At 55.1% G+C, this 115343-nt stretch carries 101 protein-coding genes, 2 tRNA genes and 3 rRNA genes (2 of these 106 running past the window's edge); 69 read left to right on the top strand and 37 right to left on the bottom strand.

Features of this window, described 5'->3' with window-relative positions:
* A protein-coding gene (locus tag LG300_RS13840; RefSeq protein ID WP_404375898.1) for an ATP-binding protein crosses the window boundary here: on the bottom strand, positions 1 to 774 show its start. It extends 795 nt beyond the left edge of the window; 774 of the gene's 1569 nt are visible here — the first part of the coding sequence; its start codon is at positions 772 to 774; its stop codon lies beyond the left edge, outside the window.
* Between the two features lie 562 nt (positions 775 to 1336).
* Between LG300_RS13840 and rpsT the strand changes: the two genes are divergently transcribed.
* The 14 genes from rpsT to LG300_RS13770 all read left to right on the top strand — a co-directional run bounded on the left by rpsT (position 1337) and on the right by LG300_RS13770 (position 16652).
* Entirely contained in the window at positions 1337 to 1603 is a 267-nt protein-coding gene (rpsT, locus tag LG300_RS13835) for a 30S ribosomal protein S20 (protein ID WP_083024671.1), read from the top strand.
* 104 nt (positions 1604 to 1707) lie between these two features.
* Positions 1708 to 3285: a murein biosynthesis integral membrane protein MurJ gene (murJ, locus tag LG300_RS13830; protein ID WP_404375896.1), complete on the top strand. Its 1578-nt coding sequence runs from the start codon at positions 1708 to 1710 to the stop codon at positions 3283 to 3285.
* Positions 3286 to 3441: 156 nt separating this feature from the next.
* Complete coding sequence (gene ribF, locus LG300_RS13825; protein ID WP_404375895.1) at positions 3442 to 4479, top strand: bifunctional riboflavin kinase/FAD synthetase; 1038 nt, start codon at positions 3442 to 3444, stop codon at positions 4477 to 4479.
* Positions 4480 to 4486: 7 nt separating this feature from the next.
* Positions 4487 to 7318, top strand: a complete 2832-nt coding sequence (ileS, locus tag LG300_RS13820) for an isoleucine--tRNA ligase (protein ID WP_404375894.1) — start codon at positions 4487 to 4489, stop codon at positions 7316 to 7318.
* The gene (gene lspA, locus LG300_RS13815; RefSeq protein ID WP_404375893.1) at positions 7311 to 7859 is read left to right on the top strand and encodes a signal peptidase II; all 549 of its coding nucleotides are present in this window, start codon (positions 7311 to 7313) and stop codon (positions 7857 to 7859) included. Before ileS ends, lspA begins: the two co-directional genes overlap by 8 nt.
* Positions 7860 to 7880: 21 nt before the next feature.
* Positions 7881 to 8324 carry an FKBP-type peptidyl-prolyl cis-trans isomerase gene (gene fkpB / locus LG300_RS13810; protein WP_404375892.1) on the top strand — a complete coding sequence of 148 codons (444 nt, stop codon included), beginning with the start codon at positions 7881 to 7883 and terminating at the stop codon, positions 8322 to 8324.
* A 36-nt stretch (positions 8325 to 8360) separates the two neighbouring features.
* Positions 8361 to 9341 carry a 4-hydroxy-3-methylbut-2-enyl diphosphate reductase gene (gene ispH / locus LG300_RS13805; RefSeq protein ID WP_404375891.1) on the top strand — a complete coding sequence of 327 codons (981 nt, stop codon included), beginning with the start codon at positions 8361 to 8363 and terminating at the stop codon, positions 9339 to 9341.
* Positions 9342 to 9405: 64 nt separating this feature from the next.
* Positions 9406 to 9810 carry a type IV pilin protein gene (locus LG300_RS13800; protein ID WP_404375890.1) on the top strand — a complete coding sequence of 135 codons (405 nt, stop codon included), beginning with the start codon at positions 9406 to 9408 and terminating at the stop codon, positions 9808 to 9810.
* The gene (gene pilV, locus LG300_RS13795; protein WP_404375889.1) at positions 9810 to 10220 is read left to right on the top strand and encodes a type IV pilus modification protein PilV; all 411 of its coding nucleotides are present in this window, start codon (positions 9810 to 9812) and stop codon (positions 10218 to 10220) included. The genes LG300_RS13800 and pilV overlap by 1 nt, the downstream gene beginning before the upstream one ends.
* On the top strand, positions 10220 to 11317 hold the full coding sequence (locus LG300_RS13790; protein ID WP_404375888.1) for a PilW family protein: 1098 nt from the start codon (positions 10220 to 10222) through the stop codon (positions 11315 to 11317). Before pilV ends, LG300_RS13790 begins: the two co-directional genes overlap by 1 nt.
* An 11-nt stretch (positions 11318 to 11328) precedes the next feature.
* Complete coding sequence (locus tag LG300_RS13785; RefSeq protein ID WP_404375887.1) at positions 11329 to 12414, top strand: PilX N-terminal domain-containing pilus assembly protein; 1086 nt, start codon at positions 11329 to 11331, stop codon at positions 12412 to 12414.
* A 68-nt stretch (positions 12415 to 12482) separates the two neighbouring features.
* On the top strand, positions 12483 to 13505 hold the full coding sequence (locus tag LG300_RS13780; RefSeq protein ID WP_404375886.1) for a tryptophan--tRNA ligase: 1023 nt from the start codon (positions 12483 to 12485) through the stop codon (positions 13503 to 13505).
* 78 nt (positions 13506 to 13583) lie between these two features.
* Positions 13584 to 14795: a YeeE/YedE family protein gene (locus tag LG300_RS13775; RefSeq protein WP_404375885.1), complete on the top strand. Its 1212-nt coding sequence runs from the start codon at positions 13584 to 13586 to the stop codon at positions 14793 to 14795.
* 177 nt (positions 14796 to 14972) lie between these two features.
* Positions 14973 to 16652 carry an NAD-dependent malic enzyme gene (locus tag LG300_RS13770; protein ID WP_404375884.1) on the top strand — a complete coding sequence of 560 codons (1680 nt, stop codon included), beginning with the start codon at positions 14973 to 14975 and terminating at the stop codon, positions 16650 to 16652.
* Between the two features lie 70 nt (positions 16653 to 16722).
* Here the strand turns inward: LG300_RS13770 and acnA are convergent, their stop codons facing one another.
* Positions 16723 to 19470 (bottom strand): aconitate hydratase AcnA, encoded by a 2748-nt coding sequence (gene acnA / locus LG300_RS13765; protein ID WP_404375883.1) that lies wholly within the window; start codon positions 19468 to 19470, stop codon positions 16723 to 16725.
* A gap of 240 nt (positions 19471 to 19710) precedes the next feature.
* Here acnA and trxB point away from each other — a divergent pair, with 240 nt between their 5' ends.
* The gene (gene trxB, locus LG300_RS13760) at positions 19711 to 20661 is read left to right on the top strand and encodes a thioredoxin-disulfide reductase (protein WP_404375882.1); all 951 of its coding nucleotides are present in this window, start codon (positions 19711 to 19713) and stop codon (positions 20659 to 20661) included.
* Between the two features lie 31 nt (positions 20662 to 20692).
* On the opposite strand, the gene LG300_RS13755 is transcribed toward trxB, so the two are convergent.
* The gene (locus LG300_RS13755) at positions 20693 to 21229 is read right to left on the bottom strand and encodes a GspH/FimT family pseudopilin (protein ID WP_404375881.1); all 537 of its coding nucleotides are present in this window, start codon (positions 21227 to 21229) and stop codon (positions 20693 to 20695) included.
* Between the two features lie 161 nt (positions 21230 to 21390).
* Between LG300_RS13755 and thiO the strand changes: the two genes are divergently transcribed.
* A complete protein-coding gene (thiO, locus tag LG300_RS13750; RefSeq protein WP_404375880.1) occupies positions 21391 to 22488 on the top strand; it encodes a glycine oxidase ThiO in 1098 nt (365 codons plus the stop codon).
* Here the strand turns inward: thiO and LG300_RS13745 are convergent.
* On the bottom strand, positions 22485 to 22754 hold the full coding sequence (locus LG300_RS13745) for a PP0621 family protein (protein WP_404375879.1): 270 nt from the start codon (positions 22752 to 22754) through the stop codon (positions 22485 to 22487). The genes thiO and LG300_RS13745 overlap by 4 nt on opposite strands.
* Before the next feature lie 142 nt (positions 22755 to 22896).
* Here LG300_RS13745 and LG300_RS13740 point away from each other — a divergent pair, with 142 nt between their 5' ends.
* Positions 22897 to 24531, top strand: a complete 1635-nt coding sequence (locus LG300_RS13740) for an NAD+ synthase (protein WP_404375878.1) — start codon at positions 22897 to 22899, stop codon at positions 24529 to 24531.
* 33 nt (positions 24532 to 24564) lie between these two features.
* Here LG300_RS13740 and LG300_RS13735 read toward each other — a convergent pair whose 3' ends face one another.
* From LG300_RS13735 to tnpA, 4 genes are all read right to left on the bottom strand, one after another.
* A complete protein-coding gene (locus LG300_RS13735; RefSeq protein ID WP_404375877.1) occupies positions 24565 to 25053 on the bottom strand; it encodes an EAL domain-containing protein in 489 nt (162 codons plus the stop codon).
* Entirely contained in the window at positions 25010 to 25189 is a 180-nt protein-coding gene (locus tag LG300_RS13730) for a hypothetical protein (protein WP_404375876.1), read from the bottom strand. The genes LG300_RS13735 and LG300_RS13730 overlap by 44 nt, the downstream gene beginning before the upstream one ends.
* Positions 25190 to 25271: 82 nt before the next feature.
* Positions 25272 to 26981 (bottom strand): methyl-accepting chemotaxis protein, encoded by a 1710-nt coding sequence (locus LG300_RS13725; protein ID WP_404375875.1) that lies wholly within the window; start codon positions 26979 to 26981, stop codon positions 25272 to 25274.
* A gap of 295 nt (positions 26982 to 27276) precedes the next feature.
* A complete protein-coding gene (gene tnpA / locus LG300_RS13720) occupies positions 27277 to 27693 on the bottom strand; it encodes an IS200/IS605 family transposase (protein ID WP_084812773.1) in 417 nt (138 codons plus the stop codon).
* A gap of 21 nt (positions 27694 to 27714) precedes the next feature.
* Between tnpA and LG300_RS13715 the strand changes: the two genes are divergently transcribed.
* Positions 27715 to 28776 carry an RNA-guided endonuclease InsQ/TnpB family protein gene (locus LG300_RS13715; RefSeq protein WP_404375874.1) on the top strand — a complete coding sequence of 354 codons (1062 nt, stop codon included), beginning with the start codon at positions 27715 to 27717 and terminating at the stop codon, positions 28774 to 28776.
* Positions 28777 to 28842: 66 nt separating this feature from the next.
* On the opposite strand, the gene LG300_RS13710 is transcribed toward LG300_RS13715, so the two are convergent.
* Positions 28843 to 29658, bottom strand: a complete 816-nt coding sequence (locus LG300_RS13710) for an outer membrane protein assembly factor BamD (protein WP_404375873.1) — start codon at positions 29656 to 29658, stop codon at positions 28843 to 28845.
* Between the two features lie 181 nt (positions 29659 to 29839).
* On the opposite strand from LG300_RS13710, the gene rluD reads away from it, so the two are divergent.
* The 5 genes from rluD (at position 29840) to ilvN (ending at position 36973) form a co-directional block, all read left to right on the top strand.
* Positions 29840 to 30799, top strand: coding sequence for a 23S rRNA pseudouridine(1911/1915/1917) synthase RluD (gene rluD, locus LG300_RS13705; RefSeq protein ID WP_404375872.1), 960 nt, complete (start codon positions 29840 to 29842; stop codon positions 30797 to 30799).
* Positions 30796 to 31551, top strand: coding sequence for a peptidoglycan editing factor PgeF (gene pgeF, locus LG300_RS13700; protein WP_404375871.1), 756 nt, complete (start codon positions 30796 to 30798; stop codon positions 31549 to 31551). The genes rluD and pgeF overlap by 4 nt, the downstream gene beginning before the upstream one ends.
* 127 nt (positions 31552 to 31678) lie before the next feature.
* Complete coding sequence (clpB, locus tag LG300_RS13695) at positions 31679 to 34258, top strand: ATP-dependent chaperone ClpB (RefSeq protein WP_404375870.1); 2580 nt, start codon at positions 31679 to 31681, stop codon at positions 34256 to 34258.
* Positions 34259 to 34757: 499 nt separating this feature from the next.
* The gene (locus LG300_RS13690) at positions 34758 to 36482 is read left to right on the top strand and encodes an acetolactate synthase 3 large subunit (RefSeq protein ID WP_404375869.1); all 1725 of its coding nucleotides are present in this window, start codon (positions 34758 to 34760) and stop codon (positions 36480 to 36482) included.
* Positions 36482 to 36973 (top strand): acetolactate synthase small subunit, encoded by a 492-nt coding sequence (ilvN, locus tag LG300_RS13685; RefSeq protein WP_078090039.1) that lies wholly within the window; start codon positions 36482 to 36484, stop codon positions 36971 to 36973. The genes LG300_RS13690 and ilvN overlap by 1 nt, the downstream gene beginning before the upstream one ends.
* A 105-nt stretch (positions 36974 to 37078) precedes the next feature.
* Here ilvN and ilvY read toward each other — a convergent pair whose 3' ends face one another.
* Positions 37079 to 37966: an HTH-type transcriptional activator IlvY gene (ilvY, locus tag LG300_RS13680; protein ID WP_404375868.1), complete on the bottom strand. Its 888-nt coding sequence runs from the start codon at positions 37964 to 37966 to the stop codon at positions 37079 to 37081.
* Between the two features lie 195 nt (positions 37967 to 38161).
* On the opposite strand from ilvY, the gene ilvC reads away from it, so the two are divergent.
* From ilvC to LG300_RS13640, 8 genes are all read left to right on the top strand, one after another.
* Positions 38162 to 39178 carry a ketol-acid reductoisomerase gene (gene ilvC, locus LG300_RS13675; protein ID WP_404375867.1) on the top strand — a complete coding sequence of 339 codons (1017 nt, stop codon included), beginning with the start codon at positions 38162 to 38164 and terminating at the stop codon, positions 39176 to 39178.
* Between the two features lie 148 nt (positions 39179 to 39326).
* A complete protein-coding gene (pssA, locus tag LG300_RS13670) occupies positions 39327 to 40220 on the top strand; it encodes a CDP-diacylglycerol--serine O-phosphatidyltransferase (RefSeq protein ID WP_404375866.1) in 894 nt (297 codons plus the stop codon).
* Positions 40221 to 40677: 457 nt separating this feature from the next.
* Positions 40678 to 42210: ribosomal RNA gene (locus LG300_RS13665) — 16S ribosomal RNA — on the top strand.
* Between the two features lie 86 nt (positions 42211 to 42296).
* Positions 42297 to 42373 (top strand) — tRNA-Ile (locus tag LG300_RS13660).
* A gap of 103 nt (positions 42374 to 42476) precedes the next feature.
* Positions 42477 to 42552: transfer RNA gene (locus LG300_RS13655), tRNA-Ala, on the top strand.
* A 215-nt stretch (positions 42553 to 42767) separates the two neighbouring features.
* A 23S ribosomal RNA gene (locus LG300_RS13650) occupies positions 42768 to 45659 on the top strand.
* A gap of 136 nt (positions 45660 to 45795) precedes the next feature.
* Positions 45796 to 45911 (top strand): 5S ribosomal RNA (gene rrf, locus LG300_RS13645).
* The 16S, 23S and 5S rRNA genes sit together here with 2 tRNA genes alongside, the layout of an rRNA operon.
* Before the next feature lie 276 nt (positions 45912 to 46187).
* A complete protein-coding gene (locus tag LG300_RS13640; protein WP_404375865.1) occupies positions 46188 to 46376 on the top strand; it encodes a hypothetical protein in 189 nt (62 codons plus the stop codon).
* Positions 46377 to 46507: 131 nt separating this feature from the next.
* Here the strand turns inward: LG300_RS13640 and LG300_RS13635 are convergent, their stop codons facing one another.
* Positions 46508 to 47356 carry a Tim44 domain-containing protein gene (locus LG300_RS13635; RefSeq protein ID WP_404375863.1) on the bottom strand — a complete coding sequence of 283 codons (849 nt, stop codon included), beginning with the start codon at positions 47354 to 47356 and terminating at the stop codon, positions 46508 to 46510.
* A gap of 142 nt (positions 47357 to 47498) precedes the next feature.
* On the opposite strand from LG300_RS13635, the gene LG300_RS13630 reads away from it, so the two are divergent.
* On the top strand, positions 47499 to 48074 hold the full coding sequence (locus tag LG300_RS13630) for an isochorismatase family protein (protein WP_404375862.1): 576 nt from the start codon (positions 47499 to 47501) through the stop codon (positions 48072 to 48074).
* Between the two features lie 2 nt (positions 48075 to 48076).
* Here LG300_RS13630 and yaaA read toward each other — a convergent pair whose 3' ends face one another.
* Both yaaA and LG300_RS13620 read right to left on the bottom strand, forming a co-directional pair.
* Positions 48077 to 48856, bottom strand: coding sequence for a peroxide stress protein YaaA (gene yaaA / locus LG300_RS13625; protein WP_404375861.1), 780 nt, complete (start codon positions 48854 to 48856; stop codon positions 48077 to 48079).
* Positions 48857 to 48996: 140 nt separating this feature from the next.
* Positions 48997 to 50028, bottom strand: coding sequence for an NADP(H)-dependent aldo-keto reductase (locus LG300_RS13620; protein ID WP_404375860.1), 1032 nt, complete (start codon positions 50026 to 50028; stop codon positions 48997 to 48999).
* Between the two features lie 214 nt (positions 50029 to 50242).
* Between LG300_RS13620 and LG300_RS13615 the strand changes: the two genes are divergently transcribed.
* The 3 genes from LG300_RS13615 to LG300_RS13605 all read left to right on the top strand — a co-directional run bounded on the left by LG300_RS13615 (position 50243) and on the right by LG300_RS13605 (position 52715).
* Positions 50243 to 51385 carry an RNA-guided endonuclease InsQ/TnpB family protein gene (locus tag LG300_RS13615; RefSeq protein ID WP_404375859.1) on the top strand — a complete coding sequence of 381 codons (1143 nt, stop codon included), beginning with the start codon at positions 50243 to 50245 and terminating at the stop codon, positions 51383 to 51385.
* Between the two features lie 290 nt (positions 51386 to 51675).
* Entirely contained in the window at positions 51676 to 52170 is a 495-nt protein-coding gene (locus tag LG300_RS13610; protein WP_404375858.1) for a tetratricopeptide repeat protein, read from the top strand.
* Positions 52171 to 52208: 38 nt separating this feature from the next.
* The gene (locus LG300_RS13605; RefSeq protein WP_404375857.1) at positions 52209 to 52715 is read left to right on the top strand and encodes a hypothetical protein; all 507 of its coding nucleotides are present in this window, start codon (positions 52209 to 52211) and stop codon (positions 52713 to 52715) included.
* Positions 52716 to 52753: 38 nt separating this feature from the next.
* Here LG300_RS13605 and LG300_RS13600 read toward each other — a convergent pair whose 3' ends face one another.
* The 5 genes from LG300_RS13600 to LG300_RS13580 form a co-directional block, all read right to left on the bottom strand.
* Positions 52754 to 53299, bottom strand: coding sequence for a TIGR00730 family Rossman fold protein (locus LG300_RS13600; RefSeq protein ID WP_404375856.1), 546 nt, complete (start codon positions 53297 to 53299; stop codon positions 52754 to 52756).
* A gap of 61 nt (positions 53300 to 53360) precedes the next feature.
* The gene (locus tag LG300_RS13595) at positions 53361 to 53882 is read right to left on the bottom strand and encodes a DUF501 domain-containing protein (protein ID WP_404375855.1); all 522 of its coding nucleotides are present in this window, start codon (positions 53880 to 53882) and stop codon (positions 53361 to 53363) included.
* A gap of 12 nt (positions 53883 to 53894) precedes the next feature.
* Positions 53895 to 54197, bottom strand: coding sequence for a hypothetical protein (locus LG300_RS13590; RefSeq protein ID WP_404375854.1), 303 nt, complete (start codon positions 54195 to 54197; stop codon positions 53895 to 53897).
* Between the two features lie 38 nt (positions 54198 to 54235).
* Positions 54236 to 54643 (bottom strand): acyl-CoA thioesterase, encoded by a 408-nt coding sequence (locus LG300_RS13585; RefSeq protein WP_404375853.1) that lies wholly within the window; start codon positions 54641 to 54643, stop codon positions 54236 to 54238.
* Between the two features lie 70 nt (positions 54644 to 54713).
* Positions 54714 to 55520 (bottom strand): hypothetical protein, encoded by an 807-nt coding sequence (locus tag LG300_RS13580; RefSeq protein ID WP_404375852.1) that lies wholly within the window; start codon positions 55518 to 55520, stop codon positions 54714 to 54716.
* A 110-nt stretch (positions 55521 to 55630) separates the two neighbouring features.
* Here LG300_RS13580 and LG300_RS13575 point away from each other — a divergent pair, with 110 nt between their 5' ends.
* Positions 55631 to 55990 carry a hypothetical protein gene (locus tag LG300_RS13575; RefSeq protein WP_404375851.1) on the top strand — a complete coding sequence of 120 codons (360 nt, stop codon included), beginning with the start codon at positions 55631 to 55633 and terminating at the stop codon, positions 55988 to 55990.
* A gap of 3 nt (positions 55991 to 55993) precedes the next feature.
* Here LG300_RS13575 and LG300_RS13570 read toward each other — a convergent pair whose 3' ends face one another.
* Positions 55994 to 56425, bottom strand: coding sequence for a hypothetical protein (locus LG300_RS13570; protein WP_404375850.1), 432 nt, complete (start codon positions 56423 to 56425; stop codon positions 55994 to 55996).
* Positions 56426 to 56464: 39 nt separating this feature from the next.
* On the opposite strand from LG300_RS13570, the gene LG300_RS13565 reads away from it, so the two are divergent.
* Entirely contained in the window at positions 56465 to 57628 is a 1164-nt protein-coding gene (locus LG300_RS13565; RefSeq protein WP_404375849.1) for a MalY/PatB family protein, read from the top strand.
* 26 nt (positions 57629 to 57654) lie between these two features.
* Here LG300_RS13565 and LG300_RS13560 read toward each other — a convergent pair whose 3' ends face one another.
* The 6 genes from LG300_RS13560 to LG300_RS13535 form a co-directional block, all read right to left on the bottom strand.
* Positions 57655 to 58599: a tetratricopeptide repeat protein gene (locus tag LG300_RS13560; protein WP_404375848.1), complete on the bottom strand. Its 945-nt coding sequence runs from the start codon at positions 58597 to 58599 to the stop codon at positions 57655 to 57657.
* Between the two features lie 199 nt (positions 58600 to 58798).
* Positions 58799 to 60292 carry an MFS transporter gene (locus LG300_RS13555; RefSeq protein WP_404375847.1) on the bottom strand — a complete coding sequence of 498 codons (1494 nt, stop codon included), beginning with the start codon at positions 60290 to 60292 and terminating at the stop codon, positions 58799 to 58801.
* Between the two features lie 41 nt (positions 60293 to 60333).
* The gene (locus LG300_RS13550) at positions 60334 to 60792 is read right to left on the bottom strand and encodes a universal stress protein (protein WP_404375846.1); all 459 of its coding nucleotides are present in this window, start codon (positions 60790 to 60792) and stop codon (positions 60334 to 60336) included.
* 72 nt (positions 60793 to 60864) lie between these two features.
* A complete protein-coding gene (locus LG300_RS13545) occupies positions 60865 to 62457 on the bottom strand; it encodes an antiporter (protein WP_404375845.1) in 1593 nt (530 codons plus the stop codon).
* A gap of 238 nt (positions 62458 to 62695) precedes the next feature.
* Positions 62696 to 63364 carry a two-component system response regulator NarL gene (narL, locus tag LG300_RS13540; protein ID WP_404375844.1) on the bottom strand — a complete coding sequence of 223 codons (669 nt, stop codon included), beginning with the start codon at positions 63362 to 63364 and terminating at the stop codon, positions 62696 to 62698.
* Positions 63364 to 65259 (bottom strand): histidine kinase, encoded by a 1896-nt coding sequence (locus tag LG300_RS13535; protein WP_404375843.1) that lies wholly within the window; start codon positions 65257 to 65259, stop codon positions 63364 to 63366. The genes narL and LG300_RS13535 overlap by 1 nt, the downstream gene beginning before the upstream one ends.
* 178 nt (positions 65260 to 65437) lie before the next feature.
* Here LG300_RS13535 and LG300_RS13530 point away from each other — a divergent pair, with 178 nt between their 5' ends.
* Together LG300_RS13530 and LG300_RS13525 are read left to right on the top strand one after the other, a co-directional pair.
* The gene (locus LG300_RS13530; RefSeq protein WP_404375842.1) at positions 65438 to 66073 is read left to right on the top strand and encodes a hypothetical protein; all 636 of its coding nucleotides are present in this window, start codon (positions 65438 to 65440) and stop codon (positions 66071 to 66073) included.
* Between the two features lie 109 nt (positions 66074 to 66182).
* Positions 66183 to 66575, top strand: a complete 393-nt coding sequence (locus LG300_RS13525; protein ID WP_404375841.1) for a ribonucleotide reductase subunit alpha — start codon at positions 66183 to 66185, stop codon at positions 66573 to 66575.
* Between the two features lie 86 nt (positions 66576 to 66661).
* On the opposite strand, the gene LG300_RS13520 is transcribed toward LG300_RS13525, so the two are convergent.
* From LG300_RS13520 to hmpA, 9 genes are all read right to left on the bottom strand, one after another.
* The gene (locus LG300_RS13520; RefSeq protein ID WP_404375840.1) at positions 66662 to 67198 is read right to left on the bottom strand and encodes a nitrous oxide reductase accessory protein NosL; all 537 of its coding nucleotides are present in this window, start codon (positions 67196 to 67198) and stop codon (positions 66662 to 66664) included.
* 22 nt (positions 67199 to 67220) lie between these two features.
* Positions 67221 to 68045: an ABC transporter permease gene (locus LG300_RS13515; RefSeq protein WP_404375838.1), complete on the bottom strand. Its 825-nt coding sequence runs from the start codon at positions 68043 to 68045 to the stop codon at positions 67221 to 67223.
* A complete protein-coding gene (locus LG300_RS13510) occupies positions 68042 to 68989 on the bottom strand; it encodes an ABC transporter ATP-binding protein (RefSeq protein ID WP_404375837.1) in 948 nt (315 codons plus the stop codon). Before LG300_RS13510 ends, LG300_RS13515 begins: the two co-directional genes overlap by 4 nt.
* 29 nt (positions 68990 to 69018) lie before the next feature.
* A complete protein-coding gene (locus tag LG300_RS13505; RefSeq protein ID WP_404375836.1) occupies positions 69019 to 70299 on the bottom strand; it encodes a nitrous oxide reductase family maturation protein NosD in 1281 nt (426 codons plus the stop codon).
* A 67-nt stretch (positions 70300 to 70366) separates the two neighbouring features.
* A complete protein-coding gene (gene nosZ, locus LG300_RS13500) occupies positions 70367 to 72247 on the bottom strand; it encodes a TAT-dependent nitrous-oxide reductase (protein ID WP_404375835.1) in 1881 nt (626 codons plus the stop codon).
* Positions 72248 to 72250: 3 nt separating this feature from the next.
* Complete coding sequence (gene nosR, locus LG300_RS13495; protein ID WP_404375834.1) at positions 72251 to 74392, bottom strand: transcriptional regulator NosR; 2142 nt, start codon at positions 74390 to 74392, stop codon at positions 72251 to 72253.
* Positions 74393 to 74419: 27 nt separating this feature from the next.
* Positions 74420 to 74722, bottom strand: coding sequence for a c-type cytochrome (locus tag LG300_RS13490; protein WP_404375833.1), 303 nt, complete (start codon positions 74720 to 74722; stop codon positions 74420 to 74422).
* A gap of 349 nt (positions 74723 to 75071) precedes the next feature.
* Positions 75072 to 76781 (bottom strand): methyl-accepting chemotaxis protein, encoded by a 1710-nt coding sequence (locus LG300_RS13485; protein WP_404375832.1) that lies wholly within the window; start codon positions 76779 to 76781, stop codon positions 75072 to 75074.
* Between the two features lie 607 nt (positions 76782 to 77388).
* A complete protein-coding gene (gene hmpA, locus LG300_RS13480) occupies positions 77389 to 78561 on the bottom strand; it encodes an NO-inducible flavohemoprotein (protein ID WP_404375831.1) in 1173 nt (390 codons plus the stop codon).
* Positions 78562 to 78759: 198 nt separating this feature from the next.
* Between hmpA and LG300_RS13475 the strand changes: the two genes are divergently transcribed.
* Positions 78760 to 79971 (top strand): NnrS family protein, encoded by a 1212-nt coding sequence (locus tag LG300_RS13475; RefSeq protein WP_404375830.1) that lies wholly within the window; start codon positions 78760 to 78762, stop codon positions 79969 to 79971.
* Positions 79972 to 80011: 40 nt separating this feature from the next.
* Here LG300_RS13475 and LG300_RS13470 read toward each other — a convergent pair whose 3' ends face one another.
* Positions 80012 to 80458 carry an Rrf2 family transcriptional regulator gene (locus LG300_RS13470; RefSeq protein WP_404375829.1) on the bottom strand — a complete coding sequence of 149 codons (447 nt, stop codon included), beginning with the start codon at positions 80456 to 80458 and terminating at the stop codon, positions 80012 to 80014.
* A 377-nt stretch (positions 80459 to 80835) separates the two neighbouring features.
* On the opposite strand from LG300_RS13470, the gene hemN reads away from it, so the two are divergent.
* From hemN to LG300_RS13340, 26 genes are all read left to right on the top strand, one after another.
* Positions 80836 to 82221, top strand: coding sequence for an oxygen-independent coproporphyrinogen III oxidase (gene hemN, locus LG300_RS13465; protein ID WP_404375828.1), 1386 nt, complete (start codon positions 80836 to 80838; stop codon positions 82219 to 82221).
* Positions 82222 to 82408: 187 nt separating this feature from the next.
* A complete protein-coding gene (locus tag LG300_RS13460) occupies positions 82409 to 86191 on the top strand; it encodes a nitrate reductase subunit alpha (protein ID WP_404375827.1) in 3783 nt (1260 codons plus the stop codon).
* Complete coding sequence (narH, locus tag LG300_RS13455) at positions 86188 to 87750, top strand: nitrate reductase subunit beta (RefSeq protein ID WP_404375826.1); 1563 nt, start codon at positions 86188 to 86190, stop codon at positions 87748 to 87750. Before LG300_RS13460 ends, narH begins: the two co-directional genes overlap by 4 nt.
* A complete protein-coding gene (gene narJ, locus LG300_RS13450) occupies positions 87743 to 88567 on the top strand; it encodes a nitrate reductase molybdenum cofactor assembly chaperone (RefSeq protein WP_404375825.1) in 825 nt (274 codons plus the stop codon). The genes narH and narJ overlap by 8 nt, the downstream gene beginning before the upstream one ends.
* Positions 88568 to 88577: 10 nt before the next feature.
* Positions 88578 to 89270 (top strand): respiratory nitrate reductase subunit gamma, encoded by a 693-nt coding sequence (narI, locus tag LG300_RS13445; protein ID WP_404375824.1) that lies wholly within the window; start codon positions 88578 to 88580, stop codon positions 89268 to 89270.
* Positions 89271 to 89309: 39 nt separating this feature from the next.
* Entirely contained in the window at positions 89310 to 90131 is an 822-nt protein-coding gene (locus LG300_RS13440) for a peptidylprolyl isomerase (RefSeq protein WP_404375823.1), read from the top strand.
* A gap of 9 nt (positions 90132 to 90140) precedes the next feature.
* On the top strand, positions 90141 to 90719 hold the full coding sequence (gene moaB, locus LG300_RS13435; protein WP_404375822.1) for a molybdenum cofactor biosynthesis protein B: 579 nt from the start codon (positions 90141 to 90143) through the stop codon (positions 90717 to 90719).
* Positions 90716 to 91978 (top strand): gephyrin-like molybdotransferase Glp, encoded by a 1263-nt coding sequence (gene glp, locus LG300_RS13430; protein WP_404375821.1) that lies wholly within the window; start codon positions 90716 to 90718, stop codon positions 91976 to 91978. The genes moaB and glp overlap by 4 nt, the downstream gene beginning before the upstream one ends.
* 651 nt (positions 91979 to 92629) lie before the next feature.
* Positions 92630 to 94540 (top strand): methyl-accepting chemotaxis protein, encoded by a 1911-nt coding sequence (locus tag LG300_RS13425; protein WP_404375820.1) that lies wholly within the window; start codon positions 92630 to 92632, stop codon positions 94538 to 94540.
* 30 nt (positions 94541 to 94570) lie between these two features.
* Positions 94571 to 96136 carry a chemotaxis protein CheW gene (locus tag LG300_RS13420; RefSeq protein ID WP_404375819.1) on the top strand — a complete coding sequence of 522 codons (1566 nt, stop codon included), beginning with the start codon at positions 94571 to 94573 and terminating at the stop codon, positions 96134 to 96136.
* Positions 96137 to 96158: 22 nt separating this feature from the next.
* Complete coding sequence (gene cheB, locus LG300_RS13415) at positions 96159 to 97235, top strand: chemotaxis-specific protein-glutamate methyltransferase CheB (protein WP_404375818.1); 1077 nt, start codon at positions 96159 to 96161, stop codon at positions 97233 to 97235.
* Between the two features lie 71 nt (positions 97236 to 97306).
* The gene (locus LG300_RS13410; protein WP_404375817.1) at positions 97307 to 97972 is read left to right on the top strand and encodes a HEAT repeat domain-containing protein; all 666 of its coding nucleotides are present in this window, start codon (positions 97307 to 97309) and stop codon (positions 97970 to 97972) included.
* Between the two features lie 2 nt (positions 97973 to 97974).
* On the top strand, positions 97975 to 98886 hold the full coding sequence (locus LG300_RS13405; protein ID WP_404375816.1) for a CheR family methyltransferase: 912 nt from the start codon (positions 97975 to 97977) through the stop codon (positions 98884 to 98886).
* Positions 98864 to 99265: a response regulator gene (locus tag LG300_RS13400; protein WP_404375815.1), complete on the top strand. Its 402-nt coding sequence runs from the start codon at positions 98864 to 98866 to the stop codon at positions 99263 to 99265. Before LG300_RS13405 ends, LG300_RS13400 begins: the two co-directional genes overlap by 23 nt.
* Complete coding sequence (locus LG300_RS13395) at positions 99262 to 102135, top strand: chemotaxis protein CheW (protein ID WP_404375814.1); 2874 nt, start codon at positions 99262 to 99264, stop codon at positions 102133 to 102135. The genes LG300_RS13400 and LG300_RS13395 overlap by 4 nt, the downstream gene beginning before the upstream one ends.
* Entirely contained in the window at positions 102119 to 102370 is a 252-nt protein-coding gene (locus LG300_RS13390) for a hypothetical protein (RefSeq protein WP_404375813.1), read from the top strand. Before LG300_RS13395 ends, LG300_RS13390 begins: the two co-directional genes overlap by 17 nt.
* A complete protein-coding gene (locus tag LG300_RS13385) occupies positions 102367 to 103149 on the top strand; it encodes a ParA family protein (protein ID WP_404375812.1) in 783 nt (260 codons plus the stop codon). The genes LG300_RS13390 and LG300_RS13385 overlap by 4 nt, the downstream gene beginning before the upstream one ends.
* Positions 103150 to 103527, top strand: coding sequence for a response regulator (locus LG300_RS13380; protein ID WP_404375811.1), 378 nt, complete (start codon positions 103150 to 103152; stop codon positions 103525 to 103527). It abuts the gene before it with no gap.
* Position 103528: 1 nt separating this feature from the next.
* A complete protein-coding gene (locus LG300_RS13375; protein ID WP_404375810.1) occupies positions 103529 to 104722 on the top strand; it encodes a methyl-accepting chemotaxis protein in 1194 nt (397 codons plus the stop codon).
* Between the two features lie 56 nt (positions 104723 to 104778).
* Positions 104779 to 105165, top strand: coding sequence for a response regulator (locus tag LG300_RS13370; protein WP_404375809.1), 387 nt, complete (start codon positions 104779 to 104781; stop codon positions 105163 to 105165).
* A gap of 36 nt (positions 105166 to 105201) precedes the next feature.
* A complete protein-coding gene (locus LG300_RS13365; protein WP_404375808.1) occupies positions 105202 to 106314 on the top strand; it encodes an ATP-binding protein in 1113 nt (370 codons plus the stop codon).
* Positions 106315 to 106323: 9 nt separating this feature from the next.
* Positions 106324 to 107496: an ATP-binding protein gene (locus LG300_RS13360; protein WP_404375807.1), complete on the top strand. Its 1173-nt coding sequence runs from the start codon at positions 106324 to 106326 to the stop codon at positions 107494 to 107496.
* Complete coding sequence (locus tag LG300_RS13355; RefSeq protein WP_404375806.1) at positions 107486 to 108577, top strand: response regulator; 1092 nt, start codon at positions 107486 to 107488, stop codon at positions 108575 to 108577. Before LG300_RS13360 ends, LG300_RS13355 begins: the two co-directional genes overlap by 11 nt.
* 57 nt (positions 108578 to 108634) lie before the next feature.
* Positions 108635 to 109006 (top strand): response regulator, encoded by a 372-nt coding sequence (locus LG300_RS13350; protein ID WP_404375805.1) that lies wholly within the window; start codon positions 108635 to 108637, stop codon positions 109004 to 109006.
* Between the two features lie 30 nt (positions 109007 to 109036).
* The gene (locus LG300_RS13345; RefSeq protein ID WP_404375804.1) at positions 109037 to 109405 is read left to right on the top strand and encodes a response regulator; all 369 of its coding nucleotides are present in this window, start codon (positions 109037 to 109039) and stop codon (positions 109403 to 109405) included.
* Between the two features lie 68 nt (positions 109406 to 109473).
* Positions 109474 to 110697: a nitrogen regulation protein NR(II) gene (locus LG300_RS13340; RefSeq protein ID WP_404375803.1), complete on the top strand. Its 1224-nt coding sequence runs from the start codon at positions 109474 to 109476 to the stop codon at positions 110695 to 110697.
* A gap of 128 nt (positions 110698 to 110825) precedes the next feature.
* Here the strand turns inward: LG300_RS13340 and LG300_RS13335 are convergent, their stop codons facing one another.
* The gene (locus LG300_RS13335) at positions 110826 to 111527 is read right to left on the bottom strand and encodes a response regulator transcription factor (protein WP_404375802.1); all 702 of its coding nucleotides are present in this window, start codon (positions 111525 to 111527) and stop codon (positions 110826 to 110828) included.
* Positions 111528 to 111695: 168 nt separating this feature from the next.
* Between LG300_RS13335 and LG300_RS13330 the strand changes: the two genes are divergently transcribed.
* Complete coding sequence (locus LG300_RS13330; protein ID WP_404375801.1) at positions 111696 to 112094, top strand: hypothetical protein; 399 nt, start codon at positions 111696 to 111698, stop codon at positions 112092 to 112094.
* Here the strand turns inward: LG300_RS13330 and LG300_RS13325 are convergent.
* Positions 112071 to 112430, bottom strand: coding sequence for an Hpt domain-containing protein (locus tag LG300_RS13325; RefSeq protein WP_404375800.1), 360 nt, complete (start codon positions 112428 to 112430; stop codon positions 112071 to 112073). The two genes, LG300_RS13330 and LG300_RS13325, sit on opposite strands and share 24 nt — an antisense overlap.
* Before the next feature lie 110 nt (positions 112431 to 112540).
* Between LG300_RS13325 and LG300_RS13320 the strand changes: the two genes are divergently transcribed.
* A complete protein-coding gene (locus LG300_RS13320) occupies positions 112541 to 114619 on the top strand; it encodes a putative bifunctional diguanylate cyclase/phosphodiesterase (RefSeq protein WP_404375799.1) in 2079 nt (692 codons plus the stop codon).
* A 50-nt stretch (positions 114620 to 114669) separates the two neighbouring features.
* Positions 114670 to 115343, top strand: partial view of an FIST signal transduction protein gene (locus tag LG300_RS13315; protein ID WP_404375797.1) — the 5' portion only. 478 nt of this gene lie beyond the right edge of the window; 674 of the gene's 1152 nt are visible here — the first part of the coding sequence; its start codon is at positions 114670 to 114672; the stop codon falls past the right edge of the window.

Genomic DNA, 115343 nt, shown 5'->3' with positions numbered 1-115343 from the left:
CCAGCGGTAGCCGTTGTACCATCGGCGGATCTCGTCGCGGTCAAGGCCGGAAAGCTCGGGGGCAAATACGGTATCAATATCGTGGTCGGTATAGCCGCAAATGGTCGCGTAAGGAGCGTCTAGCGTAATGTCGTTGAGGTTGTTTAATCCTGAAAACAGGCTGACTTTGCTGAACTTGGAGACCCCAGTGAGCAGCACGAAGTGCAAATGGGGGTCGGCATCCTTCAGCACGCTGTAGAGATTTTTAAGCCCTTCACGCAGTTCGCGGGCTAATGCAGGGTTAAGCAGGTTATCCAAAATCGGTTTGTCGTATTCGTCAATCAGCACGACAACGCGTTGACCGGCGTGCGTGTGAGCTTGACGAAGTAGGTGCGCTAACTCACCGGCAATATCGGTATCATAGGTTAGCGTTAGTTCAAGCCGCTCACGTTCGGTGCGCAACTGGTCGCGGATACGTACGTCCAATTCCTGACGTGTTTGCATCACCCCGCTGCCAAAGCTCAAGCGTACCACGGGGTAACGCTGCTGCCAGTCCCACTTATCGTAAATATATAGGCCTTCAAACAGTGCCTTGCGGCCTTCAAACAGGCAGCCTAACGTATCCAGCAATAGGCTTTTGCCAAACCGGCGCGGGCGAGAAAGGAAGTAATATTTATTTTGGTTGGCCAGCTTCTCAATGAACGGTGTTTTATCGACATAGTAGTAGCCGCCTTCGCGGATGTCTGAAAAAGTTTGAATACCGATGGGCAGTTTACGACGATGAGTAGCTGACATGCTTGGCCTCCAAGGGTGGCGCTGTGCAAACTATGGGTAGTCTAGCATGCGGAAGTGCGGGTTAGTTCGTGCTTAGCGGGCTTGCATGGTGCGAATAGCTAGGTAATAGGCGGTTGTTTCATGGGGCTAATTAGCTGCTGGGGACGTTGGCTGTGCTGGTAGGGTGACAGCGCATTATCACTCTAGATTCGTATGAAGCCACAGCGGTTGAAAACGCCAAGCAGCTGTATGAGCGGGTGCAACGCCTTCAGCAAGGCCATTAAGTGAACCGAGGAGTATGAACAAGTAGCGCTAGCGGCCTCCGTCCGAAAAGCATTGACAACGGCTAGCAAGCCCGCTTTACGCGTGATAGACTACGCCATCCTCTCAGACAAGACCCGTAGGCGGGCAGCAATAAGACTGCTCGTTACACTATTTGGAAGCGTTGAAAACGCTGCCAAATCAACTGGTTGTTGTGGAAAGATCACTACGGAAATGTCGTGACTCGGCACATGCCGGCCGACAAACACATAGTTAATCCGTTGCCGTTTATTGGCAACCTTTATTCTCCAAGGAGATACCTGTGGCGAACAGCAAGCAAGCACGCAAGCGCGCCCGCCAGGCCGAGACTCGTCGCGTCCTGAAAGCCAGCCAGCGCAGCATGGTCCGCACCTACATCAAGCGTGTGATCAAAGCGATCAACACCGGCGACCACGGCAAAGCGATGGAAGAGTTCAAGGCAATGCAGCCGGTCGTTGACCGTATTGCTGATAAAGACGTTCTTTCTAAGAAGAAAGCTGCACGTCTGAAAAGCCGCTTGAACAAGCGCATTAAGGCTCTGGCGGCGTAAGCCGGCAGGCGCCATAAAAAAAACCGGCTGCGGCCGGTTTTTTTGTGCCTAAACGTCGCCCTGGGCGATGTGTGAGTCTCTATTTAGCCTGTAGGGAATAAGTGATGAGCGCCGATACGCCACAGCATGCCAATATGCCGCCGCCGCGCCGCGGGTTGATGCGCTCGGGGTTGGTGGTCAGCGCGATGACCATGCTCTCCCGCGTGATGGGGTTGGTGCGGGATGTGGTCGTCGCGACGTTTTTAGGCGCGGGTAACGGCTCGGACGCCTTTTTTGTGGCGTTTAAGATCCCCAATTTCCTGCGCCGCCTGTTTGCCGAAGGGGCGTTTAACCAGGCGTTTGTGCCGGTGCTCTCGGAGTACTCCACCCAGCGCACCAAGCAGGAAATCCGCGAGCTGCTGAACGCGGTGGCGGGCAGCCTGACCGCGCTGCTGGCGCTGATCACCGCGTTGGCCATGTTGGGCGCGCCCTGGTTGGTGTGGCTGTTTGCCCCTGGCTTTGGCCGCGACCCTGAAAAGCTGGCCTTAACCGCTGATATGCTGCGGCTCACTTTTCCCTACCTGCTGCTGATTTCGCTCACCGCCTTCTCCGGTAGCGTGCTGAATACCTGGAACCGCTTCGCGGTGCCTGCCTTTACCCCGGTACTGCTGAACCTTTCGCTGATCGGCGCGGCGCTGCTGTTAATGCCGCTGATGGAAGAGCCCGCCATGGCGCTGGCCTGGGGCGTGCTGATTGCCGGGGCGGCCCAGCTTGCTTTTCAGGTGCCGTTTTTGCTGCGTTTGGGGCTTTTGCCCACGCCGTGGCCCAACTTCGCCCACGAGGGGGTGAAGCGTATTTTAAAGCTGATGGCTCCGGCGCTGTTTGGGGTCTCGGTATCGCAGATCAACCTGCTGTTGGATACGGTGCTGGCATCGCTGTTGGCGGCGGGCAGCGTTTCATGGCTCTACTACTCCGACCGTTTGGTAGAGCTGCCGCTTGGCGTGTTTGGCGTGGCGATTGGCACCATTATTCTGCCTGCGCTCTCCAAGCGCCATGCGGAGCAGTCCACCGAGCATTTTTCCGCCATGCTGGATTGGGCGATCCGCGTGGTGCTGCTGTTGGGCGTGCCCGCTGCCCTGGCGCTGGCGGTACTGGCCGAGCCGTTTTTGATTACCCTGTTCCACTACGGGGCGATGACCGATAACGATATTCAGATGGCGGCCATGAGCCTGCGCGCCTATGCCTTCGGGCTGGTGGCCTTTATGCTGATCAAGGTGCTGGCACCGGGCTTCTTCGCCCGCCAAGACACCAAAACGCCGGTGAAAGTCGGCATTATCGCCATGGTGGCTAACATGGTGTTCAACCTGCTGCTGATTTGGCCGCTGGCCCACGCAGGCTTGGCGCTGGCCACGGCGCTCTCGGCGTTCCTCAACGCGGGGCTGCTGGGCTACCTGCTGTATCGCCAGCAGGTGCTGGTATTCCAGCCCGGCTGGGGGCGGTTTGCCGTGCAGTTGGTGGGTGGCAGCGTGTTGATGAGTATCGCGCTGATGCTTGTCTCGCCTGACTGGCAGGCATGGCTTGATTTCGAGCTATGGCAGCGCATCCGCTGGGTGGCCGCGCTGGTAGTGCTTGGCGGGGGGCTTTACTTTATGTGGCTAGCGGCGCTTGGCCTGCGCCTTCGCCACTTTAAAATGAACGGCTAGGGAAGCGGGCTGGCGAGAGAAGGGGGCTGGTGCTTAGCGCCGATGATCTTCTCCTGCACCAGGCCAGCGCGTTCGTTATAATCGAACGCTTTGAACACGGCTAGCGACCTTAAAACGGAAAACGCTTTTAAAACAAGCTTTTAAAAAAGAGGTGCCATGCACGTCATTCGAGGTCTGCACAATCTGACAGCGTCCCATCGTGGCTGCGTGGCGACCATCGGTAATTTCGATGGGGTGCATCGTGGCCATCAGGCGATTCTACAGCAGTGCCGCGAGCACGCTGCGCGCCTGAACGTACCGCTGACCGTGGTGGTGTTTGAGCCACAGCCCAGGGAGTTTTTTGCCGGTGACCAAGCGCCACCGCGCTTAACGCGCCTGCGGGAAAAAGTGCGCCTGCTGCGCGACCACGGTGCTGAGCAGGTGCTCTGCCTGCCGTTTAACGATGCGCTACGCAGCTTAACCGGGCGCGAGTTTATCGATCAGGTGCTGATTGACGGGCTGGGCGTGAAGCATTTGGTGGTGGGCGATGACTTCCGCTTTGGCTGTGACCGGCAGGGCGATTTCAGCCTGCTGGAAGCGGTGGGGCGCACCCACGGCTTCGGCGTGGAGCATACCCGCACCTTTAAGGTTGATGACGAGCGGGTGTCGAGCACTCGGGTACGCACGCTGCTGGCCAGCGGCAACTTTGATGTGGCTGCCCGCCTGCTGGGCAGGCCCTATTCGCTGCATGGCCGCGTGGTGCGCGACCAGCAGTTGGGTCGCACCATTGGCGTGCCGACCGCGAACCTGCCGCTGCTGCCCCAGCCGCTTACTCTGCGGGGCGTGTTTGCCGTGGTGGCCGAGCTGGCCAATGGCGAGCGCTACCCTGCCGTGGCGAATGTTGGCTTTCGGCCCACGGTGGGGGCCACCCGCCCCACGCTGGAGGTCCACCTGCTGGGTTTCTCCGGTGATATTTACGGCCAGCGACTAACGGTTTACCCCTGTGCACGGCTGCGCGGGGAAGTGAAGTTTGACGATTTTGACGCGCTGAAAGCGCAAATTAACCATGACCAAGCCAGGGCGCGCCGCTACTTTGCGGCCGCCGAGGCTGATTTAACGACCTCTCTTCCGCTGGCCTCGGCCCCGCTTGGGCGTGAGACCGCTTCTTCTGATTTCACTTCGGCGGATGACGCCGCCGATACTAACGACGGCTGACCGGACTATGGACTATAAGCACACGCTAAACCTGCCAGAAACCGACTTTCCCATGCGCGGCATGCTGCCGAAGCAGGAGCCAGGGCGCGTTTCCAAGTGGCAGGATATGAACCTGTACCAGCGCCTGCGCGAAGCCCGTGCGGGTGCGCCGCTGTTTGTACTGCACGACGGCCCTCCCTACGCCAACGGCAGTATCCATATTGGTCACGCCGTTAATAAAATTCTTAAAGATATTATCGTTAAGTCCAAAAACCTGGCGGGCTTTGATGCGCCCTACGTGCCGGGTTGGGATTGCCACGGCCTGCCCATTGAGCACAAGGTAGAAACTACCCACGGCAAGCACCTTCCGGCGGATAAAGCCCGCGAGCTGTGCCGTGAGTACGCCGGTGCCCAGATCGAAACCCAGCTGGTGGACTTTGTGCGCCTGGGCATCATCGGTGACTGGAATCACCCCTACCGCTCTATGGATTACGCCAACGAAGCGGGCGAGATCCGCGCTCTGGCGGATATGGTCGAGGCGGGTTACGTCTTTAAAGGCCTAAAGCCGGTGAACTGGTGTTTCGACTGCGGCTCGGCGCTGGCTGAGGCGGAAGTCGAGTACGCTGATAAAAAATCCGATGCCATCGACGTGGCCTTCCCCGTGGAAGACGCCGACAAGCTGGCCGCAGCGTTTGGCCTTAGCGAGCTGTCAAAGCCCGCCGTCGTGGTGATTTGGACCACCACACCCTGGACCATTCCCGCCAACCAGGCGCTGAACGTTCACCCCGACTTTACCTACGCGCTGGTGGATACCGGCGAGCGCCTGCTGCTGCTGGCCGAAGAGTTGGTGGAGAGCTGCTTAGAGCGCTTTGGCTTACAAGGTGAGGTGGTAGCAACGACCCAAGGTAAAAACCTGGACCTGATCAATTTCCGCCACCCGTTCTACGACCGCCTCTCGCCGGTCTATCTGGCGGATTACGTTGAGTCTGAAGTGGGCAGCACCGGTATTGTTCACTCCGCGCCTTCTTACGGTATGGATGACTTTGTCACCTGCCGCGAGCACGGCATGGGCTTTGACGATATGCTCAACCCGGTGCAGGGCAACGGCGTTTACGCGGATGACCTGCCGTTCTTCGGCGGCCAGATGATCTGGAAAGCCAACCCGAACATCATCGAGAAGCTGCGTGAAGTGAACGCGCTGATGGCTCATACGCCAATCACCCACAGCTACATGCACTGCTGGCGCCACAAAACGCCGGTGATCTACCGCGCCACGGCCCAGTGGTTCGTTGGTATGGATATTCAGGGTAAAGATGGCAAAACCCTGCGCGAGCGGGCGCTGGCCGGTATCGAGGCCACCGAGTTCACCCCTGCCTGGGGGAAGGCGCGCCTGCATAGCATGATCGCTAACCGCCCGGATTGGTGTATCTCCCGCCAGCGTAACTGGGGCGTGCCGATTCCGTTCTTCCTGCATAAGCAAACCGGTGAGCTGCACCCCAACACCGTGGCGCTGATGGAAGAAGCCGCCAAGCGCGTGGAGCAAGAGGGCATCGAAGCGTGGTTCAAGCTGGAACCCTCCGAGCTGCTCGGCGCGGAAGCTGCGGATTACGAAAAAGTCACCGACACGCTGGACGTGTGGTTCGACTCGGGCACCACCCACCGCCACGTGCTGCGCGGCTCGCACCCCCACGGCCATGAGAGCGGCCCGCGGGCCGACCTGTACCTGGAAGGTAGCGACCAGCACCGCGGCTGGTTCCACTCGTCGCTGCTTACCGGCGCGGCGATTGATGGCCACGCCCCTTATCGCCAGCTGCTGACCCACGGCTTCACGGTGGATGCCCAGGGCCGCAAGATGTCTAAATCCATCGGCAACGTGGTCGCACCGCAGAGCGTAATGGATAAGCTGGGCGCCGATATCCTGCGCCTGTGGGTAGCCTCTACCGACTACTCCGGCGAAATGGCCGTCTCGGATGAAATCCTCAAGCGCACTGCCGATGTGTACCGCCGTATCCGCAACACGGCGCGCTTCTTGCTTTCCAACCTGAACGGTTTTGACCCCGCGCGGGATCAAGTGGCGTTTGGCGATATGCTGGCGCTGGACCAGTGGGTAGTCGACCGCGCCGCGCAGCTGCAGGGCCGTATCGAAACCGCTTATGAGGAGTATCGCTTCCTGGATGTGTACCAGCAGGTACACGGCTTCTGCGCGCGGGAATTGGGCGGCTTCTACCTGGACGTGATCAAGGATCGCCAGTACACCACTCAAACCGACTCGCTGGCCCGCCGCAGCGCGCAAACCGCGCTTTACCATGTGGTGGAAGCGCTAAGCCGCTGGGTCGCGCCGATTCTCTCCTTCACCGCCGAGGAGATTTATGAGCATATCCCCGGCGAGCGTGGCGATAGCGTGCTGCTGGAGACCTACTACACCGGGCTTTCCACGCTGGATGAAGGTGCCGAGATGGGCCGCGCGTTCTGGGAGCAGGTGCTGGAAGTGAAGCACTCGGTGAACAAGTGCCTGGAAGACGCCCGTAACGCCAAAGTGATCAAGGGCAGCTTGGCAGCAGAAGTGACGCTGTTCGTTAATGACGAGCTGCACGCGACGCTGGCGAAGCTGGGCGACGAGCTGCGCTTTGTGATGCTCACCAGTGAAGTGCACCTGGCACCGCTGGCGGATGCCGCCAATGCCGAAAGCACCGAGCTTGAAGGTTTGAAAGTGGCGGTGAGTGCCAGTGAACATGCCAAGTGCGAGCGCTGCTGGCACCATCGGGCGGATGTGGGCAGCGTTGCCGAGCACCCGGACCTGTGTGGCCGCTGCGTAAGTAACCTGCCCGAAGGCAGCGGTGAGCTGCGTCACTATGCCTAATACAGCCGCCCAGGTGAACGATCCACACCAGCGGCCGCCCATGCGGCGGCCGCTGCGCTGGCTATGGCTAGCCGTGGCGGTCATTGTGTTGGATCTTGCGACAAAGTATGCCGCTAGCCACTTTTTAAGTTATGCACAGCCGGTTGAAGTCTTGCCGTTTTTCAACCTCACGCTGCTGCATAACACCGGCGCGGCGTTTAGCTTTCTGGCCGAACACCCCGGTTGGCAGCGCTGGTTTTTTGCGGCGATTGCCATCGGTGCCAGCATTGGCCTCACCGTGTGGCTATCCCGCGTGCGTGCGGATGAAAAGCTGCTCGCCGTGGCGCTGCCGCTGATCATCGGCGGGGCGCTGGGCAACCTGTATGACCGCTTGATTCATGGCTATGTGGTGGATTTTCTCTCCTTCCATGCGGCGGGCTGGTACTACCCCGCCTTTAATGTGGCGGATATCGGCATTACCCTGGGGGCCGTGGGGTTAATCTGGGAGTCCGTTATGGGCGAGCGTCGCCGCAAAAAAGCCGCGCAGTCTTCATCTTCTTAATACGCCAATAAGTGAGGAACCATGGACTACCTAATTGACGACGGCATGGAAATTACCCTGCACTTCACGCTGAAGCTAGAAGATGGCACGGTGGTGGACTCCACTAAGGAGAAAGCACCGGCCACGTTCCAGTATGGCGATGGCAACCTGCCGCCGGGGTTTGAGCACCCGATCAAAGGCATGGCAGCAGGCCAGAGCGGGACGTTCAACATTACCCCCGAACATGCCTTTGGCCAGCACAACCCGCAGAACATCCAAACCCTGAAGCGGGCCGACTTTGGTGATGAAGCGCCTGAAATCGGCATGGTGATGTCGTTTGCCGATAAAGCGGGAACGGAATTGCCTGGCGTGGTCAAAACCATTGATGGCGACCGCGTGGAGGTAGACTTTAACCATCCGCTGGCGGGGCGTACGCTAACGTTTGAGGTCGAGATCCTCAACGTGACGCCGATTACCAAACACTAATTTCCTGAGCGATGCAGGTTGCATCAAGGCGCTTTTATGCAGTCATCAGAGTCATCCCAGCCCGTGCAAATCAAGCTAGCCAACCCGCGCGGGTTTTGTGCGGGGGTCGACCGCGCGATCGATATTGTGAACCGTGCGCTGGATGTCTTCGGCCCGCCGATTTACGTTCGCCATGAAGTGGTGCACAACCGCTTTGTGGTGGAAACCCTGCGCGAACGCGGCGCGGTCTTCGTGGAAGAGCTTCACGAAGTGCCCGACGATGTGATTGTCATCTTCTCCGCCCACGGGGTTTCCCGCGCGGTGCAGCAGGATGCCGAGCAGCGTGGCCTGAAAGTGTTCGATGCCACCTGTCCGCTGGTCACCAAAGTGCATATGGAAGTGCTGCGCTACGCCAAGCGCGGCCAGGAGTGCATTCTGATTGGCCACGAAGGCCACCCGGAAGTGGAAGGCACCATGGGGCGCTACGACACCTCCCACGGCGGCAAGATTTATCTGGTGGAAGATGAGCAGGACGTTACCAACTTGGTCGTCAATGACCCCACGGCGCTGGCATTCGTCACCCAAACCACGCTCTCTATGGATGACACCGCCAAAGTGATCGACGCGCTGCGGGAGAAATTCCCTGAGATTCAGGGGCCGCGCAAAGACGATATTTGCTACGCCACCCAAAACCGCCAGGATGCGGTACGCGAGCTGGCGGCGGATAGCGACTTGGTGCTGGTGGTCGGTAGCCCCAACAGCTCAAACTCCAACCGCCTGCGTGAGCTCTCCGAGCGCATGGGCACCCCCGCCTATTTGATCGATAACGCCGAGCAGATCGAGCCTTCCTGGCTGGAAGGGGTCAGCCGCATTGGCGTCACCGCTGGCGCGAGCGCCCCCGAGGTGCTGGTCAAGGGCGTAATTAATAAGTTGCAAGCCCTAGGCGCTACGGCACCTGTTGAGCTGCAGGGGCGTGAAGAGAACATCACCTTCTCGATGCCCAAAGAGCTGCGCGAGCAAGTGATTGTAAGCGGGTAATGCAAACTGTATCAGTTTACGACATACTCAAAGTATAAGTGAACTGATACGGGAGCATCGCTTAGTGTCTTATGTTTTTGATCGCCGTGCGGGTGACGTTAGTAAGCACCAGCGCGGCTTTACCCTTATCGAATTACTGATTGCGGTGGTCATTATTGGGGTCATTGCCAGTATTGCCTACCCCAGCTACACCCGCTACGTCGAACGCTCCGTTCGCTCTGATGGCCAGACGGCACTCTTGCAAGCGGCTTCAGAAATGGAGCGCTGCTACTCCCGTGACTACAGCTATGAAGATTGCGACTTAGAGATGACCGACTCCCCAAGCGGCCATTACGCCATCTCAACCGACACCGGTAGCCCAAGCGACGGCGGCTACGTATTAACCGCGACGACCCAACGCTCAGATGGCTGTGATGAAGATCTCACCTTAAATGCAAAAGGGGTACGTGCCCCGGAGGCGTGCTGGTAATGAAACATCAGCAAGGGTTATCACTCATTGAAGTGCTAATAGCACTGGTAGTGCTTGCCTTTGGCCTGATGGGGGTGGCCGCCATGCAGATGAAAGCCCTGCAAAGCGCGACCGAAGGGTATCAGCGCTCGGTGGTAACACTTGCCGCTGTGGATGCGCAGGAGAGGCTTTGGGCGCAGCTAGCCCAAGAAACTAGCTGTGACGACATGGTTGACAATATATTAAGTGATTGGCAATCAAGCTGGTTTGCAGATAGCGACACACCAATACGCCACTTCTCAGGAGATATTGAGCTTGGTACGGCAGAGTGTGAATTCAATATTTTAATTACACTCAACGACAATGATTCAGCCAGTACTGATGAAACGTTTACTTACACCTTTCGTCTCCCTGATCTTCTAGGTAACTGATGATGCTCTACCAACGCCAATCAGGTTTTACCCTTGTCGAGCTAATGGTTGCTATGGCAATTGGCACCCTGATTATTCTAGGCGCCGGACAGCTTTTTTTAACCACATTTCAAACCTTTAAAAAAGTAGACGAGCTAAGCCGAAAGCAGGAAACGGTGGTGTTTGCGTCTACAAGCTTGGTGAATAATTACCGCAAAAGCGAAAGGGAATATAGCTATAGTCTTGCCGAGACGACGGGCAGCCCTAATGAGTGTTCAATTACAAGGTCCAGTAATGGAGCAAACCCTCAACCTATTGTAAGTGGGCTGGCACTTTTTGAGGGGGAGTGCGATTCTGATAGGTTTGTTGAGGCTATAGATCTAGAAATAGAGGATGGCCAAATTTTAGACGGCTACCGCCGTTTTACACTTGATTTTGAACGTCAGGATGGTGAATTAGAGACGCTCTCTTTTCATGTAATGGAGCGTAAATTCGGAGAGAGTGAAGGCTATGTGCTGTTATCTGGCGCGGACATAACTATTTCAGGTGCTCCAGACATATTAGGTAATGTACATGCAGAGGGAGATATCACAGGTATTGAAAGGAGTGAAACCGTTACAAGTGTTGGCGCTGGAGATGCATCTGTTTCGATACCCAATGTAAGTGCTTTTATAACTCAAGTTTCAGCTTCAGAACAGGTGCAAAAAGCGTGCGCCATTAATGTTATGAGTAGCCCAGTTGTATATTGTAACGGTGCGGTAAGTGGAGATTTCTCAACAATAAGAAGTGAAGTGGAATTAGTGGTTGCAAGTGGTAGTGTTATTTTCCAAAAGAGCAACACTGAGGATGTTTCGGCTAATGTTTCTATTGTTGCAGGCGGTGCTGTTGCAATTGGTGCTGGCTCCGGTTGGGGCGATATTGAGTTCAACGGTTTAATTTGGGCAGGTGGTAATGCGGCATTTTATGGAGATTCAAACAGTACTATTTCAGGTAGTATGATAGTAGGTGAAACCGTTGATCAAATTAGTGGTGTAAGCACTATGCACTATCGCGATGTTACTGGTTTTTTCAATGTAATACGTGCAATTGATGGTGTGAATACCCCTTCCTTTCCATAGAGGTTAAGTGTATGCCAAAACAACAAGGTGCCGCCCTTATTATTGTACTGGTACTACTGAGCGTATCCTTGATGATTGGTATGTCTGGGATGAACGTCGCACTAGTCGATGAACGGCTTGCAGGGAATTATCGTGCGGCTGCGCTAGCTCAAATGAATGCAGAGATAGCAGCATCAGAGGCATCGAGTGATGGAAGCTTGGATGAAGCGACGTACTGGGTTAGCAATGCGAATGCTGTTAGCAGTGATTTAGCGTTATCAGAATGGAAGGAGATGGTTAGAGACAAAAGCTATATAGAATTAAAAGAGGATTATCCATTAGGGCTAGTCAATGAAGGCGTTTGTGATAGCGGCGACAATATCTATAGCCGGTGCTTATATTTTCCTGTTATCAGGGGCGAATTAGACCACTACGTCGTTGCTATGGGTGCGGTTGAAGATGAGGCAGGAAAAATTATTGCTGAAAGCGAACCTATTTTTTTGAAATATGAGTACGGTAGTAGCGGGGATGATTCAGGTGTTATTAATGAGTTTCTTGATAATCTTAAAAAAAATGGAGGGTTTATAACTACATTTACAGAGTTTGATGAGGATGTTGTTAATGCTAATGGGAATCATGCTGAAAAATGGGTTAGTTATATTTCTAATGCCAATCAAAATGGCTCTATGTTTGAGTCTGATGAGGCATTCTTAAATTTCATAAATATTTTGAAGGATTCTGAACTTGTAAATTTTTTCTCTGGAACTCCTAGTGGTAAGTTGAGTGACTATAATGGAAGTATTGTCGTAGTGGATGGCGACTTTGAATGGAAGGGTAATCAAGGAGATTTCTCTGGGGTTTTAATACTATTGGGAAAAGGAGAATCTGGTTTTAACTATAATGGTGGCGGTAATAATGAGATTAGAGGGAGTATACTTCGTATTCCTTATGAGAATGTCGAGGGGAAAGTTAATTTCTTAGAGCCAAATATACGTGTAAATGGCGGCACAGGTGATTTTGTATTTGATACATCAGTCATTGATGGTTTAAAGGGTGGTGGCGATGGTAGTGGTAACAGTGACGGACTGTTGAGCTTACAAAGGTGGGAATGGGAGTGAAAATTCTTGTGTAGTATCATGGTTTTTCAAGCCATCTATCAGCACATATTGCGAGCTAAGAATTTCACATGAGTGAGCCTACCAAAACCCGCGTTCTCACCGGCATCACCACGACCGGCACCCCGCACCTCGGCAATTATGTCGGTGCCATTAAGCCTGCCATTGAGGCAAGCCAGGATCCGAACGTGCAGTCGTTCTACTTTCTTGCCGACTACCACGCGCTGATCAAGTGCCAAGACCCCAAGCGTGTGCAGGCTTCCCGCCTGGAAATCGCCGCGACGTGGCTGGCGCTTGGTCTGGATACCGACAACGCAATCTTCTACCGCCAGTCGGATATTATCGAGATCCCCGAGCTGATGTGGATGCTCTCCTGCGTATGTGCCAAGGGGCTAATGAACCGCGCCCACGCTTACAAAGCCGCCGTGGCAGAGAATGAAGAGGCCGGTAATCAAGACCCGGATAAAGGCGTCACCATGGGGCTGTTCGGCTATCCGGTACTGATGGCCGCCGATATTTTGATGTTCAATGCGAATAAAGTGCCGGTTGGCCGCGACCAGATTCAGCATATCGAAATGGCCCGGGATATGGCTGGCCGCTTTAACCACCTGTTTAAAGGCCAGTACTTTGTACAGCCTGAAGCTGTCGTGGATGAAAAAGTGGAAGTGTTGAAAGGGCTGGATGGACGCAAGATGTCCAAAAGCTACAACAACACCATCCCGCTGTTTGTGAGTGAGAAAAAGCTGCAGAAGCTGGTACGTAAAATCAAAACCAACTCGCTGGAACCCGGCGAGCCGAAAGACCCGGATACCTGCACCCTGTTCCAGATTTTCTCAGCCTTCGCGAGCGAATCCGAAACGGCGGCCATGCGTCAGCAGTACGCAGAGGGCATTGGCTGGGGCGAAGCGAAAGACCGCGTGTTTGAATACGTTAACGCCCACCTAAGCGCCCCCCGTGAGCGTTATAACGCGCTAATGGAAGACCCCGCCCATATTGAAGCTGTGCTGCAAAAAGGCGCTGAACGCGCCCGTGAGGAAGCCGCCGTGACCATGGATCGGCTACGTGCTGCGGTAGGGCTTGGGCGGTTTGTTTGATTAGTTGATAACCCTTGTCTAAATGAGCTTGAGCGCTTGATTTCTGTCGGCGCTTTTAGCGTTACTTAAAGGTGAACTATGGCGACGACCTCTGCGGTGGCACCGGCCAATCATCGGGTGCCTCTTCTGGCAGCCGCAGCCATTGTGCTGGGTGCCTTGGTGATTGGCGTGCTGTTTGGCGCCAATATCGGCCTGCTGATGATTGTGGGCGGCCTGCTGGGCATGGTGCTTTATCATGCGGCGTTTGGCTTCACGGCGGCGTGGCGAGTCTTTATTACCGAGCGCCGTGGGCGTGGGCTGCGGGCGCAAATGGTGATGTTGGCGATTGCCGTGGTGCTGTTTTTCCCGGCGCTGGGCGCGGGCAGCCTGTTTGGTACCGAAGTGCGCGGCTTTGTGGCGCCAATTGGTATCTCGGTATTAGTGGGTGCTTTTCTGTTTGGGGTGGGTATGCAGCTAGGCGGCGGCTGCGCTTCCGGCACGCTGTTTACCGCCGGTGGCGGTAACGCGCGTATGCTGATTACACTGGTATTTTTTATCGTGGGGTCGGTGATTGGTACCGCACATTTTGCTTGGTGGCAAAGCTTGCCCGCTTTCCAGCCGGTATCGCTAGTAGATGTGGCGGGTGTTGGCGGCGGCATTGGCATTAGCCTGGTGCTGTTTGCTGCCATTGCGGTGTTTACGTTGGTGATGGAAAAGCGCCGCCACGGACAGTTAGAGCAAGCCCCGGTGGTGGATAAACCAGGCTCCGAGCGTTGGTTATCCGGCCCTTGGCCGTTAGTTGCCGGAGCGGTAGCCCTGGCACTGCTGAACTTTGCCACGCTGGCACTGGCTGGCCGCCCCTGGGGCATCACCTCGGCGTTTGCGCTGTGGGGTGCCAAGAGTTTTGAATTGGTAGGTGGCGATGTGAGCCAGTGGGGCTATTGGCAGGCACCCGGTAATGCCGCCGCGCTGGAAGCCAGTGTGTGGAGCGACATTACCACGGTGATGAACGTTGGCATTATGTTGGGCGCGCTGGCGGCAGCTAAACTTGCCGGGCGTTTTGCTCCTAACTTCCGTATTCCGCTGAAATCTGTGCTGGCGGCGGTAATGGGCGGCATCTTGTTGGGTTACGGGGCGCGCTTGGCCTTTGGCTGCAACATTGGCGCTTACTTTAGCGGCATTGCTTCCGGCAGCCTGCACGGCTGGGTGTGGATGGCAGCGGCCTTCGCTGGCAACATGGCGGGCGTTAAGCTGCGCCCACTATTTTTTGATGGTGAAGCAGGGCGCAAGCCGGTCGCGAAAAGCTGTTAAACGCTCTGTTGATCAAACTGTGTCATAGTGCCTTGGTTAACGCCAAGGCGTTTTTTTATGGCCATTATTTATGTCTCTTCCACCTTTGTCGTACTAGCATGTTACATTACGCTCAAACGCCGCTAACGCCCAGCGTTGCTGCATTGCAATAGCAATCGATATAAAAAGAGAGTGCCTATGTCTACGACGAGTAAACGCCCCCTGTACATTCCTTACGCCGGTCCTTCGCTGCTTGAAATGCCGCTATTGAACAAAGGCAGCGCGTTTACTCAGGAGGAGCGGCTAGCGTTTAACCTGATAGGCTTGTTGCCGCAAAAAGTCGAAACGATTGATGATCAGCTGGAGCGTGTTTATCGCCAGTATCAGCAGTGCCATAGCGATTTAGAGCGACATATTCACCTTCGTGCCATTCAGGATGACAACGAAACGCTCTATTTCCGTCTTGTCTCTGAGCATCTGGAAGAGATGCTGCCAATTATCTACACGCCAACGGTAGGTCAGGCGTGCCAGGAGTTCTCCAATATCTACCGCAACCACCGGGGGCTGTTTATCAGCTACCCGGATCGCGAGCATATGGACGACATCCTGCGTAGCGCCACCAAAGATAACGTGAAAGTGATCGTGGTGACCGATGGCGAGCGTATTCTTGGCCTTGGCGACCAGGGCATTGGCGGCATGGGGATTCCTATCGGTAAGCTGGCGCTCTACACCGCCTGCGGCGGGATTAGCCCCGCCTATACGCTACCGATCATGATCGATGTAGGCACTAATAACCAAGCGCTGCTGGATGACCCGATGTACATGGGCTGGCGCCATGAGCGGGTGGGTCAGGAAGAGTACGATGCCTTTATGGCCGAGTTTATCGCCGCCGTGAAACGCCGCTGGCCGAACGTGCTGCTGCAGTTTGAAGATTTTGCCCAGGCTAACGCCGTGCCGCTGCTAGAGCGTTACCGTAACGAGCTGTGCTGCTTCAACGATGACGTGCAGGGCACGGCCTCGGTGGTGGTGGGCACGTTGATGGCGGCCTGCCAGGCCCGCGAAGAGACCATTGCCCAGCAGCGGGTGGTGTTTGTTGGCGGTGGCTCTGCCGGTTGCGGTATCGCCGAGCAGGTGGTCGTGGCCATGGAGGCGGAGGGCCTGACCGAGGCGGAAGCACGGGCGCGCATCTTTATCGTCGACCGCGATGGGCTGATGACCACGGATCAAACGTGGCAGCGGGACTTCCAGCGCCGCTTAGCCCATGACCCTTCATTGGTCGCCGAGTGGAACGGCCAAGGGCTGGAAGAGACCATTGCTCAAATCAAACCGACGATCTTGATTGGCGTATGCGGCCAGCGCGGTATTTTCACCGAGCAGGTGGTACGTACCATGCACGCGGGCTGCGAACATCCGGTGATTATGCCGCTCTCGAACCCTACTTCCCAAGCGGAAGCGGTGCCGGAGGACGTGATTCGTTGGACCGATGGCCAGGCGCTGGTCGCCACCGGTAGCCCGTTTGCGCCGGTGGTGTATAACGGCCGCACCTATCCGATTGCCCAGTGTAATAACGCCTACATCTTCCCAGGCATCGGTTTAGGTGTGATTGCGGCCAACGCCAACCGGGTGACCGATGAGATGCTGATGAGCGCCTCGCGGGCGCTGGCCCGTGAAGCGCCGCTAGTGAAAGAGGGCAAAGGTGCGCTGCTGCCACCGTTGTCGCGGATTCGTGATATCAGTAAGTCGATTGCCTTTGAAGTGGCGGCGCAAGCGCAACAAAACGGCGTTGCGTTGAAGACCAGTGGTACCGTGCTGCGCGAGCGTATCGAAAAAGCCTGCTGGTCGCCGGAGTACCGTACCTACCGCCGTCGCGCTTTCTAAAATCGGACCGCTGGCAAAAAAAAAGCCCCCACCGAGGTGGGGGCGATGCAAGCATTGGTAGGTCGTACCTCTAGGCTGCGCCGATCATCTTGCGCAGCACGTAGTGAAGGATACCACCGTGACGGTAGTACGCCAGCTCATTGACGGTATCAATTCGGCACTTGGCATCAACGGTACGTTCCCCTTCGCTATTTCTGATCACGACTTGTACAGTGCCGCCAGGCGTTAAGTCGCTTAAACCGGCAATCGAGATCTCTTCATCCCCCGTTAACCCCAGGCTTGTACGGCTTTCACCTTCCGGGAACTGCAGCGGTAGTACCCCCATACCAATCAGGTTGGAACGGTGGATACGCTCGAAGGATTCGGCAATCACTGCGCGCACGCCCAGCAAGCGGGTGCCTTTGGCCGCCCAGTCCCGTGAGGAGCCGGTGCCGTACTCCTTACCGGCAATCACCACCAGCGGGGTGCCTTCCTCTTTGTACTTCATGGCGGCATCATAAATCGCCATCTGCTCGCCGCTCGGCACGTGACGGGTTTCGCCGCCGACGACGCCGTCGAGCATCTCGTTTTTGATGCGCACGTTGGCGAAGGTGCCGCGCATCATCACTTCATGGTTACCCCGGCGGGAGCCGTAGGAGTTGAAGTCGACTGGCTTCACGCCGTGCTCTTGCAGGTAGCGACCGGCGGGGCTGTCGGGCTTGATGGAACCTGCTGGGGAGATGTGGTCGGTGGTGACGGAGTCGCCGAGCATTGCCAGTACGCGGGCGTTCTTCACGTCTTCGATGGCGTCCGGCTCCCGCTGCATCCCTTCAAAGAACGGCGGGTGCTGAATATAGGTTGATTCCGGCCACTCGTACACTTTGCCTTCCGGCACCTTGATCGACTTCCAGGTGTCATCACCCTCAAAGACCGCGCCGTACTCCTTACGGAACATCTCGGTGTTGACCTTTTCGACGGCGCTGGCGATATCCGCCTGCGAAGGCCAGATGTCTTTCAGGTAAACCGGGTTGCCGTCGCTATCCTGGCCGAGCGGGTCGGTGGTTAGGTTGCACTGCACGTTGCCTGCCAATGCATAGGCGACCACCAGGGGCGGTGACGCCAGCCAGTTGGTTTTCACCAGCGGATGCACGCGGCCTTCAAAGTTGCGGTTACCCGACAGCACCGACGCCACGGTGAGGTCGCCGTTGTTGATGGCTTTTTCGATCTCTTCCGGCAGCGGCCCAGAGTTACCGATACAGGTCGTGCAGCCGTAGCCCACGAGGTTGAAGCCTAGGGCATCTAAGTCATCGTTAAGATTGGCGGCGGCGAGATAGTCGGTGACGACTTTAGAGCCGGGAGCCAGCGATGTTTTTACCCAAGGCTTGGTGGTCAAGCCTTTCTCGCGAGCGTTGCGAGCCAGCAAGCCTGCCGCCATCATCACGCTGGGGTTGGAGGTGTTGGTACAGGAGGTAATGGCGGCGATGACTACCGCGCCAGGGTCAAGGCTGAAGTCCTGCTCGCCCATGGTGACGGTTTGGCTGTCACTGTGTTTGAAGTCGTGCTCGTAGCTACGGTCGATACCTACGGCGGTTTGGCCACCCTCGGAGGATAGCTTGCCTTTCTCGGTGGTGGGGCGTGCTTTGCCGTCCTCTTCCATCACTTTGTTAAAGGCGCTGGCCATATCTTTAAGGGCAACGCGGTCCTGCGGGCGTTTGGGGCCTGCCAGGCTGGCTTCCACCTCGTTCATATCCAGGCTGAGCGTATCCGTGAAAATAGGCTCGTCGCCTGGCTCGCGCCACAGCCCTTGGGCTTTGCTGTACGCCTCCACCAGCGCAATCTGGCTATCTTCGCGTCCCGTTAAGCGCAGGTAGTTGAGGGTTTCATCATCCACCGGGAAGAAGCCGCAGGTGGCGCCGTATTCCGGGGCCATGTTGGCAATGGTGGCACGATCCGCCAGCGGCAGGTCTTTCAGGCCGTCGCCGTAAAACTCGACGAACTTACCTACCACGCCTTTTTTACGCAGCATTTCGGTGACGGTCAGGACAAGGTCGGTGGCGGTAATGCCTTCCCGCAGCTTGCCGGTGAGCTTGAAGCCAATGACTTCGGGAATCAGCATTGAAACCGGTTGGCCCAGCATGGCGGCTTCGGCTTCAATGCCGCCCACGCCCCAGCCCAGTACGCCGAGGCCGTTAATCATGGTGGTGTGAGAGTCGGTGCCTACCAGCGTGTCGGGGTAGGCAAAGGTTTTACCATCTTCCTCTTTGGTCCATACCGTGCGGCCCAGATACTCCAGGTTTACCTGGTGGCAGATGCCGGTGCCGGGCGGTACAACGCTAAAGTTATCAAAGGCTTTCTGGCCCCAGCGCAGGAACTCGTAGCGTTCGCCGTTGCGCTGCATTTCGATATCGACGTTTTCTTGGAACGCCGCCGCGTTGCCGAATTTATCGACCATCACCGAGTGGTCAATCACCAAGTCAACCGGGGAGAGTGGGTTGATACGGGCAGGGTCTTCACCGAGCTTTTCTACGGCGGCCCGCATGGAAGCAAGGTCCACCACGCCGGGTACGCCGGTAAAGTCTTGCATCAGCACGCGGGCGGGGCGGTAGCCGATTTCACGGCTGGATTTGCCCTCTTTCTGCCAATCCACCAGGGCCTGCATGTCTTCCTGGTCGACGCTCTCATCGTCAGCGAAGCGCAGCTGGTTTTCGAGCAGGATTTTGAGCGTCTTGGGTAGCCGGTCGATGTTGCCTAGCGTTTCAGCGGCCTTGGGTAGGCTGTAGTAATGGTACTGCTGACTGCCAGCTTCTAAGGTGTGAAGCGTGTTGGGTAGCTTGCTCATTCCAATCTCCTCTGATTGCTTGGCATTTCGCAACGGTCACTGCTTTCCTTGGTATGGCTTACTCATGGTATGGCTAATCCACAGTATGGCTTATTAATAGCACATGGGTGTTTCACCGTGGGGTTTCAAGGCATCTTTGCCTAATAGCGTAGACTAACCCTTGTAATAGCTTGTACTTGGCGCCATTTCAGGCAGACTCTCTTGCAACGTTATCTGCTCAATTGTGACAAAGGTGGTGTCATGGGAACACGTCATGAACGTTTGATTATTCTTGGTTCTGGCCCTGCGGGATATACCGCTGCGGTGTATGCCGCACGGGCTAATTTAAAGCCGCTGCTGATTACCGGTATGCAGGCAGGTGGCCAATTAACCACTACAACCGATGTGGATAACTGGCCCGGCGATGCCGAGGGCGTCCAGGGGCCTGAGTTGATGGAGCGCATGAAGCAGCACGCCGAGCGTTTCAATACCGAGGTGCTGTTTGACCATATCAATGAAGTCAGCCTAAACGAAAAACCGTACACCTTGAAAGGTGACAGCGGCACCTACACCTGCGATGCGCTGATCATTGCGACCGGTGCCAGCGCCCGTTACTTGGGGCTGCCCTCCGAGCAGCAGTTTATGGGCCAAGGGGTTTCCGCCTGCGCTACCTGCGATGGCTTCTTCTACCGTAATCAGGAGGTGATTGTGGTGGGGGGCGGTAATACCGCCGTGGAAGAGGCGCTTTATCTTTCCAACATCGCTTCCAAAGTGACGCTGGTACACCGCCGCGATACCCTGCGCGCGGAAAAAATCCTACAGGACAAACTCTTCGAAAAAGCCGAGGCGGGTAAAATTGCTCTGGAGTGGTTCTACGAAGTAGAGGAAGTGCTGGGTGACAACACCGGCGTGACCGGCGTGCGGGTAAAATCCACCAAGGATGGCTCCACTAAAGAGATCCATGCGCCGGGGCTGTTTATTGCTATCGGCCACAGCCCCAATACCGGCATCTTTGAAGGCCAGCTGGAGATGAATGGCGGCTATATCAAAGTGAAATCGGGCAGTGAAGGTAACGCAACGGCGACCAGCGTGCCGGGTGTGTTTGCCTGTGGCGATGTGATGGATCATATCTATCGTCAGGCAATTACCTCAGCAGGCAGCGGCTGCATGGCGGCGCTGGATGCCGAGCGCTATCTGGATGGCATTGCTTAATTAGGTATATGTCTGTTGCTAGAAGATCTCATTAGTCGGCACAGCTAATGGGATCTTCTCCCACTCTCGCGCGTCCTAAGGTACTTACCACAAGCTCTGCCCCTGAAGATGTTGTTTGATCATTGCTAGGGCAAATAGTGTAGGTGCTGTTAAAGCCTCCGACGTGCCCCATTGCGTTATATTTTATTCTTGAGTGGCCGTTCTTAGTAACGTGGGTGCCTTGCGTAGGTGCGAAAACGCGCAAAATATCTTGTTCACTAATGCTCGTCGTTTTGTCCCCGTTGACGATAATGATGGGGTTGTTCCAGTCATCTGAGCAGGCATTTTTCTCTTCATTAGCCGGGCAGACCGTTATATCGCCTCGCTGAGTAATGGCGGTATTACGTGCCAGGGTGAGGATTGTCTGTAGACGATTCACTTCACTAGTGACCGCCGAGCGCTCCCCCAATGCCTGAAAGTTGGGCAAGCCCCAGGCTGCCAGTATGCCCATTAACGCGAGTGCTACCAGCAACTCAATCAGCGTAAAGCCCGTGTTGTTTCGCCTAGCGGTGTGGTGAGGTTGTGCCATAGTCTCTCTCAGTAGCTTGACCTATTGAAACGCATCACTATGCTCATTCTCTTTATGCCACCCATAGCTGGCACTTTGTTAGCGTCTGTTACGGTGACTCTTTCAGCGATTTTTTTCAGCGTCTTTTTCAACGACTTTCTTAGCAATAGCGGGCAATACGTGTGAGCGATTTCTTAATTATAGGCGGTGGTGTTATTGGCATGATGGCCGCGCTGCAACTGGCAGATGCGGGTCAGAATATCACGCTGGTGGAGCGTGGGATATGCGGGGGAGAGGCTTCCTGGGCAGGTGGTGGCATTGTGTCGCCGCTTTATCCGTGGCGGTACGGCGAGCCGGTATCGCAACTTTCCCGCTGGTCGGAGGGTGTCTATCCGGCGTTGGCGCTGCGCCTGTTGGAAGAGACCGGTATCGACCCTGAGTATCGCCAAAAGGGGTTGCTCTACCTAAACGTGGATGACGACGACGCGGCACTTCATTGGGCCCGCCAGCTAGGTAAACCGTTGGAGCGGGTAGATGCCGCTTTTGTCCATCAAAAAGAGCCAGAGGCAGCCGCACCGGAAGGCAGTGCGCTCTGGATGCCCACTCTGGGCAGCGTGCGTAACCCGCGCTTGGGTCAAGCGCTACGGGCGCGCCTAGCCGCGATGCCAAGCGTCACGCTCATAGAGCAGTGTGGCGTGCAGGGGTTTATTCAGCGCCAAGGCCGCGTGGTGGGTGTTGATACCAACCAAGGCGAGCAGCTTGCCGAGCAGTTGGTGGTATGCGGCGGTGCCTGGGCCGCCCAGCTTTTGGAGGGGTTGAACGTGCGCCTGCCGGTGCGCCCTGTCAAAGGGCAGATGATTGCCTATCAAGCACCGCCAGGGTTAGTGCAACGCGTTGTGCTAAAGGATGGCCGCTATGTGATTCCCCGTAGCGACGGGCTACTGCTGGTAGGCTCGACCCTGGAAGAGGCTGGCTTCGACAAAACCACCGATGCAGAGGCGCTAGCCTCGCTTAAACAGAGCGCGGAGAATATTATCCCCGCGCTGGCAGATTGCCCCGTCGCGCACCACTGGGCGGGCCTGCGCCCCGGCTCGCCAGAAGGCATACCGTTTATTGGCGCACTGCCCGATTTTCCGAATGTGTTTATTAATGCCGGGCACTACCGTAACGGCTTAGTGCTGGCGCCTGCTTCGACCCACCTGCTGGTAGACCAGCTGCTGGGGCGTAAGCCGCTCATCGACCCCGCGCCTTACCGGCCAACAGCCGCGCGTTTGGCTTAGCGGTTGCTGCCGTGGCTGTCGTCTTGCTCCTGCAGAAAGCGATCACGGTGCGCGCTACAGCAGAACCACTGCTCCGCATCGCGCAGCGCCTCGTTCTCGGGGACGTGAACATCGCACCAGCGGCAGCGCACCATATTGCCGCCCTCATGGCGGGGAGGCGTTTGCTGCTGGTGGCTCAGTTTATGTTGGCGGTAAATACCGTACAGTTTTAGACCTGCGTACAGCAGCACGGCAAAAATAATCAACCGAATGATCAATAGGTTCATCCTCTATTGCTCCCAGGGTGGGAAAGGGCAGTGGCAAGGTGGATGCTGTATGGCCTTTGCCACTTGGCACGCCTTGCGGGACAATGCAGCTACTATGTAGACGCCACCGTATTCCGAAGATTCTCAAGAGATTTTAACGCCCATGCAAGACTTAACGCTGGTAATGGCCCAACTCGACCCTCTGGTGGGAGATATTCCCGGCAATGCCGCGCGTGCCATTGAGGCCGTGCGAGAAGCGAGGATTGAGCATGGGGCGGATATTGTTGTCTTCCCCGAGCTGTTTTTATCCGGCTACCCACCGGAGGATTTGCTGCTGCGCCCCTCCATGGAAACCCGCCTGCGGGAAGCTCGGGCCAAAATGGCCGAAAAAATTGCCCGTGATGTGTTGGTGATTATTGGCTACCCCGGCGTGCGTGAAGGCAAGTGCTATAACCTGGCGGGTGTGCTGTACAACGGCCAGTGGGAAGCGGAGTACGCCAAGCAGGCGCTGCCCAACTACCAAGTGTTTGACGAGCAGCGCTATTTTACGCCTGGCACGGAGCCGCTGGTCTACGAACACAAAGGTGCCAAGCTGGGGCTGCTGATTTGTGAGGATCTATGGGAGGGAGCGCCGGTAAAAGCGGCCCACGAAGCGGGCGCCGAAGTGCTGATTAGCCTTAACGCTTCGCCCTACCACCAGGATAAGCCCGCCGAGCGGCTGCGCCTTTTAGAGCAGCGCGCCCAAGATGTGCAGCGGCCGATTGTTTACGTCAATACTATCGGTGGCCAGGACGAGCTGGTGTTCGACGGTGGTTCTAGCTGTGTGGATGCCAGTGGCCAACTCAAGGTGCTGGCGCCCTATTGGCAGGCGGGGTTAATGCCCATTCAACTGCTGCAAACCAGCGCGAATACTTGGGAGCCCCAGGCGGGGGAGATCGAGCCAGACGTCGAGCCGGAAGAGAGCCTCTACTGCGCGCTGGTGACTGGCCTGCGCGACTACGTCAATAAAAGCGGGTTTAAAGGCGTGGTGTTGGGGCTATCCGGCGGGATCGATTCTGCGCTGTCGCTGGCCATTGCGGTGGATGCGCTAGGGCCGCAGCGGGTGCAGGCGGTGATGATGCCTTACCACTACACGGCGGATATCTCCAAACAGGATGCCGCCGAGCAGGCGAACCTGCTGGGCGTGCACTATGACGTTATGCCCATCGAGCCGATGGTGGAAGCCTTTATGGGCACCTTGGCGGAAAGTTTTGCCGGCACCGAGCGGGATACCACCGAAGAGAACCTGCAGTCGCGCTGCCGTGGCGTGCTGCTGATGGCGATTTCCAATAAAAAAGGCCTGATGGTACTCACCACTGGCAACAAGAGCGAAATGGCGGTGGGTTACGCCACGCTGTATGGCGATATGGTGGGTGGCTACAACGCGCTTAAAGATGTGTATAAAACCTGGGTCTACCGTTTGGCACGCTGGCGCAACACCCAGTCTCCGGCGATTCCTGAGCGGGTGATTGAGCGCCCGCCCAGCGCCGAGCTGGCCCCCGGCCAGCAGGATAGCGATTCGCTCCCCGATTATGATGTACTGGATGCCATTTTGGTCCGCTATATCGAAGGGGATATGAGCGCCGAGGCGATTATTGCGGCGGGCTTTGAGAAAGAGGATGTCTACAAAGTCGTTAAACTGGTGGACCGCTGTGAATATAAGCGGCGCCAGGCCCCTGTGGGTGTGCGGGTCACGCCGCGAGGCTTTGGGCGTGACCGTCGTTACCCGATTGTGAACGGCTGGCAGCCTGGGGACTAATCACAGGACTAACCAGTTTACGGCCGTAATAATTCAAGAAAGCATTGGGGGAGGGGCCAAGCAGTGTTTGGCCATCTCTTCCGCCGGTACGGGCTTGCAGAAGTAGTAGCCTTGGTAGGCGTGGCACTGGTGCGCGTTGAGGTAGCGCCAGTGCTCCATCGTTTCTACACCTTCCGCAATCACGTTAAGCCCTAGTGAGCGGCCCATGGCAATGATGGTTTCGACAATCGCCATATCGTCAGGATCTTGGTGAAGATCGCGCACAAAGGATTGGTCGATTTTGATCTGATCCAGCGGTAGACGTTTCAAGTACTGCAGCGATGAGTAGCCGGTGCCAAAATCATCCATCGCGAAGCTGATACCCAGTGCCTTCAGCTGATGCATCCGCTCGATGGTATCTTCCACTTTGCCGATTACGGTACTTGCCGTTAGCTCAAGTTTTAGCTTGTGGGGCGACGCGCCGCTTCGCTCTAGCGCGTTAGACGTTAAACGTAGCCATCTGCACCAGCGTATCCAAGTCATTGGACTGCAGCTGGTAGTTTTGTTGCGACTGCTCTTTGATGACCTGGGTGGCTAGCGCTAACAGTATCAGAGCGGGCAGCACGACCATCAGCACCGGTAGTAGAAATACCATGAACAGGCTTTGGGAGGGTTTCATGGGTAACCTCAAGCAAAGGCGATAGGCCGTGGCGCTATAGGCCACGGCCTTCCTAAACAATCAACGACAGGTGACGTCGTATTTAGAAGCTCTCCCACTCTGGCTCAACGGCTGTCGGTTTACGGGTAGAGGGTGTAGTCGCTTGGGTAGGTAGAGGCAGGTTGGGTTTAGCAACGCCGCTTGCGTTGTGGGTCATGCTGCCCGATGAGGAGTTAGCAGGCAGTTTGAACGCATCCATTGCTTGCAGCAGCTGATATGCATTTTTGCGCAGGTTGTTGGCCGCAGTAGCGCTTTCGGTAACCAGTGAAGCGTTTTGTTGAGTTACCTGGTCCATTTCAGCAACCGCTTGCCCTACTTCCTGTACACCGGCGCTCTGCTCGGCGCTGGCATTACTGATCTCTTGCATAATTGTGGTCACGCGCTCAATGGCTGCCACAATCTCTTCAGTTGACTTGCTGGCTTCTTCCGCTCGCTCGTTACCGTGATTGACGCGCTCAAGATTGCTGGTAATGAGGTTGCTAATCTCTTGGGCGGCATCTGCGCTGCGCTGGGCCAAATTGCGCACTTCCTCGGCGACCACGGCAAAGCCACGACCATGTTCACCGGCCCGCGCGGCTTCTACCGACGCGTTAAGCGCCAGGATATTGGTTTGAAACGCAATGGCATCAATGGTGGAGATAATGCCGGCAATCTCTTGGGAGCTTTTGTTAAGGTCGTTCATTGTGGCGACGACCTGATGTACCGCCTCACCGCCCTGAGTGGCTGTTTGAGACGCCTTGACCGCCTCTTGGCTGGCCTGCTCAGAGTTGTCTGCGTTCTGCTTCACCGTGCTATTGAGCTCCTCCATCGCTGAGGCTGTTTCTGCGAGGGAGCTGGCCTGCTGCTCGGTCCGCGATGAGAGATCGTTATTGCCTTCTGAGATTTGCTCACTGTTGGAGGCCACCGCTTCCGCCAAGGCGCGCACTTGTGCCACGATACTTTGCAACTGCTTAGCCATCTCTACCTGCGAGGCCATGATGCTATGCGTATCACCTTGCTTCAAACGGCCTTGGGTGGCGAGCTCGCCGCGCCCAATGGCTTGAGCAAAAGCTTTTACCTCGTGCGGTTCAGCACCTAGTTCACGGAGAAGCTGACGTGTCAGGTAGATGGCAATAGCGCCACCGACCAGTAGGGCGAACAGGGTTAAGCCAAGCATCTGCATTTGAAACCCGGATGCAGTGTTGCGCGTGCTAGTCGTTACCGCATTATTGAGCTGTTCTTCAAAATCTAAAAAAGCGTTGATGCGTGATAACCATTCGGCATACGCCGGGCCTGCTTGGGTAAGTAGTGTTTGCTTGGCCATAGAGTAGTTGCCAGCACTGTGCGAACTTAGCACGTCCTCTGTCAGCGAATGGGTGAGTTCGGCCTGTTCTGCGATGCGGTTAAGCAAACGCTGCTCTTCATCGCTCACTGGATAGTTGGCAATTAACGACTGCATACGCTCAGAAGCAGTTACGTAGTCATCCTGCAGCTCTCGCATCAGCGTCTGTAGGGCGGTGGTATCACCGTTGGCAACCATCACGATATCGCGCAGCGCAATAGCGCGGTCATGAACGCTACCGCGCCAGTCAATGGCGTGGCGCTGTTTTTGGCCATTAATATCGTTAATTTGCTGGAGTCCGTGGTCAATTTGGTTGACCTGGTAGATACCGATACCGGTGAGTAGCACAAGTAGAACCAGTAAAGTGGAAAACCCCACTGTCATTCTTGTGCCGATACGAGTGCCAGAAAATCGCTTTCTGGGAGAAAGCATAGGTGAGCTCCTTAGGCGCGATGTAGGCGCTTTATTATGTTAGATCTTTTGAATGATAGCGCCATGTAGAATGTTTGTACAATACGCGCATGATTATTGCTGGTTCCTAGCTTAATTAAGTCTTTGTTAGTGAAACCGTTTGGAGAAATGTAAAAACCACGCCGAAGCGTGGTTTTTACGAGGAGAAATACTGTACAGCTTAAAGTATTGTACAGCTTGTAGGGCTTTATCGAACATCGCGAAAAACCTCGTACTTCTAGTGCGAGGATGGATAGCGAGGGGCGCGAGAGCGCCCCTAGTCCGGCCTCGATTGTTGCTCAATATACTGTTTGACCATGCTCAGGGGGGCGCCTCCGACACTTCCCGCAAAGTAGCTTGGACTCCACAGCGAGTTCTTCCGGTAGGCGGGCTGCACCAGTTCAGGGTGTAGTAACTTCATCCGCCGGCTGGATACCCCCTTCAAACTATTCACCAGCTTGGATACCGCCACTTTGGGTGGAAAGTTGACAAGCAAATGGACGTGATCGGTTTCACCGTTGAACTCCTGTAGCTCCGCCTCGAAGTCCCGACACACTCGGTCGAAAAGCAATTCGAGGGAGTTGAGATGCGCGCCGGTGAACACCTTGCCCCGATACTTGGTGACAAAGACCAAATGGGCATGGAGTTTAAAAACGCAGTGCCTTCCTGTTCTGATAGCTTGTTTGGTTTCCATAGACCAAGTATATTCGAAGCCATGAAGCAGACCAAGACCCTCAAGGTTCGAGTGAAGGACAAACACGCCGCCGAGCTTAACCGCATGGCCCGCAGCGTGAATTTTGTTTGGAACTACCTCAACGAACTGTCTTCCCGAGCCATTCGGGAGAAAGGTCTGTTTCTGTCTGCCTACGACATGCACCCCTATACCAAGGGTGCTGGCAAGGACCTCGGCCTGCACAGCCAAACGCTGCAATGCATCGCTGCTGAATACGTTGCCCGCCGCAAGCAGTTCAAAAAGCCCCGCTTGAATTGGCGCAAGTCCGGCGGTGTACGCCGCTCACTTGGCTGGATTCCGGTCAATACCGGCGCGGCCAAGTGGAAGAACGGGCAGGTATTTCACAACGGCACCTACTTCAAGGTGTGGGATAGCTACGGCCTGTCGACATACAAGTTCCGTGCCGGCAGTTTCAACGAAGATAGCCGGGGCCGGTGGTATTTCAATGTTGCGGTCGAGGTGGACGTGCAGCCGACGCTTGGGCAGGGCGCCGTTGGCATCGACCTTGGGCTCAAGGATGTGGCCACCTGTAGCGATGGAGGAAGGCTGGAAAATAGCCGCTTCTACCGCCGCATGGAAGACCAGTTGGCGACAGCCCAACGTGCCCGCAACAAGCGGCGGATAAAAGCTATTCACGCCAAGATCAAGAACCGTCGCCAGGACGCGCAGCACAAGTTTTCCCGGAAACTCGTCAACCAGTACGGCGAAATCGTCGTGGGCGATGTTTCCTCAACCAAGCTCGCGAAGACCAAGATGGCCAAAAGCGTCTACGACGCTGGCTGGTCACAACTGAAAACGATGCTGGAATATAAATGCGCTCACGCAGGCATCGTCTTCAAGGTCGTTCGCGAAACCAACACCACCCGCGCCTGTTCGTCGTGCGGCTCGCTTAGCGGGCCGCAGGGCGTCAACGGGTTGCGAGTAAGGGTCTGGGAGTGCGTGGAGTGTGGTGTACTCCACGACCGGGACGTGAATGCGGCCCGGAATATCCTCAGTCTCGGGGCAGGACGTTGCCCTCAAGAAGTTGGAATCCCCGTCCTTTAGGGCGGGGAGGACGTCAAGGCTGTAAATGGCTAAATAGTGCTCTCCGCTTGCCAACAGATTCAGCGGTTAATCGCGGCTACCAGCGTGCTTGGGAACGAAACGTCCATTTTGCAGCTGCTCGTGATCCGGCGCGTTTTCGCGCAATACAGTGAGCACCTCGCGGGCGCGGTCGTCCATGCCTAAGCCTTGGTAGCCTTCGATCATGGTGGCTAGGGCGTCACGGGTAGCGTTGGATTCCGGGTAGTTTTCGATAACCCAGCGGCCTCGCTCAACGGCGGCTAGGAAAGCACCGCGACGCAAGTAGTAGTCGGCCACGTGTAGCTCGTGACGGGCTAATAGCTCACGCAGATAGACAATGCGCTGCTGGGCATCCGGCGCGTACTGGCTCTGCGGGAAGCGCTGAATCAGTTCGCGGAAATCGTTGTAGGCATCCCGCGAGGCGCCCAGGTCGCGCTTGGAGATGTCGATCAAGCGCAGGCGCTCTAGGCTAAAACGGCCTGCCTGCCAAGCGGACAGCCCGCGCAGGTAGTAGGCGTAGTCCACCTGGGGGTGGTCTGGGTGCAGGCGGATAAAGCGGCTGGCGGCAGCGCGCGCCTCTTCCCAGTTGCTGTTTTCGTAATAGGCGTAAATCAGCTCAAGCTGGGCCTGTTCGGCGTGGGGGCCGAACGGATAGCGAGTATCCAGGGCTTCAAGGCGCTCGATAGCAATCGGGAAGCGGTTGCTATCGAGTGCGGTGCGTGCCAGCTCATACAGCTCGCGCTCTTGTACCCCCGCAAACTCATCTTCCTCTTCCGGGGTCGTGTCGTTGCTAGCGCAGCCCGCCAGGAGGGCAAGGCTTAAGGCTAGGGCGCCAAAGCGATTGGCAGCGGAAAAAACGCGCATCATCATCCTCGTTGCAAACAAGCCTCAATCACCGAAAAGCGACGATGGCCATAAGTAGAAATGGTAGAATAGGTCGCAGTTAGCCCACTATAAAACACCTAGACGCAAAACGCAGGCTTAGCGACACGTTAAGCGTATTATGTGACACAGCTGGGCGGTTAGCGTCTTAGAGAGGTTATTCATGTCTCGTATTGTTGAAGCCACGCAGCGGGTGCCCGCCTCATTAGCTGGTGCACGCTTGGACCAAGCGGCAGCGGAGTTGTTCAGCGATTACTCCCGCGAGCGTTTGAAAGCGTGGATCAACGCCGGTGAACTCACCGTCGATGGTGCCAAAGTAAAACCCAAAGCTAAGCTGCATGGTGATGAAGTGCTGGCGCTCAACGCGACCATTGAAGAGGATACGCGCTTCGAGCCACAGGACATTGCGCTGGATATCGTCTATGAAGATGAGGCCGTCATCGTCATTAATAAGGCGGCGGGTATGGTTGTTCATCCGGCGGCGGGCAATCCAGATGGCACGTTGCTTAACGCGCTGTTGCATCATCATCCAGCACTGGCGGAGGTGCCGCGTGCGGGGATCGTCCACCGTTTGGATAAAGACACCACCGGGCTGATGATGGTCGCCAAAACCCTGCCCGCTCAAACGACGTTGGTAGAGCAGCTTCAGGCGCGCACCGTTTCCCGCCAATACGATGCGGTGGTGATTGGCAAGCCTGTGGCTGGTAGCACTATTGATGCACCGATTGGCAGACACCCGAAAGACCGCAAGCGTCAGGCAGTGACGGCCTCCGGCAAGCCTGCGGTGACCCATTTTCGCGTGGTAGAGCGTTTCCGTGCTCACACCCACGTTCGCTGCCAGTTAGAAACCGGCCGTACTCACCAAATCCGCGTACACATGGCCCACGCCCGTTACCCGCTGATTGGTGACCCGCTCTATAGCGGGCGTGCCAAGCTGCCGCCCGGTGCCTCGGGGCCATTAAAGGAAATTTTGCGCGAGTTTCCCCGTCAGGCGCTCCATGCCCGCAAGCTGAGCTTTGTACATCCCGTCAGTGGCGAAACCCTCACTTTTCAAGCCGATCTGCCCGATGATCTACTAATGTTGTTGGACTACCTGCGCGAAGATAGCGAGACCATGCGATGAGTGACGCCATTGACCTGCGCCCGACACTGCTGCTGCCAGACTGGCCTGCGCCCGCTAACGTAAGGGCCTTTGTGACTACTCGTGAAACCGGGCCGAGCCAGAACGACTTTGCCGCCTTCAACCCAGCGGCCCATGTTGGCGATAACCCTGCCCATGTGGCGCTATGTCGGCGGTTAATGCAGAAAGAGATTGGTGACGAGCGCCCGCTGCTGTGGCTTAACCAAACCCATGGTGCCCGGGTGCAGCAAGAGTACCAAAGCACTCCCCCTGAAGCAGACGCCGCCGTGGCTAATAGCAGCGAGTACGCTTGCGTGGTACTCACGGCAGACTGTTTGCCGGTACTGTTCTGCAACCGCCAAGGCACGCAGGTAGCGGTGGCCCATGCTGGCTGGCGGGGGTTGGCAGGCGGGGTGCTAGAGGCTGCGGTGGCCGCGATGAACTGTGACCCCAACGATATTTTGGTGTGGCTAGGCCCGGCTATTTCCAACGCCCAGTTTGAAGTGGGCCCGGAAGTTTACGGTGCCTTTGTAGCGGTACACCCCGAAACCGCCGATGCCTTTGATCACAGCCCCTATCGACTTGGTCACTACATGGCTGATTTATATCGGTTGGCGCGCTTTCGCTTAGAGGAGTTAGGGATCCATCATATTAGCGGCGGGCACTTCTGTACCGCCTGCGAATCGCGCTTTTACTCCTACCGCCGCGACAATGGCCACACCGGCCGTATGGCGAGCGTGATCTGGATCAACTAAGAGCCACTTGAAATACGTGGATATGACGCCATCTAACTTGTCAAGCTAATCGTCTTTAGCACGTTCAACGACAAGTTATCGGGAAGCGCCGTGGGTCCAAACGCACGGCTACCCCAGGAGGCACTCCATGCGATTCGATAAATTCACTGCCAAATTACAGGCTGCCATTGCGGAAGCGCAGTCCCTCGCGGTAGGCCACGGCCACAACCAGCTTGAACCAGTGCACCTGCTGCTGGCGCTGATCGACACCAAAGATACCGGCATTAAAGCGCTGATTGAAAAAGCCGAAGGCAGCAGCTCGCGCCTGCGTGACGGCTTGCAGCGTCAAATGGACGACCTGCCCAAAGTCAGCCAGTTCGATGGCGATGTTCAACCCTCCCGCGACTTCGTTAAGCTGGTTAATCTCACCGACCGCGAGGCGCAAAAGCGCGGCGACCAGTTTATTGCTTCTGAGCTTGTGTTGCTGGCTGCGCTGGAAATGAACAGTGCCATTACCAAGCTGATGAAAGAGGCGGGGCTGAGCCGTAAAAGCTTAGAGGCGGCGATTAACAGCCTGCGCGGTGGTGCCAAGATAGATGACCCCAACGCGGAAGAGCAGCGCGAAGCGCTCAACAAGTACACCCTCGACCTGACCCAGCGCGCGCTGGATGGCAAGCTCGACCCGGTGATTGGCCGTGACGATGAAATCCGCCGCACCATCCAAGTATTGCAACGGCGTACCAAAAACAACCCGGTACTGATTGGTGAGCCTGGCGTGGGTAAAACCGCGATTGTTGAGGGCTTGGCCCAGCGTATCGTCAATGGCGAGGTGCCCGAAGGGTTGAAGGACAAGCGTGTGCTCTCGCTGGACATGGGCTCGCTTCTGGCAGGGGCTAAGTTCCGCGGTGAGTTTGAAGAGCGCCTGAAAGCGGTACTGAAAGAGCTCGCTCAAGAAGAGGGTCGGGTCATCCTGTTTATCGACGAGCTGCACACCATGGTGGGCGCAGGCAAAGCCGAGGGCGCCATGGATGCGGGCAATATGCTCAAACCAGCGCTGGCGCGTGGCGAGCTGCACTGTGTGGGCGCCACCACGTTGGATGAGTACCGCAAGTACATTGAAAAGGACGCCGCGTTAGAGCGCCGCTTCCAGAAAGTGCTGGTGGATGAACCCACCGAGGCCGATACCATCGCCATTCTGCGTGGTTTGAAAGAGCGCTACGAGGTGCACCACGGCGTTGATATTACCGACTCGGCGATTATTGCCGCCGCTAAGCTTTCTACGCGTTACATTACCGACCGCCAACTGCCGGACAAAGCCATCGACCTGATCGATGAGGCAGCATCGCGGATTCGTATGGAGCTAGACTCCAAGCCCGAAGAGATGGATCGCCTTGATCGCCGCCTCATCCAGCTCAAGATGGAGCGGGAGGCGCTGAAAAAAGAGACCGACGAAGCGAGCAAAAAACGCCTGGAGGCGCTGAATAACCAGATCCACGATTTAGAGCGTGAGTACGCTGACTTGGATGAGATCTGGAAAGCGGAAAAAGCCAGCATCCAGGGCGCGGCGCAGTTTAAGGCGGAGCTTGAGCAGGCGCGTATTGATCTTGAGCAAGCGCGCCGCCAGGGCGACTTAGGCCGTATGTCAGAAATTCAGTACGGCAAAATTCCCGCGCTGGAGAAGAAAATCAGCGAGGCGGGCGAGGGTGAAGCAGATACCGCTAGCCACCAACTGCTGCGCTCTAACGTCACGGAGGAGGAGATTGCTGAGGTGGTCTCCCGCTGGACGGGCATCCCGGTGTCCAAAATGTTGGAAGGCGAGCGGGATAAACTGCTGCGGATGGAAGAGGCGCTGCATCAGCGTGTCATCGGCCAGAACGAGGCGGTAGAGGCCGTGGCAAACGCGGTGCGTCGCTCTCGGGCTGGCCTTGCCGACCCCAATCGCCCCAACGGCTCGTTCCTGTTCCTCGGCCCGACCGGGGTGGGTAAAACCGAGCTGTGCAAGTCGCTGGCCAACTTCCTGTTCGATACAGAAGAGGCGATGGTGCGTATCGACATGTCGGAGTTTATGGAGAAGCACTCCGTGGCCCGTTTGATTGGCGCGCCTCCTGGTTATGTGGGCTATGAAGAGGGCGGCTATTTAACCGAAGCGGTGCGCCGCAAGCCCTACTCGGTGCTGCTGCTGGATGAGGTGGAGAAAGCACACCCGGATGTATTCAACATTCTGCTGCAGGTGCTGGAAGATGGCCGCTTGACCGATGGCCAGGGCCGCACCGTCGACTTCCGCAACACCGTGATCGTGATGACCTCCAACATGGGTTCGGACATTATCCAGCGCATGGGCGGGGATGATAACGATTACGAGCTGATGAAAAATGCGGTGATGGAGGTGGTGGGTAACCACTTCCGTCCTGAATTGATCAACCGCATTGATGAGGTGGTGGTGTTCCACGCACTCGGCCAAGAGCAAATCCAGGCCATTGCCGGTATTCAGTTGGAGCGCTTGAAAGCACGTCTGGCCGAGCACGATCTAAGCTTGGAGGTCAGCGACGATGCCATGGCGCAGCTAGCGGTGGTGGGTTTTGACCCTGTGTTTGGTGCGCGGCCATTGAAGCGGGCGATTCAAAGCCGTATTGAGAATCCGCTGGCCCAGGATCTGTTGGCGGGCAAGTACGCCCCCGGCGATACCATTCATGTGAGCGCTGATGAAGGGAAGCTAGTGTTTAGTTAATCGCGCTGGCGCCATTCACGCACTGGTACCACTGACATCATCGCGCAATCAAATAGGGAAAATGCCCCGTCAGCACCGCTGGCGGGGCATTTTTTTGGCCTTCTTGCGACCTTTGTTGCGTTTGTCAGGATCGGAGGTTGACAGGCTAAGGGCGCTAATGGAATCTTGTGGGTTCCTGATTTGCGGGCGCGGAACTAACGGGCAACCCCTAATCCCCGCGCGAAGGGTAGGCAAATGCCTCTACCCGCCGAAGGACTTCCGGGCTTGGGCTAACCGCCCGACCTGGCCAACGCCCCGACACGGTAAACCGCCGTGTAAGGGAGTTCCCATTGTGTATTGTCATCAATGGTGGCTCCCGATGAGAGTGCAGGCCCTAACCGGGCCATATTGCCAGGGTTTGGCATCAGGTGCCGGCATGGGCCGGCAGCGGCATACCGTCGCACTCGACCCCGCAGGATGTCCTGCGGATCGCACTCGAGACCTCCAGGGGAGAAACACTGTGGAACTGCTTTCCGGCGCAGATATGATCGCCCGCTTCTTGCAAGATGAGGGCGTAGAGCACATTTATGGTTATCCCGGCGGCGCAGCGCTGCATATTTACGATGCACTGTTCCGCCAGGACAAAGTGAAGCACATTCTGGTGCGTCACGAGCAGGCAGCCACCCACGCTGCCGATGGCTATGCCCGTGCCTCCGGCAAGCCAGGCGTGGTGCTGGTCACCTCCGGCCCCGGCGCCACCAACGCGGTGACCGGGATCGCCACTGCCTATATGGATTCAATTCCTATGGTGGTGCTATGTGGTCAGGTAATGAGCCACCTGATAGGCGATGATGCCTTCCAGGAAACCGATATCGTCGGCGTTACCCGCCCCATCGTGAAGCACAGCTTCTCGGTTCGTCATCCGTCTGAAATTCCTGAAGTGCTGAAAAAAGCCTTCTATCTGGCATCAACCGGCCGCCCCGGCCCGGTAGTGGTCGATATTCCCAAGGATATGACTGCGCCCACCGAGCGCTACGAATACGTTTACCCGAAAAAGGTCAAACTGCGTTCGTATAACCCGGTGACCCGTGGCCACACCGGACAGATTAAAAAAGCCGTGGAAATGATGCTGAAAGCCAAGCGCCCAGTGTTTTATACCGGTGGCGGCGTGGTGACCGGCAAGGCCAGCGAAGGCTTAACCGATTTGGTGAAGCAGCTTGGCTTCCCGATTACCACCACGCTGATGGGCATTGGCGCCTACCCGCAAAGCGACCGCCAGTGTTTAGGCTGGCTCGGTATGCACGGCTCTTACGAATCTAACATGGCCATGCACCACGCCGACCTGATTATTGCGATTGGCGCGCGCTTTGATGACCGGGTGACGAACAACACCTCGAAGTTCTGCCCGACGGCCAAGATTATCCATGTAGACGTCGATCCTAGCTCAATCTCCAAGACGGTTCGGGCGGATGTACCGATTGTTGGGCCGGCATCCAGCGTTATTAATGAGATGATCAGCCTGGTGCAGGGGCAGCAGGTTGCCCATCCCGAGGCACTGGCCGATTGGTGGCAGAAGATCGACGGCTGGCGTGCCGATCGTGAAGGGAAGCTGTATGAGCCCTCCAAGCCAGGCGAAGTGCTCAAGCCCCAGGAAGTGATCGAAGCGCTGTGCCGCGTGACCCGTGGCGAAGCGTACGTCACCACCGACGTTGGTCAGCACCAGATGTTTGCGGCGCAGTACTATAAGTTCGATAAGCCGAACCGTCTGATTACCTCCGGCGGGCTGGGCACCATGGGCTTTGGCTTCCCGGCGGCCATGGGTATCAAGCAAAATTTCCCGGACGACGATGTGGTGTGCGTCACCGGCGAAGGCAGCTTCCAGATGATGATGCAGGAGCTCTCCACCTGTAAGCAGTACGGCGTGGGCGTCAAAATCGTCAACCTGAACAACGCATCGCTAGGTATGGTGCGCCAGTGGCAGGATTTGAACTATAAATCCCGCCACGCACACTCGTATATGGAGTCGCTGCCCGATTTCCATATGCTGATTGAGGCGTATGGGTTTACCGCCATCACCGTGAATACGCTAGATGAGTTGGAACCGGCGCTTGAGCGTGCCTTTGCCAACAAGCATGAGTTGGTATTCCTGGACGTGAAGGTGGACCCCCATGAGCACGTCTACCCGATGCAGGTGCCGCTGGGCGCCATGCGTGACATGCTGCTGTCTAAAACGGAGCGTACCTGATGCGTCATATCATCTCGATTCTGATGGAAAACGAACCGGGTGCGCTGTCACGTGTGGTCGGGCTGTTCTCCCAGCGTAACTTCAACATCGAAACGCTAAACGTTGCACCGACGGAAGATCCGTCGCTGTCCCGCTTAACGGTAACCACCATCGGCGACGACCGGGTGATTGAGCAGATCACCAAGCACCTCAATAAGCTGATTGATGTGGTAAAGCTGGTGGATCTCACCGAAGGCAACCACATCGAGCGCGAGCTGATGCTGGTGAAGGTAAAAGCGCTAGGTGCTGCCCGCGATGAGGTGAAGCGCACGGTAGATATCTTCCGCGCGCAGATCGTCGACGTGACGCCCAGCCTCTACACGGTGCAGATTACCGGCGACGCTTCAAAGCTGGATGCCTTCCTACAGGCCATGGCGCCGGTGGGCATTCTCGAAGTGGCGCGTACCGGGGTGTCCGGTATCGCCCGTGGTGATAAAGTGCTTTCGCTATAAGCCGCACCTGATAGCGGCGAGGTTCAAAGTCGCTGCTGTGAAGACCAAAAGCCGCCCTTCGTCGGGCGGCTTTTTCGTACTTAATGCTCTGACATCAAGTGAGAGTTAGCGCGGATTAACCGCCGCCCAAAACGCATCAATCATCGGGTTTTTTAACCGCCGGTTCAGCACGCAGAGGCCGACATCATAGTGGGGCAGCTCCGGCTTGACGTTAAGTACCTGTACCCGTTCCGCCAGCGGGCTGTTGTCCAGCACGATCTTGGGGACAACACCCACACCGAAGCCAAGCCCGACCATACTCACAATCGCTTCGTGTCCGGCTACCTGGGCATAAATGCGTGGCGCAATGCCCATGGCTTTGAACCAGGTGTTGGCGTACTCCCTGGAGAGGCCCGCTTCCGACAGAATCATCGGCACATGCTGCCACTGCCCGGCAGTGGAGCTTTCCGGCTGAGGGGGCAGCCATGCGTGTGGCTCAGTGGGGGCAATAAACAGCAGCGGCGAGCGGGTCAGCGACTTAAACGCCAGCGCGCTGGGTGGAATACGAGGGCGAGGAGTAATCGCCATATCGTCTGCGCCTTCCAAGACCCGCGACATCGCATCGGCGGGGTCGCCGGTATGCAGTTTTAGCTCGATGCCTGGGTGGCGGGTGCGTACATCACTCAGTAATTCATACAGAAAGCTATAGCTGGCCGTGACCGAGCAGTAAATGCTGATTTCACCGCTTAGCTGTGCTGTGGTTGCAGCCAGGGTGCGTTTTTGGGTTTCCCACTGCTCTAGCGTCTCTTTGGCATAGTGCTGAAAAGCGATGCCGTGCGGCGTCAGCGTGACATGGCGGTTATCGCGTTCAAATAGGCGGGTTCCAAGCTCGCTTTCCACCTGTTGAATAGAGCGGCTCAGCGTCGAAGGGCTGATATGGCAAAGCTCGCTGGCGCGGCCAAAGTGTAGTGTCTCAGCGAGGGTAACCACGTGCTTGAGTAGGCGAAAATCCATAAAGACCTGTATGCTGGGCGTTATTTCATAATATGAAATAGTATGTTGCAAACATAGCGTTTTACGCAACGGGTGTGCTGTCGTAGAGTAACCCCAACGCCGATATCCCAGTGCTGCATAAGACGGCACGGGTGGCCATCAACGCTGACACATACGCTATAAACATTTGATCATATCGACTTCTGGAGTCTCGCCATGCACGTTTATTACGATAAAGATTGCGACCTGTCCCTCATTCAAGCCAAAAAAGTCACCATCGTTGGCTACGGCTCCCAGGGTCACGCCCACGCCAACAACCTGAAAGAGTCCGGCGTTGACGTTACTGTCGCTCTGCGCGAAGGCTCCTCTTCTGCAGCGAAAGCAGAAGCTGCCGGCCTGAAAGTCGCCAGCGTACCGGAAGCGTGCAAAACCGCTGACGTGGTCATGATCCTGGCGCCGGATGAAAACCAAAAAGCCATCTACGAGCAGGAAGTTGAGCCGAACCTGAAAGAGGGCGCGACGCTGGCGTTCGCCCACGGCTTCAACATCCACTACAACCAGATCGAGCCGCGCAAAGACCTCGACGTGATCATGATCGCACCGAAAGCGCCGGGCCACACCGTTCGTTCTGAGTTTGTGAAAGGTGGCGGTATCCCCGACCTGATCGCTATCCACCAGGATGCGTCTGGCAATGCTAAAGAGCTGGCGCTCTCCTACGCTGCCGGCGTAGGCGGTGGCCGCAGCGGCATTATCGAAACAACCTTCAAAGACGAAACCGAAACCGATCTGTTCGGTGAGCAGGCAGTCCTGTGCGGTGGCGCGGTTGAGCTGGTGAAAGCCGGTTTTGAAACCCTGACCGAAGCAGGCTACGCGCCAGAAATGGCTTACTTCGAGTGTCTGCATGAGCTCAAGCTGATCGTCGACCTGATGTACGAAGGCGGCATTGCCAATATGAACTACTCCATCTCTAACAACGCAGAGTATGGCGAGTACGTGACTGGCCCTGAGGTCATCAACGATCAGTCCCGTGCGGCAATGCGCAATGCGCTCAAGCGTATCCAGACCGGTGAATACGCCAAGATGTTCATCCAGGAAGGCAACACCAACTATCCGTCCATGACCGCTCGTCGTCGCCTGAATGCCGAGCACGAAATTGAGCAGGTGGGTGCCAAACTGCGCGGCATGATGCCGTGGATTGCCGCCAACCAGCTGGTTGATAAGTCTAAAAACTAATCGACCGACCGGTTCGCTAACGCCCCGAGAGTTCAGTGCCTCGGGGCGTTTTTTGTTGCCTGGGGTAATTGCTGGCTGCCTGAGCGTCACCGTGTAGAATGAGAAGTGATCACTTTTCATGTGACTTTACTTCAAATGGATGACACTTATGACCCAGGATGCTCGCGATCAAGAGCACGAAAAGCCTCAGCCGTCAGATTCAGATGCTGCTGCCAACGGTGAATCACCTCAGCAATCGTCGACAAGCGATGATGCTGCCAGTAATGAAGATCTGGCGGCAGCGTTTTTGCGCGACACCGAAGTGGTAGAAGAGGCCGTTGAGGATGGTAAGAAAATTCGCCGTAAAGGCATCTACCTCTTGCCCAACCTATTCACTACTTCCGCGCTCTTCTCAGGCTTTTTTGCCGTTGTAGCGGGAATTAACGGTGAGTTCACTTCCGCTGCGGTGGCCATTTTCATTGCCATGGTGCTGGACGGCTTAGATGGCCGCGTTGCCCGTATGACCAATACCCAGAGCGAATTTGGTGCCGAATACGACAGCCTTGCCGATATGATCTCATTTGGCATGGCCCCAGCATTAGTCGCCTTTACCTGGATTTTGCAGGATATCGGTAAAACAGGGTGGGTCGTTGCCTTTCTCTATGTGGCCTGTGCCGCGCTGCGCCTAGCGCGTTTTAATGTGCAGATCGGTAGCGTCGATAAGAAGTGGTTTATTGGGTTACCGAGTCCTTCTGCAGCGGCGTTAGTAGCCGCTAGCGTGTGGACTTTCCATAGTTTCGATGCCGATGCATTTGGCTTCAAACTGCTGATGCTGGTAGTTGTTGGTGCGGCAGGTGTCCTGATGGTGAGTAACATCCGCTACTACAGCTTTAAGGATCTGGATTTTAAAAAGCCGGTGCCTTTCGTTGTTCTATTAGCGGTCGTGCTAGGGTTCGTGATGATTTCGGTAGAGCCTTCCGTCATGCTGCTGCTGCTATTTGCTGCCTACGTCTGTTCAGGCCCTGTACTGGCCATTATGCGTAAGGCAAAACCCAAGAGCTGAACTTTTTGAAAACTTTTTCACATTAGCTCTTGCCAACCCGGCCGCGAATCCGTAAAGTACGCATCCGCTGCCGGGGACGCCTAGCGTTACCAGCGGTGAACGAGGTGAAAAACCTCTGGTTTGTCAGGAAGTTAGCGCCGTATTGTAGGTAGTTTGGATCGCTTACTTCCCTCGCTAAAAACAGCGGTTGACAAACACCACGGAATGCGTAGAATACGCCTTCCTCGCTGAGGCGACACGGTTCAGGTCATCGAGCCCGCGCAGCGACACAGCTCTTTAAAAATTTGATCAGGTAATTCATGTGGGCGCTTGCCGATGAGGGTGATAAATCACCAAAACATCAAGGCAAGCGACTCGTCAAACAGGCTTCGGCCTAATGAATGAATTCGTTTGACCCTTGAGCCAAGTTTGGTTCGCTTCTGTTGCTACGGTGACAGGCAAGAACCGCATAGATCTTAAACTGAAGAGTTTGATCATGGCTCAGATTGAACGCTGGCGGCAGGCCTAACACATGCAAGTCGAGCGGTAACAGATCCAGCTTGCTGGATGCTGACGAGCGGCGGACGGGTGAGTAATGCATAGGAATCTGCCCGATAGTGGGGGATAACCTGGGGAAACCCAGGCTAATACCGCATACGTCCTACGGGAGAAAGGGGGCTCCGGCTCCCGCTATCGGATGAGCCTATGTCGGATTAGCTAGTTGGTGAGGTAACGGCTCACCAAGGCGACGATCCGTAGCTGGTCTGAGAGGATGATCAGCCACATCGGGACTGAGACACGGCCCGAACTCCTACGGGAGGCAGCAGTGGGGAATATTGGACAATGGGCGCAAGCCTGATCCAGCCATGCCGCGTGTGTGAAGAAGGCCCTCGGGTTGTAAAGCACTTTCAGCGAGGAAGAACGCCTAGCGGTTAATACCCGCTAGGAAAGACATCACTCGCAGAAGAAGCACCGGCTAACTCCGTGCCAGCAGCCGCGGTAATACGGAGGGTGCGAGCGTTAATCGGAATTACTGGGCGTAAAGCGCGCGTAGGTGGCTTGATAAGCCGGTTGTGAAAGCCCCGGGCTCAACCTGGGAACGGCATCCGGAACTGTCAAGCTAGAGTGCAGGAGAGGAAGGTAGAATTCCCGGTGTAGCGGTGAAATGCGTAGAGATCGGGAGGAATACCAGTGGCGAAGGCGGCCTTCTGGACTGACACTGACACTGAGGTGCGAAAGCGTGGGTAGCAAACAGGATTAGATACCCTGGTAGTCCACGCCGTAAACGATGTCGACCAGCCGTTGGGTGCCTAGCGCACTTTGTGGCGAAGTTAACGCGATAAGTCGACCGCCTGGGGAGTACGGCCGCAAGGTTAAAACTCAAATGAATTGACGGGGGCCCGCACAAGCGGTGGAGCATGTGGTTTAATTCGATGCAACGCGAAGAACCTTACCTACTCTTGACATCCTGCGAATTCGGTAGAGATACCTTAGTGCCTTCGGGAACGCAGAGACAGGTGCTGCATGGCTGTCGTCAGCTCGTGTTGTGAAATGTTGGGTTAAGTCCCGTAACGAGCGCAACCCTTGTCCTTATTTGCCAGCGCGTAATGGCGGGAACTCTAAGGAGACTGCCGGTGACAAACCGGAGGAAGGTGGGGACGACGTCAAGTCATCATGGCCCTTACGAGTAGGGCTACACACGTGCTACAATGGTCGGTACAAAGGGTTGCGAGCTCGCGAGAGTCAGCCAATCCCGAAAAGCCGATCTCAGTCCGGATCGGAGTCTGCAACTCGACTCCGTGAAGTCGGAATCGCTAGTAATCGTAGATCAGAATGCTACGGTGAATACGTTCCCGGGCCTTGTACACACCGCCCGTCACACCATGGGAGTGGACTGCACCAGAAGTGGTTAGCCTAACGCAAGAGGGCGATCACCACGGTGTGGTTCATGACTGGGGTGAAGTCGTAACAAGGTAGCCGTAGGGGAACCTGCGGCTGGATCACCTCCTTAATCGATGACTCATCCTCGCGGTAAGCGCTCACAATGAATTACCTGATCAGATAGTAGAGCAAACGGTTTACGCACGATCCCCTCTTGGGTCTGTAGCTCAGTTGGTTAGAGCGCACCCCTGATAAGGGTGAGGTCGGCAGTTCAAGTCTGCCCAGACCCACCAAATTGACTCATCGCTGCCATCTTTATGATTCGCATGACTCGTTATGCGCACCATAAAAGGTGTTGTGCTGAGTGAAATTACCGAGAGGTCAGTGTGGTCAGATGGGGCCATAGCTCAGCTGGGAGAGCGCCTGCCTTGCACGCAGGAGGTCAGCGGTTCGATCCCGCTTGGCTCCACCATTCCATAAACTGTTTGTTGTTTCGTGACCACTGATAAGTCGAACGTACCAGCGTCGCTTTATCACTGTTCACTGAACAGTCGCTCTTTAACAATGTATATCATGCTGACATGAACGTTTTTTAAAAACGTTCATACGTAAATTGTTAAGTGATACGTCTCAAGCGTATCCGGCAATCGTTATCATTGCGCGATACCAGACCCCTTCGGGTTATAGGGTCAAGCAATGAAGCGCACACGGTGGATGCCTAGGCAGCCAGAGGCGATGAAAGACGTGGTAGCCTGCGATAAGGTTCGGTGAGGTGGCAAACAACCTGTGACCCGGACATCTCTGAATGGGGAAACCCACTCAGCACCAGCTGAGTATCCTACGCTGAATATATAGGCGTAGGAGGCGAACCAGGGGAACTGAAACATCTAAGTACCCTGAGGAAAAGAAATCAACCGAGATTCCCCTAGTAGCGGCGAGCGAACGGGGACCAGCCCTTAAGCGTGTGACGGATTAGGCGAACGTGCTGGGAAGCACGGCCATAGCGGGTGATAGCCCCGTAGCCGAAAATCTGATCACGTGAAATCGAGTAGGTCGGGGCACGAGAAACCTTGACTGAAGACGGGGGGACCATCCTCCAAGGCTAAATACTCCTGGCTGACCGATAGTGAACCAGTACCGTGAGGGAAAGGCGAAAAGAACCCCGGAGAGGGGAGTGAAATAGATCCTGAAACCGTGTGCGTACAAGCAGTAGGAGCGGACTTTGTTCCGTGACTGCGTACCTTTTGTATAATGGGTCAGCGACTTATATTCAGTGGCGAGGTTAACCGTATAGGGGAGCCGTAGGGAAACCGAGTCTTAACTGGGCGACACAGTCGCTGGATATAGACCCGAAACCGAGCGATCTATCCATGAGCAGGGTGAAGGTTGAGTAACATCAACTGGAGGCCCGAACCAGGATCTGTTGAAAAAGATTTGGATGACTTGTGGATCGGAGTGAAAGGCTAATCAAGCTCGGAGATAGCTGGTTCTCCTCGAAAGCTATTTAGGTAGCGCCTCACGTATCACCACCGGGGGTAGAGCACTGTTTCGGCTAGGGGGTCATCCCGACTTACCAACCCGAGGCAAACTCCGAATACCGGTGAGTGCCAGCGTGGGAGACACACGGCGGGTGCTAACGTCCGTCGTGAAAAGGGAAACAACCCAGACCGTCAGCTAAGGTCCCCAAATCCTGGTTAAGTGGGAAACGATGTGGGAAGGCTCAGACAGCTAGGAGGTTGGCTTAGAAGCAGCCATCCTTTAAAGAAAGCGTAATAGCTCACTAGTCGAGTCGGCCTGCGCGGAAGATGTAACGGGGCTAAACCAGGTACCGAAGCTACGGGTTCATCCTCTGGATGAGCGGTAGAGGAGCGTCGTGTAAGCCAATGAAGGTGTGTTGAGAAGCATGCTGGAGGTATCACGAGTGCGAATGCTGACATGAGTAACGATAAAGGGAGTGAAAAACTCCCTCGCCGGAAGACCAAGGGTTTCTGTTCGACGCTAATCGGAGCAGAGTGAGTCGGCCCCTAAGGCGAGGCCGAAAGGCGTAGTCGATGGGAAACGGGTCAATATTCCCGTACCGGACATGATTGCGATGGGGGGACGGAGAAGGCTAGGTGAGCCAGGCGTTGGTTGTCCTGGTGAAAGTCAGTAGGCTGGTGTCTTAGGTAAATCCGGGACGCCAAGGCCGAGAGACGAGACGAAGACACCCCGGTGTCGAAGTCATTGATGCCACGCTTCCAGGAAAAGCCTCTAAGCTTCAGATCATGTGCGACCGTACCCCAAACCGACACAGGTGGTCAGGGTGAGAATCCCAAGGCGCTTGAGAGAACTCGGGTGAAGGAACTAGGCAAAATGGTGCCGTAACTTCGGGAGAAGGCACGCCGGCGTAGGGTAAGGGAACTTGCTTCCTCAGCCCGAACCGGTCGAAGATACCAGGTGGCTGCAACTGTTTAGTAAAAACACAGCACTCTGCTAACGCGCAAGCGGACGTATAGGGTGTGACGCCTGCCCGGTGCCGGAAGGTTAAGTGATGGTGTTAGGCCTCGGCCGAAGCTCTTGATCGAAGCCCCGGTAAACGGCGGCCGTAACTATAACGGTCCTAAGGTAGCGAAATTCCTTGTCGGGTAAGTTCCGACCTGCACGAATGGCGTAATGATGGCCACGCTGTCTCCACCCGAGACTCAGTGAAATTGAAATCGCCGTGAAGATGCGGTGTACCCGCGGCTAGACGGAAAGACCCCGTGAACCTTTACTATAGCTTCACACTGGACGCTGATGTTGCCTGTGTAGGATAGCTGGGAGGCTTGGAAACCCGGACGCCAGTTCGGGTGGAGCCAACCTTGAAATACCAGCCTGGCATCATTGGCGTTCTCACTCAGGTCCGTGATCCGGATCGAGGACAGTGTGTGGTGGGTAGTTTGACTGGGGCGGTCTCCTCCCAAAGCGTAACGGAGGAGCACGAAGGTACCCTCAGCACGGTCGGACATCGTGCAATGAGTGCAAGAGCATAAGGGTGCTTGACTGCGAGACAGACACGTCGAGCAGGTGCGAAAGCAGGTTCTAGTGATCCGGTGGTTCTGTATGGAAGGGCCATCGCTCAACGGATAAAAGGTACTCCGGGGATAACAGGCTGATACCGCCCAAGAGTTCACATCGACGGCGGTGTTTGGCACCTCGATGTCGGCTCATCACATCCTGGGGCTGAAGTCGGTCCCAAGGGTATGGCTGTTCGCCATTTAAAGTGGTACGCGAGCTGGGTTTAGAACGTCGTGAGACAGTTCGGTCCCTATCTGCCGTGGGCGTTGGATGTTTGAGAAGAGCTGCTCCTAGTACGAGAGGACCGGAGTGGACGACCCTCTGGTGTTCCGGTTGTCACGCCAGTGGCATTGCCGGGTAGCTATGGTCGGACGGGATAACCGCTGAAGGCATCTAAGCGGGAAGCCCCCTTCAAGATGAGACATCCCCGAGGCCGTGAGCCTCCTAAAGGGCCCAGCGAGACCAGCTGGTCGATAGGCACGGTGTGGAAGCGCTGCAAGGCGTTGAGCTAACGTGTACTAATGGCCCGTGAGGCTTGACCCTATAACACCCAAGGGGTCTGGGCGCAGTGATAACGATCGAGTGGACAGCCACTCAGAACACCGGATACGCACGCGCAAGCCAAGGCTTGCCAAAGAGACGATCACCTAACACAGCATGATATGCATTACCCGTTACGCCTGACGACCATAGCACGCGTGAACCACCTGATCCCATGCCGAACTCAGCAGTGAAACCGCTTAGCGCCGATGGTAGTGTGGGGTCTCCCCATGCGAGAGTAGGTCATCGTCAGGCACCTATTTTGCAAACCACCCAGCCAACCGGTTGGGTGATTTGTTTGCACCCAACAAAAGCCCCGAGCACACCGTGCTCGGGGCTTTTTGCTGTGTGGGTAATTTAGATCTAACGCTGGTCACTTGGCTATACACTATGCACAAAGCTTCCTTTAAACATCTGTTTTAATAATTTAAATAACAATAGGTTACTAGGTATGAGTGGCGGGAGTGCCGCCTAGCAACTAGGATGAGTGGGTACCTATCATTGAAGCAGCATCTCAGGAGGAGAGGCGATATGAGTACCCCGTTGATGAAGAAGCTTGCAGTTGCGCTACTGATGGCCATGATGATGGGCGGCTTGGCTGCCTGTGATAATCAAGGCCCTGCTGAAGAGGCAGGCGAAAACATTGATGAGAGCATGGAAGATGCGGGTGAAAGCTTAGAAGAGATGGGCGAGGATCTTGAAGAGTCTGCAGAGGACTAACGAGCGCCTCTTTCGGTTCAGAATATTGATATTTCACTAATACAAAAACAGCCGCAAGAAGCGGCTGTTTTGCGTTTTAAGGCAGTCATACTTTTATCAGAGTAGTTACTGCGCTTATGGAAGTAGCACTGTTACGCGCCTGGGTTTTGCTCGATACCCTGCAAGTACCAAGGGGCTTGGTCGCGCATCGTGCGGGTCAAGTGCCATGTTTCGTTGAACTCGGTTTGCTCACCATTCTCTTCCAGAACACCGTGGAAAATAACGGTTGCTTCAGCGTAGCCGTCATACTCGTTAATATCGCCTAGCTCCGCAAATAGCCGAACTATCTCGGTACGATTGTTAGCAGGCTGCTCGGCACGCTCTTGTCGCAGTAGGTTGTAGAGTTCGGGAGTAACATACTCTTGGATCTGGCTGAAGTCGTTATTATCCCAAGCGCGCTGGAGCGTCATAAAATGCTCTTTAGCACCACCGAGGAAGCGCTCTTTATCAAACCAGGCAGGCGTGCTCTGTAAGCCGCCCGCCAAGCTGCCAGGGGCCGCAGAGAAGTTGTTGGGGGTGTGCTGAGTTTCCTGGCATTCGCGCTGGTAGCCTGTAGCGGTTGCCGGCGCAGGACGGCGTTGCCGCATAAAAGCGCGGAACGCGAAGATAGCCAGCGCTGCGACACCGGCCATCAACAGTAAATCCATGATGCGCAGCTCATCAAAGGCACCGCCGAAGAACAGCGCAGCTAGCAAACCGCCTGCCAGTAAGCCACCAATCATACCGCCCATACCACCACGGCGAGCCGTAGCAGCGCCTGCGCCTTGCTGCTGGGTACCTTGGGCCTGTTGCTGTGCAGGCGTGCTGGCCGGCCGGTCGGCGGAGCGTGACACGCTGCCCATACTGCTACCACCACCTAGGCGGCGTGCCTCGGCGTGTTCAATTGCGGCGCTAAAGCCCATAACGCTAACCAGTAGCATGACAAAGAATTGCCTTAACATATTGATTCTCCAATGAGGATGCAAAGGGTGCTTCACACTTGTGTGAGAAGCGCGTAGAAAGTAGTCAGGCGTCAGTTTACCGTGTAATGCCTCGCCTGGGTGATGGTGGGATTGACTATAAAGACAAAAAAAGGAGCAAAAAGTGCGTTTAGACCAGACTCAAACCGTCCTATTAATGATCGACTTTCAAGCCGGTCTGCTGCCTGTGATTGAGGGCGGTGAGGCTGCCATAAAAGAGGCCGGGTGGCTGGCTGGCATTGCCAATACGTTGCAAGTGCCGGTATGGCTGACCGAGCAGTATCCTGAAAGGCTGGGTGGCACTGCGCCAACGCTGTTGGCGGGCTTAGGAGAGCATGAAGTATGGCAGAAGCTACACTTTAGCGCGGCAGAAGAGCCAGCCTTCAAACAGGCGCTGGCAGCGCTTGGGCGTCAACAGGTGGTGATTTGCGGCACAGAGGCGCACATCTGCGTGCTGCAGAGCGCACTTGGTTTGTTAGAAGCTGGGTATGACGTTTTTTGGCTAAGCGAAGCGACCGCCAGCCGCCGGCCGGAAGAAGCACGCTTGGCTCGGGAACGGGCTTGTGCAAACGGAGCGGTGGCAGTCACTGCCGATATGGTGGCCTATGAGTGGCTCTACCGCTGCGATACAGCCACTTTTAAAGATGTGCACAGGCGGTTTCTTAAGCCGCGAGCCGCCCAAAAAGTAAGGTTTTTCTGACCTTACCGATCGGTTTCCCGGCGTGTGAAGACGAGGGTATCGCCTTCCGAGGCCGCAGCATCAAAACGGTAACCCGCTACATCGAAGCCCGTTAGCGCTTCGGGCTCGTTGATTTGCTGGCGGATTATCCAGGCGCTCATTAAGCCGCGGGCTTTTTTGGCGTAGAAACTGATAATCTTAAAAGTGCCGTTCTTCTCGTCTTTAAAGACCGGGGTGATCACCCGTGCATCCAGCTTCTTAGCATCCACGGCTTTGAAGTACTCGTTGGATGCTAAGTTGACCAACACTTTCGAGCCGCTCTCTGCAATAGCGTGATTTAGCGCCGTGGTTAATGTGGGCTTCCAGTAAGCGTAAAGGTCCTTGCCTGCGGCGTTAGGCAGCTTAGTCCCCATTTCCAGCCGGTACGGCTGAATAAGATCCAGCGGGCGCAATAAGCCGTAAAGCCCCGACAAAATGCGTAAATGCTGCTGGGCAAACTGATTATCCGCATCGCTAAACGTCTCTGCTTCAAGGCCGGTGTATACGTCCCCCTGAAAGGCTTGAACAGCGGGCTTGGCATTTTCAAGCGAGAAGGGCGGTTGCCAATCGGCAAAACGAGCCGCATTCAGCCCAGCCAGTTTATCGCTGATGCCCATTAAATCGCTAAGCTGCTGAGGTGAGTAACCCCGCAAAATGTCAATTAGTGGCTGGCTCTGGTCAAGAAAATCGGGTTGGGTGACGTCGTCGGTTGTAGACGGTGTTTCAAAATCCAGCGTTTTGGCGGGTGAAATAACGCTCAGCATGGCGTGCTCCTTATGCCGTGACAGAAGGGAGTCGCTACTCGGGTGTGATCGTAGCGGGGAAAGGTAACGAGAAAAATGAATGTTGGGGTGATTATACCAAGCCTCGGCGGCGGCCGAGGCTATCGGCTCGATAGGGGCGGTTAAGGGCAGGGATTTGACATACGGCGATGGATATCGTCGATTGCAGTTAGCACTTCGTCATCCAGTTTCAAACTTTCGCTGGCGAGATTGCTCTCCAATTGATCCATGGTGGTGGCACCAATAATGTTACTGGTGAGGAAGCTGCGCGAGTTCACAAACGCCAGCGCCATTTGTGCGGGGTCAAGCCCGTGCTCCTTGGCTAAGTTGACGTACGCTTGGGTCGCGGCTTCCGCCTCTGGTGAGGTATAGCGCTTAAAGCGTTCATAGAGGGTCAAACGGCCTTTTGGCGGCTGGGCACCATTAAGATACTTGCCTGACAGCACGCCGAACCCCAGCGGTGAGTAAGCCAGCAGGCCCACATCCTCACGATGGGCAATTTCCGCCAAGCCGACTTCAAACGAGCGGTTCAGCAGGTTGTAGGGGTTTTGGATAGAGGCGACGCGGGGAAGGCCTAGCTGATCAGAGAGCTGGAGCATTCGCATGACGCCCCAGGGGGTTTCATTGGAAAGACCAATGGCGCGAACCTTACCAGCATCGACCAGCTCTTTCAGGGCGGAGAGCGTCTCTTCCAGCGGCGTCGCCTCTTCCTGCTCGGCGTGGGTGTAGCCGAGCTTGCCGAAAAAGTTGGTGTTGCGGTCGGGCCAGTGCAGTTGGTAAAGATCAACGTAATCGGTTTGCAACCGTGCAAGACTGGTATCAATGGCTTGGTGGAGGTGGTCACGGCTCATTTTGGGGCCACCGCGAATATGTTCTAAACCCGGTCCTGCGGCTTTCGTGGCAATAATAACGTCATCCCTAGCGCCACGGGCTTTCAGCCAGCTGCCGATATAAGTCTCTGTTAAGCCCTGGGTGTCCGCTTTAGGAGGAACAGGGTACATTTCAGCGGTGTCGATAAAGTTGATACCGAATGCCACTGCGCGGTCGAGCTGTTCATGGGCATCGGCCTCGCTGTTTTGCTCGCCAAAGGTCATGGTGCCTAAACAGAGTCGGCTGACCTCAATTCCGGTTCTACCCAGAGGGCGCGTTTGCATGGTTGTCTCCTCGTTAAGGCGAAAAAAAGCGCCGGGTTGGCGGCGATGAGCGCCGCCGTTATTAGCGTGTGGAGGGCATGTTAGCGAGGCTCTACAAAAGCAGCAAATTATCAGTCAGCGCGGAAAACCGCTTATCTTTGAGTGAGCGGATGGATAGCGCGGCGTCCGCCAGGACGCCTTGTTTTCTTACCACTAGATGGCTAATGTGTAAGCCATGACAATCGAACGCGCCTACAGATACCGTTTCTATCCGACGCCCGAGCAGGCAACCCTGCTGGCGCAGACGTTCGGGTGCGTGCGGTTTGTCTGGAACACGGTGCTGCGCTATCGCACCAATGCGTTCTATCAGCGCCAGGAGAAAATCGGCTATCACGACGCCAGTGCGTTCCTGACGCAACTCAAGAAGCAGCCGGACACCGCCTTTCTAACTGAGGTTAGTTCGGTGCCGTTGCAGCAATGCTTGCGCCATCAGCAAACCGCGTTCAAACACTTCTTTGCCAAACGGGCACGCTACCCCCACTTTACATCCAAGAAACACCGGCAGTCGGCCACCTTTGCCAGTTCGGCGTTTTCGTACCGCAATGGTCAGATCACGCTGGCCAAGTGCCGCGAACCGCTCAACATCCGCTGGAGCCGCGACCTGCCCTCGGCACCCAGCACGGTGACCGTTTCCAAAGACCGCGCTGGTCGTTACTTCATTAGCTGCCTGTGCAAAGTGGACACTGAAGCGCTGCCGATCACGCCCAAAATGGTCGGTATCGTCCTGGGGCTGAAAGACCTATTTGTGACCAGTGACGGAAAGCGGGTTAACAATCCCCGCCATACGGCACGCTATGCGCGCAAGCTGGCGCGGGCGCAGCGGCAATTGAGCCGTAAGCAAAAAGGTTCGAATAACCGCGCCAAGGTGCGGTTAAAAGTGGCTAAATGCCATGCCAAGATTGCCGATACTCGGCGTGACCACCTGCATCAACTCACCCGCCAGATCGTGAACGACAACCAAGTGATCGCGGCGGAGAGTTTGCAGGTGAAGAACCTGGTTAAAAACCGTCACCTTTCCAAAGCGATCAGCGATGTCGGCTGGGGGGAGTTGGTTCGCCAGCTTGAGTACAAAGCGGCGTGGGCGGGACGGCAGTTTGTCCAGATCGACCGCTGGTACCCCAGTAGCAAGCGCTGCCATGGCTGCGGCTTTGTGCGGGAGGCCCTGCCGCTCGATGTGCGCGTTTGGGATTGCCCAAGCTGCGGCATCCAGGGCATTGACCGTGACCTCAATGCCGCTCGAAACATCCTACAAGCCGGCACCGCGCTACTCGCCGGTGCCGAGAGTTGCAGCAAATACCGAGGGGCCCTCGGGAATTGACGCCTGTTGAGTTTGTGTAAGACCGTCAATGCCAAGGCATTGAAGGCAACGGACAGCGAAGCAGGAACCTGGAAGGCGACAACCAGGGAATCCCCTTTCTTTCCGCCGCAGGCGGCAGCTTCCTAAGCAGCTGAGGAAGGGGAGGAGGTCAAAGGGTTGAGTCATAGCGAAGGCAGGCGTATGCTTGCCAGCCCATCGACCGGCCAAGTGCCGGTTTATCGTGTGGTTAGCCGTCGCTGTAGGCGAGATGGTTAGCCGAAGATCTCAACAGATAGGCAGGGTGGTTTGCCATGCCGCAGGCATCATCGTTGTTTACCCGGTTGGAGTTTCGTCTAGCCGAGCAGCTGTTTCACTCTCGTTGGTTATTACCCCGCTCACCGCGTACGCAGCGCTTGACCATGCGACTATTTAAGCGGTGTGCAGAAGCAGGGCACCCGGATGCGCAATCCATTTATGGACACATGCTGTTTCACCGCAGCCTGTCTCCTCAGGACAAGGCCCTTGGCGCACGCTATGTACTGGAAGCCGCCCAGGCGGGCGATGTAAAGTCGCAGTATCAGCTCGCGAAAATTCATGAGCATGGCTGTGTTCAGTACCCGCGTCGTGAAGATTATGCCGTCACGTGGTATGCCCGTGCGGCACAGGCAGGGCACTATTTGGCGGCGGAGCGTCTAGCGCGGGCTTACCGGCTAGGTGAGCTAGGCTTAGCGGTAGATAATGAGCAGGCCGATTACTGGCAGCGTGTAGCAGAGCGCCAGCCTGCAGTGGAAATGGCGGTTGCTTAAAGCGCACGCCAGGTTGCGATTCATAAAAGAGGAAGTCAGTGTCCGAGACGCTACCCACAGTGCTAGATATTGAAGCGTCCGGATTCGGGCGCGGCAGTTACCCCATTGAAGTTGGCATTGCCCGTGCCGACGGTAGCTGCTGCGCGTTTCTTATTCAGCCGTTGGATGAGTGGACCCACTGGGACCCAAAAGCAGAGCTTTTACACGGTATTTCCCGGGATAGGCTGATGAAAGAGGGTTATCCGGTGCGCCAGGTAGCGCAGTGGCTCAATGACGAGCTGCGTGAGCTGGGTAAGGCTTATAGCGATAGCTGGGGCTATGACAATACATGGCTATCGTTGCTGTTTCATCATGCGGGTATGCTGCCACGCTTTCGCCTGGAAGCGCTGCGTATATTGCTTAGCGAAGCGCAGCAGGCGCTGTGGAGCGATACCAAAGAGGCCGTAGTGGCCGAATGGGGCATCCACCGCCATCGTGCCGGGGAAGATGCCCGTCTCCTTCAACTGACCTATCAGCGCACCCTGGCGCTGGCAGGTAGCGCATAAGCTTTCTATACATTGAGCCGTGCTTGTCGGCCCTTTGTTTACACCAGCTGAGCTTCTAAAGCGTCTAGCAACTGGCCTGGGGTGGGGGCATCGAGCAGCATATCCCGGGTAGTTTGCGCCAGAAAACCGTGGCCCACTGTGTTATCCAGGAACGCCAGCAGCGGGGCATAAAAGCTATCGGTGTCCAGTAGGCCCAGCGGTTTATTGTGTAACCCCAAATAGCCCCAGGTCCAAATCTCAAATAGCTCCTCAAACGTGCCAATGCCCCCAGGCAGAGCGATAAACGCGTCGGCGTTGGCCGCCATGGTGGCTTTACGCTCGTGCATATTCGGCACGCGAATCAATTCTGTTAAGCCAAAATGCGCCTGTTCCCGCTCCACCAAATGGTCTGGCATGACGCCAATCACCTCTCCACCCGCTGCCAGTGTCGCGTTGGCCAACTCACCCATCAGCCCAATGCGCGCGCCGCCATAGACTAACGTGTGGCCGCGCTGCCCAAGGGCAGTGCCGAGCGCGTTGGCAGCTTGGCGAAAGGCTGGGCTGTTGCCCTCCCGTGAGCCGAGGTAAACACAGATGCGTGACATAGTGGAGGCGTCCTTATCGCAGAGGAGTGAATAGTGGGCCAGCGGACGATAGGGTAAAGCGTTAACCTAGGCAGCGTTGAACGTCGTAGTGTTCGTCCATCCACTGCCCAATAACATTATGCCCGCATAGATGATGGGCGTATTGGGTGTGCAGGCAGCGCACCTGCTGCCAGTTACTAATACCGCCAACACCGCGTTCGGTGAGCACGTCGGTATAGCCCAGGCGAGCTACTTCTTCGCGCTGGGCATCGCTCATAAAGCGCCAGCGGGCGGCCACGTAGTCCTGGTGGCTTTGTCGATAAGCTTCCAGAAAATCAGGCTCTTCCTGCAAGCGCTGCTCTAGCGATTTGATCACGCCGACGGCTTCAATACGCGAGATTTCGATTTTCAGCAGGTCGGAGCAGAGCCAATAAAGAGTGGGGAAAGGCTTACCATCCACAATGGGCGCCATCCTCAGAACTAGCGGTGTGCCGTGGGGATCGGCGGCTGCAACGGCTTCAATACCGCGAGGCGCTCGCCCGAGCTGTTGGGTAATAATCGCCAGCTGGCGCTCGTCGGGTGCTTGGTCGGTACGAATTACCATTGCTTAGAGGTCTCACTTGCGGTCGTCTTGGATAAACTTGTTGGAACGGCCAACGGCCCGGAAGAAACAGCGGTTAAGCTGCTCTGGGGAGGCAACATAGCGCCACCTCTCCTCGCAGTACTCTGCCGCGCGGGCCATTAGCACGTCATAAAGTCGATTGAACGGGGCATCATAATCGTAGGGGTCTGCGCCGAACAAGCGGATATGCGGGTAATCGGCGAAGCGCTCCATAAAGTAGCGCTCAAGATCGGCTTCCACGGCGCGATGCTGCGCCGTGTTGTCAGGATCAATCCAGAGATTATAGCGGATAGCCATGGGTGCTCCTGGAGTGCCTCGCCAAACGGCGAGAAAAATTAAGCAGGGGCTGGCGCGGTATCCAAATGCGCCTCAAGCGCCTCGCGCAGCTTGCCTTCAATAGGCACGGCACGCTTTTCTTGATGGTCATACTGCACCATCACCGTATGGCCTAGGTTGGTCAGCGTACCATGTTGCCGTGCTTCTTGGGTGACAGTAAACGAGCTGTTACCCAAACGGGTTAAGTAGGTACGAATTTCGATATCGTGGCCGTAAAACAGTTCAGCGCGGTAATCCACTTCCATGCGGGCCATGATTAAGCGCCACTGCTTTGGGTTCAGGTCAGGGGTAAAGAGCTTGAAGAGGTCATTACGTGCTAGTTCAAACCAGGCGGGCAGGCGGGTGTTATTAATATGGCCCAGGGCATCCGTATCGTAAAAAGCTGGCTCAATGATGCGGGTAAACATAGCGATATCCTTATTGTTAGTGAAATCAACGCAGAAACACTGCTCAGAATTAACCCTAGCGAGCGCTTGGTCAAGCGTTGCGGCGCTGATACCAAGCGGTTAGCTGCATCCAACTTAGGAGCCATAACGTAGCGGCGAGAAATCCAGCCAGCGTTCCCCAGAACAGCCCCAACGTACTGTAGGTGTAAGAAACGCATAGGGTATAACTAAGTAGCGAGCCAAGGCCCATAGGATAATGTTTTATGACGGTCGCAACAGGGCCATAGCCATGACCTAAGTGGAGAATGAGTAAAAACGGCAGCATAGTGACGGGAAAAGCTGCTAGGGTGCCTGCCCACTCTGGGGGCAACCAGTGGGCAATACTGGTGATGATAAAAATGATGGCAGTGGCAAGCCCAGCGCGCGTTGCTAGCGCAGGCCAGGAAAAGACACTACTCGCTTGGCTCTTAACATCAGGGATAGTGCGAAACAGCCAGCTAAAGATGCCAATGGCACATAGCGTGACCAGCGTGCCACTCAGGCGTGTAAAGCTGAATTGTGCCAGCAGGGTGCTCATGATTAGCCACGCGGCAAAGCCGCCCAGCAGACCACCTGTAATGCCTTTAATACCGGGTTGGCGGCCCATCACTAAATAGCCTGCGCCTAATGCCATGGTCGCGGTGAAACCAGCTAGCGTATGCACAGCGCTTTGGGTGGCAAAGCTGGGTGAGATTTCCAAGCCGATAAAAAACAGGGCCAGCGCAGTGCCTAATGGGTAACCTGCCAGTAGTCCAGCTATACGCGGGCTGGCGCGGACAGCGATAGCACCTAAACCCAATACCATACTGACGGAGAGCCCGAACTTTGCCAGCTGCCAAGTGAGGGGTACTTCTACCATGCGGCGTTTTCCTTACGTTTATTATGTGTTTACTATGCTTGAGCTACTGATTTTTAACGCTTTAAGTGCTATTAACCGTTGAGATATTGCCAGCGTTTGAGGCTGTTACCGTGACTCCTGCCAATCCCTCAGGCACCCACGCGCTTTCTCCGCCACCCAAACCGGATGGCTGCGAACTGTGCCAACGTGGCACGCCACTCACCAAGCATCATCTCATCCCGCGGACGCTGCATAATAAGCCGCGCTATCAGAAACGCTACAGCCGTGAAGAGCGGCTAACCGCCATTGTGTGGCTCTGTCACCCCTGCCATAAGCATATTCACCGCCTGTATAGCGAGCGCGAGCTAGCCGACCGCTTTGCCAGTTTAGAAGCACTGATGAATGATACTGATATCCGTGCCTTTGTGGATTGGCTCGCTACCAAGCCTGCGGGCTTTAAACCGAAATCACCGGTGCGTAAACGGCGCTGAAGGTTATACCAGCCTAAGCCCCTGCTGGTCGCGCCAGGCGGCTTCCAGCGCCTCGGCCAACGGTTCGGTTAAGTGGGCAGGCAGGGCGGCACGGGCAGCGCCCAGTGAGTCGAACGAGCGGTTACGCAGCCAGCAGTAAGCCCAGGCGCAGGCTTCTTCGTCGCTTTGCGGGGTCGGCCGGGCAGGCATCTGGTTCAGCAGAAAAACCGCCGTGCGCGGCGCCCACAGCGGCATTTCACCCTGCTGGTCTTGGCTCCACTGCTCCAGCGTCGCACCGCTAGGCGTGGCATCGGGGGTGCCCAGTTTGGCGACCCTAGCGGTTTCCGCCAGAATCAGCGCCAGCTGGTCGGCATCTGCCTGACCCAACGAGCGCCACTGCCGCAACAGCGCCGATAGGCCTGCGCGCATCTTGGTATAAAAGTCATCTTGCGGCATGCTCAGTGTCTACTCCCGTGGAAATAAGTGAGATGTGTCATGGCGTTTGATTTTGCCACGCCCGTTGAGCGGCGCGCTCCCGAAGGAAATTACGCCTCGCAGAAATGGCACCGCTACGCGGCGGATGTGCTGCCGCTCTGGGTGGCGGATATGGACTTTCACTCGCCGCCTGCGGTGATCGACGCGCTGCAGCGGCGGGTGGCCCACGGCGTTTATGGCTACGGCGAAGTGCCCGCCACGTTAACTGATGCCCTCTGCCAGTGGAGCGCCCACCACTATGCATGGCCCATTGAGCCGGCGTGGCAGCAGTGGTTGCCAGGCGTGGTGCCCGCGCTGCACTTTGCCGCCATGGCGTTAACGCAGCCAGGCGAGGGCGTGCTCACCATTGCGCCGATCTACCCGCCTTTTCTGGCCGTGGCCGAGCGCACCGGGCGGCTAGCGCAACAGGCGATGTTAGCGGAGCCTGCCGCCCCTGGCGAGCCTTGGCGGCTGGATATCGAAGCGCTAGAAGCGGCTATTACCCCGCAAACCCGGCTATTGCTCTGGTGTCACCCGCATAACCCCACCGGCCGCGTATGGACGCTACAAGAGCTTGAACAGTTGGCTGCCTTGGTCGAGCGCTATGATTTATGGGTGGTCTCCGATGAGCTGCACTGTGATTTGCTGCTGGATGAAGGAGCACGCCACCGTCCTCTGGCCGCGCTGTTCCCTAAGCTTGCCAAACGCACGATTACCCTGTGGGCACCGTCGAAAACGTTTAATTTGGCCGGTCTGACGAGCGCCTGCGCGGTTATCCCCGATGCCACGCTACGAAAGCGCTTTGCCGCGGCCACGAAAGGGTTTTTACCGGATGGCAACGTGCTGGGGTTGGTGGCCGCTGAGGCGGCATATCGAGAGGGTGAGCGCTGGCGACAAGCGCTGCTGGACGTTCTACGCAGTCATCGGGCAGCGCTAGAAGCGCGTGTGGCAACGTGGCCCGGCGTCTCGCTGAGCACGCCTGAGTCCACTTACTTGGCGTGGCTGGATATGCGCGAAGCGGGCTTGGGGGAGTCCCCTGCCAAAACGCTGCTGGAGCAGGCGGGCGTGGCCCTGTCTGACGGTGCGGCCTTTGGCTGCCCTGGGTTCGTGCGGCTGAACTTCGGAACCACCGCTTCCCAGCTGGAAGCGGCGTTATCACGGATGGATGCGTTGTTAAAAGCGTGATACGGCGCGCCGGTCACGTAGCGGCATCAATAGAGCAGGGCGAACAGCTTGCGGCGGTAGGTGACCGTGAGAGGGTGATCGGCACCCAGGGCGTCAAAGACCTGTAGCAGCGTTTTGCGGGCTGCGTCATCGTTATAGGCGCGGTCCTGCTTCATCAGCGCCAGCAGTGCTTCCAGGCCTGCATCGTACTGGCCATCGGCCACTTGGCGAAGCGCCCGCTGGTATTGGGCTTCGCTGTCGGTGCGGTCACCTAGTGCGGCGATCTCTTCTGTTGAGAGTGCCTGTTCGCTGAACTCGATGCTGGCGCGGACGCCACGGGCAGGTGCCGCATCGCGCTCCTCTGGCGGCAGGTTATCCAGCACGCTGCGGGCTTCTTCACCACGCCCTTCCGCCACCAGCGCTTTGGCAAGGCCAATGTGGTAGGCGTAATGTTCCGGGTATTGACCAATCAGCGTTTGGTAAATTTCCCGTGCGCCTGCGGCATCGCCAGCGCTCAAGGCTTCCTCTGCCTGCTCTTCGGGGCTGGGCGGTGCGTCACCGGGGGCTGGGAAGTAGCGGTTGAGCCACTCGCGCACCTCTTTCTCGGGTAGCGCGCCCTGGAAACTATCCACCAAGCCGCCTTGGCTCACTAGCTTCACATCCGGTACCGAACGCACGCCAAGCTGGCCTGCAATCTCTGGGTTGGCCTCGACATCCAGCGTGGCTAGCAGAAACGCGCCGCCATACTCAACGGCCAGCTTCTCAAGCACCGGCATCAGGTTTTTACACGGCTCGCACCAGGGCGCCCAGCAATCCAGCAGTACCGGCACCTGCATGGAAGCTTCCAGCACCTGTTGGATATTGCCGGCGTTGAGCTCAATGATGACTTCTTCGCGCGTGACTGTCGGGCGCTCGCCATCTGCTGGTGCATTAGCGTTCGTCGCAGGCTCGGCGCTTAGCGGATTGCCAGTGCGGGGATCAATAATCGACATGGGTAAACTCTGCATTGCATAAAAAAGGTTACTGCATGATATGCAGGCAGCCGTGTATAGATTCAAGGAACGAGAAAGAAATAAAGCAGGGCAGTACAAAAAAGCCGCTACCTTTCGGTAACGGCTTGGACTTGTAACACCACATGGCTTTAGGTGGTGGGTTGATGTCGGGTAATCTCTATTTGTTTAGGACTTACGTTTAGGACTTGGCTTCCTGCAAATACTGCTCTTCGATGGCTCGATCGACGGAAGAGACGTAATACTCATCATCAAAAGCTCCTTCCGGCTCTTTGAGCCACACTAGGCAAATCACCCAGCTGATGAAGGCACCGGTGGCAATGATGTAGAAGAACTGGGTGGGTGTGACAAAGGTGAAGATGGTTAAGTAAACCACCGCGCCCACGTTTCCATAGGCACCTGCCATACCGGAGATCTGCCCAGTAATGCGGCGTTTAATAGAGGGAATGATCCCGAAAGTTGCCCCTTCGGCACCCTGCACGAAAATCGAAGTGCCAATAGTGACGAGAATTGCCAAAAACAGCGGCCAGCTAGAGTTCAGCATCGCCATCAGTAAGAAGCCTACGCTAATGCCAAACATGTAGCACAGCATAACGAAGCGCCTATTGCCCATACGGTCGGAAACCATACCGCCCATAGGGCGTGCTACCAGGTTAACAAAGGCGAATGAGGCGGCAATGAGGCCAGCGGTGGCGGCATTTAGCCCCCACGTTTCCTCGAAGAACATGGGTAACATGGATACCACTGCTAGCTCAGCGCCAAAGTTAGCAAAATAGGTGCTGTTAAGCGCGGCAACGCTGTTGAACGAGTACTTATCGTCTTCAGGTACCCCCTTCCGCAGAATGGGCAAGTTCACCCGTAGAATCTGCACAATCTGGTAGATAACAATCGCGATGATAGCCAAATAGGCAATAATCGCCCCGGTTGTTGATAAATAGCCCATGTACTGGATACGCCAGACCAGGATGGCAAGTACGCCGACCAAGGGGATCGTACAAATAATGAGTTTTATCATGTCGCCCCAAGAACTCACTTCCATCGCAGCCGTTTTACGAGGCTTACGGTGGGCTTGAGCGTCTGGACCATCGGTAATAGCGAACCAGTAATAGACACCATACGCGGCCATCACCACGGCGCTTTGAGCGATAGCCCAGCGCCAGCCATCGGGGCCGCCATACATGCTGAGGGCGATGGTTGGTAGTGACATCGCTGCGACGGCAGAACCAAAGTTACCCCAACCTGCATAGAAGCCTTCAGCGAAGCCAATATCCTTGGGCTTAAACCATAGCGCTGTCATGTGGATACCAACCACGAAGCTAGCGCCAATCGAACTCAAGACAAGGCGTGCCACCAGCAGCTGGGTCATCGTATTACCGAAGGCGAATGCCAATGCAGGGATCGACATAGTGACCATTAGCACCGAAAACACTCGACGTGGGCCGAAGCGGTCCAGCGCCATGCCCACGATAATACGGGCAGGAATCGTTAAGGCAACGTTACAAATAGCAAATAGCTTGAGGTCGTCTGTGGTGAGCCAATCGACGCTCTTGAGCATGCTCGATGCAAGCGGCGCCATATTGAACCACACGTAGAACGTAATAAAAAAAGCGATCCAGGTTAGGTGCAGTGCCCGTATTTCAGGGCTGCGAAATTTGAATACAGCAGAAACTTTCATCGTCGTATCGTCCTGTGGCCTAAAAGTTATGAAGTAGCCGGTTAGGGGCTAGGCAAAATTAACAAGGGACACTCAGCGCGTCGGGCCAGGAACGAACTAACACTGCCGAACGTCATGTAGTCGAGTTCGTCAACGAAGTAAGTCAATGATTTGGCAATGATGCCGCCATCAGGCTGATGGCTGTGGCGTGCAATTACCAACAGGTCTGGTGAGAGCTTTTGGGTTGCTTGAAGCAGCATTTTGCGCGCGTCCCCTTCGGCTAACAGCTGCTCGGCATGAAAGCCCTCGCCAACAGCGAACGCCACTCCCTCTTTTAAGTGCTGCTTCAGCTCTTCTTGCTCTTGTTGGAAAAGCGCCTCGTTGTTATCCGTAGAGTCGAGGGGGTTCTCTACCACCCCAACAAGGACTAGCAAGGGTTGGTTGCAGCGGAACATATTGACGACTTGGGCGAGCGCCAGTTTGGCGTTTCTCGAACCGTCGTAAGCGATCATGATTTTCATGGTGTCCTCCCGCAGTGGGTAGGGGGGTCAAAACCCGGAGCCTAGCTCCGGGGATAGAAAGACAGGTGAAGCTTAGGGGTTCTTAACGTAGGCACCCTTGCGCAAGTAGAACCACCAGTTAATGAGCAAACAGACGGCGTAGAAGACCGCGAAGCCATACATGGCAAGCTCCGGTGTGCCAGCCTGGATCTGCTCACCCATTACCCTTGGGGCAATAAAGGCACCATAGGCAGCAACAGCGGAGGTCCAGCCAAGTACCGGGCCTTTCTGTTGCTGGTCGAAAATGACGCCAATGCTGCGGAAAGTAGAGCCATTGCCGATGCCGCTGGCAGCAAAGAGAACAATGAAGAGCAGCAGGAAGAGCCAAAAGAATTGATTCGGGTCGGTAGCGTTATAAGCCTGCATCATCACATAGCCGGTGGCGATGGAAGCGACGACCATGATGGCTGAAATAATTTGGGTAACGATGGAGCCGCCTACTTTATCGGAGATCCAACCACCCAACGGGCGAATTAACGCGCCCACAAAGGGGCCTATCCACGCCCAGGTCAAAGCGCTAGGCGCTTCTGGGTTGGCCACACGAACCAGCGAGCCATCGGCGGCTGTTTCCATCATGCTGCCGAAGATGACGTTAATGGAGAGCGGCAGCGCTGCTGAGAATCCGATAAAGGAGCCGAAAGTCAGGATGTAGAGAATGGTCATCGACCAAGTGTGTTTATTGGAAAAAATGGCGAACTGCTTTTGGATATTGGGTTTAATATCTCCAGGAATCAGGCGCAACAGCACCAGCGTCAGCACAATGGTTAGGGGTAGCGCAATCCACATATTCAGCCAGCCGAGTGCTAGCATACCGATGATCGCAGTCACCAAACCAACACCGTAAAGCCCCAATATTTTGCTGAAAGCGGCTAGCGGTGAGCCGGGGTTGGGCGTAATGGTGCGCAGGTTGTTCATGCCGAACCAACCAGCGAAGGCGAGTGGGATCAGAAACACGAGCCAGATAAAACCAGCATTTTGGATCCAGGTGTCAGTACCTGCTTCAATACGGCCAATCAAGGTGCCACTGGCGCTTTGCAGTTCCATAGGAGAACCACCCATCGCGCCGAAAATACCAACGGTCATTACCAGCGGGATCAAAATCTGCATGGTAGTGACGCCAAAATTGCCGAGGCCCGCATTCATGCCCAGCGCGTAGCCCTGTTGTTTGCTGGGGAAGAAGGTGGAGATGTTGCTCATTGAGCAAGCGAAGTTACCGCCACCGATACCGGAAAGCAGGGCTAAAGCTTGGAATACCCAGAACGGCGTACCTGGGTTCATTAAGGCAATACCGGTACCGGCAGCAGGTATCATCAGTAGCGCCGTGGTCAGGAAGATCGTATTGCGCCCACCTGCGATACGAATCATGAACGACGCAGGAATACGCAGTGTTGCACCTGCCAGACCAGCCAGCGCGGTCAGGGAAAATAGCTGGTTAACGGTGAATGAAAAGCCCAGGTTCTGCATCTGGGTGGTGATCATTCCCCACATCATCCAGACAGCAAAGCCCATTAGTAGGCTGGGTATGGAGATCCATAGGTTGCGGTTGGCGACCCGTTTGCCTTCCTGCTCCCAAAATTGGGAGTCTTCGACATTCCACTTCTCAATGTCGGCGTTTCTTTTACTCATGGCGGTTTCCCCTTAGCAACAAACCTTTCTTCATCTAGCGGTTAAAATCCAAGATACGCGCGAGAAAGGAATTGGGAAACTAGTGGAAATATCTGAAAAATCAGCGACCTACCACTTGAGAGGTAGTCGCTGAAAAGCCAAAGTGAATTGATTTTAAAGAGAAAAAACGGGGCGGGGTAAGGGGAGAGGAATGTAAAACGTACCCCAAAAGTCTTTGGAGGTAACCACACAGAATCGTTTAGCGGTCGAGTCCTTCCTGCACCGCCCAGACGGCGGCTTCGACACGTGAACGCAAATTGAGCTTTTTGAGCAGGTGCTTCACATGAACCTTAACGGTACCTTCGGTAATGTCCAGCTTGCGGGCGATCAGTTTATTGGAAAGGCCACCCGCAAGCTGTTGCAGAATTTCACGCTCGCGTTGTGTCAGGCTATGAATGTCGGGAGTAGTAGGCGCGCTGCGCTGATTGCGTAGCGCTTCCGCCAGCAGAGCGGTTAGGCTCTCGCTAATCACCATGCGTCCTAAGGCAGCCTGCCGCAGCTGGCGCACCATGTCGTCAGGTTCCATATCTTTCAGTAGATAGCCGTCGGCACCGGTGCGTAGTGCTGCGACAACATCGTCCTCATGGTCAGAAACGGTAAACATCACTATGCGTCCGCTATAGTCAGCCTCCCGTAAGCGGCGCAGTGCTTCTAACCCATTGATGCCTGGCATGTTTAAATCAAGCAGTACTAGATCTGGCTCTAATTTGTGGGCGAGTTCAAGCCCCTCTTCTGGATTGCCCGTTTCACCCACTAGCTCTAGGTCATCTTCCAACTCAAGCAGTTGCGCCACACCACGGCGTAATAGCGGGTGGTCATCAATAATCAAAAGAGTGGCAGGTGTGTCATTAGCGGTTGAAAGTGTCATCAAAAGGTCCCTGTACCTAAAGGAGAATCGGTGTCAGCCGAAGAAGGCTGTTGTTGAATTAAGCGAGCGGTCAATGGTGTAAAGTTAAGCTCAACACGCGTACCACCATTGGGACGATTGGCAATGTTAAGGTCACCGTTCAGGGTATGGGCACGGTCGCGGATAATGACCAAACCGTAGTGCATAGGTGGTGAGCCATCGTCTTTAAGACCGATGCCATCGTCTTCAATTTGTACTAAGAGCTGTGCGTTAGCAAATTTTACTGTAACCGCAGCCCAATGAGCTTGGGCATGCTTATGCGTATTGGCCAGTGCTTCACGAATAATCTGTAGCACATGAATTTCTTCATTAGGATTGAGTAAGTAAGGCGGTAAATCGTAATGAAGCTCTATCTCCACCCCCATTCGCTGAGTGAATTCGTCGATGGTTTCCCGTAGTGCGAATTGGAGTCCTGGTCCTTCCAGCTTAAGCCGAAACGTCGTGAGTAGCTCTCTCAGCTGTCGATAAGCGCTGTTTAAGCCACTACGCAGCTCATCACACACGGCTGCTTGAGTTTCAGGCGTGGCATTTTTCTGCTGCATACGCTCTAGCCGTGCCACTTGCATTTTCAAGTAAGAGAGAGACTGTGCCAGCGAGTCGTGCAGCTCGCGTGCGATGATTGTGCGCTCATTGATTAAAGTGACGTGCTGTTGCTCCTCAATGCGCCTTTGTAAATAAATCGCCGTGGCGAGCTGGTCGGCGAGCATGGTTAGCATGCGGCGGGTGCTATCGTTGAGTCGCTCCTGGTGATACCAAACTTCTAAGGTGCCCAGTAAGGTGTCGCCCACACTAATAGGCAGCAGTAAACAGTGTGATTGGTCTGTCGCTACCAAGTCTAAGGGAGCAGGGTCAATCAGGCAGGCGTGGCACTCCTGGTCGCGGCAATATTCTGGTCGGGTACGTGAATGGGTTTCAAGAACCGGCATTTCTCGCTGATCAAAAGGATCATTCAGCGACAGGCGCATTGGCCCAATATTCAGTAGTTTTTCTAGCTCGCGCAGCATGGGGGCCGCGCTAGAACACAGGTCATTACCACCGCCGTAAAGTGAGCGGCTAGCGTCGTGCATAACTCGTAGCGCTTGATTGCTGCGTTCAAGCTCCTGCTTTTTAACCAATATTTTATCTTCTAGGTCAGCGTAGCTGGTGGCTAGCTCGGCAGACATGTTATTGAACGCCCGCCCTAACAGGGCTAGTTCGTCACTGCCGCGAAGCTGCGAGCGAGGTTTGAAATTACGTTGAGATGCTTCCCGCGCAAGTACCATTAGCTGGCGCAAAGGGACGACGAGGTTATGGCGAACATCGTACAGAGCAATCAACACAACAATGGCGATCAGCATCAAGAAGAGTACTTGCATCATGCCTAATAGCTGCACTTTGGCTTCTGTGCTTTGTTCAAGAAGCAGCACTAACGTCTCAATATCGACCACGATAGTGTCGATCATCGCTTGCAGTGCACTCAGATCGTTCTCAGTGTCATAGGGCGCGCTGGCCAGAGCAGGGCGCAGCGTATGCTGCCAGTAGGCTTCGATCTTTTTCAGCTGGCGATAGCGCTCATGCTGAACATCGTTAGGGATGCTTTGTTGTAGGGTAGGGTTATAGAGCCGCTGTTCAAAACGGGATATGAGGTTGTCGAGTTGTGAATTTTCCTGCTCTGCAGTGTAGGTTAAGCGCTGCAAAGTCCCCATAATTTGATAAGCATTCATGCGTAACGAGCCAGAGATGTTAATAGCCCCGGCTGCACCATTAATGCTATTAGACATAGACATTGTTAAGGTGATGCTAATCAAAGCCATGCCGCTAATGGCGAGCAGTGAAGCGATAATGCGCGCTACTAAGGAGCGTTGAAGTAATTTCATAGCAGTCCTAATGACGCGTAATAAGTAATAAAGAGGCCTGTCACTATTTTCATCCAGCTAAGCGGGCTATCCCTTTGGGGTTAGCCGAACTACCTCCGATGCTTTTTGACCGAAGTTCGGCATTTACCGACAATTCTGGCATGTCTTTCGATGTCTTCATACTCTTGCTGGAAACACCATGCCCTCTTTTACTCCCTTATCGCCGCTGGAGACATCAGCAGAACCAGTCAACGGCTACCAGCTGTTGGTAGCGGTGCTGTTAGTGCCGATGGCAAGTGCCTTAGTGGTAGCTAGCTGGACGCTCTACGGTCTGCTTGCAAAGCACACTAGCTACGTGCTGCTGCCGTTGGGGGTCGGTGCCTTGGTGGCCTGGCCAGCATGGTGTATGGCTCGGCGCAGCGATACGTGCTGCTTGATGCAGTGGCTACTGGTAGGGCTGGCGCTAGTGCTCGGTTGGTTTGGCTTAGCCAGCCAGCCGTGGGAGTTTCTGCTGATTGGTGCTGGACTCGGGTTGGCGAGCGCAGTGATCTCAACGGGCGTTGCGCATGCGCAAGGCTGGATGCCAGGGCGTCCATTGCGCCTTTTGGTTGGACTCTTATTGGCCCTGCTAGCGGGTGTAGGGTTCTCGTTAAAAATGGAACCGTTGGTGGTCCAAGCGTATGGTTGGCGCACCGCCCCATTGAGCCTGTTGGTTCCCCTTGCCATGGTAATGCTGCTGTTATGGCTCTTTGTTGAAGCTCCTACGCGGAAAGCAGTTGATTGTATGGCTAGGCGCGCTTCCGACGCGACAACAGTTCGGCATCCAAACTCATAAAGCAACTTTATAAGCACGGTATAAATACTCAACAAGTACTTGTTAATTAATTGATAAGTACTTGATAAGCACTCGACTTACTCACGAAAGTAACCAAAAGGCCTATGTTATGACAATTGCCACGTTTGCCGATCTGCTGCAGGAAGCTCGTCAGCAGCCTAAGCCCCAGCGGCTGCTGTTTGTGTTCGTTCGTGCGGAGCTGCCCGACTTCCCCGATGCCGAGCAGCGCCGTCGTTTTGAACAGGGGGAAGGAGGCGTACTGGTGCCGGTGGTATGTGTCGACAAGTCGACACAAGAGTTGAGTAACATGGAGGCTTTGGTGGAAGAGTCCCGGCGCACTGGGGTTGAGTGGGATCTCATGTTCACTGCCGCTATGGACGATCCACAGAATGACGCCGAGGTAGAGCGGCAGCTTCAGCGCATTATGGAGTCTTTACAGATGGGCAATGTCACCTCTCTCCTTGCGTTTAATCGCCAGGGCGAAGCCGTTAATATCGGTTAACGCACCTGCCCTAAAGGGTGGCCTTGCGTTCACCAGCCTCCGGCTTAGCCGGAGGCGATTGACAATAGTAGGCCTGGAGCGCGTGGTCACTCACCTTCTGGGCGGTGGGCGTGATCATCTCCCTCGCCACGGCCAAGCTGAGCAAGAAGGGCTAAGTTAATATCTTCATAGGTGATGATGTCGCCGCCATGCACTTCTATAAAGTGGGTGGCATCTTCACGCGTAGAGAAGGGGGCCAAGCTGTGGCCCATACTACCGCGCCGGTTATGCCCAATAACGTACCAAGCCTCTTTCGCTAGGATGAACGCTTCATCACTGGGTGATTCCCAGCGAGTTACTCCGATATCGTGTACATAGGCGTGGCTCAATTGCGCCTGGTTCTCGGGTTGCTGGAGAAAAACAAACATATCCAGCGTAGAGCAGAACTTATAAGCGTTGCTACGGCCCTCCATAAACGCCTGCCCCTTGGGGCCTTCAAATGGCTGAATCAGCATGCCACAGACATGGCAAATATCATCATCGTGAATGGGCTGAGGTGGTGCTAGGTCAGCGCTCTCGGTGGCACTGTTGCAACCGCTCAGCAGCAAGGCAATGAGAGTAAAGATAGGGAGCATGGCATGCATGGTGAAGTCTCGTTAATGAGTGTTAAGCAGCATGGCGATGGAAGCGGCGTGCGGCCAGTAACAGAGGTGCTACGACCCATGCCAGCATGGCTAACAGTGGCCAAGCAGGGTGGAAGTTACCGTGATGAGCCAACGAAGTAATGCCGCTTTCCAGTTGAGTAGCGTCGAAACCAGCAAGGTTAATCAAACGAAAGCTGTCTGTTGGGTTGAGTAGCATCAAGTAAGGAAGCCAATGGCCACCCTGTTTGACGCCAACTAGCAAGGCCAGTAGCACTAAATCAAATACCAGCACGAACAAGAACCAAATCCCAAGCGCTAGCCCAGCAGCACGCGCTTTTTCGTTGACTGTTACGCTGATGAGATAGGCAAACGCCAAAAACACCCACCCCAGGAGTACGCTGCTGACGATCAGCCGTGCGACGCCAGCACTTAATTCGATAAGAGAAACACCTTCAGTGCCAAGTGCGATAATACCGCCTGCTATGCCAAAGCCGAGCAGTGTCGCCACGGCGAGTATGAAACCATGGCCAAGGAACTTGCCAAATAGTAGCGCTGAACGGCTCAACGGATAAGTTAGCAACAGCAGCAGGGTACCCGCCTCTTGCTCGCCAACAACGGAGTCGTAAGCGAGCAGCAGGGCGATAAGTGGAATGAGGAAAACAGCCAGCGTGGAGAGGCTAACTAAGGTAGTGGCTAGCGAGGTAAAGCCTAGCCCGCCGCTCGCAGCTGCACCAAAATAGGCAATCCCCATCGCGAGGGCAGCAAGAATGATCGTAATGGCCAGTACCCAACGATTGCGCAGGCCATCCTGGAACTCTTTAGCGGCGACGATGAGCATAGCCTTCATGGGTTGTCTCCTGATGCGCTTTCCACTGGTAATACAGTGGCAGAGCGGGCGGAAAAGTGGGTATACAGGTGTTCAAGGGTAGGGGGCAGTATGTCGATGTCCTCAACAGACGATGTGGCCGCCAAGCGTCGCAGAGCCTGCATTTTATTGCTCGCTGCTACGTTAATGTCTACATAGCGTTCACCGATTAATGTCGGTTCGGTAGATAGTTCAGCCCAAAGCGTGGAGTGCTTTTCCAGCGACAGGCCGTGAATACGCAACGTTAGAGGAAGCTGCGCCTCCTCCCTTAGCTGCTCAAGGCTACCCAGGGCTAGGCGCTTCCCTTTGCCAACAATCAAGGCGCGGTCGATATAGGGTTCAATACCTGGCAACACGTGAGAGGAGAGCAGCACGGTGCAGCCATTGTCGCGTAGCGCATTAACAGCTTGATAAAAGTCACGGGTAGCGGCAGGGTCCAAGCCGGTGGTTGGCTCATCAAGAAGCAGTAGCTGTGGTGACCCGAGTAGCGCTTGGGCTAAACCTAAGCGCTGGCGCATCCCTTTGGAGTAGGTTTTAACACGCCGATCAGCCGCTTCAACCAGGCCGACACGCTCAAGCAGTTCGGCTATCTGGTGGCGTTCGGCTTGCTTGAGCCGAGCGAAATAGGTAAGCACTTCGCGCCCGGTCAGTTGTTCATAAAAAGTGACATTTTCGGGCAGGTAGCCAAGTTGACGACGGAGCCTATCGGCATGTGGCCCGTCGGGAGCACCGCCCAGTACGTCAATGTGCCCTGAACTGGGCGAAATCAGGCCCAGGATCAGCTTCATAATCGTTGTTTTGCCAGCACCGTTATGGCCTAGCAGGGCAAGCATCTCGCCTTTTTCGATGGTCAGGTTCATCTCTGCCAGGCGCACCAGTTCACCGTGCCGCTTGGTCACGCGCTGCAGTTCTATCACTGGGTTCATAGGGCTTTTTCCTTCTCGGACAGGCTCACTCATTCAGGCTCGCTCATTAACGGAGCGCTATCCTTAACCCCAGGGGGGCGAAACACGGGAAACTGACGCTGTACCCAGCGCAATGCTAATACCGCAGGACTCTGCATGAGTAAGCGTGCGGAAGGGTAGCGCCATAACAAGTGATCCATAGCGTCATTAGGTTCATAAGCAGTGTCGCCAATGCCATCGTCGTCCAAGTCCCATCCGAGGTAGTCACTCCAATAGTTACCGGCCCAGTCCTGTTCGCGGGTAGCGACGTACATCACTTGCTGCTTATTAGCGATGAAGGCATTACCCTCCATCAGGTTATCCTCCGAGCCTGCCGTTAGGTGAATGCCAATATCGCTGGCCGCGAAGCGGTTGTTCTCAATGCGGTTAAACTGAGAGTTATAGACGAACAGCGCTTTACCGTCGCCGCCATCGAGGAGGCCCTCGCCATCGGCACCAAGGGGCTGGGTCACGCCTTCGACATGGTTACCGCTCAAAATAGAGTCGGTAATGTTGTTCATTAGAAAACCGTAGTTATCGTCCTCCTCTGAGCGGTTATCGATGACCTCCAAGCGTTTGGATTGCATCAAGGCATAACCGGTCCGCGTCTGGCGTGTTAGGTTACCTTCCAGACGGTTATCGAAAGAGTACATATAGTGCACGCCATAACGTAGATCGTGCAGAGTATTGTCCCGCAATACGTTGTGGCGGCTGCTATCGAGATAGATACCATCTCGGGTTTGCGCCACATCGTTATCAGCAATGATGGATTCGCTGACATTAAACAAGTGGATACCGTTGCCGCGATCTTGAGAGCGCAGCTGGGTATCACCCCGAATAGTGTTCTCTATCACGCTGACATTGCTAACCGCATCTAGCCAAATGCCAAAGCCTGGGCCGCTTAGTTGGTTATGCTGAATGGTGCTGCCTTGGGCGGTGGCTTCAACGAAAATGGCGGCGTTTAGCTCGGTCAAGTTGTGACCCCAATTCTCAATCTGCACGCCCTCTAAAATGGTGTTGGGCGCAGTGAGTATCACTGCATGGCCATTGCCCCCAGCATCAAGGATGGCTTGCGGCTCACCCTGAATATGCAGCGTGCGATCCAGAATGATCTGGCCTGGGTATCGCCCTGCCGGTAGCAACAATCGATCGCCGCTATCGGCCTGCTCAATCAAAGGCTGCAAGGGTTCTCCGGGGGTCGCCATCCAGTCGGCGGCAACCGCCCAGCCCGGTAACCAAGCCAGCCATAGTAGCCCCCATAGGCAGCCGAAGAAGCCGCGGTGTGGTTTCATGGTGTTCTCCCGCAGCGGGCCGAACAAGTCGGCCCGCAGTAGCGTTAACTTCTTACGCTAGGAAGCGTTAGGCGGGTTCGACTAACATGCGGCCGGTCATTTCCATGTGCATGGCATGGCAGAACCAGTTGCAGTAGTACCAGTGAACCCCAGGCTTATCGGCGGTGAAGGTGACGCTAGCCGTCTGCTGAGGGCCAACTTCCATCTGTACGCCATGGTTAACCATACAGAAGCCGTGGGTTAGATCCTCCACTTGGTCAAGGTTGGTGATCACCACCGTCACCTCGTCGCCCTGTTTGACCTTAAACTCTGTCAATCCGAATTGCGGAGCGATAGAGGTCATGTAAACCCGCACTTTATTGCCATCGCGGATGACCTTACTTTCGCCTTCCAGATTGACGCCATCAGCCTGTGCCATGGCCACGGTTTCGGCGAAGAAGGGGTCGTCACGCCGCCATACGCGGCTCGGGTTGATTTGGTCGGCACGCACCAGAATACAGTCGTGTGGCTCAGCATACGTGGGGCCGTCATGCACCAGCTTCATCTCTTCACCAGAGATATCGATCAACTGGTCGTTCTCGGGACGGAGTGGGCCTACAGGAAGGAATCGATCCTTGGAGAACTTCGAAAGCACCACGAGCCACTTACCATCTGCATCGCGGGACTCGGTCAAGCTAGCGTGGTTGTGCCCTGGCTGGTAGTGCACATCGAGCTTCTGGCGTAGGTAATTGACGCTCTCACCGTTGTATGCACGAATAGCATCTTCGATGTTCCACTTGGCTACCTGGCTGTCGATAAACAGCGTGGTGTAGGCATTGCCTCTGCCGTCGAAGGTGGTGTGAAGCGGCCCTAAGCCTAGCTCCGGCTCGCCGACCACGGTATCACGTGGCTCGATCGTGTCGTTAAAGAGCTGGGGTAGCTTGTCGATAGCGATGATGGAGCAGGTCGGTGACAGCTTGCCGTTGGCAATAAAGTATTTGCCGTCCGGCGAGGTATTTACGCCATGGGGGTTTTTGGGGACGGGGATGTAGCGTGTTAATGATGAGCCTTTACGGCCATCTAGGACGGGGACGTTGGAGTCGCCCAGCGTCTTGTAGTTGCCTGCTGCTACTGCAGCCTCAATCGCCTCAACATCAAATACCACCACCCAATCGCGCTCATTGCGCATAGTTTCGGATAGGGTCATCCCCTTTTCCGAGTTGTAACAGGTGGAAGCAACAAAGCGCCCGGTATAGTCAGCGTCGGTATTATCGAGGTTGCCATCGACGATGACCTGCCAGGCGACCTCCATGGTTTCGGCATCGATACCGTTAAACATGGTGAAGTAGTTATCGGGGTTCTCCAGGTCGCGACCATCATTCACCTGGGGAATCGGCAGTTCGGCGTTAGCAAAAACGTACTTGGTATAAGGTACTTTTTGCAGGCGTAAACCATGAATCGCCTGAACGTTAGGGATCGTCGTAATCTTATCCGTCTTCATAATATCAAGACGAATACGTGCCACCCGGGTATTGGCCTTGTCGTTGATGAAGAGGTATTTGCCATCGTATCTACCGTCGGTCATGGAGATATGAGGGTGGTGGCTGTCGCCGTTTAGAAAGCGGCTCGACTCGCCTAGAATCCGCTTGGACTCGTTACTAATCCCCCAGCCAGTGGCGCTATCGACGTTAAAGACGGGAATACGCATCAGTTCGCGCATCGAAGGGATGCCGAGTACTCTGACTTCGCCAGAGTGGCCGCCACTCCAGAAACCGTAGTACTCATCCAGCTCGCCGGGGGCAATGTTAATACTGCTGTTAGCTCCTGCAGCGTGGGCCTCACGACTGCTCATCAGTGCTCCAGCACCAAAACCGCTGGCCAGGCTAGCCCCAGCGACGCCAGTCACCGCGCTGTTGCGCAGAAAGTGGCGGCGTCCAAGGTTCTCAATTGCTTTCTTCTCGTCACTCATAGGTCACTCCTCCTGAAAAGTAGGGATTCGCTGCAAGTTGCGTTGTCCGGCACTGCCGGGGTCGTGGGCCTCGACGCGACCTCGCCCACTGGCCAGGCCTGCCGCTTTCTCGTAGCGCTTACGGCGCTTAATCATTGGCGGACAACGCTGGTCATCGTGGTAGGTGATTTGGCAATCGAGACAGTAATGGCACTCGTTAGCATTGATGCGGCCATCAGGATGAATGGCGGCCACTTCGCATTCATTGGCACAGATTTGGCAAGGGGTGCCGCAGCTGCCACGGTGCCGCTTGAGCCAATCGAAAAGGCGCAGGCGGGAGGGGATGGCAAGCCCAGCTCCTAGGGGGCACAGGTAGCGGCAATAAAACTTGTGGTTAAACGCGGAAATAGCGATGAGGCCCAAGGCATAGAGCAAGAACCCCCAGTCACGCTGGAAGCGCAGGGTAATCGCGGTTTTAAACGGCTCTACCTCGGCATAGCGTTCCGCGCTGCCCAGTGAATGCAGCGAGACGGCGAAGAGAGCCAGCAGGATGATATATTTAATGGCCCATAACCGTTCATGTAGCCCGAAGGGCACCTCAATCTGCTTCACTTTTAGTTTGCGAGCAGCCTGATTGACCAGGTCTTGCAGGGCACCAAAGGGGCATAGCCAGCCACAGAATACGCCGCGCCCCCATAGCAGCAGGCTGACCGCGACGAAAGACCAGAGAATAAAGAGCATCGGGTCGATCAGAAATGACGACCAGCTGAAATCGGTGATCAGTGAGTTGGTAAACGTGAGGATATTGACCACCGATAGCTGGGCCAACGAGTACCAGCCGATGAAAACGAGGGTATATATCTTGAAGCCCAGGCGCAGTGGGTTCAGCACACGGGGGTGGCGCGCTAACACATCTTGAAACAGCATGATCGCGGTGAGGATCAGTAAACCTGCAGCGAGTACGCTGATTTGAAAAGCCTTATCGCGCCATACCTGTACCCAGATAGGCTCTTCTACCGGTGGCTCGGGTCGTTCAATGTAGGCTTCAGGGGTGCGGTAGTCGGCACTAAAACGGCTGAACTCGGTATCCAGCGGCCCAGAGGCGCGACGCACCAGTAGCTCCAGTTGCCAGGGCTGGCCGGGATTAAAGCCCGCTTGCTCACGAATAATGAAAATATCGCGCTCAGCCAGCGGCGGTATTCCGTCAATGGCTAGGTTGCCTAAGCGGATGTGGTCGCTGTCGTGAAAGCTAACCCGAGTACTTCCTTGGGAAAGCTCAATCCGGTCGAAGATGCCGCCGCGAACATACCCAGACCCCTTGAAGGAGTAGTCGCCCCGGCCCATCACCGCAATGGCGTGCTCATTGTCACCAAGCTCGGCCATAAGCTGTTCGTAGCCACGTTCCCCCAGCAGGTTACGGCCAGCGGTAGGTGGATTGAGATACGTATAGAACAGCTCAATAAAAGTTTTATCAGCGGGCTGGGGAGTGCGTAGGTAGTTCTCCGCAGGCGTGCCGACAAAGCTTGCATCCACCTCCCCGTGGGTCAGGTGCAAACGGCGGATAGTGCCGTCTCCAGTTAGCGTGCTCCAGTCAGCAGCGGTAAAAACGTCTTGTTTAACCTGGGCGGGAGGTGTGAGCGAAGGGTCTTCAATCAGTTGCTGTTCGGCGGCCACCTGACGAGCGCTACGCATAATGGTGTCGCTGACCACGATGACAGTGACGGTTGCTCCAGAGATCGCGTCGAGATTATCGCCTACGCGGAGCCTATCGTTCACATGGGCCGATATGTGCTCGTTAGCAAAAGATGCTAATTTTGTTTCAGGAATACCCACCAGCATAATGGGTTCTTCATGGCTGAGCACATCCGCCTGAACAATATGCCCGTTTAGGTCTATACCCACGAGCATATTGATAGGCTTTCCCGAATAGGCGGGTATCGGGGCGATGTCAACACTTTCAAAGACATAGCCAATCAACTCATTGTCGCCAGCGAGCACTTGCTGGACTGGCCACTGGGAGTTTGCAGGCTCAAGCCGCTGAGCCGTAGGGAATGCCGCGTTTACCTGCTCTAGCTCAATGGCCTGGGCTGGCAGTGCCATTGTCAGGAGCAGCAACAAGCTCATCCAGATACCAGTGAGACGGAGCAGGCAAACCACGCGCATCATAGGGAGTTCCTTTTGGGTCAAAGCGTGTTACAGCACCGGTTCAAGCAGGTAATCGACGGCTGCCTTTACCTCCTCATCACTCAATCCCAACTGGCCACCTTTGGGCGGCATCGCTTGGAAACCGTTAATAGCATGGTCATATAGGGTATCCATGCCTTTTTCCACGCGTGGTTCCCAGTGCTCGGTATTCCCCCGTATGGGAGCACCCGCGGCACCTGTCATGTGGCAGGCCATGCACGCTTGGTTGTAGGTGGCTTCACCATCCGCTTGAGCGTTGGCCGAAACAGAAATGACAAAACCTAGAAAAACCGCAGAGGCGAGGATCTTCATTAAAGTATTCCTTATGCATCTTTTTGGGCTGAATCAACCGCTTCTGCACTGCCTAGGTGAAGCGTTTCTACCTAGATGACTGATTCAGAAACGGTTTCTAATGGAGCGATAAGTATTAGAAATCACTTTAAAGAAGGGAGGTGAACTCATTATTGATGTGGGTCATTTTTGTTGTCGCCTACCTCTTTGGCGATGACGAATTACCCCTTTAGAGGTAGGTAAGGGCTGGCGAATACTCAACCAGTTACCATCGCAAAGATAAGTCATTAGAAACGTAGAGGAAGGGGGTTACCCTTCCTCTAGTATGCGTGTTTTAGTGAGCGTTTTATGGGTGTCTAGCGAGGCTTTTTCAGAATTCTTCCCACTCCTCTACGCTAGCCTTTTTCTTCTGAGGCTGAGAAGTGTTTGTGGTTTCTGCGTGCTTACTCTGCTGACTGTGAGTGCTATTGGGTACTGAATAGAGAGTGCTTGTAATGCTGGCTGGTAGTTGGCTGGTGCTGTGCTGGCCTGACAGCGTAAAGACCGCCACCGCTTCTTCTAGCCGGTTCGCTTGCTCTTCCAGAGAGGCCGCTGCCGAGGCAGCTTCCTGAACCAGTGCTGCGTTCTGCTGTGTGACCTGGTCCATTTGGCCGACTGCTTGAGCAACTTGGTCAATCCCGTCGCTCTGCTCTTGAGAGGCGGTAGAAATCTCATCCATGATATCGGTAACTCGACGAACGGCGGTCACAACGTCGTCCATGGTGCTACCAGCCTGCTCCACTAGGGTAGAGCCTTGTTTCACCTGTGCCACTGAACCTTCAATTAGTGCTTTGATTTCACGTGCTGCATCGGCGCTGCGGCTGGCTAAGCTCCGGACTTCGCTGGCCACTACCGCGAAGCCTCGTCCCTGCTCGCCCGCACGCGCGGCTTCAACAGAGGCGTTGAGCGCAAGAATATTAGTCTGGAAGGCAATAGAGTCGATGACGCTTGTGATATCTGCGATTTGCTGCGAGCTATCAGCGATGCCGTGCATGGTTTTGACAACGCGGTCTACCACTTCGCCGCCGCGCTCGGCAGTATCTGACGCCTCTTTTGCCAAGTCACGGGCTTGTTTGGCATTGTCAGCGTTATGCTTAACGGTGGTGGTGAGTTCTTCCATACTGGAGGCGGTTTGCTCCAATGCTGCGGCTTGTTCTTCAGTGCGGGAGGACAGGTCGGCATTGCCGTTAGCAATCTCACGGGCACCGATATGGATGGAGTTGCTGCTATCGCGCACGTGGACAATCACGGCAGACAAGTTCTCCACCATACGTTTCATGGCGAATAAAACGCTACCGTCATCTTTATCTGAGCGGGTTGCAATATCGATATCAAGCCGTTTGTTTGCGACCTGGCTAGCGATTTCAGCCACTGCCATTGGCTCTGCACCTAGGCGCCGGCTAATGCCAGAAATGATGTACCACGCTAGCAAAATGCCTATTAGCAGCGCTGCGGCCATGGTCAGAACAAACGTAATCCTCATGTTGGCATATTGTGCTAACCCCTGCTCATACTCTTGTTCAGCTACCTCTAACTGAACCATCATCAGCCGATCAAACACCTCCGACACTGGGTCAATGGCCTGATACATGTCATTGGTAATAAAGTCTTGCAAAGCTGGCTGATCTTGCTGCTGAAGAATGGTTTGTAGCTGGCGTTGTGCACTCTCGGCACGTTCAATTAAGGGCTTCAGCTCCTCAACCAGACGCCTCTCCTGCTCGACCAGGGCGGTGTTTAAATAGGCCTCCCACTCAGTTGAAATAGCCGTTTGTGCCTCGGATAGATGTTGACTTCCCTCATGCCAGCTAATGTTGCCATTGCTTACCTTGTGAGCGCTGTCAACGATATTGACCGCATAAGCATCCATGATGGCGGAGAGCTGTTTCAGTGGTATCACCCTATCCTCATAAACTGTCTTTAGGCGGTCTAAGGTGGTGCTCTTTTCGGATAACCCGAAGATGCCTATCCCAATCAAGGCGACGGAAAACACCACGACAAGAACGGCAAGTTGCTGTGAGATCTTCATTTTTTTGAGCATCATGGGTTCCTTTTCTCCATGCAAGATTCTTTTGAATATCAATTGACTGTATTCATAAAAAACCTGGCATATAAGGTGAAAGTCTTGCCGAGGTGGTCAAAAGGCTTAACAACTCCTATCGCCAAAGAGTAGGTAGTTGTTAGATTCAATGAGAAGAGGGAGAAGATTACTGACCTAGGTCAAAAAACATGTTTGTGACCGTGTGTTTTACCATATTAATTACAGTTAGCGAATTTGTTCGCAAGCAAATAATATGTCGATACAGAATGAGTAAGCTAGTGAGGAAAGGTGAGTGAAATACAGGGCGCAATCGCTGTGATGTTAGCTTTTACAGCATGAAAGTGGCTCCGGTCGATACTGCCGAAGCCACTGAACCACAACGCCGCTACCACCACGTTAAACTATGCGGGGAAGCATTAACTTATTAATTATTATATTTATAAATATCGTGCGTATAAGTTATGTATATACTATTTGTGCATAAGTTTTATGTGTAAGTTCTGTATATGAATTCTGTATATAAGTTCTGCGTATAAGTGCTAGGCAGATAATTACTGTATTGCTAAGCACTATTTTTGCAAAACACGGTACTGCAAAACACGGCACAGCACTAAGCTGCATTGAGTGGACGTGAGGGTCCGAAATGCTCAAAGTGACGACGATCTTCACCAACGCCCAGCTCGGAAAGCGCATTATTGACTGCGCTCATGAAGCCCTGAGGGCCCACAAAATAGCAGCGTGTTGTAGGAGCAGGCAGGTAGCGAGCCAATAAAGAGCGGTCGATACGGCCAACATGGTCGGCGCTGCTGCCCCGTTCATGGATACTCACAGACAGCAGCCGTTGAGGATATTCGGCTTTTAGTTTTTCTACCTCGTCACTAAAAGCGTGATGATCGGCATCTAACGCAGCGTGTAAGTAGATAACCTGCCTGCCAAGTGCCAACGCTTGACGAGCAATAGGGAGTAGAGGCGTTTGGCCGACTCCGCCACTGGCCAGCAGCAGCGGTTCATCACCCTCTACGAGCGTTAGGTCGCCTGCTGGAGGCAGCAATTCGATGGTGTCGCCAGGCTTTAAAACATCATGGAAGTAGCGGCTGACATGCCCTTCCGCTTCGCGCTTGATGGAGATACGGTAGCTGTGGCCGTTAGGTGTGTCTGACAGGCTATAGTGCCGGTAGACGGTTTCTCCGCCGATGGTTAAGCGGACACCGATGTATTGGCCTGGCGCATGGTCCGCCACAGGCTCACCATCTTCTGGCTCCAGGACAAAAGAGCGGATTAAGGCACTTTCTTGGCGGATGCCTGCAATGTTAAAGCGGCGAGTGCCGCGCCATCCGCCGGGGCGCTGTTCAAACTCCCGGTAGCGTTTGTCCTCAAGATCAATCAGAAGGGCGGCCAGTTCGTTATAGAGCGCTCCCCATGCATCGGCGATAGCGGGCGTGACGGCGTCACCAAGTACTTCACCAATTGCCGCCATCAAGCACTCCCCAACAATGGGGTATTGCTCAGGTTGAATACCTAAAGAAACATGCTTGCTAACCACAACAGCCAGGGTAGCGCGCGCTTTGGCAGGGTCGTTACGCAGTTGGACATACGCCAGTACTGCGCTGGCTAAAGCCCGGGGTTGCCCGCCACTTTGCTGATGCGCTTCATTGAAAAGCGGTTTGACCTCTGGGTAACGAGTAAACATCAGCGGATAAAAGCGCTGGGTGATGGCGTCCAGGTGCTCTGCAACCACAGGAGCTGTGGCTTCAATCATTTTTTCCTGTTCATAGGTTAGCACGAATAATACCTCGGTTTTTGGTCAGTTTTTTAAGATGCTTTAAATATGCATCTTAAAGGGCGTAAACTAAAAAGCCAACCCTCCCCAGGGTTTGATCACTTGTACAAGCAGTAAGATGCATTTTTGATGCTTGTCATGGTTTTGATTGACTACCTAGCGCACACTTCATTTCCAAGTAATTTAGTAGGGTATTAAGCTATGCCAACGACCACTTCCTCTCACTCCCCCGCAAGACCAAGGCGACTACCGCTGTTGCGTTTAGCTTTTCGACCTTTTTTTCTGCTGGCCGCGCTATTCGGTGTGGTCTCGCTGTTAGTGTGGCTGGCCTTCTGGCATGGCAATATTCTGCTGCGCCCCTATGGCGGCTTAGTGTTCTGGCATCAGCATGAAATGCTGTTTGGCTTTGCTGCGGCGGTGGTCGGGGGCTTTTTGCTGACCGCCGTGCGTAACTGGACAGGGTTGCCAAGTTTGAATGGTGGGCCGTTACTGGCGTTAGTGTTGCTATGGCTGCTAGGTCGGCTGCTGATGGCTTTTCCCATGGAGTTGCCTGGCGGGCTACTGCTAGCAGTTGACTTGGCGTTTTTACCAATGGTCGCGATGGTGATGGCGCATCTAGTGATTAAGGCGAAGCGCTGGCGCAACTTGATCTTTGTGCCGCTATTGCTGCTATTTGCGGTGGCGAATGCTGCCATGCACCTAGGAGTGATGAAGGGCGACCCCGACATGATTCGCCAAGCAGCTTACCTAGCCGTACTGTTAATCACACTGATGATGACAGTCGTAGGAGGGCGGGTGATTGCTATGTTTACTGCTAATCGTTTGGGACGCCCAAAGCCCGCTCCTATTCCCATGCTTGAAGGGGCTGTGCTGCTAACCACAGGCGGTGTTGTCCTACTGCAATTAGCCATTCTGCTAGGCGCGGCTATACCCGCGCCACTGCTGGCAGGGGTCATGCTGCTAGCGGCGTTTTCCAACGCAATACGCATGGCTCGCTGGGGCGGGTTGTATAGTTGGCGAGTACCCCTGTTGTGGGGGCTGCACGGTAGTTACGCCTGTATTCCCCTGGGCTTTATCATGTGGGCAATGGCGCTGATGGGAGTGCTGCGCACCGAGCTGGCCGTACACGCCTTAACCATTGGTGGAATGGGAACCATGATGCTGGCAATGATGGCCAGGGTATCGCTTGGCCATACAGGCCGCCCCATACGCACGTTACCTGGTATCGGTGTGGCGTTAGGCTTAATGTTGCTCGCAGCACTATTACGCTCACCCATACTGGCGCTATTCCCCCAGATTACCCATTGGACTTATACGTTGAGTATCCTTTTCTGGTGTTTAGCATACGGGGTATTTCTGCTGCACTACACGTGGCCACTGATGACGGCACGGGTCGACGGCCAGGATGGTTGATGCATAGGTAATGTCAGTGATAACCCCAGGTACCCGATTGCTAGGCGCTAACCGTAGGGATGCGCATCAGCTTGGCTAGTTGGGGTTGTTGATTACCTAGTAGGTCTGCCAATGTGTAGCGGTCGAGAGCCGTAAAAAAAGCTGACAACGCATCATTTAAAATCGGCTGGAGCCGACAGGCGGGTGTGATAATGCAGGCGTTGTCCTCATGGAAACACTCCACTAATGACATATCGTGTTCCATCTCACGTACCAGCCCGCCTAACCTGATGGAGGCGGGATCGCGTGTCAGAAGTAAGCCGCCATGCTTACCACGAATAGCCGTTACATAATTCTTCTGGCTAAGTTCCTGCACCACTTTCATCAAGTGGTTGCGGGAAATATTAAAGGTGCTGGCAATTTCATTGATAGTAGAGCGCTCCTCACCTTTCGCGGCGAGATAGATCAATACGCGTATTGAGTAGTCAGTAAATCGGGTGAGATGCATGGAGTTTGCTTGCTCCGAATGTAATGCGCCTATGTGAATCCATACTCTATGAGTGGTTAATGAGATGCAATGGAAACATGGGCTAAGCGGTGGCTCCTATGGTGACCGCTTAGCGTTAAGCATCTTTGTACCCCACGGTGAAGAGACTGATTCTTGACACGGATCAGTTAAGAGCCGCTTTCGTCATTCGATGGATGCCTGAAGCTGACCAAGGCAAGTGCAGGCGGTTTTTAAAAAATATATTGTACGCATATTTAATAATGGGCAAGTCTTACACGCGTCAGTGTGCCTGGTGGTGTTGGCCTCCCAGCGCTGCGCTGGCCAGCTGCCAATGAAAGAAGGCTTGCTTTGCCCCATCTCAAGAGACCTTCTCAATTATGCAAGACGAACTGCTCTTCAACCGCCCCCTGGTAGAAAAATATGACCGCCCGGGGCCCCGTTATACCTCCTATCCCACTGCGCCGCAGTTTCACACCGCTTTTGCTGAGGATGATTACCGTCAAGCCGCGGAGCGCAGCAACCGTGCGGCTAACCCTAAGCCGTTATCGGCCTATGTGCATATCCCGTTCTGTAAAAGCCTTTGCTACTACTGTGCTTGCAATAAGATCATTACCCACAACACGGAAAGGGCTGCCGAATACCTACAGTGGTTAAAACAGGAAATACGTGTCCAGGGGGCGCTGTTTGATGCCACTCGGCGCATGACGCAACTTCACCTGGGCGGCGGTACACCGACCTACCTCAGTAACGCTCAGCTAGGCGAGTTGATGGCAGCATTGGATGAGGCCTTTCACTTCGCGGAGCCTAACGAGCGTGAGTTTTCGCTAGAAGTAGATCCCCGCACGGTGACACCTGCCCAGGTGCACGAGTTGCATGCATTAGGGTTCAATCGCTTGAGCTTCGGTGTGCAGGACTTCGACCACGCGGTGCAGCAGGCGGTTAATCGCGTCCAGAGTGAAGAGCAGGTCATTGAGCTGGTCAAAGCGGCCCGTGAGGCAGGGTTTGAGTCGGTGAGTGTCGACCTGATCTATGGCTTACCCCTACAAACGGTGGAGAGCTTTGATACGACGCTGGCGAAGATTATTGCACTCCGGCCAGATCGTATTGCTGCCTATAGCTACGCGCACCTGCCTAAACTGTTCAAAGCCCAACAACTGATTCGACCTGAAGATATGCCTCCTCCAGAGCGTAAATTAGAGCTGCTGGAGCTGACCATTCGACGCCTGACCGCCGCCGGTTATGTCTATATCGGCATGGATCACTTCGCTCTGCCCGAGGATGAACTAAGTCTCGCCCGTGAAAACGGCACGTTGCAGCGCAACTTTCAGGGCTACTCTACCCACGCTGACTGCGACATGATCGGGCTAGGTATCACCTCGATTGGCAAGGTGGGCGACACCTATAGTCAGAACGTCAAGGAGACCGCCCAATATCAGCATCGCCTCGATGAAGGACGTTTACCGGTGTTTCGTGGTTATCGGCTCAGCGACGATGACCGACTGCGCCGTGATGTTATCAACGCGTTGATGTGCCACGGGCGCGTCGACTTTGCCGCAATCGAAGCCCAGCATGGCATTGAATTCCGCAGTTACTTTGCGACGGCACTGAAAGCGCTGGAGGAGATGGCGGATGATGGCTTAATTGTGCTGCGTGACGGTGAGGTTGAAGTGCTGCCGGCCGGTCGGCTAATGATGCGCAACCTGGCGATGGCCTTTGATGCTTACCTAACGCCCCAGGAAAACCGCTACTCACGAACGGTATAGCGAGATGTGAACTGAATAGCCACCCACCTCCTATTCCCTTGCGGTGGGTGGCGCTATCCCCTTAGGGGTAGAGGGGCGGTATATGGAGGTAATCACGCAGTAATTCAGGCGTTGATCGCTCAGACTGGTCGCCATGGAACCCGCTCACGCGGGGCGTGCACACGTTTGAGGAGCCTGGAGAGCGACCATGAGTCACTTTATCGATCGGCTAAATTTCTTTCGGAAGGCCCGGGAGCCTTTCGCCAATGATCATGGGGAACTGCGCGGTGAGTCGCGCCAATGGGAGGCGGGGTATCGCGCCCGCTGGCAGCACGATAAAGTTGTGCGCAGCACCCACGGGGTCAACTGCACCGGCTCCTGCAGCTGGAAAATCTATGTCAAAAACGGCCTGGTGACCTGGGAGACCCAGCAAACCGACTACCCACGGACCCGCCCCGATCTGCCCAACCATGAGCCACGCGGCTGCCCGCGGGGCGCCAGTTACTCCTGGTACCTGTACAGCGCCAACCGCCTTAAGTACCCGCTAATTCGCAAACCCCTGCTCAAGCTCTGGCGCGAGGCGCTCAACGCGCACCCGGACCCGGTAGAGGCCTGGGCGTCGATTGTTGAAGACCCGGCCAAGACCAAGCAGTACAAGCGCGCCCGCGGGATGGGCGGTTTTGTGCGCGGTGATTGGGACGAGCTGACCGAGCTGGTCGCGGCCTCGAACGTCTACACCGCCAAGCAGTACGGCCCGGACCGGATTCTTGGCTTCTCGCCGATTCCCGCCATGTCAATGGTCAGCTACGCGGCGGGCAGCCGCTACCTGTCGCTGATTGGCGGCGTCTGCATGAGCTTCTACGACTGGTACTGCGACCTGCCACCGGCCTCGCCGATGACCTGGGGCGAGCAGACCGATGTGCCCGAGTCCGCCGACTGGTACAACTCAGGCTATATCATTGCTTGGGGCTCCAACGTGCCCCAAACCCGCACCCCGGATGCCCACTTCTTTACCGAAGTGCGCTACAAGGGCACCAAGACGGTCTCGATCACCCCGGACTACGCCGAAGTCTCCAAGCTCACCGACGAGTGGCTCTCCGCCAAGCAGGGCACCGATGCGGCGCTGGCCATGGCCATGGGGCACGTCATCCTCAAAGAGTTCCACCTGGAGACCCCCAGCGCCTACTTCACCGACTACGTGCGCCGCTATACCGACATGCCGTTTTTGGTCGAGCTGGAAGCCCGCGAAGACGGCAGCTTTGCCCCGGGCCGCCAGCTGCGGGCCAGCGATTTCGACGCCGCGCTGGGCCAGGAGAACAACCCCGAGTGGAAAACCGTGGCCTGGGACGAGCAGCGCGACCAGCTGGTGGTGCCGCGGGGCTCCATCGGCTTCCGCTGGGGAGAGACCGGCGAGCATGTCGGTAAGTGGAACCTGGAACCGCTGGATGCCGACGGCACCGCCATCACCCCGCTGCTCAGCCTGGCGAAGCACCATGACCACGTCGCCCGCGTGGCGTTCCCCTACTTTGGCGGCATCGAGCACGACCACTTCGACCACGTCAAAGGGGAAGGGGACGGCGCCGCCGACGGCCTGCTGTTCCACAACCTGCCCGCCAAACGGCTGACAAAAGCCGACGGCAGCGAGATGCTGGCGGTCACCGTCTTTGACCTGATGTGCGCCAACTACGGCATCGACCGCGGCTTTGTGGGGGAGGGCGACGACGACGGCGCCACGTCGCTGGACCAGGTACGCCCCTACACCCCCGCCTGGCAGGAAAAAATCACCGGCGTCTCCGCCGAGCAGTGCACCCGCATTGCCCGGGAATTCGCCGACAACGCCCATAAAACCCAAGGGCGCAGCATGATCATCGTCGGTGCCGGGATGAACCACTGGTACCACATGGACATGAACTATCGCGGCCTGATCAACATGCTGGTCATGTGCGGCTGTATCGGCCAAAGCGGCGGCGGCTGGGCCCACTACGTCGGGCAAGAGAAGCTGCGCCCACAAACCGGCTGGACGCCCCTGGCCTTCGGCCTCGACTGGCAGCGCCCGCCGCGCCACATGAACTCCACCTCGTTCTTCTACAACCACTCCTCCCAGTGGCGCTACGAGAAGCTCGAGATCAAAGAGATCCTATCGCCGCTGGCCAAGGCCGACGAGTACCCCGGCAGCCTGATCGACTTCAACGTCCGCTCCGAGCGCATGGGCTGGCTGCCCTCCGCCCCCCAGCTCAACACCAACCCCCTGCGGCTGGCCAAAGCGGCCGCCGACGCGGGCATGAGCACCGCCGACTACGCGGTGGAACAGCTCAAACGCGGCGACTTACGCTTTGCCGCTGAAGACCCGGATGCCCCGGAAAACTTCCCGCGCAACATGTTCATCTGGCGCTCCAACCTGCTGGGCAGCTCCGGCAAGGGCCACGAGTACATGCTCAAGTACCTGCTCGGCACCCGCCACGGCATCCAGGGCAAAGACCTGGGCGAGTTCGGCGGCCAAAAACCCGACGAAGTGGTCTGGCGCGACGAAGCACCGGAAGGCAAGCTCGACCTGCTGGTCACCCTCGACTTCCGCATGTCCACCACCTGCCTCTACTCGGATATCGTGCTGCCCACGGCCACCTGGTACGAGAAAGACGACCTCAACACCTCCGACATGCACCCCTTTATCCACCCGCTCACCGCGGCCACCGACCCGGCGTGGGAGTCGCGCAGCGACTGGGACATTTACAAAGGCATTGCCAACGCCTTCTCCAAGGTCTGCGTTGGCCACCTGGGCGAAGAGACCGACCTGGTCACCCTGCCCATGCAGCACGACTCCCCTGGCGAACTGGCCCAACCCGAGGTCAAAGACTGGAAGAAGGGCGAGTGCGAACCGATTCCCGGCAAGACCATGCCCGCGCTGATCGAGGTCAAGCGCAACTACCCCGAAACCTTTGAGCGCTTCACCTCCATCGGCCCGCTGTTAGAAGAGATCGGCAACGGCGGCAAAGGCATCGCCTGGAAGACCGACAAAGAGGTCAAACTGCTCGGCGACCTCAACCACCGCAAGAGCGACGGGCCGCACCAAGGCCGCCCGCAGATCGATAGCGCCATTGACGCCGCCGAGATGATCCTGACCCTCGCCCCCGAAACCAACGGCCAAGTCGCGGTCAAAGCCTGGGAAGCGCTCTCCAAGATCACCGGACGCGACCACACCCACCTCGCGCACCCCAAAGAAGAGGAGAAGATCCGCTTCCGCGATATCGTCGCCCAGCCGCGCAAAATTATCTCCAGCCCCACCTGGTCCGGCCTGGAAGATGAGCACGTCTCCTACAACGCCGGCTACACCAACGTCCACGAACTCATTCCGTGGCGCACCGTCAGCGGCCGCCAACAGTTCTACCAAGACCACCCCTGGATGCGCGCCTTCGGCGAAAGCCTGCTGGTCTACCGTCCGCCCATCGACACCAAAGCGGCCAAAGGCTTCCCGCTGCCCGCCGACAACGGCTACAAGAGCAAAGCGCTAAACTTCATCACGCCGCACCAAAAGTGGGGGATACACTCCACCTACTCCGACAACCTGCTGATGCTCACCCTCAACCGGGGGGGCCCCGTGGTCTGGCTCTCCGAAGCCGACGCCGCCGACATGGCCATCGAAGACAACGACTGGATCGAAGTCTACAACGCCAACGGCTCGATTGCCGCGCGGGCCGTGGTCAGCCAACGGGTCAAAGACGGCATGGTCATGATGTACCACGCCCAAGAGCGCCAAGTGAACGTCCCCGGCTCAGAAGTCACCGGCACCCGCGGCGGCATCCACAACTCCGTCACCCGCGTCTGCCCCAAACCCACCCACATGATCGGCGGCTACGCACAGCTCTCCTACAGCTTTAACTACTACGGCACCGTCGGCTCCAACCGCGATGAGTTCGTCCTGGTGCGCAAAATGAAACACGTCGACTGGTTGGACGGCGAAGGCAATGACACCGTACAGGAGGCCATGAAATGAAAATTCGTTCCCAGGTAGGCATGGTCCTTAACCTCGACAAATGCATCGGCTGCCACACCTGCTCGGTCACCTGCAAAAACGTCTGGACCAGCCGCGAAGGCATGGAATACGCCTGGTTCAACAACGTCGAAACCAAGCCCGGCATCGGCTACCCCAAAGAGTGGGAAAACCAAGCCAAATGGAAAGGCGGCTGGCTATGCCGCCCGGACGGCCGGATCGAACCGCGCATCGGCGGCAAATGGCGGGTATTAGCGAACATCTTCGCCAACCCCGACCTGCCCGAGATGGACGACTACTACGAACCCTTCACGTTCGACTACCAGCACCTGCACACCGCCAAGATCGGCGACCACCAGCCGGTCGCCCGCCCGCGCTCGCTGGTGTCCGGCGAACGCATGAACAAGATCGAATGGGGCCCGAACTGGGAAGAGATCCTCGGCACCGAGTTCGCCAAACGGCGCAAAGACGCCAACTTCGACAACGTCCAGGCGGATATCTACGGCCAGTTCGAAAACACCTTCATGATGTACCTGCCGCGCCTCTGCGAGCACTGCCTGAACCCCACCTGCGTGGCCAGCTGCCCAAGCGGCGCCATCTACAAACGCGAAGAGGACGGCATTGTCCTGATCGACCAAGACAAATGCCGCGGCTGGCGGATGTGCATCTCCGGCTGCCCCTACAAAAAGATCTACTACAACTGGAAGAGCGGCAAATCCGAAAAATGCATCTTCTGCTACCCGCGTATTGAGAGCGGACAACCGACCATTTGCTCCGAAACCTGCGTCGGCCGCATCCGCTACCTCGGCGTCCTGCTGTACGACGCCGACCGCATTGAAGAAGTGGCCAGCTCGCCGGACGAACGCGACCTCTACCACCGCCAATGCGAGATCTTCCTCGACCCCCACGACCCCGAGGTGATCGCCCAAGCCAAACGAGACGGCATTCCCGACAACGTCATCCAGGCCGCCCAAGCGAGCCCGGTCTACAAACTCGCCATCGACTGGGGGCTGGCCCTACCGCTGCACCCCGAGTACCGCACGCTGCCGATGGTCTGGTACGTCCCGCCGCTGTCCCCGATCCAGTCCGCCGCCGAGGCCGGACACGTCGAGTTCGACGGCGTACTGCCCAAGATCGAATCGCTGCGGATCCCGGTGAAATACCTCGCCAACCTACTGACCGCGGGCGACGAAGCACCGGTGGTGCTCGCCCTCAAACGGCTGATGGCGATGCGCGTCTACATGCGCGGCAAGCACGTGGAAGGCAACGCCAACCCCGAGGTACTCGAAGCCGTCGGACTCAGCGAAGCCCAGGTAGAAGCCATGTACCGCTACCTAGCGATTGCCAACTACGAAGACCGCTTCGTGATCCCCACCAGCCACCGGGAGATGGCCACCGAAGCCTTCCCCGAGCGCGGCGGCTGCGGCTTCTCCTTTGGGGACGGCTGCCACGGGGAAAGTTCTGCCAACCTATTTAACGGCCGCTCGCAAACCAGCGTCTTGGTCAAGCCGGTCGATGTGTTTGATCCGCAGTCACACCTTGAGGATGCTCGCCATGACTGAAGCCACTACTCAGACAACTGTCTCATCCGCCTCAGTAGAGCCGTCATTTGAGCCAGTAGAAGGCATGCGAAGCCTGCGTGTTCTATCTCGCTTACTCGAGTATCCGACCCAGGAGCTGCAGGATGCCTGTGGCGAAATGATCGAGATTCTTGATGCAGAGCGCCGTTTGGGAGCCAGCATCAAGACGTCATTGATGGACTGGTGCCAGCGCATTCATGACGGTGACCTGCTCGAACTGCAAGCCGAGTATGTCGCTATCTTCGACAAAGGGCGGGCCACGTCGCTGCTGCTGTTTGAGCACGTCCACGGTGAGTCTCGTGACCGGGGCCAAGCCATGGTCGACTTAATGGATGAGTATCAAGCGGCCGGTTTTGAACTGGCCGCCCGTGAACTGCCGGATCACTTGCCGGTGTTCTTGGAATACCTCTCCCTATGTGGCGAAGAAGATATCGGCCGTTGGTTAGGTGAAATTCGCCATATCCTGGCGCTGCTGACTGCCCGACTAGAGGAGCGTGAGGCTGACCACGCGCTGGTTCCCCTAACGCTGCTGGCGATGATTGGGGCAGAAAGCGATGTGGAAGAGCATCGGCCCCAGGTGAAGAACGAAGCGCCTGATAACACCCCAGAAGCGCTAGACGCGGTATGGGAAGAAGAAGCGGTGCGTTTCTCGGCAACGTCGGATGAAGATTGTGCGTTGCAGTCCGCTGAAGGGCGTCGCTTAGCTGAGCGTAAGCACACCGTTCAGAGCCAGCCGGTGCGGATTATGCCCGCTCCTGCTCCAGCTAACTCTTCCGCTCCGTCCGCCGATCGTTCATAGGAGAGATGTCATGTACGACGCGATTGCGCAGTATGTCACCCATTTAATCTACGGTTACTACCCCTATCTGGTCGGCACCGTGTTCCTGGTCGGCAGCTTAGTGCGTTTTGATCATGGCCAATACACTTGGAAAACCGGCTCTAGCCAGATGCTCTCATCGAAACACATGCGGCTGGCCAGCAACCTGTTCCATATCGGCATTATTGCGATCTTCTTTGGGCACTTGGTCGGTATGTTGACCCCGCACTGGGTATACGAGCCGTTCCTACACGCCGGTACCAAACAGTTGATTGCGATTGTGGTCGGTGGCATTGCCGGTGCTATGTGCCTGGTGGGCGGCGCGATGCTGTTGCACCGTCGCCTCTTTAACCCGCGGGTACGCCAAACGTCCAGCCTGATGGATACCCTGATCCTGGGGCTGCTGGTGACACAAGCCGGGCTGGGGATGGTGACGATTCTGTTCTCGCTCGGGCATATGGATGGCGAGATGATGCTGACGCTCTCTAGCTGGGCGCAGTCGATCGTCTTCTTTAGCGGTGGTGCGGCGGACTATATGCAGGAAGTGTCGTGGATTTACAAGCTCCACATCTTCCTGGGCCTTACCATCATCCTGTTGTTCCCCTTTTCACGTCTGGTCCATGTCTGGAGCGTACCGCTTGGGTATATCACGCGGCGCTACCAGCTTGTTCGTCGGCGCGCTTGAGAACTGACTTTGTTTGACCATACGGAGAGGAGAAATAACATGCAAATGATTGATATCGAACAGCTACCTGGGCGGGCAGCGCCGCCCCCGATACGTGTCGGTGATGTCGCTATTGATGAAGAGGCGATTGCGCTAGAAATGCAGTACCACCCCGCCGAAACGGCGGGGGAGGCCCAGCAACAGGCGGCCCGTGCGCTCGTCGTTAAAGAACTGCTGCGCCAGCGTGCACACTTACTGGGCTTGCTACCGGCACAGTCACAAGACGATCTCCAAGAAGATAGCGTCATCGCCGCCTTGCTTGAGCAAGAGCTAAAGGTGCCTGAACCTACTGAGGAAGATTGCCAGCGCTTTTTTGACATGCACCGAGAGCGCTTCAGCGAGCCGACGCAATTACGGGTTCGGCATATCCTACTAGCAGCCGCTCCCGATGACTCCCAAGGGCGCGACGAAGCGTATCAACTTGGCGAAGAGCTGCTCAAAGAACTCAACCAGATCCCCGAGCGCTTTGCTGAATTTGCTCAACGTCATTCCGCCTGTCCGTCAAAAGAGAGCGATGGTGATTTAGGGTGGCTAGTGCCGGGGCAGACCGTTGCCGAGCTAGACCGCGCTTTGCAGCACCTACCGGAAGGGCTGCATGAACGCCCTTTAGCTTCTCGCTACGGTTGGCATGTGGTCAGTATTGACGAGCGCCGTGAAGGACAAGCGTTAACTTATGAGCAGGTTGCCGAGCGTGTTCATCATCACCTGCGTGAGCAGTCAACTCGTCGTGCTCTACGCCACTATCTCTTAGCGCTGGAAAGCGAAATAGGCGTTGAAGGTATTGTGTTAGATGACGATGCCGGCGGTAGCTTGATGCAATAGGAGAGCGTTATGTCCCATGTTCCTGTAGATGCCTTATTCATACCGCTTGGTATCGCCGTCCTTACGGTGTCTGATACCCGTGGCTTTGATGAAGATGGCAGCGGTGATCTGCTTGTTGAGCAATTAAGCGAAAGCGGCCACTATCTGGTGGAGCGCCGTATCGTCCCCGATGACATTTATCAGATTCGTGCCGTGGTATCGGACTGGGTTGTCCGAGCGGATATCCATGTGGTTCTGGTCAATGGCGGTACTGGTTTTACCGCCCGCGACACCACACCTGAAGCGCTGACCCCTCTGTTTGATAAAAGTATTGAGGGGTATGGCGAATTGTTCCGGCAGTACTCTCTGCAGACAATCGGCACGGCGACGATTCAATCACGAGCCGTCGCGGGGGTAGCCAATCAAACGCTGCTATTTGCTATGCCTGGTTCACCTAAAGCGTGCGCCATGGCGTGGGATAAGATCATCTCGCTGCAGCTAGACGCCCGAACTCGGCCCTGCAACTTTGTAGCGATGGTGCTACCTTCCGCGTCTCCATGCCGTAGTCGTCACGCAGAGGCCCCTGCGCATATCGAGGAGCCTTTATGAACTGCCAATGTGCTGACGTCGTAACGCCAGGGTTAATCGATCTGTTTGAAGCCCGCCAACGGCTAGTGGAAGCAGCAACACCGCTTCATGCTGTAGAGAGCGTTACCCTGCAACAGGCAGCGGGGCGGGTGCTGGCGAAACCGGTTGTTGCTCCTCTTGATATGCCGGGAGTCGACAACAGCGCTATGGATGGCTACGCACTGCGTTTGGCCGACTACCGGGCTGCCACTGATGGCGAAGGGCTGCCGGTGCTACAGCGTGTACCCGCCGGGGCAGGTGTGATGCTGTTACCCCAAGGGGGCTGTGCGCGTATTTTTACAGGTGCGCCGGTACCGCTGGGTGCCGATATTGTGGTGCCTCAGGAGCGGGTTACTCTTGATCAAAGCGGTCATATCCATATCGATGGTGAACTCACCATCGGGGCGAATATTCGATGCCAAGGTGAGGAGACCCGCGCTGGAACTCCATTGCTGCCAGAAGGTAAGTACCTGGATGCGGCCGCGATAGCGCTACTTGCAAGCCATGGCGTAGATAAAGTGACCGTGCAGCGGCGTATTCGGGTGGCACTACTATCCACGGGAGATGAGCTGATTGCCCCTGGAACAGCGCGCTCTCCCGGGCAGGTGTACGACAGCAATCGCGCCATGCTCAAGGTCTTGTTAACACAGGCGCAGTGCGATGTAGTGGATCTAGGCGTGATCGCTGATTCGCCTCAACCTCTGCATCAGGCATTTGAACAGGCGCATGCCGTGGCGGATGTGGTGATATGCACTGGAGGTGTTTCGGTCGGGGAGGAGGATCACGTCCGCCCAGTGATTGAGCAGCGTGGAGGACTGATTTTTCATGGTGTCGCTATCAAGCCGGGAAAACCCTTTGCCTTTGGTTATTTAGGGTCGGAGTTGACTTCGGCAACCCCGCTCATCGCACTACCCGGCAATCCGGTGGCCTCGTTGGTGGGGTGGCAACTGTTAGCTCTACCGTTTATTCATACTCTGCAAGGGCGACATTTAGCAGCGCTGCAGACGTATCCAGTAACGGCTGGTTTTGCTCGGCGAGGCCCTCAAGGGCGACGAGAGCTGTTACGAGTGACGCTTGACTGGTCAGGCGAAACGCCTGTAGCTCACCTAGCCGGCGGGCAAGGGTCACATATGCTCAGCGCGGCTAGTCAGGCTGATGGATATTTACTGATTGAGCCTGCCACAGCGGTGGTTGAAGGAAACACTTATCGTTATTACCCGATTAATCAATTTGCTGCTTAAAAAATTAACTTCCTTGAAGTGCTTTTTTTAAAGCATTTTTACATAATTCTTTATATAGCCTTTTATATAGCTATATAACTTTCCGTCCTCTCCTGACCTGCTGTCATAAGTAGTGTCAGGCTTCTCTAGTCTGCCCTTGCCATGCACTGTCGGCACAGTGCATGGCAAGGGCAGGTATCTATTAATTCCCCCTGTAGTGTGAGCGTGCGCTTTTAAACCAGCGTGAAGAGATCGGGGGTGCTCGAACGGCTGGTGATACAGCCAAGTTATCAATCACTTCCACAGAGGCATTTCCACCGAAGCGGCTGCCATAGCTGTTATAGCTGTTATAACAACAGGCCGAGAGAGGTGAGAGGTGAGAATTTACAATCTATGACATTTGCTTGAGGAATTTCGTTATAGCATTACCTAGCGAAAATAGAAATGATTCTTAGGCTTTATTCTTAATTTTAAATAAGACGTGTTGCCAGTTAGCAATGCAAATGTCAACGGGCGCAAATGCCCACAGGCAATCGCTCGCTTTTTGGGCCGCTGATATTAAGTGGTTTGAGTGTGGCAACACGGCTTTACGATTTCCAGGGCATCGCGACGACACCTATGCCCACCATTACGTAGCGTCCAGGATTGGATAGAGAACAAGGTAGCGTATTAATGGCTTTAAAAAAGAGCACGACACCACGCACTTCTTACGCCGCTTCTCCTGCAGATAGTGAAATCACACGCACTGCTGAGCAGCACCGTCGCCGAGCCCGGACGCTAGCAAAACAGCAGCAGTCGGCTGAGCGTGTCGCAAGCGCGGCCCAGCAGCTTGCTGCAGGTATCACCGAGTCGGGCAAAGCGTGTGACCAACTTAGCGATGCAATGCAAGAAATTGCCTCTGGGGCAGAAGAGGCCTCCTCCGCGAGTCAGGAGAGCTTGGCGGCAGTCAGAAGCATTGCAAAGCACGTCACAGTACAAGCGGAATCAGCAGCGTCGACCCGTAAATTAGCTGAACAAGCCAACCAGCGTGCTGAAGAAGCCGGTGAGAAAATTCTTAGCCTGGTCGATAGCTTGCGTACCACTGCCCAGCGTCAAGAGAGTTCTCTCAAGCTGATGGAGCGCTTAGAGGAGCAGGCCAAAGAGATCAACGAAGCGGCGCGCCAAGTAATGCGCATTGCTGATCAAACAAACCTTTTGGCGCTCAATGCGGCCATTGAGGCTGGCCGCGCCGGACGCCATGGTAAAGGCTTTGCAGTCGTCGCCGATACCGTACGCACCCTAGCGGAAGGGGCTGAGCGTAGCGCGACAGAGATTACCAATTTAGTCGCCAATATCCGTGAAAAAAGCGATGAAGCCGGCTCGGCAGTCAAACACACGGCGCAAGCAGCGAAAGAGCAAATCAAAAATGGCGAGACCATCGAGCGAGGTTTCGACGCCATCTTAAAAGAAGTGCGCAATGTTACGCGTGGTGCTCGCGATGTTAATGACAGCGTAGATGAGGTCAGAAAAGCTGTTGATGACCTTCAGCAGGGCGCAGAAAACGTCGCTTCTGCCTCTGATCAACAAGCTGCCGCCGCAGAAGAAGTAGTGAATTCCCTCGCGGAACAAAGGCGTGCGCTACGCGGTGCTGAAGAAGCGGCGACAGAGCTTGAAGAAGTCTCAGACGAGCTGCGCAGCAGCACAGATGTTGCGAAAAGTGCAGAGAGTGTCGCCTCTTCAGCCGAAGAGCTATCTGCCTCGGTGGAAGAGCTAGGCCGAGGGGCACGAGAAGTCGATACGGCACTTAAAGAGATCCTAAGCGGAGCCGAACAAGGCGCCTCAGCAGCAGAGCAAGGCCTCGCTGCGATCACTCAGATCGAGGCGGCTGTACAGGTCAGCGACAAGCGTGCCAATCAGGCATCCACCAGCATTGCAGCGATTAGTGAACAGCTAAACGAAAACCAAACCAATGTTAACGCCATGGTGGATGCAATCCGTGAGGATTTAGCAGCCTCGCGCCGCAACCTAGAAAATGTACGCGATGTGCAGCGTCTCAATCGGCAGATCGACAAGATTGCTAACGCTATCGCTAACATTGCCATTAAAACCGGCATGCTCGCGGTTAATGGCGCGGTAGAAGCAGCGCGTGCAGGTGAGTATGGCAAGGGGTTTGCCGTTGTATCAGGCGACATTCAAAACCTTGCAGATGATGCCTCCACTAACGTTGAACAAGTACAAGACTTGGTGCGCCGTATTCAAGACCAAGCCGACGCGGTAGTCAGCGACCTAGAAACTTCGCTCACCACGGTAGAAACCGACGTGTTGCGTACCGAACAAGTGCTTGGCGATATCGATGCCCTTGGCAAGCTGTGTAAGCAGCTACAAGAAAGTGCAACTCGTGTCGATCAGGCGGGTACGGAAATCAGCGTAGCGATCACTCAAAGTAAAAAAGGTATGGAACAGATTGCGACAGCTGCTGAAGAGTCGGCCTCTAGCGTGCGTGAAGCCTCAGTATCAGCTGACCAGCAAACCCAGGGTATTGAAGAGCTGGCCGCTGCGGTCGAAGAGATTGCCTCTATCGCTGATGAGATGCAGAGCACCTGATGCATGGCAAAGTCAGAATAAGGATGCGCTATGAATGCAACACTGCAAAACGACACGGATAGCGACGACAACGGCTTGATGCAAGTAGTGAGCTTTGCCCTGAGTGATGAGCTATTTGCGCTTCCGATGACGCAGGTGCTGGAGATTATGCGCTACCCGGAGCCGGTTAAGGTGCCGCTTACTCCACCCTCGCTACTGGGGCTTGCCGGCGTGCGTGGCAGCGTCTCTCCGATAGTCGATCTACGAGCACTGTTGGGCATGGGGCAAGGCGTCATCAATGAAGCTAGCCGTGTGCTATTGCTGGATATGGGCCAAAGCGTAGGCATGGTCGTTGACCGTGTAGACCGGGTGTTAACTCTGGAGCGCCACCAGATCGAGTCCGCTTCTGATATCAATAGCATTGATACGGAGCTATTGACCGGTGTGTATCGCCTAGAGGGTGACGAAAAGCGCCTGCTTCAGCTACTTGATCTTGATGCCCTCATGGCCCGTGAATTCAGCGCGGACAGCGAAAGTGATCTGGTAGGCGCGATGGCCAGCATCGGCACCGCCGCCAATCAAGCCGTTGCCTCCATTGACGACAATAGCGAGCTAACACAGTTAGTCAGTATTGAAGTGGATGGCCAAGAGTACGCTTTTCGCTTGAACGATGTGCAAGAAGTGCTGCGCTACCCCGACAGCATTAGCCATACGCCGAAAGCACCCGCCCATGTCATAGGGTTAATGACACGGCGAGGCAAACCTTTCCCCCTGTTTTCACTCCGCGCGCTGCTTAGCTTGGCACCTGTGGAAGCTGTGAATGAACAGGTTGTTGTAGTGCTTCGTCGTGGGCAAGTGCGGCTGGCGTTAGCCGTTGATCAGGTAAAAGAAGTGGTCCGCCTGGAAGAGAAACGCTTGGAGCCGGTGCCTGAAGTCCTCGCACGTGACCCCGGGATGCAAGACGTTGCTGCTATTTGCCGCCTGGATGAAGGGCGTCGATTACTCAGCCTTTTAGCCACCGACCCGCTCTTTTCTGATGCGGGTGCGCTGGCACTGGAGGATCCTCAAACCGCTCTGCAACAGCGACAGGAACAAGATGTTATGGCGCATGACGTAAGTGACGAGCAAACCGATGAGTGTCAGCTGGTTGTCTTCACGCTTGAAGAGCAACAGTACGGTATTTCCATCGAGCAAGTGCAAGAGATCACCCGCTTGCCAGAGCGTTTTTATCACGTTCCCAAAAGCCCAGACTTTATCGAAGGCATGATGAACCTGCGTGGCACGGTGCTTCCCGTTGTGGATATGCGCGCACGGTTTGGGCTGGCACGTATTGAGCACAACGAGCGCCAGCGAATCCTAGTGCTCAACCTTAATGGTGTCACCACAGGGTTTGTGGTCGATACGGTGAGCGAGGTGCGTCGTCTGCAGCGTCACACCATTGAAGCGGCACCGCGGCTATCTGCCGCGCAGCAAAAGCTGCTTGGTGAAGTCGTGCGGACACCGGATAACCAACTAGTGCAGCTACTTAACGTTGACGCCTTAATGAGCCATGACGAGCAGCAAGCGTTGGTGGAGAGTGCCGAGGCAGGTGAAGAGATAGCGGCCACCGCCAGTTGATGCAAAGCCAAGGACACGTGTTATGCCATTGAAGGTATTGATCGTTGATGACTCCGCGCTGATGCGTCGTCAGCTTACACAAATGCTGGAAAGCGCAGGCGACATCGTGACTGAAGTGGCGCGTGATGGCCAGGATGCGTTGGAGTGTCTCGATACGTTCGACCCCGATGTGATTACGCTAGATATCAACATGCCGGTTATGGATGGCCTGACCTGCCTGAGCCACATCATGACCCAGGCACCGCGTCCGGTCATTATGGTTTCCTCGCTTACCGAAAAGGGGGCGCTGGCGACCTTTGAGGCACTAGAACTAGGGGCATTTGATTACGTCAACAAGCCCGGCGGCACGGTATCGCTCAACCTGCGTGATGTTGAGCAAGAGTTGCAAGCCAAAGTCCGTGCCGCCGCCAGCCAGCGCCAATCGATTGTTACCAAGGTGAAAAAGCGCCAGCGGCATGATGTGAGTGAGCAACCAGCCACACGACGCCCACTGCGCAGCTCACTACGTAGCCGGTTAGGTAGTCGCTATAAGCTGGTAGTCATCGGCGTCTCGACCGGTGGGCCGAGCACGTTAGAACGTGTTTTAAGCGAGCTGCCGGAAGACTTTCCCTGCCCCATCGTGGTAGCCCAGCACATGCCAGGCCACTTCACCAAGCCATTTGCTGAGCGCTTGGATCGCCAGTGTGCGCTAAATGTTCGCGAGGTGAGAGGGCCTATGCTGCTGGAGCCAGGGCATGCCTATATTGCCCGAGGAGATGCCGATGCGCGTATTGTTAAGCGCGCCGGGAATGTTCGGATGATCAGTGTTCCTGCTTCGGACTCACATCTATGGCACCCCAGTATCAGCCGCTTAGTGGAGTCAGCGCGGAGTGTTTACCGCGACAGCGAACTGATCTGCGTACAGCTGACCGGCATGGGAGACGATGGCGCTGATGAGATGGCACAAGCATTCCAAGGGGGCGCTTATACCATTGCCGAGAGCGAAGAGAGTGCAGTGGTGTTTGGGATGCCCCGCGCTCTGATTGAGCAGCAAGGGGCGAGTGTGGTGCTGCCGCATGAAGCAATAGCAGAACAGCTAGATAAATGGGTGAGCCGGTAGCGATAACGCCAGGGTTTGCACCAACAGCATGATCTAAGCATTGAACGATAAGTAGCGGCAAGAGACTTCACATGGCATTGAAACGTTCTAATTCCGACCAGGCGTTGCCCTCCCGTAAAGGGCGCGAGCATGCCCGCGACAGCGCTAGCTTGTTGCAGGAGTTACACGCTGCCGAGGCGCCTATTCGGCGCTGGGCTGCGCGTGACCTTAGCCACTTTCCCGAGACGGTAAATGATTTATTGAATGCCCTAAGAGCGGAAGAGGATGAAAGCGTCTGTGAAGCGCTTTTTTGCAGTTTAGAGCATATCGCGCACACCCATAGTGATAGCGAAGCAGCGATGGAAGTCACCCAGGGGCTGCTTGAACTGTTGCGTTCTGAAAAAGCTAATGTGCGCAATCAAGCGATTGATGTGCTGCAAACGTTGCCAGAACAGGTAGCACCACATGTGGAAAGATTGCTGAATGATAGCGATGCGGATGTGCGTATTTTTGCACTCGATATTTTGCGCGCGCTGCCCCACCAAAATGCCCCTCAGTGGATCACCCAGGTACTGTTACAAGAGTCACACCCCAACGTGCTAGGCGCTGCTGTTGATCGTGCGACAGAGTTCGGAACAGCGGAAATGGTACCAGCGCTTGAGAGGCTGCAAGCGGGTAACAACATCCCAGCATACCTACGCTTCGCGATTAAGATTGCGCTAGAGCGAATAGAAACTGACGGCTCTCAAGGACGCTAGGTATGGTGGAAACGACCCAGCAAGAGACTAAAACACTCATCTCGGGCGCTGAGTTTGCTCGCTTTCGCGACTATTTTTACCGCCGTACCGGGCTCTATTTTGAAGACAGTAAACGCTACTTCGTTGATAAGCGTTTGTTGGAGCGTATGCGTATAACGGGGCATGAAAGCTTCCGTAGCTATTACACCTTTGTGCGTTTTGAAGCTAAAGGTGATGAGTTTCAGCACCTCGTCAATTTGATGACGGTAAATGAAACCTACTTCATGCGCGAAAAGTATCAGTTTGAGTGCCTGGTAGAGGAAGTGCTAAATGAGCGCCTTGCAGCACGCGAGCCAGGTCAGCCCCTAAAAATTTGGTCAATACCGTCTAGTACGGGGGAAGAGCCTTACTCTATCGCGCTTATGCTGCTGGAACACTGGCCGGCGATTGAGCACGTTGACGTCGAGATCGTAGCTTCAGATATCGATACACGTGTATTGGCCAAAGCTCAGGCAGGAATCTACGGAAAGCGCGCCCTGATGCACGTCAGTGACCGTATTCGGCGGCGTTACTTTACCGCGTTGGATAACGACCAGTGGCAGCTGAATGCGGAGATTCGCGATGCGATTGCCTTCACCAAGGTGAACTTGTCAGACCTGGAGCAAACACGCAGCTACCGCGATTTCGATATTATTTTTTGCCGTAACCTACTGATTTATTTTGATGACGCTGCTCGACGCCGTGCTGCTGAGGTGTTTTACGACGCACTATCGCCCGGAGGGTTCATTTTTCTGGGGCACTCCGAATCGATGAGCCGCATCTCGTCACTGTTTAGGGTGCGCAAATTTACCAAGGCGCTGGCCTATCAAAAGCCCGACGATAGCCGTCTCAACCAACTTCAAGGAGAGCCGGGTGAAAACCGTATTAATCGTTGATGACGCCGTGACGGTACGCCTTTACCACCGTGAGCTAATGCAGGCGCTGGGCCATCGCGTCATTGAGGCAGAAAATGGTGTAGAAGCGCTTGAACGCATGGCCAACGCCGACATTGACTTGATGTTGGTGGATATCAATATGCCCAAAATGGATGGCTATCGCTTCGCCCAGGCGGTGCGCACCGACGAACGGTTGGGAGATACGCCTATTGTGATGATTAGTACAGAGTCGCAGTACCACGACCGCGAACGTGCCTTCAGTGCAGGAGCCAACCTCTATTTAATTAAACCGACAGAGCCGGAACGTCTCCAGCAGTTAGTTACCTTGTTGCTCGCCGATGCGCCTGGCACAGAGCATGTGCAAGGAGGTGTCGCATGAGTCCACTACTACAGTCTTTTATCCATGAAGCGCGCGATAACTTAGAAGTCGCCAGCCGCTGTTTGCTAGCCTTAGAGCAAGCCCCGGATGACAGTTCACTGCTAGACGAGCTGTTCCGCGCGATGCATACCATTAAAGGTGCTTCGGGGCTGTTTGAGGATCTTTCCGAGTTCAGCCGGCTGCTACACGTTATTGAGGATGGGCTGGATCAGGTACGTAGCCACACACTGCCTTTAACGCCGGCGTTAACCGATATCATTTTTGATGCGCTGGACGTCATAACCCAGTGGCTGGATAGCGTTGAGGCAACACAAGCGCTTCCAGAAACGGCTCCAACTCAGCTAAGCGAGCAGCTAGCAATCTTAGCGCAGGCTTTTCAAGGCGAAACAGTTCAAAGCGAGACAGCACAAGGCGAAAGCGCTTCCTCTGAACAAACGGCGCTGGAAGCGACTGAGGGTACTTCACCGGCACTTCAAGCGTCATCCAACCAGTCAGGCGCACCGGCATGGGTGCTCGCGCTGCCAGATGCAACGCGTCGCCAACTGGTAAAAGCAGCCCAGGAAAGCGACAGTGAAGCGCTAGTAGTGGTCACGTTTACGCCACCTGAGGAGTGCTTCTTCCAAGGCCATGACCCGCTGCAAAGTGTCAAAATGGTGCCTGGCCTACAAGCACTACACCTCTCACCACGAGAGCCGTGGCCAGCGCTGGAAGAGTTAGACCCATTTCGCTGCCAGTTGGATTTCTCTTTCGTGGCACTCACTACAGAGGACGCTGTGCTGCACCACCTTCGCTATTTGTCGGAGTCGGTCAGTGTGGCGCCTCTCGCCGTCGAAGCGCTGATTCAACCCGCCGGAGAGGTGGGCAGCAATGATCTTGATAATGAACTGTTTACCCCCTTTGTAGAAGAGGCCGCGCGACTCGCTGAAGCCTATGATTGGCCCAGCTTGCAGCAGCGCTTAGCTCCGTTGCAAGAGCTATGTGGTGACACCCTTTATCAGCACAGCGTAGTGCACTGGTTAGCGCTGGCGCTACGCTGTGAGCCGCCGTCGCGGTTAGTCGTCCTTGCGCTGATAGATGCCTTAACTACCGGCGAATACGCGCCCCACAAAGTAGCGGCAAAACCGGTGCCAGCGAATACCCGCGCATCGACAGGCGATAGCCTAGTGGCGAGTAGCACGGCAGCAGTAGCAGCAGGAGAGGGGGATACCCCGCACGGTGATGTAGAGGAGGGTGAAGAAGCCCTTGCCTATCAAGTGTTGGTGCAGCAGGCCGAAGTGTTGGCAACGCCTGTTAAGCCAGAGCTGTTTGCCTCGCGTTTAGTGGCGGTGGCCAACGTGGTGCAGCGCATGCTGAGCCATCTTGGTGATGCACAAGCACAGCACAGCACTCTCCAAGAGGCACTAACAGCGGCACAGGCACAGCAGGATAGCCAGCCCTTAAAAGAGTGGCTAAAAGCGTGGTTGGATAACTACGTGGCTAAGCGTGACGCAGCCACACACGATGCGGCATTTACACCTACACCTGCACCTGTTAATGCGCAAGCCCCCTTATCTCCTGCCGTACCAGAGCAGGCAAAGGTGGATAGTCAGCACAACCCGCAGCCGCATGATCATAGTGCAGAGAAAGCCGCCAAGGCCGACAAGCCGGGTGCCACAAGCCAGACGATTCGTGTCGAGCAGCAGAGAATTGATGAGCTAATGACGCTGGCGGGTGAACTGGTGGTGGCTAAAAATGCGCTGCCGTTTTTGGCAAAGCACGCTACAGAGGGCATGAGCCCAGGTGAAATTGCCAAAGAGCTGAACAGCCACTACGCCAATATTGATCGCATTGCAGATCGCTTGCAGCAAGCCGTTATGGGTGCGCGGATGGTGCCGCTCTCTGTTGTGTTCCAACGTTTTCCACGGTTGGTGCGCGACATGACCCGCAAGTTAGATAAACACGCAGAACTGGTGCTAGAAGGGGAGGAAACTGAAGCAGATAAGCATGTGGTAGATCACTTAGCTGACCCCTTGATTCACCTTGTACGTAACAGCTTGGATCACGCGTTAGAGAGCCCAGCAGAGCGCCTGGCCGCAGGCAAGCCTGAAAAAGGCATGATTAAGCTGCGCGCTCAGGCACTTGATGACCAAGTGCTGATTGAAGTGATGGACGACGGGCGTGGAATCGACGTAGACAAACTCAAGCAAAAAGCTTATCAGCGCGGGCTACTCGACGAGCAAAAACTAGAAACGATTACCCACCAAGAGGCGCTGCAGCTAATTTTTGCTGCAGGGCTTTCTACAGCCGAGAAGGTTTCAGATATCTCTGGCCGCGGCGTAGGCATGGATGCAGTACGCACGGCGGTTGCTGCTTCTGGAGGGCAAATCAGTGTGGCGAGTGAGCCTGGGGAGGGCACCACCATCCGCATCCTGTTGCCGCTCTCCATGGCTGTGGCTCGCGTCATGATGGTGCGCATTGGCGAACAAGACTACGGCATTGCCATGGCTAATATCCGCGAAACAGTGCGGGTGCCAACCACGGCCATACACCGGATCAAGCACAGCGAAAGTATTGTGCTGCGTGACAAGCTCATTCCTCTAAAACGTACGCGCACCTTGTTGGGCTTAGAAAACGCACCGCCGCGCGATGAGGAAGCCATTCTGATTGTTGAGCTTGACGGTCAGCAAGTAGGGCTCGTTATTGATGACTTCCGTCAAGGTATTGATATTGTGCAAAAACCCATGGAAGGCATTATGGCAGGCTACCAGCTGTACTCTGGAAGTGCGCTAATGGGCGATGGCCGTGTGCTGCTGGTGATTAACCTGCCCGCGCTAATAAATCGGTCAGAACCCGCGGCAATATCAGGAGAGCGTTATGCCGATCGAGTTTAAGCGACGCAGCGCCGTGCTAACGGGGGCCTGTGAGGTAGAAGAGGCCGAAACGCTTCATGGTTGGCTGCTTGAACAGCCCAAAGCGAGTCTAAATCTTCGCCACTGTGAATATTTACACACGGCAGTGCTCCAGGTCATTCTGGCGGCGAAAGCCACGGCGAATATCACGCTTGACCCGCTGCCGAGCGACTCGTGGCTGGCCCGCGTGTTGCAGGCGGAGAACTCAGCGCCGTGATTATCGCGTTAGCCAATCGTAAAGGTGGCACGGGAAAAACCACCACAGCCGTGAATTTAGCCGCACTGTGGGGGAGCCAAGGCTACCGCGTGTTAGTGATCGACCTGGATAGCCAAGGGCACGCCTCGATTGGATTAGGGCTGGGTGATGAACCACCAGCTGAGAAAACCATGCACTACTTGCTAACTCACCCGACCACGCCGTTGGCTTCTCTTTGGCAGCCGACGGCGTGTGAAGGGGTGAGTATTGTGCCCGCCGATACACGCTTTAACGGCCATGGCCAACAGTGGCCGCTGACAGGGTTAAAACAAGCGCTTACCGATGCGGATATTTATGCACACTTTGACGCGGTGGTCATCGACACTCCACCAACACAGGATGGCCTGCTGATAAGTGCAATGAGCGCCGCCAATGCCGTCTTGGTTCCCTTCTTGCCTCACCACTTAGGGGAGGTAGGGGCTAAGCAGCTGGCAAGGCTGTTCTATCGTGTAGCAATTCAATACAACCCATCGCTAAGTATGCTGGGCCTGTTGCCCGTGATGTTTGATGCACGCTTGCAACTGCATCGGCAAACCGTAGACCGCTTGGCAATGCAGTTTGGTCAAGCGCGCATGCTGCCTGGCATACGTAACAACATAAAGTTAGCAGAAGCTTTTGCTCATGGGCTGCCCATCCATCGCTATGCACCGAACAGTGCCGGCGCGTTGGACTACCGCACCCTCGCAGCCAAGATCACACCTGATCAGGTTAAGACCCCCCAGACAGAAGGAGAGGCATAGATGACCAAACGTATTTTTCTTGTGGATGACTCGAATACTATTTTGATGAGCCTGAGTAGTATCTTGAAACAGGCTGGCTATATGGTAGGCACGGCACCCGATGGCCAAGCCGCGCTAGAAAAGCTAAAAAGCTTGAGTCAGAAGCCAGACCTGATCATCACCGATATTAATATGCCGAACATGAACGGCCTTGAACTTATTCAAGCCGCTAAGGCACTTCCCGGATATCGCTTTGTACCTATTTTAGTACTCACCACTGAGTCCCAGCAGGCACGTCGTGATGAAGCGAAAAAAGCCGGAGCAACGGGCTGGCTAGTGAAGCCAGTGCAGGGTACAGAGCTGATTAATGTGATCAAGCAAGTGGTACCAGGAGCCTAATATGTGGCGCGCAATGTGGCGGTGGTGCAATGAGCAAATACCGCGTTTAGGCATTCCACTGCTTCTAGCGGTACTCGCCCTATCATCGGCATCGTCGCACTGGTTAGCTCAGCACACTGCCCTACCCACGCTGGGCTGGGCAGTGCTGTGGGCAGCATTAGCGGTGGCGTTATGGGCAGTTTGGGTAAGGCGTAAAGGTACTCTCAGCATTAGTAACCACCAAGGTGCTGAGAGTGATGTCGCTTATGGGTTAAAAGCGATGGCTGAACACGATCAGCTCGCTATGGACCGCCTAAACGAGACGGTTGATTTTACCGAAGAAGCGGCGAATAGCTTGATCCATAGCTTGGCCGGGGTTAACGGATTAGCTGATGAGCTGATGGAGTACCTAAAAGAAGCTGCCCAGCAAAGCGAACAGATGCAGCGCTCGTTTGAAGACAGCAGCGATGTCATCAAAGAGCTGGCCCAATTTATTCATACGCTACCCGAACACATAGAGGAGCAGCGCCAAGACTTTCGCCTGCTAGGTGAACGGATTGGAGGTCTGAATAAAAGCGTTGAATCGATTCAAAGCATTAGCCAGCGTACCACGCTGCTCTCTTTAAACGCTGCCATTGAAGCTGCCCGAGCGGGGCAAGCAGGAAGAGGCTTTGCCGTTGTGGCCAAAGAGGTCCGTGACCTGGCCTTACATTCGTCACAGGCGGCGACATCAATCACACAAAGTATTAAAGAGGTGCAGGCGTCTGTAGAGAGCTATTTTGGCGCCGAAATGGAAGCGCGAATCCAAAAAGATATCAGCGAAGTGAAGCGCCTGATGACGCAAACACAAGAGCTAGACGATGGCTACACCGATATGCGGCTCTTCTACCGGATGCTGCTAAGCGCGATTACGCAGCACCATGCGGGCTTGGCGAAAGAGGTTAACGACGCGCTCGGCAATATTCAGTTCCAGGATGTTACCCGGCAAATTACCGAGCGTATCCGCGACAGTATTCTGAGTCGCAGCGGAGCTTTGCAGGATATTTCTCAAGCGATTAATAACGATGGTTCACCACCTTGGCACCTGCTCGCTGAAATTAGCGCGGAGTATGCCGAAAAAGATGCTTATCACCATTCGCATGTACAGGTGGGCGGCGGTGAGCAAGAGGTAGGCAGCGGTAACGGTAATAGCGCTGCCAAAATTGAGCTGTTCTAAATACGTTGTAAGTTTTTTTTACGTCCTTTGTGGCATTCATGGAGATAGGAGGCCCCATGGCAACCATTCTATTAGTTGATGATGATGAGCAGTTTCGCTATACCGCTAAGCAGATGCTGCAGATAGATAATTACCGGGTGATTGAAGCCTCTCAGGGGAAAGAGGCCATAAAAGCGTTGGAGAGTCACCACGATATCGAACTAGTAATTACCGATATATGTATGCCAGAGATGGACGGCACCGAGCTTATTCGGAGCTTAAAGGAGCGTTACCCGTCGCTACCCGTGCTAGCCATTTCTGGTGGGCAGCGCACGCTGAATAGCCGCTTTACCCTAGGCTCGGCGCGTATGGCAGGGGCAGAGCAAACATTGACCAAGCCGATCAGCCTGGCAAAGTTTCGTGAAGCTGTGCGTGAAAGTTTAGCGCGCTCGGCGCTACGTTAACCCATAACCTGTGAATAGATCACTAGTGGTATATGCATGAATAGTTTGGCACCTAACCCTTTGTGCCTGGAGAAGCAGTTCTCACTGCGTGATCTTTTTGATCTCTCTGATGCGCTGGTCGTCGCCACCGATCTAGAACAGCGCGTGGTATACGTCAACCCAGCTTTCTCAGAGGTATCTGGGTATCAACTGTCAGATGTGGTTGGCTGTATGCCGCACTATTGGGGGAGTGAATACACATCACTAGAGGCGCGGCAAAAACTAAATGAAGCGCTATTGGCTTACCGTGCCTGGTCGGGAACTTTTGTTAATCGCCGTAAAGATGGGAAGTTATGGCACGAACAACGTACTGTGCAAACGCTGTTCGATAAACAAGGTGTTCCCGTTGGCTACCTATCAATTGGGTTTATCGCCAATGAGTACGAATGCCAGTTAGTTCGCCTATCAACGCTGGAAAGTCAATATACCTTGATGGCAGCCTCTGCCCATGAGCTTAACAATATGCTCGGGGTCATTACCGGCTTAACGGAAGTGAATTTAGCGATTTTGGCCAACAGTGCTAAAAACGAAGCGGTTATAGAGAATTTACGTGCTGTATTGCACGCCGGGCAGCAGGCAGAAACACTGGTCAAGCGCTTACGCCGTGGTGGTCAGATGGGGCAGCCAGAGTTGGACATGCTTAATTTACCTGCGTTTTTAAACGCTATGCGGCGGCTACTTCAGAAAACCCTGCCTAGCCACGCCGATTTTAAGCTACTGCTACCCAGCAATGATATGCAGGTACCAATAGACGAGTCCTATCTATTGCTGGCGCTGACCAACCTTTTAAAAAATGCGGGCGAAGCGGCAAGAGAGCGCAAAAAGCCCGAAATAACCCTGACACTAGATATTAGTCAAGATGGAAAAAATGCAGTCGTGGCGGTTAGCGATAACGGCCATGGAATGTCAGATGAGCAGTTGCAGTACTTTATGGAGCCTTTTTTTACAACTAAAAAGGCGCAAGGTGGCACCGGTATGGGGATGCTACAAGTTCAGGAGTTATTGGATACGCACGGAGGCAGGCTAGAGGTAAGTAGTGTAGTGAATGGTGGAACGACTATTACACTTTTCTTACCTCTTGAGAGCGCTGCCCTAAAGGAAATGGCTTAAGAGGTTACAATGAATCAGGCAACTCACCTGCCAAGCGGCGAGCTAGAAACGATCCAGATATCAGAGACTCAAGATGTACTCCTAGAGTTGGTGGAACGTCTTTTTGAGTATTCGCCGTTACGCGTGGTGGTGACTGATCGCCGCTTTCGCGTGCTATATGCCAACGAGGCTAGCTGTACCGCGACTGGCTATTCACGCGATGAACTGAAGAGAATGCCCGCGCACCTTTGGCGCATCGACCCAAACCCACGCCTTCTCGTTTATGCCTTACTAAAAGCGTTGAGACGTGGGCAGCATATCGTTAAACGTCTGAGCCACTGCCGTGCTGACGGGGGCTTCTGGCAAGAGGAGCGGCTTTGGCTGCCGCTGATCACCTCAATCAATGGCTCCCATGAGCTAATACTTAGCATCGGCTGGAATATTGACGAGTTTCTCGCCGTTGAAGCACGCACTATTCGAAGTGAAAACATGCGAGCTATGCTGAATTTAATGACCGGGTTGTCACACGAGTTTAACAACCTGCTGGGTAGTATTAATGGCCTGGCTGAGTTGAATCAGTTGCTGCTTAGTGAAGAGCATCCGGCATTTGAAAACTCGCGGCAAATACGTCAAGCAGGTGAGCGCGCAGCTGCCCTCATTAGTGATATGGCGTTTTGTGCTGACAGCATTAACCTGAATTACCACCCTTGTAACCCTCGCACGTTAATGTTGTCGGCTTTACAGCGTTGCCAAATGAGCGCCGCATCACATTTTGAAGTCCGTCTAGTGTTTGATGAGGTACCTGATAGCGCGATTCTTGATGCTACTGTTGTAGAAAAAGCGCTGGCACAAGTAATTGAGAATGCTCTGCATGCCATGGAAGATACCGATGACCCTTGCCTGAGTTTAAAAGTTGGGTTTGGAAGGCTGCTTGGAGGAGAACCCTGTTTAGAAATGAGCATAGGCGATAATGGTGTAGGGATGGATCAAAAAATGCAGTCCCGCGTGTTTCACTCCTTTTTTACCACTAAAGCGCCAGGTAAAGGGCGTGGGTTAGGGATGGTGATGGTGAACGCTTGCGCATTACAGCATGGAGGAGATGTCAAAATTACCAGTATGCCTGGTGAAGGAACGGAAGTGGCGCTACTGCTACCGCTAAAGCCAATACCATTACCTGTGGACCTTGGCCACGATGAGCTTTAATAGCCCGTTAACGCTGCTTAGCGTTGAAGATGACCCTATCCAGCAGCGGCTACTACGGCGTCTGCTCCAGCGTCAGGGGTATTGTGTGGTTTCGGCCAATAGTGCTGAGGAAGGGCTGTCCCTGTTGCGGCAGCAGCCAGTTGACATCGTACTCATGGATGTCGTGTTGCCGGGCATGGATGGATACACGGCAACACAGCAGCTCAGGGCGCTAGAAAAGTCGCAGCATAATGGAAAGTGGCATCCAGTCATTATTGTTACCGCCAATGACACGCCAGAGGATTGGCAGCGCGCTAGTGATTGCGGTGCAGATGACTATTTAACTAAGCCAATTAAGCCTCATCAGCTGGCTAGTAAGCTATCTATCATGGCGCGTTTGTATGGTAATTATCAGGAGCTAAAGTGCACGCAAAAAGTGCGTGCACTTGGGCAAATGGCAGCCGGTATCGCACACGATTTTAATAATATGCTGCAAACCATCAATGGGAATGCGGAGCTGCTTGCAGAAGATGCTGCCGGGCAGCCTTTGCTGCTGGAGAGCATTCACGAGATTGAGTGGGCGGGCAGGCGAGGTAAACGCCTGGTAGATGAAATGCTGCTTTATGTACGTGATGAGCCGCTTGCCCTCGAAACGGTGGACCTAACCGAGTGGCTGCTTGGGTATATTGATCATTTACCTCATCAAATGCCGAATAATGTTTCGTTGAAGCATGTACTATTGCAGCGGCCCTGCGTGCAAGCCCATATTGGGCAGCTAGAGCGCATTATGGATAATCTGTGCAAAAATGCATTAAAAGCTATGCCAAATGGGGGGGAGTTAACACTCTCTACCTGGAAAAGCGAAAAACAGGGCGGGGTAAGCGTTTCTGATACGGGAAGTGGCATTATGCCTGAACACTTAGAGCGCATTTTCGAACCGTTTTTTACGACGCGCGATGTAGGCGAAGGCACGGGGCTAGGTCTTGCGGTGGTAGACAGCATCATGCAAGGCCATGGTGGTTGTGTTCAGGTTAAAAGCCTACCTAGCGTTGGTACAACGTTTACCCTGACCTTTCCCTTGACGGCAACAGTTGAGCAGTAACGATTTAGCGGTAGCAGCTGTTTAGCCACAATACAAAAAAACAACCCAGGAGCAACCATGACGGCAGTGCTGGTAATTGATGACGATAGCTCACTACGCAACATGTTAACCCGCATGTTGGAACGACAGACCTATCGCGTATACACCGCCGAGAGCGTAGAAATGGGCTTGGACCAGCTGGCGCAGCACCGCGATATCGCACTGGTGATTACTGATATTGTAATGCCAGGGCTGACAGGGGTTGAAGGCATCGTGGAGTTCCACAAACGATATCCTAAGCTACCGATACTCGCGATGTCCGGCGGCAGCCGCACGCTCTCGAAAGAGTTTTCACTGGATTCTGCCAAGCTAGCAGGTGCCAGTGCTATTTTGCCCAAGCCCTTTACCCAAGAGGGGTTGAAGTTAGCACTTGAAAAAATAGGTGTTTAATTATCCTCTTTGGTTAAAAAGGAATGCTCGGTGGCAGATTATATTTTACTGGTCGATGATGATGCGGCGGTGGGCACAACATTGAAGATGTTGTTGGAGAGCTTGGGCCATAAAGTGCGCTATGCGACCAGCGTTAATGAAGCGGTGAGCATAGCAAGCCAAGTGCGTCCGCAGCTATTGGTGACGGATATGATCATGCCAGAGGATGGCGGTATGGCCTGCATCGAAAGAATCAAAGCACTCCACCCAGGCCTACCTATTATCGCGATATCAGGGGGAAGCCGCGTATTAAGGAGCGATTTTTCGCTGAGTACTGCAAAGATGGTAGGCGCTAACTGCGTGCTGAGTAAGCCTGTAGCAAGGGCGACATTAAAACATGCCCTAGACACGCTGCTATGAGGGCTTTTAAACACCTCTTTCGCCACAATAATACTATGACAAGCTGGGAAAGGCGGCGTGTGGCGGGCATGAGCTTATCACTCGTGTTGATAGTGGGCGTTTTAGGGGTGTTTGGCGCGAGTGTTACCTCCTTAGTGCTTGTCGATATTCTGTTGTTAGGGTTTTTAGCACTGTTCTACAAGTGGCGTACAGGAGAGGTGAAGGAGAAAGAGAGTGGGCTACAGCATTTAGATGGCATCTTGAATGTGATCTCTGATGCGGTACTCGCTTTAGATAACGACTTTCGTTTCACTTACTGCAACCGTCATGGGGAGCGCTTGCTAAATGCCTCATTTATACAGTTAAAAGGGTGTGTTCTATGGGAATGCTTCCCTGAGGCAGTGGATACACCAGCGTATGCGCTTTTCCAACAGGTAATGCATCAGCACAAGGCGGGAGAAGTGCAGTTCTACTACCCGCTGCTAAAGCGTCATTTACACGTGCGAGCCTATCCCGCCGATGAGGGAATTACGGTCTATTTCACTGATGAAACGGAGCGTATCCAGCAAGAAGAAATTCTGCGCCATCAGCAAAAAATTCAAGCCGTTGGAGAGCTAACTGGCGGGGTCGCCCATGATTTTAATAATGCTCTGCAAGTTATCAGCGGTATGGCCGAAATATTGGAAGATAGGCTGCAAAATGACTCGGTGGCGTTAGGGCATCTCGCCATACTCAAGCAAGCGAGTGACCGCTCTGCTGCTTTAACCCAACAGCTACTTGCCTTCTCTCGTCGTCAAACCTTAATGCCGGAAACGCTAGACCTGAACCAACACCTGTACAAGATGGCCCCACTGCTTCGCTCTACGCTAGGGGAAACCGTGCGTCTTGCTATACGGGGGGCAAGCCAGTTGGCCTGGGTGAACATAGATGCTCACCAGTTTGATAATGCTCTGCTCAACTTGGCCATTAATGCCCGAGATGCCATGCCTCAAGGTGGATGCTTTAGCATACGCGTTACGCATACATGTATTGAAACTGCAGAGGCTGAAACTTATGACCTAATCCCTGGGGATTTTGTTGAGGTGAGTATCGAAGATACGGGGGGTGGCATTACAGAAGATATAGTTACTCAGATATTTGAGCCATTCTTTACTACCAAAGCACCTGGAGTTGGCACTGGGCTGGGGCTTTCTGCGGTGTATGGGTTTGTAAGACAGTCACATGGGCATATTCTGGCATATAGCGAGCCAGGTCAGGGCACTACCTTCCGGCTCTATTTGCCAGCTAGCGCAGCTCCAGAGCTTTGTGCCTAAGTTAGAAGAATTAGAAACTGTAAGTAATATCTTTTAACTCATATTTAAATTTCAATTTTTCGAAATTAAGCTTTCTAGATGATGCTGTTAGGTATTGTTAGTGTGAAAGTGCCTGTGAATTTTCCAAGTTAGTCAGCAATCGGCTCTAGCCTGTAACCGTATTGATATACGCTCTTTAGTCTTAGGTTATAAGTGCCATCAAGGAGTAGCTTCTTGCGCACACGGCTAATATGGGTATCGACAGTACGCGTGGTGATGTCAGCGTTAATACCCCATACCATCTCTAGAAGGTGTTCGCGGGAAAATAACCGCCCTTCATTAGTGAATAGCAGAACAGCAAGTTTGTACTCCCGGGGGGTTAGCGAAATTTTTTCGCCATGGAGGGTAATGGAGTGAGCTGCCTGGTCAATGGTGTAGGGACCATGGTGTTGTGATGCGTATTGAACTTTGAGGGTTATATTGGCTCGGCGGGCTAAGGCGTGTAACCGTGCGCGTAGTTCTACTGGGCGAATCGGTTTTGCGAGAAAATCGTCCGCTCCATTCTCTAGTGCCAAGACAACGTCATTTTCTCCTTGGCTGGCGGTTATAAATAGCACGGGCCCCTTCCAACCCAGCTCCTCTCGGAGTAGCCTGACCATTTGCATACCATCAGCATCTGGAAGATACCAGTCAATAATTAGCAAGTCGAAGGTATGCTTTTGTAGCGATTTAAGCAGGTCGCTAGCGCGGGCGAAAATGTCGCATGTTGCCAGTAAGTTGCCAGAATCATTGATCGCTTTAGTTAAAAAGCGCTGCTGAACAGGGTCATCTTCAAGTATTCCGATATGCATGCAGTAAGCCATTTCCCTTGAGGTGCTAACAAGACACAACGTGAGCATAGGTAGCGCGTAGTTAAGAGAGTGCCTGTTGAACCTATTGTTTACAATCTATGACATTTGCTCAACATTGCGTGCGGTAGCATAAGTCGTATCCATTTGGTGATGCACGAGGTTCTTCCTATGCTTACTCCGCTTCAATATACCAGCTTTCAAGGCGCGTGGATTAACGCTATCTCGCTTCATGCCCTGATGCAGCATTATGGTAACGATGCGCTAGAGCTTCGCCTGGGAAGTTACCTTGCACGCTTGAACGCTCGCCAGGTCAAGCTGCTCAGCTATGCGGAGTGCGAAGATGGCCCCTCTTTATTGCGAGAAATCGAAGCGCTATATGCTGAATCAAAGCACTATGGCTGCATTGGCCTTGCTTGGTTTGCTACGCAGCTGTTCAGCGTAGCCGAGCGTGAAGCGTTTAGTGAACTCATCGATCTGATCGCCCAAATGCCGCCATTGATTCAACGCACGCGCTGCGCTTTCAAGCAGCAAGGAGCTTACGGATCACAGGGCACTCTGTGCCACTGAGCGTAGTTGCGCCATACTGGCCTGAATGGCGTCATCAAGAGCACGTGCCTGCTCCGCACTAACGCTGTCACCCCTCTTCAGGGCCATATCAATATCGCTTGCAGCTGCCTCTATTCGGCTTGCGCCAACAGAGCCAGCTGACCCCTTGAGAGTGTGCACCTGGCGCGTGACGACTTCACCTGGCTGGCTGAGGCGCTCAGGTAGGGTTTGGAATTCATTGATTAGCTGGTCGTAAAACATGGCCAGCACTTCGATATAGAGCTCCTCATCGTTATCGGCGTATTCCAGGCCAGTGGTTATATCAAATTCTGTTAAGTGGTCGAGTAGAGGGGGCATTGCCAATTCCTAGCGTGGCGTTCGTTTGTATGATTGCGATAAATAATGAAGGATAATTGGAAACATTGTCTACATGCATTAGCTGATAATGCGCTATTGAGGAGTGGTTGATGGCATCAATGCTCACGCTGTTGGTCGTTGACGACGACCCGACGATTCGTTTACTCGCGTCGTCTGGACTTAAACGCAAAGGATATGAGGTGCTTCAAGCACCTGATGCGGAACAAGCGATAGCGCTTTGCCGTGACAACGTAATTGACCTAGCGTTGATTGATGTCAACATGCCGGGGCGTAATGGGTTTGAGCTGGTCACCTCCATTCGGCGGGGGGAGGCGGGTAGTGCCTCTCAGCAAATTCCTCTATTGATGCTGACTGGTTCAGACGATGTTGCGTCTATTGATAAAGCCTTTGAGTCAGGGGCGACCGACTTCATTACCAAACCGATTAATTTGCCACTGCTTGCTGAGCGGGTGAAATATGCGTTAAGAGGTGCGGCGCGCGAAAAAGCGTTGCGCGACACGCAGGTTGAGCAGGTCAGTGCCTGTAAGCTGGCCCGCTTGGGCTTTTGGCAACTCAGTTTTGATGACGGTGCCCTTACGTGGTCACCCGATGCAGGCGAGGTATTGCAGTGGGAGGAGTTACCCCATCATCGCGATGCGCTGCTGGCACTCCTTCCCTCTACTGATCGGTTGCGGCTTGATGCAGCGCTTAACACAGCCGAGGAGGGGGGAGGAGGCATTAATTTGGAGGTGACCGCAGGCAGCGGTCAGTTTGAGCGCAAGCTGCGTCTACAAAGCGGTAGCAAAAATGCCGACAACCAACTGGTGGGTGCTTTTCAGGATGTAACAGCACAGCGTGCCTTTGAGGATAAAGCGGTTTATCTCTCTGAGTATGATGAGCTTACCGACTTGCCCAAACGGCGGCTGTTTTTGAATTTGCTGGATGAGCAGCTAAGCGCGTCGCCAGGGGTTCCCTGGGTATTGATAGTGATTGATATCAGTCGGCTGCACCGCATCAACGATGTGCTAGGCATTCAGGCCGGTGATCAGGTGCTAGCACTGTTTGCCCAGCGGCTGAAGCAGAGTACGCCCGCTGATGCGCTTATGTGCCGCTTGGAAGCCGATACCTTTGGTGTGGCAATTCCACAAGCCGCCGAAGAAGAAGTGGAGCATCACTACCACTCTTGGCTGATGCCGTTGGCGCGCGCGTGTGTGATCAATAACGCCGAGGTGTTTGTTGACTTTACTGCGGGTGGTAGCCTTTATCCACGCGAGGCAGCCACTAGCGAGGAGCTTTTACGCACGGCACTGCTGGCTCAGCGCTTTTCGCGCCATCAGGCGGTAACGCAGCGGCTGGTAATGTTTAGCGAGGTAGATGTTAGTGAAGATGAAAGCCTGCTGAGCTTAGAGACTGATCTGCGTAAAGCTCTTGGGCGTGAAGAGTTCTTTCTGGTCTATCAGCCGCAACAGTACTTGGGCACCGGAGAAATTGTTGGGGTGGAAGCGCTGCTGCGTTGGCGGCATCACGAAAAAGGTGTGATATCGCCAGCAACGTTTATCCCACTGTTAGAGGAGAGTGGGCTAATTGTTGAGGTGGGCGACTGGGTGATACAGGAAGCCTGTCGGCAATTGGCTGAGTGGCAGCGCAAGGGGCTACACCTCTGCATGGGTGTCAACCTATCGGCATTGCAGTTTGAGCAATCTGGGCTGGCGAAGCGCATTGCCGAGCATGTCGCCGCCTATGGGCTTAAACCGCATCAGTTGGAGCTTGAAATCACTGAAAGCACGGCGATGAGTAACCCCGAGGCGACACTTGCGATTTTACATGAGCTAAAAGGGCTAGGCTTCAGAATCGCTATTGATGATTTCGGCACTGGTCACTCATCCTACGAGTATTTATTGCGCTTCCCTTTAGATACATTAAAGATTGATCGCAGTTTTGTCGTTGGGGTTGCTGAGTCGCGTGCTAGCCGTGCCATTATTCGCTCTCTGACGGCATTAAGCCAAGGGCTGGGCTTAAAGACCATCGCTGAGGGGGTAGAGACCCAGCGTCAACGTGATTACCTTGATGCGCTTGATACCGATGAGATTCAAGGCTTTTTATTGGCACGGCCTATGGAGCCACCGGCATGCCTTCAGTTCCTGCAGAAAATGGTTGCCTCTGAAAGCCGCATGGCAGAGACAGTATAAAAATAGCATTAAAAAAATGGCATAGGGTATTGGGGTGTACAGGGGGAAGTATGCAACTAATGTTTGAGCCGACAGGCACGCCAGAGGCTTTTGGCGCCGCTCTTACGGCACTTGCTGCACAGGCTGGTGTTGAAGCAGTGCTTGTGCTGGCGTGTGATGCGAATGGCTGGCAGCCCGAATATATCGATACGTGGTTGATGGGTGCCTGTGTCCCGGTAATCGGGGGGATTTTTCCGCAGATTGCGTACCAGGGGCAAAACCATACGCAGGGAACTCTTCTGATCGGTATGGCAGACGCTCCTCATATCGGCGTGGTTGAGGGCTTAAGCGATCCTACCGCTGATTTTGCACAAACAGTCGAAGTGTGGGCCGAGCAGTGGCCATTAGAGGCCGCAGAAGGTACGCATCTTGTATTGGTAGACGGCTTAGCATCGCGGATAGGGGCGCTCTTAGAAAGCCTGTTTTTCACGCTTGGCCTTAACCATAACTTCATTGGAGGCGGCGCTGGCTCGCTTAGTTTTGAGCAGCGTCCCTGCATCATGACACCGCAAGGGCTAAGGTGCGATGTTGCTCTGGTGGCGCTGCTGCCGGTGGCAAGCTTTATAGGCGTTACCCATGGCTGGACACCTATTAGTGACAGCGCGATTGTGACGTCTAGCGATCGTAACGTCATCAAAAGCATTGATTGGCAGCCAGCGGCAGACGTCTATAAAGCGATGATTTA

It is taken from the genome of Vreelandella aquamarina (assembly GCF_044805175.1).
Taxonomy (GTDB): domain Bacteria; phylum Pseudomonadota; class Gammaproteobacteria; order Pseudomonadales; family Halomonadaceae; genus Vreelandella; species Vreelandella aquamarina_B.
The sequence above is the reverse complement of the archived record's forward strand: the minus strand, read 5'-3'. Positions and strand labels throughout refer to the sequence as shown.

Bases quoted from the DNA above. Each gene is read 5' to 3' on its own strand.
- murJ (WP_404375896.1), top strand. From the start codon at position 1,708: ATGAGCGCCGATACGCCACAGCATGCCAATATGCCGCCGCCGCGCCGC.
- ribF (WP_404375895.1), top strand. From the start codon at position 3,442: ATGCACGTCATTCGAGGTCTGCACAATCTGACAGCGTCCCATCGTGGC.
- ileS (WP_404375894.1), top strand. From the start codon at position 4,487: ATGGACTATAAGCACACGCTAAACCTGCCAGAAACCGACTTTCCCATG.
- lspA (WP_404375893.1), top strand. From the start codon at position 7,311: ATGCCTAATACAGCCGCCCAGGTGAACGATCCACACCAGCGGCCGCCC.
- fkpB (WP_404375892.1), top strand. From the start codon at position 7,881: ATGGACTACCTAATTGACGACGGCATGGAAATTACCCTGCACTTCACG.
- ispH (WP_404375891.1), top strand. From the start codon at position 8,361: ATGCAGTCATCAGAGTCATCCCAGCCCGTGCAAATCAAGCTAGCCAAC.
- pilV (WP_404375889.1), top strand. From the start codon at position 9,810: ATGAAACATCAGCAAGGGTTATCACTCATTGAAGTGCTAATAGCACTG.
- LG300_RS13790 (WP_404375888.1), top strand. From the start codon at position 10,220: ATGATGCTCTACCAACGCCAATCAGGTTTTACCCTTGTCGAGCTAATG.
- LG300_RS13785 (WP_404375887.1), top strand. From the start codon at position 11,329: ATGCCAAAACAACAAGGTGCCGCCCTTATTATTGTACTGGTACTACTG.
- LG300_RS13780 (WP_404375886.1), top strand. From the start codon at position 12,483: ATGAGTGAGCCTACCAAAACCCGCGTTCTCACCGGCATCACCACGACC.
- LG300_RS13775 (WP_404375885.1), top strand. From the start codon at position 13,584: ATGGCGACGACCTCTGCGGTGGCACCGGCCAATCATCGGGTGCCTCTT.
- LG300_RS13770 (WP_404375884.1), top strand. From the start codon at position 14,973: ATGTCTACGACGAGTAAACGCCCCCTGTACATTCCTTACGCCGGTCCT.
- acnA (WP_404375883.1), bottom strand. From the start codon at position 19,470: ATGAGCAAGCTACCCAACACGCTTCACACCTTAGAAGCTGGCAGTCAG.
- trxB (WP_404375882.1), top strand. From the start codon at position 19,711: ATGGGAACACGTCATGAACGTTTGATTATTCTTGGTTCTGGCCCTGCG.
- LG300_RS13755 (WP_404375881.1), bottom strand. From the start codon at position 21,229: ATGGCACAACCTCACCACACCGCTAGGCGAAACAACACGGGCTTTACG.
- LG300_RS13745 (WP_404375879.1), bottom strand. From the start codon at position 22,754: ATGAACCTATTGATCATTCGGTTGATTATTTTTGCCGTGCTGCTGTAC.
- LG300_RS13740 (WP_404375878.1), top strand. From the start codon at position 22,897: ATGCAAGACTTAACGCTGGTAATGGCCCAACTCGACCCTCTGGTGGGA.
- LG300_RS13735 (WP_404375877.1), bottom strand. From the start codon at position 25,053: ATGACTTGGATACGCTGGTGCAGATGGCTACGTTTAACGTCTAACGCG.
- LG300_RS13730 (WP_404375876.1), bottom strand. From the start codon at position 25,189: ATGAAACCCTCCCAAAGCCTGTTCATGGTATTTCTACTACCGGTGCTG.
- LG300_RS13725 (WP_404375875.1), bottom strand. From the start codon at position 26,981: ATGCTTTCTCCCAGAAAGCGATTTTCTGGCACTCGTATCGGCACAAGA.
- tnpA (WP_084812773.1), bottom strand. From the start codon at position 27,693: ATGGAAACCAAACAAGCTATCAGAACAGGAAGGCACTGCGTTTTTAAA.
- LG300_RS13715 (WP_404375874.1), top strand. From the start codon at position 27,715: ATGAAGCAGACCAAGACCCTCAAGGTTCGAGTGAAGGACAAACACGCC.
- LG300_RS13710 (WP_404375873.1), bottom strand. From the start codon at position 29,658: ATGCGCGTTTTTTCCGCTGCCAATCGCTTTGGCGCCCTAGCCTTAAGC.
- rluD (WP_404375872.1), top strand. From the start codon at position 29,840: ATGTCTCGTATTGTTGAAGCCACGCAGCGGGTGCCCGCCTCATTAGCT.
- pgeF (WP_404375871.1), top strand. From the start codon at position 30,796: ATGAGTGACGCCATTGACCTGCGCCCGACACTGCTGCTGCCAGACTGG.
- clpB (WP_404375870.1), top strand. From the start codon at position 31,679: ATGCGATTCGATAAATTCACTGCCAAATTACAGGCTGCCATTGCGGAA.
- ilvN (WP_078090039.1), top strand. From the start codon at position 36,482: ATGCGTCATATCATCTCGATTCTGATGGAAAACGAACCGGGTGCGCTG.
- ilvY (WP_404375868.1), bottom strand. From the start codon at position 37,966: ATGGATTTTCGCCTACTCAAGCACGTGGTTACCCTCGCTGAGACACTA.
- ilvC (WP_404375867.1), top strand. From the start codon at position 38,162: ATGCACGTTTATTACGATAAAGATTGCGACCTGTCCCTCATTCAAGCC.
- pssA (WP_404375866.1), top strand. From the start codon at position 39,327: ATGACCCAGGATGCTCGCGATCAAGAGCACGAAAAGCCTCAGCCGTCA.
- LG300_RS13640 (WP_404375865.1), top strand. From the start codon at position 46,188: ATGAGTACCCCGTTGATGAAGAAGCTTGCAGTTGCGCTACTGATGGCC.
- LG300_RS13635 (WP_404375863.1), bottom strand. From the start codon at position 47,356: ATGTTAAGGCAATTCTTTGTCATGCTACTGGTTAGCGTTATGGGCTTT.
- yaaA (WP_404375861.1), bottom strand. From the start codon at position 48,856: ATGCTGAGCGTTATTTCACCCGCCAAAACGCTGGATTTTGAAACACCG.
- LG300_RS13620 (WP_404375860.1), bottom strand. From the start codon at position 50,028: ATGCAAACGCGCCCTCTGGGTAGAACCGGAATTGAGGTCAGCCGACTC.
- LG300_RS13615 (WP_404375859.1), top strand. From the start codon at position 50,243: ATGACAATCGAACGCGCCTACAGATACCGTTTCTATCCGACGCCCGAG.
- LG300_RS13610 (WP_404375858.1), top strand. From the start codon at position 51,676: ATGCCGCAGGCATCATCGTTGTTTACCCGGTTGGAGTTTCGTCTAGCC.
- LG300_RS13600 (WP_404375856.1), bottom strand. From the start codon at position 53,299: ATGTCACGCATCTGTGTTTACCTCGGCTCACGGGAGGGCAACAGCCCA.
- LG300_RS13595 (WP_404375855.1), bottom strand. From the start codon at position 53,882: ATGGTAATTCGTACCGACCAAGCACCCGACGAGCGCCAGCTGGCGATT.
- LG300_RS13590 (WP_404375854.1), bottom strand. From the start codon at position 54,197: ATGGCTATCCGCTATAATCTCTGGATTGATCCTGACAACACGGCGCAG.
- LG300_RS13585 (WP_404375853.1), bottom strand. From the start codon at position 54,643: ATGTTTACCCGCATCATTGAGCCAGCTTTTTACGATACGGATGCCCTG.
- LG300_RS13580 (WP_404375852.1), bottom strand. From the start codon at position 55,520: ATGGTAGAAGTACCCCTCACTTGGCAGCTGGCAAAGTTCGGGCTCTCC.
- LG300_RS13570 (WP_404375850.1), bottom strand. From the start codon at position 56,425: ATGCCGCAAGATGACTTTTATACCAAGATGCGCGCAGGCCTATCGGCG.
- LG300_RS13565 (WP_404375849.1), top strand. From the start codon at position 56,465: ATGGCGTTTGATTTTGCCACGCCCGTTGAGCGGCGCGCTCCCGAAGGA.
- LG300_RS13560 (WP_404375848.1), bottom strand. From the start codon at position 58,599: ATGTCGATTATTGATCCCCGCACTGGCAATCCGCTAAGCGCCGAGCCT.
- LG300_RS13555 (WP_404375847.1), bottom strand. From the start codon at position 60,292: ATGAAAGTTTCTGCTGTATTCAAATTTCGCAGCCCTGAAATACGGGCA.
- LG300_RS13550 (WP_404375846.1), bottom strand. From the start codon at position 60,792: ATGAAAATCATGATCGCTTACGACGGTTCGAGAAACGCCAAACTGGCG.
- LG300_RS13545 (WP_404375845.1), bottom strand. From the start codon at position 62,457: ATGAGTAAAAGAAACGCCGACATTGAGAAGTGGAATGTCGAAGACTCC.
- narL (WP_404375844.1), bottom strand. From the start codon at position 63,364: ATGACACTTTCAACCGCTAATGACACACCTGCCACTCTTTTGATTATT.
- LG300_RS13535 (WP_404375843.1), bottom strand. From the start codon at position 65,259: ATGAAATTACTTCAACGCTCCTTAGTAGCGCGCATTATCGCTTCACTG.
- LG300_RS13530 (WP_404375842.1), top strand. From the start codon at position 65,438: ATGCCCTCTTTTACTCCCTTATCGCCGCTGGAGACATCAGCAGAACCA.
- LG300_RS13525 (WP_404375841.1), top strand. From the start codon at position 66,183: ATGACAATTGCCACGTTTGCCGATCTGCTGCAGGAAGCTCGTCAGCAG.
- LG300_RS13520 (WP_404375840.1), bottom strand. From the start codon at position 67,198: ATGCATGCCATGCTCCCTATCTTTACTCTCATTGCCTTGCTGCTGAGC.
- LG300_RS13515 (WP_404375838.1), bottom strand. From the start codon at position 68,045: ATGAAGGCTATGCTCATCGTCGCCGCTAAAGAGTTCCAGGATGGCCTG.
- LG300_RS13510 (WP_404375837.1), bottom strand. From the start codon at position 68,989: ATGAACCCAGTGATAGAACTGCAGCGCGTGACCAAGCGGCACGGTGAA.
- LG300_RS13505 (WP_404375836.1), bottom strand. From the start codon at position 70,299: ATGAAACCACACCGCGGCTTCTTCGGCTGCCTATGGGGGCTACTATGG.
- nosZ (WP_404375835.1), bottom strand. From the start codon at position 72,247: ATGAGTGACGAGAAGAAAGCAATTGAGAACCTTGGACGCCGCCACTTT.
- nosR (WP_404375834.1), bottom strand. From the start codon at position 74,392: ATGATGCGCGTGGTTTGCCTGCTCCGTCTCACTGGTATCTGGATGAGC.
- LG300_RS13490 (WP_404375833.1), bottom strand. From the start codon at position 74,722: ATGAAGATCCTCGCCTCTGCGGTTTTTCTAGGTTTTGTCATTTCTGTT.
- LG300_RS13485 (WP_404375832.1), bottom strand. From the start codon at position 76,781: ATGATGCTCAAAAAAATGAAGATCTCACAGCAACTTGCCGTTCTTGTC.
- LG300_RS13475 (WP_404375830.1), top strand. From the start codon at position 78,760: ATGCCAACGACCACTTCCTCTCACTCCCCCGCAAGACCAAGGCGACTA.
- LG300_RS13470 (WP_404375829.1), bottom strand. From the start codon at position 80,458: ATGCATCTCACCCGATTTACTGACTACTCAATACGCGTATTGATCTAT.
- hemN (WP_404375828.1), top strand. From the start codon at position 80,836: ATGCAAGACGAACTGCTCTTCAACCGCCCCCTGGTAGAAAAATATGAC.
- LG300_RS13460 (WP_404375827.1), top strand. From the start codon at position 82,409: ATGAGTCACTTTATCGATCGGCTAAATTTCTTTCGGAAGGCCCGGGAG.
- narH (WP_404375826.1), top strand. From the start codon at position 86,188: ATGAAAATTCGTTCCCAGGTAGGCATGGTCCTTAACCTCGACAAATGC.
- narJ (WP_404375825.1), top strand. From the start codon at position 87,743: ATGACTGAAGCCACTACTCAGACAACTGTCTCATCCGCCTCAGTAGAG.
- narI (WP_404375824.1), top strand. From the start codon at position 88,578: ATGTACGACGCGATTGCGCAGTATGTCACCCATTTAATCTACGGTTAC.
- LG300_RS13440 (WP_404375823.1), top strand. From the start codon at position 89,310: ATGCAAATGATTGATATCGAACAGCTACCTGGGCGGGCAGCGCCGCCC.
- moaB (WP_404375822.1), top strand. From the start codon at position 90,141: ATGTCCCATGTTCCTGTAGATGCCTTATTCATACCGCTTGGTATCGCC.
- glp (WP_404375821.1), top strand. From the start codon at position 90,716: ATGAACTGCCAATGTGCTGACGTCGTAACGCCAGGGTTAATCGATCTG.
- LG300_RS13425 (WP_404375820.1), top strand. From the start codon at position 92,630: ATGGCTTTAAAAAAGAGCACGACACCACGCACTTCTTACGCCGCTTCT.
- LG300_RS13420 (WP_404375819.1), top strand. From the start codon at position 94,571: ATGAATGCAACACTGCAAAACGACACGGATAGCGACGACAACGGCTTG.
- cheB (WP_404375818.1), top strand. From the start codon at position 96,159: ATGCCATTGAAGGTATTGATCGTTGATGACTCCGCGCTGATGCGTCGT.
- LG300_RS13410 (WP_404375817.1), top strand. From the start codon at position 97,307: ATGGCATTGAAACGTTCTAATTCCGACCAGGCGTTGCCCTCCCGTAAA.
- LG300_RS13405 (WP_404375816.1), top strand. From the start codon at position 97,975: ATGGTGGAAACGACCCAGCAAGAGACTAAAACACTCATCTCGGGCGCT.
- LG300_RS13395 (WP_404375814.1), top strand. From the start codon at position 99,262: ATGAGTCCACTACTACAGTCTTTTATCCATGAAGCGCGCGATAACTTA.
- LG300_RS13390 (WP_404375813.1), top strand. From the start codon at position 102,119: ATGCCGATCGAGTTTAAGCGACGCAGCGCCGTGCTAACGGGGGCCTGT.
- LG300_RS13380 (WP_404375811.1), top strand. From the start codon at position 103,150: ATGACCAAACGTATTTTTCTTGTGGATGACTCGAATACTATTTTGATG.
- LG300_RS13375 (WP_404375810.1), top strand. From the start codon at position 103,529: ATGTGGCGCGCAATGTGGCGGTGGTGCAATGAGCAAATACCGCGTTTA.
- LG300_RS13370 (WP_404375809.1), top strand. From the start codon at position 104,779: ATGGCAACCATTCTATTAGTTGATGATGATGAGCAGTTTCGCTATACC.
- LG300_RS13365 (WP_404375808.1), top strand. From the start codon at position 105,202: ATGAATAGTTTGGCACCTAACCCTTTGTGCCTGGAGAAGCAGTTCTCA.
- LG300_RS13360 (WP_404375807.1), top strand. From the start codon at position 106,324: ATGAATCAGGCAACTCACCTGCCAAGCGGCGAGCTAGAAACGATCCAG.
- LG300_RS13355 (WP_404375806.1), top strand. From the start codon at position 107,486: ATGAGCTTTAATAGCCCGTTAACGCTGCTTAGCGTTGAAGATGACCCT.
- LG300_RS13350 (WP_404375805.1), top strand. From the start codon at position 108,635: ATGACGGCAGTGCTGGTAATTGATGACGATAGCTCACTACGCAACATG.
- LG300_RS13340 (WP_404375803.1), top strand. From the start codon at position 109,474: ATGAGCTTATCACTCGTGTTGATAGTGGGCGTTTTAGGGGTGTTTGGC.
- LG300_RS13335 (WP_404375802.1), bottom strand. From the start codon at position 111,527: ATGCATATCGGAATACTTGAAGATGACCCTGTTCAGCAGCGCTTTTTA.
- LG300_RS13330 (WP_404375801.1), top strand. From the start codon at position 111,696: ATGCTTACTCCGCTTCAATATACCAGCTTTCAAGGCGCGTGGATTAAC.
- LG300_RS13325 (WP_404375800.1), bottom strand. From the start codon at position 112,430: ATGCCCCCTCTACTCGACCACTTAACAGAATTTGATATAACCACTGGC.
- LG300_RS13320 (WP_404375799.1), top strand. From the start codon at position 112,541: ATGGCATCAATGCTCACGCTGTTGGTCGTTGACGACGACCCGACGATT.